The 115343-nt window shown below is 71.6% G+C and carries 98 protein-coding genes and 4 pseudogenes (1 of these 102 running past the window's edge); 51 read left to right on the top strand and 51 right to left on the bottom strand.

The features are described from left to right. Positions 1–172: 172 nt before the first annotated feature. A complete protein-coding gene (locus OG562_RS32985; protein ID WP_266404511.1) occupies positions 173–748 on the bottom strand; it encodes a PDZ domain-containing protein in 576 nt (191 codons plus the stop codon). A gap of 178 nt (positions 749–926) precedes the next feature. Continuing rightward, on the bottom strand, positions 927–1793 hold the full coding sequence (locus tag OG562_RS32980) for a LysR family transcriptional regulator (RefSeq protein WP_266404509.1): 867 nt from the start codon (positions 1791–1793) through the stop codon (positions 927–929). 105 nt (positions 1794–1898) lie between these two features. Here OG562_RS32980 and OG562_RS32975 point away from each other — a divergent pair, with 105 nt between their 5' ends. Next, positions 1899–2642 (top strand): hypothetical protein, encoded by a 744-nt coding sequence (locus OG562_RS32975; protein WP_266404506.1) that lies wholly within the window; start codon positions 1899–1901, stop codon positions 2640–2642. Between the two features lie 25 nt (positions 2643–2667). Here the strand turns inward: OG562_RS32975 and cyc2 are convergent, their stop codons facing one another. The 4 genes from cyc2 to OG562_RS32955 all read right to left on the bottom strand — a co-directional run bounded on the left by cyc2 (position 2668) and on the right by OG562_RS32955 (position 7855). Next, entirely contained in the window at positions 2668–4860 is a 2193-nt protein-coding gene (gene cyc2, locus OG562_RS32970) for a germacradienol/geosmin synthase Cyc2 (RefSeq protein WP_266404505.1), read from the bottom strand. 115 nt (positions 4861–4975) lie between these two features. Beyond that, positions 4976–6205, bottom strand: a complete 1230-nt coding sequence (locus OG562_RS32965; RefSeq protein WP_266404504.1) for a damage-control phosphatase ARMT1 family protein — start codon at positions 6203–6205, stop codon at positions 4976–4978. A gap of 30 nt (positions 6206–6235) precedes the next feature. After that, positions 6236–6883 carry a ScbR family autoregulator-binding transcription factor gene (locus OG562_RS32960; RefSeq protein ID WP_266404502.1) on the bottom strand — a complete coding sequence of 216 codons (648 nt, stop codon included), beginning with the start codon at positions 6881–6883 and terminating at the stop codon, positions 6236–6238. 69 nt (positions 6884–6952) lie between these two features. Then, the gene (locus OG562_RS32955) at positions 6953–7855 is read right to left on the bottom strand and encodes a ScbA/BarX family gamma-butyrolactone biosynthesis protein (protein WP_266404500.1); all 903 of its coding nucleotides are present in this window, start codon (positions 7853–7855) and stop codon (positions 6953–6955) included. A 180-nt stretch (positions 7856–8035) separates the two neighbouring features. Between OG562_RS32955 and OG562_RS32950 the strand changes: the two genes are divergently transcribed. Beyond that, a complete protein-coding gene (locus tag OG562_RS32950; protein WP_266404498.1) occupies positions 8036–8686 on the top strand; it encodes a ScbR family autoregulator-binding transcription factor in 651 nt (216 codons plus the stop codon). Positions 8687–8789: 103 nt separating this feature from the next. Here OG562_RS32950 and OG562_RS32945 read toward each other — a convergent pair whose 3' ends face one another. Further along, on the bottom strand, positions 8790–10598 hold the full coding sequence (locus OG562_RS32945) for a S8 family serine peptidase (RefSeq protein ID WP_266404497.1): 1809 nt from the start codon (positions 10596–10598) through the stop codon (positions 8790–8792). 366 nt (positions 10599–10964) lie between these two features. On the opposite strand from OG562_RS32945, the gene OG562_RS32940 reads away from it, so the two are divergent. Continuing rightward, on the top strand, positions 10965–11900 hold the full coding sequence (locus OG562_RS32940) for a lytic polysaccharide monooxygenase (protein ID WP_266404495.1): 936 nt from the start codon (positions 10965–10967) through the stop codon (positions 11898–11900). Positions 11901–11918: 18 nt separating this feature from the next. Here OG562_RS32940 and OG562_RS32935 read toward each other — a convergent pair whose 3' ends face one another. Beyond that, positions 11919–12557, bottom strand: a complete 639-nt coding sequence (locus tag OG562_RS32935; RefSeq protein WP_266404493.1) for a Tat pathway signal sequence domain protein — start codon at positions 12555–12557, stop codon at positions 11919–11921. A 779-nt stretch (positions 12558–13336) separates the two neighbouring features. On the opposite strand from OG562_RS32935, the gene OG562_RS32930 reads away from it, so the two are divergent. Together OG562_RS32930 and OG562_RS32925 are read left to right on the top strand one after the other, a co-directional pair. Continuing rightward, on the top strand, positions 13337–14005 hold the full coding sequence (locus OG562_RS32930; RefSeq protein ID WP_266409644.1) for a DUF6230 family protein: 669 nt from the start codon (positions 13337–13339) through the stop codon (positions 14003–14005). Beyond that, positions 14002–14469, top strand: a complete 468-nt coding sequence (locus tag OG562_RS32925) for a DUF6114 domain-containing protein (RefSeq protein WP_266404490.1) — start codon at positions 14002–14004, stop codon at positions 14467–14469. Before OG562_RS32930 ends, OG562_RS32925 begins: the two co-directional genes overlap by 4 nt. A gap of 134 nt (positions 14470–14603) precedes the next feature. Here OG562_RS32925 and tatA read toward each other — a convergent pair whose 3' ends face one another. The 3 genes from tatA to OG562_RS32910 all read right to left on the bottom strand — a co-directional run bounded on the left by tatA (position 14604) and on the right by OG562_RS32910 (position 17952). Continuing rightward, positions 14604–14822, bottom strand: a complete 219-nt coding sequence (gene tatA, locus OG562_RS32920; RefSeq protein ID WP_266404488.1) for a Sec-independent protein translocase subunit TatA — start codon at positions 14820–14822, stop codon at positions 14604–14606. A 114-nt stretch (positions 14823–14936) separates the two neighbouring features. Further along, positions 14937–17588, bottom strand: a complete 2652-nt coding sequence (locus OG562_RS32915; RefSeq protein WP_266404485.1) for an HAD-IC family P-type ATPase — start codon at positions 17586–17588, stop codon at positions 14937–14939. Continuing rightward, positions 17578–17952, bottom strand: a complete 375-nt coding sequence (locus tag OG562_RS32910; RefSeq protein ID WP_266404484.1) for a metalloregulator ArsR/SmtB family transcription factor — start codon at positions 17950–17952, stop codon at positions 17578–17580. Before OG562_RS32910 ends, OG562_RS32915 begins: the two co-directional genes overlap by 11 nt. A 305-nt stretch (positions 17953–18257) precedes the next feature. Between OG562_RS32910 and OG562_RS32905 the strand changes: the two are divergent. The 6 genes and pseudogenes from OG562_RS32905 to OG562_RS32880 form a co-directional block, all read left to right on the top strand. Next, a pseudogene (locus tag OG562_RS32905) lies at positions 18258–18386 on the top strand (SAM-dependent methyltransferase); the annotation flags it as partial. Positions 18387–18644: 258 nt separating this feature from the next. Beyond that, a complete protein-coding gene (locus OG562_RS32900; RefSeq protein ID WP_266404481.1) occupies positions 18645–19658 on the top strand; it encodes a substrate-binding domain-containing protein in 1014 nt (337 codons plus the stop codon). 135 nt (positions 19659–19793) lie between these two features. Next, a complete protein-coding gene (locus tag OG562_RS32895) occupies positions 19794–22265 on the top strand; it encodes a nitrate- and nitrite sensing domain-containing protein (RefSeq protein ID WP_266404480.1) in 2472 nt (823 codons plus the stop codon). A gap of 10 nt (positions 22266–22275) precedes the next feature. Continuing rightward, positions 22276–22710, top strand: coding sequence for a roadblock/LC7 domain-containing protein (locus OG562_RS32890; RefSeq protein WP_266404478.1), 435 nt, complete (start codon positions 22276–22278; stop codon positions 22708–22710). Between the two features lies 1 nt (position 22711). Beyond that, positions 22712–23068, top strand: coding sequence for a DUF742 domain-containing protein (locus OG562_RS32885; RefSeq protein WP_266404476.1), 357 nt, complete (start codon positions 22712–22714; stop codon positions 23066–23068). Continuing rightward, positions 23055–23672, top strand: a complete 618-nt coding sequence (locus OG562_RS32880; RefSeq protein ID WP_266404475.1) for an ATP/GTP-binding protein — start codon at positions 23055–23057, stop codon at positions 23670–23672. The genes OG562_RS32885 and OG562_RS32880 overlap by 14 nt, the downstream gene beginning before the upstream one ends. Positions 23673–23713: 41 nt before the next feature. Here the strand turns inward: OG562_RS32880 and OG562_RS32875 are convergent, their stop codons facing one another. Beyond that, the gene (locus OG562_RS32875) at positions 23714–24130 is read right to left on the bottom strand and encodes an ankyrin repeat domain-containing protein (RefSeq protein ID WP_266404474.1); all 417 of its coding nucleotides are present in this window, start codon (positions 24128–24130) and stop codon (positions 23714–23716) included. A gap of 207 nt (positions 24131–24337) precedes the next feature. Here OG562_RS32875 and OG562_RS32870 point away from each other — a divergent pair, with 207 nt between their 5' ends. Continuing rightward, complete coding sequence (locus tag OG562_RS32870) at positions 24338–25708, top strand: glycoside hydrolase family 43 protein (protein ID WP_266404473.1); 1371 nt, start codon at positions 24338–24340, stop codon at positions 25706–25708. Between the two features lie 40 nt (positions 25709–25748). Here the strand turns inward: OG562_RS32870 and OG562_RS32865 are convergent, their stop codons facing one another. Continuing rightward, positions 25749–27419 (bottom strand): aromatic amino acid lyase, encoded by a 1671-nt coding sequence (locus OG562_RS32865; protein ID WP_266404471.1) that lies wholly within the window; start codon positions 27417–27419, stop codon positions 25749–25751. Positions 27420–27444: 25 nt separating this feature from the next. Further along, positions 27445–28404: an ABC transporter substrate-binding protein gene (locus tag OG562_RS32860; protein ID WP_266404470.1), complete on the bottom strand. Its 960-nt coding sequence runs from the start codon at positions 28402–28404 to the stop codon at positions 27445–27447. A gap of 389 nt (positions 28405–28793) precedes the next feature. Between OG562_RS32860 and OG562_RS32855 the strand changes: the two genes are divergently transcribed. From OG562_RS32855 to OG562_RS32835, 5 genes are all read left to right on the top strand, one after another. Continuing rightward, positions 28794–31733 carry an ATP-binding protein gene (locus tag OG562_RS32855; protein ID WP_266404468.1) on the top strand — a complete coding sequence of 980 codons (2940 nt, stop codon included), beginning with the start codon at positions 28794–28796 and terminating at the stop codon, positions 31731–31733. Further along, the gene (locus tag OG562_RS32850) at positions 31730–32206 is read left to right on the top strand and encodes a roadblock/LC7 domain-containing protein (protein ID WP_266404466.1); all 477 of its coding nucleotides are present in this window, start codon (positions 31730–31732) and stop codon (positions 32204–32206) included. Before OG562_RS32855 ends, OG562_RS32850 begins: the two co-directional genes overlap by 4 nt. A 45-nt stretch (positions 32207–32251) precedes the next feature. Continuing rightward, positions 32252–32689: a DUF742 domain-containing protein gene (locus OG562_RS32845; RefSeq protein ID WP_266404465.1), complete on the top strand. Its 438-nt coding sequence runs from the start codon at positions 32252–32254 to the stop codon at positions 32687–32689. Continuing rightward, positions 32676–33278, top strand: coding sequence for an ATP/GTP-binding protein (locus tag OG562_RS32840; RefSeq protein ID WP_266404464.1), 603 nt, complete (start codon positions 32676–32678; stop codon positions 33276–33278). The genes OG562_RS32845 and OG562_RS32840 overlap by 14 nt, the downstream gene beginning before the upstream one ends. Before the next feature lie 70 nt (positions 33279–33348). Continuing rightward, positions 33349–33768 carry a RidA family protein gene (locus OG562_RS32835; RefSeq protein WP_266404463.1) on the top strand — a complete coding sequence of 140 codons (420 nt, stop codon included), beginning with the start codon at positions 33349–33351 and terminating at the stop codon, positions 33766–33768. Here the strand turns inward: OG562_RS32835 and OG562_RS32830 are convergent. Genes OG562_RS32830 through OG562_RS32820 form a run of 3 tightly spaced genes read right to left on the bottom strand, consistent with a single transcriptional unit; the run spans position 33765 to position 36318 of the window. After that, positions 33765–34433 (bottom strand): ABC transporter permease, encoded by a 669-nt coding sequence (locus tag OG562_RS32830; RefSeq protein ID WP_266404460.1) that lies wholly within the window; start codon positions 34431–34433, stop codon positions 33765–33767. The genes OG562_RS32835 and OG562_RS32830 overlap by 4 nt on opposite strands. Beyond that, positions 34430–35146, bottom strand: coding sequence for an ABC transporter permease (locus OG562_RS32825; protein WP_266404457.1), 717 nt, complete (start codon positions 35144–35146; stop codon positions 34430–34432). Before OG562_RS32825 ends, OG562_RS32830 begins: the two co-directional genes overlap by 4 nt. After that, positions 35143–36318: an ABC transporter ATP-binding protein gene (locus tag OG562_RS32820; RefSeq protein WP_266404454.1), complete on the bottom strand. Its 1176-nt coding sequence runs from the start codon at positions 36316–36318 to the stop codon at positions 35143–35145. Before OG562_RS32820 ends, OG562_RS32825 begins: the two co-directional genes overlap by 4 nt. Before the next feature lie 224 nt (positions 36319–36542). Between OG562_RS32820 and OG562_RS32815 the strand changes: the two genes are divergently transcribed. Beyond that, on the top strand, positions 36543–37397 hold the full coding sequence (locus OG562_RS32815) for a dolichyl-phosphate beta-glucosyltransferase (RefSeq protein WP_323187580.1): 855 nt from the start codon (positions 36543–36545) through the stop codon (positions 37395–37397). Continuing rightward, positions 37394–39514 carry a glycosyltransferase family 39 protein gene (locus OG562_RS32810; RefSeq protein WP_266404452.1) on the top strand — a complete coding sequence of 707 codons (2121 nt, stop codon included), beginning with the start codon at positions 37394–37396 and terminating at the stop codon, positions 39512–39514. The genes OG562_RS32815 and OG562_RS32810 overlap by 4 nt, the downstream gene beginning before the upstream one ends. A 79-nt stretch (positions 39515–39593) precedes the next feature. Here the strand turns inward: OG562_RS32810 and OG562_RS32805 are convergent, their stop codons facing one another. From OG562_RS32805 to OG562_RS32795, 3 genes are read right to left on the bottom strand one after another with little or no spacing between them, the layout of a single operon-like run. Beyond that, the gene (locus OG562_RS32805; RefSeq protein ID WP_266404450.1) at positions 39594–40349 is read right to left on the bottom strand and encodes an FAD:protein FMN transferase; all 756 of its coding nucleotides are present in this window, start codon (positions 40347–40349) and stop codon (positions 39594–39596) included. A gap of 1 nt (position 40350) precedes the next feature. Continuing rightward, positions 40351–41055 (bottom strand): FMN-binding protein, encoded by a 705-nt coding sequence (locus tag OG562_RS32800; protein WP_266404447.1) that lies wholly within the window; start codon positions 41053–41055, stop codon positions 40351–40353. A 7-nt stretch (positions 41056–41062) separates the two neighbouring features. After that, positions 41063–42400, bottom strand: coding sequence for a ferredoxin reductase family protein (locus OG562_RS32795; RefSeq protein ID WP_266404444.1), 1338 nt, complete (start codon positions 42398–42400; stop codon positions 41063–41065). Positions 42401–42492: 92 nt separating this feature from the next. Here OG562_RS32795 and OG562_RS32790 point away from each other — a divergent pair, with 92 nt between their 5' ends. The 4 genes from OG562_RS32790 (at position 42493) to OG562_RS32775 (ending at position 46741) form a co-directional block, all read left to right on the top strand. Beyond that, positions 42493–43245 (top strand): response regulator transcription factor, encoded by a 753-nt coding sequence (locus OG562_RS32790; protein WP_266404442.1) that lies wholly within the window; start codon positions 42493–42495, stop codon positions 43243–43245. Continuing rightward, entirely contained in the window at positions 43242–44723 is a 1482-nt protein-coding gene (locus OG562_RS32785; RefSeq protein WP_266404440.1) for a cell wall metabolism sensor histidine kinase WalK, read from the top strand. Before OG562_RS32790 ends, OG562_RS32785 begins: the two co-directional genes overlap by 4 nt. Before the next feature lie 80 nt (positions 44724–44803). After that, positions 44804–45298: a DUF3515 domain-containing protein gene (locus OG562_RS32780; RefSeq protein WP_266404438.1), complete on the top strand. Its 495-nt coding sequence runs from the start codon at positions 44804–44806 to the stop codon at positions 45296–45298. Between the two features lie 423 nt (positions 45299–45721). Then, positions 45722–46741, top strand: a complete 1020-nt coding sequence (locus OG562_RS32775) for a lysylphosphatidylglycerol synthase transmembrane domain-containing protein (protein ID WP_266404437.1) — start codon at positions 45722–45724, stop codon at positions 46739–46741. Between the two features lie 45 nt (positions 46742–46786). Here OG562_RS32775 and msrB read toward each other — a convergent pair whose 3' ends face one another. The 4 genes from msrB to OG562_RS32755 all read right to left on the bottom strand — a co-directional run bounded on the left by msrB (position 46787) and on the right by OG562_RS32755 (position 50357). Then, positions 46787–47194, bottom strand: coding sequence for a peptide-methionine (R)-S-oxide reductase MsrB (gene msrB, locus OG562_RS32770; protein WP_266404435.1), 408 nt, complete (start codon positions 47192–47194; stop codon positions 46787–46789). A gap of 33 nt (positions 47195–47227) precedes the next feature. Beyond that, positions 47228–48616 carry a UDP-N-acetylmuramate--L-alanine ligase gene (murC, locus tag OG562_RS32765; protein ID WP_266404433.1) on the bottom strand — a complete coding sequence of 463 codons (1389 nt, stop codon included), beginning with the start codon at positions 48614–48616 and terminating at the stop codon, positions 47228–47230. Positions 48617–48737: 121 nt separating this feature from the next. After that, a complete protein-coding gene (locus tag OG562_RS32760) occupies positions 48738–49211 on the bottom strand; it encodes an indole-3-glycerol phosphate synthase (protein WP_266404432.1) in 474 nt (157 codons plus the stop codon). A gap of 249 nt (positions 49212–49460) precedes the next feature. After that, complete coding sequence (locus OG562_RS32755; RefSeq protein ID WP_266404431.1) at positions 49461–50357, bottom strand: pyrimidine reductase family protein; 897 nt, start codon at positions 50355–50357, stop codon at positions 49461–49463. A 37-nt stretch (positions 50358–50394) separates the two neighbouring features. Between OG562_RS32755 and zapE the strand changes: the two genes are divergently transcribed. Both zapE and OG562_RS32745 read left to right on the top strand, forming a co-directional pair. Continuing rightward, on the top strand, positions 50395–51501 hold the full coding sequence (zapE, locus tag OG562_RS32750; RefSeq protein ID WP_266404429.1) for a cell division protein ZapE: 1107 nt from the start codon (positions 50395–50397) through the stop codon (positions 51499–51501). Positions 51502–51584: 83 nt separating this feature from the next. Next, positions 51585–51710: pseudogene (locus OG562_RS32745) on the top strand (IS630 family transposase); the annotation flags it as partial. A gap of 78 nt (positions 51711–51788) precedes the next feature. Here the strand turns inward: OG562_RS32745 and OG562_RS32740 are convergent. Then, positions 51789–52823 (bottom strand): GlxA family transcriptional regulator, encoded by a 1035-nt coding sequence (locus tag OG562_RS32740; RefSeq protein ID WP_266409642.1) that lies wholly within the window; start codon positions 52821–52823, stop codon positions 51789–51791. 143 nt (positions 52824–52966) lie between these two features. Between OG562_RS32740 and OG562_RS32735 the strand changes: the two genes are divergently transcribed. Then, positions 52967–53893 (top strand): NADP-dependent oxidoreductase, encoded by a 927-nt coding sequence (locus OG562_RS32735; RefSeq protein WP_266404424.1) that lies wholly within the window; start codon positions 52967–52969, stop codon positions 53891–53893. 318 nt (positions 53894–54211) lie between these two features. Here the strand turns inward: OG562_RS32735 and OG562_RS32730 are convergent. Continuing rightward, positions 54212–54355 (bottom strand): annotated as a pseudogene (locus OG562_RS32730) (IS630 family transposase); the annotation flags it as partial. A 293-nt stretch (positions 54356–54648) separates the two neighbouring features. Here OG562_RS32730 and OG562_RS32725 point away from each other — a divergent pair. From OG562_RS32725 to OG562_RS32695, 7 genes are all read left to right on the top strand, one after another. Continuing rightward, a complete protein-coding gene (locus OG562_RS32725; protein ID WP_266404422.1) occupies positions 54649–55092 on the top strand; it encodes a hypothetical protein in 444 nt (147 codons plus the stop codon). Positions 55093–55182: 90 nt separating this feature from the next. Next, positions 55183–55764, top strand: a complete 582-nt coding sequence (locus OG562_RS32720) for a carbonic anhydrase (protein WP_266404421.1) — start codon at positions 55183–55185, stop codon at positions 55762–55764. 8 nt (positions 55765–55772) lie between these two features. Further along, on the top strand, positions 55773–57260 hold the full coding sequence (locus OG562_RS32715) for a SulP family inorganic anion transporter (protein ID WP_266404419.1): 1488 nt from the start codon (positions 55773–55775) through the stop codon (positions 57258–57260). Between the two features lie 109 nt (positions 57261–57369). Next, positions 57370–58266: a slipin family protein gene (locus tag OG562_RS32710; protein WP_266404418.1), complete on the top strand. Its 897-nt coding sequence runs from the start codon at positions 57370–57372 to the stop codon at positions 58264–58266. Positions 58267–58364: 98 nt separating this feature from the next. After that, positions 58365–59732, top strand: coding sequence for a PhoX family protein (locus tag OG562_RS32705; protein WP_266404415.1), 1368 nt, complete (start codon positions 58365–58367; stop codon positions 59730–59732). A 132-nt stretch (positions 59733–59864) separates the two neighbouring features. Further along, positions 59865–60728, top strand: coding sequence for a polysaccharide deacetylase family protein (locus OG562_RS32700; RefSeq protein WP_266404412.1), 864 nt, complete (start codon positions 59865–59867; stop codon positions 60726–60728). A gap of 18 nt (positions 60729–60746) precedes the next feature. Continuing rightward, the gene (locus OG562_RS32695) at positions 60747–60947 is read left to right on the top strand and encodes a hypothetical protein (RefSeq protein WP_266404411.1); all 201 of its coding nucleotides are present in this window, start codon (positions 60747–60749) and stop codon (positions 60945–60947) included. Positions 60948–61025: 78 nt separating this feature from the next. Here the strand turns inward: OG562_RS32695 and OG562_RS32690 are convergent, their stop codons facing one another. Together OG562_RS32690 and OG562_RS32685 are read right to left on the bottom strand one after the other, a co-directional pair. Further along, positions 61026–61697, bottom strand: coding sequence for an ABC transporter (locus OG562_RS32690; protein WP_266404408.1), 672 nt, complete (start codon positions 61695–61697; stop codon positions 61026–61028). Next, positions 61694–62545 (bottom strand): ATP-binding cassette domain-containing protein, encoded by an 852-nt coding sequence (locus tag OG562_RS32685; RefSeq protein WP_266404407.1) that lies wholly within the window; start codon positions 62543–62545, stop codon positions 61694–61696. The genes OG562_RS32690 and OG562_RS32685 overlap by 4 nt, the downstream gene beginning before the upstream one ends. 104 nt (positions 62546–62649) lie before the next feature. Between OG562_RS32685 and OG562_RS32680 the strand changes: the two genes are divergently transcribed. Then, positions 62650–63390 carry a peptidyl-tRNA hydrolase gene (locus OG562_RS32680; protein ID WP_266404405.1) on the top strand — a complete coding sequence of 247 codons (741 nt, stop codon included), beginning with the start codon at positions 62650–62652 and terminating at the stop codon, positions 63388–63390. Positions 63391–63607: 217 nt separating this feature from the next. Continuing rightward, complete coding sequence (locus OG562_RS32675) at positions 63608–64909, top strand: DUF692 domain-containing protein (protein ID WP_266404403.1); 1302 nt, start codon at positions 63608–63610, stop codon at positions 64907–64909. On the opposite strand, the gene OG562_RS32670 is transcribed toward OG562_RS32675, so the two are convergent. Beyond that, positions 64892–65062, bottom strand: coding sequence for a hypothetical protein (locus OG562_RS32670; RefSeq protein ID WP_266404400.1), 171 nt, complete (start codon positions 65060–65062; stop codon positions 64892–64894). The two genes, OG562_RS32675 and OG562_RS32670, sit on opposite strands and share 18 nt — an antisense overlap. 225 nt (positions 65063–65287) lie before the next feature. Between OG562_RS32670 and OG562_RS32665 the strand changes: the two genes are divergently transcribed. The 3 genes from OG562_RS32665 to OG562_RS32655 all read left to right on the top strand — a co-directional run bounded on the left by OG562_RS32665 (position 65288) and on the right by OG562_RS32655 (position 68769). Next, entirely contained in the window at positions 65288–66073 is a 786-nt protein-coding gene (locus OG562_RS32665) for a DUF4142 domain-containing protein (protein ID WP_266404398.1), read from the top strand. Positions 66074–66158: 85 nt separating this feature from the next. After that, positions 66159–66971: a TIGR04222 domain-containing membrane protein gene (locus OG562_RS32660; RefSeq protein ID WP_266404395.1), complete on the top strand. Its 813-nt coding sequence runs from the start codon at positions 66159–66161 to the stop codon at positions 66969–66971. A 178-nt stretch (positions 66972–67149) separates the two neighbouring features. Further along, entirely contained in the window at positions 67150–68769 is a 1620-nt protein-coding gene (locus OG562_RS32655; RefSeq protein ID WP_266404393.1) for an alpha/beta hydrolase, read from the top strand. A gap of 98 nt (positions 68770–68867) precedes the next feature. Here OG562_RS32655 and hemQ read toward each other — a convergent pair whose 3' ends face one another. Next, positions 68868–69599, bottom strand: a complete 732-nt coding sequence (gene hemQ / locus OG562_RS32650; protein WP_266404390.1) for a hydrogen peroxide-dependent heme synthase — start codon at positions 69597–69599, stop codon at positions 68868–68870. Between the two features lie 5 nt (positions 69600–69604). Further along, complete coding sequence (gene hemG, locus OG562_RS32645) at positions 69605–71059, bottom strand: protoporphyrinogen oxidase (RefSeq protein ID WP_266404388.1); 1455 nt, start codon at positions 71057–71059, stop codon at positions 69605–69607. Positions 71060–71230: 171 nt separating this feature from the next. On the opposite strand from hemG, the gene OG562_RS32640 reads away from it, so the two are divergent. Then, positions 71231–72262, top strand: a complete 1032-nt coding sequence (locus tag OG562_RS32640) for a DUF4349 domain-containing protein (RefSeq protein WP_266404387.1) — start codon at positions 71231–71233, stop codon at positions 72260–72262. 27 nt (positions 72263–72289) lie between these two features. Continuing rightward, positions 72290–73663, top strand: a complete 1374-nt coding sequence (locus tag OG562_RS32635) for an FAD-dependent oxidoreductase (RefSeq protein ID WP_266404384.1) — start codon at positions 72290–72292, stop codon at positions 73661–73663. A gap of 106 nt (positions 73664–73769) precedes the next feature. On the opposite strand, the gene OG562_RS32630 is transcribed toward OG562_RS32635, so the two are convergent. Continuing rightward, complete coding sequence (locus OG562_RS32630; protein ID WP_266404381.1) at positions 73770–74042, bottom strand: hypothetical protein; 273 nt, start codon at positions 74040–74042, stop codon at positions 73770–73772. A gap of 125 nt (positions 74043–74167) precedes the next feature. Here OG562_RS32630 and OG562_RS32625 point away from each other — a divergent pair, with 125 nt between their 5' ends. Continuing rightward, a complete protein-coding gene (locus tag OG562_RS32625; protein WP_266404380.1) occupies positions 74168–74980 on the top strand; it encodes a rhomboid family intramembrane serine protease in 813 nt (270 codons plus the stop codon). A 33-nt stretch (positions 74981–75013) separates the two neighbouring features. On the opposite strand, the gene hemE is transcribed toward OG562_RS32625, so the two are convergent. Continuing rightward, on the bottom strand, positions 75014–76081 hold the full coding sequence (hemE, locus tag OG562_RS32620; protein ID WP_266404379.1) for a uroporphyrinogen decarboxylase: 1068 nt from the start codon (positions 76079–76081) through the stop codon (positions 75014–75016). A gap of 366 nt (positions 76082–76447) precedes the next feature. On the opposite strand from hemE, the gene OG562_RS32615 reads away from it, so the two are divergent. From OG562_RS32615 to OG562_RS32605, 3 genes are all read left to right on the top strand, one after another. Continuing rightward, positions 76448–77116: a DUF3000 domain-containing protein gene (locus OG562_RS32615; RefSeq protein WP_266404378.1), complete on the top strand. Its 669-nt coding sequence runs from the start codon at positions 76448–76450 to the stop codon at positions 77114–77116. 415 nt (positions 77117–77531) lie between these two features. Then, positions 77532–78194, top strand: a complete 663-nt coding sequence (locus tag OG562_RS32610) for a response regulator transcription factor (protein WP_189715754.1) — start codon at positions 77532–77534, stop codon at positions 78192–78194. Between the two features lie 218 nt (positions 78195–78412). Next, the gene (locus OG562_RS32605; RefSeq protein WP_266404375.1) at positions 78413–79702 is read left to right on the top strand and encodes a ribonuclease D; all 1290 of its coding nucleotides are present in this window, start codon (positions 78413–78415) and stop codon (positions 79700–79702) included. A gap of 75 nt (positions 79703–79777) precedes the next feature. On the opposite strand, the gene OG562_RS32600 is transcribed toward OG562_RS32605, so the two are convergent. The 3 genes from OG562_RS32600 to OG562_RS32590 are packed head-to-tail and all read right to left on the bottom strand — an operon-like array spanning position 79778 to position 82883. Next, entirely contained in the window at positions 79778–80632 is an 855-nt protein-coding gene (locus OG562_RS32600; protein WP_266404374.1) for a carbohydrate ABC transporter permease, read from the bottom strand. After that, positions 80629–81570: a carbohydrate ABC transporter permease gene (locus OG562_RS32595; protein ID WP_266404372.1), complete on the bottom strand. Its 942-nt coding sequence runs from the start codon at positions 81568–81570 to the stop codon at positions 80629–80631. The genes OG562_RS32600 and OG562_RS32595 overlap by 4 nt, the downstream gene beginning before the upstream one ends. Next, complete coding sequence (locus OG562_RS32590) at positions 81570–82883, bottom strand: extracellular solute-binding protein (RefSeq protein WP_266409641.1); 1314 nt, start codon at positions 82881–82883, stop codon at positions 81570–81572. Before OG562_RS32590 ends, OG562_RS32595 begins: the two co-directional genes overlap by 1 nt. Positions 82884–83058: 175 nt before the next feature. Here OG562_RS32590 and OG562_RS32585 point away from each other — a divergent pair, with 175 nt between their 5' ends. From OG562_RS32585 to OG562_RS32570, 4 genes are all read left to right on the top strand, one after another. Then, on the top strand, positions 83059–85440 hold the full coding sequence (locus tag OG562_RS32585) for a glycoside hydrolase family 2 protein (RefSeq protein WP_266404370.1): 2382 nt from the start codon (positions 83059–83061) through the stop codon (positions 85438–85440). Beyond that, positions 85437–86477 carry a LacI family DNA-binding transcriptional regulator gene (locus tag OG562_RS32580; RefSeq protein WP_266404369.1) on the top strand — a complete coding sequence of 347 codons (1041 nt, stop codon included), beginning with the start codon at positions 85437–85439 and terminating at the stop codon, positions 86475–86477. The genes OG562_RS32585 and OG562_RS32580 overlap by 4 nt, the downstream gene beginning before the upstream one ends. A 123-nt stretch (positions 86478–86600) precedes the next feature. Beyond that, positions 86601–87818: an acetyl-CoA C-acyltransferase gene (locus OG562_RS32575; RefSeq protein ID WP_266404367.1), complete on the top strand. Its 1218-nt coding sequence runs from the start codon at positions 86601–86603 to the stop codon at positions 87816–87818. Further along, entirely contained in the window at positions 87815–89953 is a 2139-nt protein-coding gene (locus OG562_RS32570; protein WP_266404365.1) for a 3-hydroxyacyl-CoA dehydrogenase NAD-binding domain-containing protein, read from the top strand. Before OG562_RS32575 ends, OG562_RS32570 begins: the two co-directional genes overlap by 4 nt. A 63-nt stretch (positions 89954–90016) precedes the next feature. On the opposite strand, the pseudogene OG562_RS32565 reads toward OG562_RS32570, so the two are convergent. Both OG562_RS32565 and OG562_RS32560 read right to left on the bottom strand, forming a co-directional pair. Further along, positions 90017–90427, bottom strand: a pseudogene (locus tag OG562_RS32565) (hypothetical protein); the annotation flags it as partial. A 257-nt stretch (positions 90428–90684) separates the two neighbouring features. Further along, the gene (locus OG562_RS32560) at positions 90685–91701 is read right to left on the bottom strand and encodes a hypothetical protein (protein WP_266404364.1); all 1017 of its coding nucleotides are present in this window, start codon (positions 91699–91701) and stop codon (positions 90685–90687) included. Positions 91702–91777: 76 nt separating this feature from the next. Between OG562_RS32560 and OG562_RS32555 the strand changes: the two genes are divergently transcribed. Continuing rightward, positions 91778–92179 carry an NTP pyrophosphohydrolase gene (locus OG562_RS32555; RefSeq protein ID WP_266404362.1) on the top strand — a complete coding sequence of 134 codons (402 nt, stop codon included), beginning with the start codon at positions 91778–91780 and terminating at the stop codon, positions 92177–92179. A 76-nt stretch (positions 92180–92255) separates the two neighbouring features. Here OG562_RS32555 and OG562_RS32550 read toward each other — a convergent pair whose 3' ends face one another. The 9 genes from OG562_RS32550 to ngcE all read right to left on the bottom strand — a co-directional run bounded on the left by OG562_RS32550 (position 92256) and on the right by ngcE (position 104478). Then, positions 92256–93770 (bottom strand): amino acid permease, encoded by a 1515-nt coding sequence (locus OG562_RS32550; protein WP_266404360.1) that lies wholly within the window; start codon positions 93768–93770, stop codon positions 92256–92258. Between the two features lie 148 nt (positions 93771–93918). Continuing rightward, positions 93919–95847: a 1-deoxy-D-xylulose-5-phosphate synthase gene (gene dxs, locus OG562_RS32545; RefSeq protein ID WP_266409640.1), complete on the bottom strand. Its 1929-nt coding sequence runs from the start codon at positions 95845–95847 to the stop codon at positions 93919–93921. Positions 95848–96070: 223 nt separating this feature from the next. Further along, positions 96071–97405, bottom strand: a complete 1335-nt coding sequence (locus tag OG562_RS32540) for a sugar ABC transporter permease (RefSeq protein WP_266409639.1) — start codon at positions 97403–97405, stop codon at positions 96071–96073. Between the two features lie 17 nt (positions 97406–97422). Next, complete coding sequence (locus OG562_RS32535) at positions 97423–98214, bottom strand: ATP-binding cassette domain-containing protein (RefSeq protein ID WP_266404359.1); 792 nt, start codon at positions 98212–98214, stop codon at positions 97423–97425. A 276-nt stretch (positions 98215–98490) separates the two neighbouring features. Next, entirely contained in the window at positions 98491–99582 is a 1092-nt protein-coding gene (locus OG562_RS32530; protein ID WP_266404358.1) for a sugar ABC transporter substrate-binding protein, read from the bottom strand. A gap of 134 nt (positions 99583–99716) precedes the next feature. Further along, entirely contained in the window at positions 99717–100916 is a 1200-nt protein-coding gene (locus OG562_RS32525; protein WP_266404357.1) for an ROK family transcriptional regulator, read from the bottom strand. A gap of 232 nt (positions 100917–101148) precedes the next feature. Further along, positions 101149–102084 carry a carbohydrate ABC transporter permease gene (locus OG562_RS32520; protein ID WP_266404356.1) on the bottom strand — a complete coding sequence of 312 codons (936 nt, stop codon included), beginning with the start codon at positions 102082–102084 and terminating at the stop codon, positions 101149–101151. 2 nt (positions 102085–102086) lie between these two features. Further along, on the bottom strand, positions 102087–103013 hold the full coding sequence (locus OG562_RS32515; protein ID WP_266404354.1) for a carbohydrate ABC transporter permease: 927 nt from the start codon (positions 103011–103013) through the stop codon (positions 102087–102089). A 16-nt stretch (positions 103014–103029) separates the two neighbouring features. Beyond that, on the bottom strand, positions 103030–104478 hold the full coding sequence (gene ngcE / locus OG562_RS32510; protein ID WP_266404352.1) for an N-acetylglucosamine/diacetylchitobiose ABC transporter substrate-binding protein: 1449 nt from the start codon (positions 104476–104478) through the stop codon (positions 103030–103032). Positions 104479–104818: 340 nt separating this feature from the next. Here ngcE and OG562_RS32505 point away from each other — a divergent pair, with 340 nt between their 5' ends. Continuing rightward, complete coding sequence (locus OG562_RS32505; protein WP_266404350.1) at positions 104819–108691, top strand: GH92 family glycosyl hydrolase; 3873 nt, start codon at positions 104819–104821, stop codon at positions 108689–108691. Then, positions 108688–110682: an alpha-glucuronidase gene (locus tag OG562_RS32500; protein WP_266404347.1), complete on the top strand. Its 1995-nt coding sequence runs from the start codon at positions 108688–108690 to the stop codon at positions 110680–110682. The genes OG562_RS32505 and OG562_RS32500 overlap by 4 nt, the downstream gene beginning before the upstream one ends. 35 nt (positions 110683–110717) lie before the next feature. Here the strand turns inward: OG562_RS32500 and OG562_RS32495 are convergent, their stop codons facing one another. The 4 genes in view from OG562_RS32495 to OG562_RS32480 are tightly spaced (each overlapping or abutting the next) and all read right to left on the bottom strand, a layout consistent with a single transcriptional unit that may run on beyond the window. Continuing rightward, positions 110718–112748: a beta-galactosidase gene (locus OG562_RS32495; RefSeq protein ID WP_266404344.1), complete on the bottom strand. Its 2031-nt coding sequence runs from the start codon at positions 112746–112748 to the stop codon at positions 110718–110720. Then, positions 112745–113428, bottom strand: a complete 684-nt coding sequence (locus OG562_RS32490; protein WP_266404342.1) for a hypothetical protein — start codon at positions 113426–113428, stop codon at positions 112745–112747. Before OG562_RS32490 ends, OG562_RS32495 begins: the two co-directional genes overlap by 4 nt. Next, positions 113425–114933 (bottom strand): xylan 1,4-beta-xylosidase, encoded by a 1509-nt coding sequence (locus OG562_RS32485; protein ID WP_266404340.1) that lies wholly within the window; start codon positions 114931–114933, stop codon positions 113425–113427. Before OG562_RS32485 ends, OG562_RS32490 begins: the two co-directional genes overlap by 4 nt. Beyond that, positions 114930–115343, bottom strand: partial view of an extracellular solute-binding protein gene (locus OG562_RS32480; protein ID WP_266404338.1) — the 3' portion only. 1242 nt of this gene lie beyond the right edge of the window; 414 of the gene's 1656 nt are visible here — the last part of the coding sequence; the start codon falls outside the window, past its right edge — the gene reads right to left on this strand; its stop codon occupies positions 114930–114932. Before OG562_RS32480 ends, OG562_RS32485 begins: the two co-directional genes overlap by 4 nt.

The following is a 115343-nucleotide window of genomic DNA, read 5'->3' as shown; positions in this document are numbered from 1 at the left end:
GACGTGGCGACTGACCTGCCGGCCGATACATGGTGACTATGGGCAGCATCCTGCCCGGACAGCGGGGGCGGCGCGAGCCGATTGCACGGGTTTCCGCAGAGAGGCGCCGGGGAGGCGCTCATGGGTGCGGCAGGAGAGGAGCGTCGGTGTCGCCCGGCCTCCGTCCCGTCCCTCAGGTGACGACTCCGGGTGCGACGGTCAACTGCTGGTATCCGCCGCTCTGGTGACGGAGCGTCAGTCTCACCTCTTTCCCGGGTCGCGACTCGGCGACCGCCCGGGCGAGATCCGTCGCCGAGTCGATCCTCGTCCTGCCGAACGCCAGCAGGACGTCGCCGCGCACGAGGCCGGCCGTGTAGCCGGGGCCGGGGACGTGGACGGCGATGATCCGGGCGCCCGCCTGCTCCGCGTCCACCGCCTCCAGGCCCAGGGTGGCGCGGGCCGCTCCGGGCGACGGGGCGGCCGACGTGGTGGGCGCGGTCGAACCCGGGCGAGCGGGTGCGGGGCCCTGCCCGGTCTGCCGTTGCAGTTCGGCCAGTCTGCTCATGCCGATCACGGTCGCCCCGACGGTGCCGAGCCCCACGCCGGACAGGACGAGGACCGTGCCGACGGACAGGCCGAACAGCAGGGTCGTCAGCCGACGGCCGCGTCGGCGTGCGGCGTGCGGGCGCCGGGCCTGACCGCCTCGCCCGGCGCCGCCGCCGGGCTCCTGGCCGGGCATGGGCTTGGGACGCAACGCTGTCTGTTCCATGGATCGCCTCCGGCTGGTGCTCTACCCGGCACGCCGGCGCACCACGAGCCACGAACGAGTGAGACTGACCGGTCGTCAGGAGAGGTAGCCCGGGCGGGAGGACTAGCGGAGGGAGCGGGCGGAAGGAGCGGGCGGAAGGAGCAAGCGGGGGCAGGCGCGAGGCCCGCGGGAGGACGGCTCACGCGTGCGCGGACAGCGCCTCCACCAGGGCCCGCGCGGCGCCTGACGGCGTACCGGCGTGCACCAGCTCGGTCCGGTGGACGACCCGGGGCTCGACGACTGGGACGGCGGCCGCGCCCGGGACGCCGGTGGCCGCCGAGCGGGGCAGCACCGCCAGTCCGTGGCCCGCGGCGGCCAGCGCGGTCAGGACGCGGACGTCGACGCCGTCGTAGCGCAGGGCGGGGCGAAAGCCGTGGCCGCCGCCCGCGGCGCGCAGCTGGGCGAGCGGCAGGCCGGTGTCGGGGGCGTCCAGCCAGCGCGCGTCGGCGAGGTCGCCCAGGCGCAGGCCGGTGCGCCGGGCCAGGGGGTGCGCGTCCGGCAGGAGGACGCAGACCGGCTCCTCCCCCACGCCGTGCGTGGTCAGCGGCGCGACGTCGGGCAGCCGGAGCGGGTCGCTGGGCGCGGCCAGGCCGTCGACGAGGCCCACGTCGGCGGCGCCGGCGGCGACCGCGGCGGGCACGTCGTCGCGGGCGAGCACGCGCAGGGTCACGCCGGCGGGCGGGAGCGCGGCGAGGGCAGCGGGGCCGAGGGCGGTCGGCGAGGTCGCGAGCGTCAGTCCGTGCGGGGGCGCCGAGGCGATCCGCACGACGTCCGCTCGGGCCGCGTCCAGGCGCAGCAGCAGCGCGCCCGCGTGTTCGAGGAGCCGTTCGCCGGCCGCCGTGGGGGCGACGGGGCGGCGGGTCAGCAGCGGCGCGCCGAGGTCCTGCTCGAGGGCCGCGATGTGCTGGGACACGGCCGACTGGGTGTAGCCGAGCGCGCGGGCGGCCTCGGAGAAGGAGGCGAGGCGCGCGACGGTGACGTAGGTGCGCAGGAGGTGCGGGTCCATGGCACCAGAATCGCAGGCCGCGAGCGTTCCGTATCAGTTCTGCTTATCGAGAGTGCAGCAATCATCGTTGGACGTGAAGTGCGGGTCGCTCGCAGGATGAGGGACATGACCGACAGCGCAGCTCAGATCGCCAAGGTCGCCCTGGTCGGCGACCGCTCTCCCAACGTCGTCTCGCACACCCGCATCCCGCTTCTGCTGGAGGCCCTCGCCGCCCGGGACCGGCTGGTCCTGGACGCCTACTGGATCCCGTCCGAGGAAGCGGCGGCCGAGGGCGCGGTGCGCGGCTTCGACGCCGTGTGGGTGGTGCCGGGCAGCCCGTACCGCAGCGAGGCGGGCGTCCTGTCCGCCGTGCGCACCGCGCGCGAGGAGGGCATCCCCTTCCTCGGCACCTGCGGCGGCTTCCAGCACGCCCTCTTGGAGTACGCCCGGAACGTGTGCGGGCTGACGCGCGTGGCGCACGCCGAGAACGACCCCGACGCGGAGGACCCGCTCATCGAACCGCTGGCGTGCTCCCTCGTGGGCCACGAGGGCGTCGTCACGATCGAGCCGGGCTCGCTCGCCCAGTCCGTCATCGGCTCGCAGCGCACGGTCGAGCGCTACTTCTGCGCCTACGGCCCCTCACGCCACCTGGACACCCTGCGGGCGCACGGTCTGCGCTTCTCGGGGCACGACGAGGACGGACACGTCCGCATCGCCGAACTCCCGGGCCATCCCTTCTTCCTGGCCTCCCTGTTCCAGCCCGAGCTGTCCGGCGACGGCTCGCGCCCGCACCCGATCGTCCGGGCGCTGGCGCGCGCCGCCGTGGAGCACGCCGCACTACGGGCGGGATCCCAGCCCGCAGTTCCCTGAGCGCCCCGTTTCATTCAGGGGTGCCCTATTCCCCAGAGGAGAATCCGGACAGCGAGAAGTGTGGCGTAGGCGCCGTCGGCAGGGTGTCGGGGAGGAAGCCGTGGGTGCGGCGGGCCAGGTAGGCGGACTTGTAGCGGTCCACCTCGCGGTGCCAGTGCAGGATGCCCGCCAGCCAGTTCTGCAGGTCGGCGACGTAGTGCCCCATGGCCTCGCGCGCCTCGGCCGACAGGTCGAAGTCGTCGTACAGGACGGGCAGTTCGTGCGCGACGACATGCTCGAACTGCTCCATGCGCTGGGTCATCAGATCGTGGACGATGCCGAGCCCGGTCGGATAGTCGCAGCCGAAGAAGTTCTGCACGACGAGGATCGCGTTGTGCATCTCGCCCTCGTACTCGATCTCCTTCTGGTACGAGAAGACGTCGTTGGTGAGGCACGCGTAGTCCACGGCCGCGTTCTCCATCGCGCGGACGACGCCGCTGCGGTAGACCTCCGGCGGGACGGCCGGGCCCTGGCCCATGCGGCACAGGCTCAGGGTGAGGTCGGAGCCGAAGGTGGCGCGGCGCATCTCCAGGTAGTCGACCGGGTCGGGGACGCGGCGCTGGAGCTCGTTGGACAGCTCCCACACCCAGCTCTCGGTCATCTTGTCCACCGATTCGCGCAGGGTGCGCCGCTGGTCGGGGGTCATGTCGGCGGTGGTGCGCGCCCACAGGTCGAGCAGGCCGCGCTCCATCGCGTTCACGGGGACGACGGGCGCCGCCTCGCCGTCGCCGACGGGCATGCAGGCCGACAGCCGGGCCGTGGTCAGCCGGGCTGCGGCCAGATCGCGGCGGGCCCCGAAGACCAGCGGGTAGTAGTCGTCGCCGTAGGTGCCCCACGCGAGCCAGTGGGCGCTGAGGTCGAGGGCCTCCGGGGTCGCGTCCGGGTCCAGGCCTGCCGAGCAGAGCGGGAGGTCGTAGGCGGCGAGCTTGTCCTCGTCCCAGACGCCCTCCTCCAGCATGCCCATGCGGTGCATCCAGGCCGTCAGACGCGGACGGCACGCCTCCAGGTGCGGGCTGAGCTCGACCTGGAACGGCATGTGGAAGTCGGGCAGCAGCGACGGGCCGACCTTCTGGAAGGGCACGTGCGCGTACGCGCGCAGCCTCTCGGCGGCGGCCGAGGCGAGCAGGGCGCCGACGTCGGCGGCGGAGGCGCCGGGACCGGTCAGCCGCTGCCAGGGGGCGACGGAGACGGCGCCCTCGTTCATGTAGCGGCTGGAGCGCATGTGCCATTCGTGGCCGCCGGACTGCCAGTCCTGCAGGCCCTTGGCGTATGCGGCCACGGCGGCCGCCTCGTCGGGCCTGAGGCCCTTCTCCAGGGCCAGCGCGGGCACTTCGGTGAACGCGGTGTGCTCGAACTGGTGGAGGCGCGAGGTGAGGATGTCGTTGACGGTGTCGGCGGCCTCCTGGGTGGTGCAGCCGAAGAAGGTCTCCAGGACGAGCACGCCGTTGCTGTTCTCGCCCTCGTCCTCCACCTCGCGCTGGTAGGAGAACAGGTCGTTGCGCAGGTGCACGGCGTCCGAGAAGGTCTCCATCAGCACGCGCAGCGGCCGTGTGCCGGCGACGGCGGCCGGGACCTCGGCGGTCGCGTACTCCACGAGCCCCGCCGACCAGGGGGCGCCGCCCACCTTTCGGCGCATCTCGATGTACTCGACGGGGTTGGCGATCCGCCCCTCGTCGATGTTGGACAGCTCCCACATCGACTCGTTCAGCAGGTGCTCCGTCGCCACCGCGAAACGGCGGCGCCAGTCCTGCGACATGTCCGGCACCGTACGCGTCCACAGGTCCTTCAGGCCCGCCTCGACCGGGTTCTGCGGCTCGGGCACGGGCGTCGCCAGGTCCAGCGGCATGAACAGCGGGAGCCGGTCCAGGTGGGCCTTGCCGGCGGCGCGGTCGGGGGTGCGCTTGAACATGTCGAGGAAGTGGTCGTCGAAGAAGAACACCCACACGTACCAGTCGGTGATCAGCGACAGCGCGGGGCCGTCGCAGTCGGGGTGGGTGCAGGCGCAGAGCAGGCCGTAGTCGTGCGCCTCCAGATCGGCCTGCTCCCAGATCCCGGACCCCTCCAGCATGCCCATGTCGCGCGCCCACTGCGTGGAGTGGGCCCGCGCCTGATCGACATGCGGGTTCTGCCGCGCGGGGTGCGGCAGATAGAAGTGCGGGAGTTCGAACGGTTGCGTCATGGCCGGGCCCTACCCGGGGGTCCGAACGGCCATCCACCCGGCGGCACATGATCACACCATCGCGTGAATCGGCCCGCTCGCGTTCGTGCGGGAGTTCGACCGGGAGGTCGCGCCCCTAGCGGCGGACCTGGATCAGGGCATGCGTCCCACCGGTCCGCCAGCGCTGTCCCTCGGCGGCGACCAACGCGGCCTCGGTGTCCGCGGACAGGCCGGTGATCACGTCGGACTTGAGCGTGCGCAGGGCGGCGACCGGGCCCGGGAAGTGGGCGGTGACCTCGGCGAAGGGGGTGGTCGGGGGCCAGGGCCGGTCGCCCACCAGACGGCGGTAGTTGAGGTCCCCCTTGACGATCGTCAGGTCGGCCGCGGCGAACTCGGCACGGAGGTCCTGCGGCATCTCCGCGTACGGCAGCGGGGATGCGGAGAAGGGATGCGCGCGGACGGTGAGCGTGCCGTCCGCCATGGCCGCCCACAGCCGCCTGCCGTACTCGGCGGCCGCTCCCCGCGCCCCCGTCAGCTTCCTGAGCGCATCGACCACGTCGGCGGTCGTGGCGTCGGAGACGTAGTACGGGTACGGCTTGACCTGCAGGACCACCCGCCCGGCGCGCCCTTGGGCGAGGAGGTGCGCGGCGAGGAGGAGATCGGGGATCAGCTCACGGCCGGCGTTGTCGGCGATCAGACAGACGGTGGACACGGCGGGGGCGGACGCCGCGTCCGTTTCCGTGACGGCTTCCGCAGGAGATCCCGGCGTCGGCAGCAGCGACCACAGCGTCTCGCCGTCGTCGGCGACCAGTCCGGCCACGGCGTCCCGCTCCTCGGCGTCGGCGTCCGAGAGGCGGAAGCCGAGGTCGGCGCGGTTGCCCCAGAGGGAGCCGTGCAGCAGGGCGCGGGCCCGTTCGTCGGCCGGGCGGGCTTCGAGGGTGTCGAGTACGGCCAGTTCCTCGTCGGTCTCGGGGGCGTCGAGTTCGGCGAGCTTGAAGGGGCGGAACGGGTCGACGCCCTGCCAGACGCCGGGGCCGAAGTATCCGACGGCTTCGAGGAGTCGGCGGTAGAAGTAGCTCTCCGACCACAGCCACGGCACCTCGAACCAGGACCGGCCCTCATACGCGTCGAGACCCCAGACACGCCAGCGGTCCCGGTCGTGCGCATCGGCGGGAAGCGGTTCGATGACGCCCTTGGTGCAGCTCACCAGCAGCGCGTCCAGGGCGCGGTGGACGTCGGGGTCGTAGGGGAAGGCGTCCCGCACCTGTCGGATGATCGCCGGGTGCCGTTCGGCCAGGACGCCGTGCGGGAAGGAGCCGGGCTCGTCGCCGAGGAGGACGGGCGGCGGGGCGGAGGTGTCGGGCATACGGCTCACCGTACCTCCGCGCGCCTGCGCTCACCCGGCCATGATCTCCCTCTCCAGCCGTGCCGCCAGGCTCAGATAGCGCGGGCGGCGCGGCACCGGGACGAGGCCCCGGATGAGGACGTGCCACATCTCTGCCATGCGGCGGGGCAGTCGGGCCGCGGGTTCGCGGGAGCGGCCCACCACGCGGGTGCCGACGAAGAAACAGACCAGGGAGTGGGCTACCGCGTCGACGTCGACGTCCGAGTGGATGTCGGACTCCCTGACCGCGCCGACGAGCCGTCGGGTCATCAGCTCCAGCCACTCCGCGAACGGGTGCCGCAGGGGCGGCTTGACCGCGACCCCGCCGGTGGCGAGCCGTAGGCCCGCCCGGGCGACCGGGCCCTCGACCGACAGCCGGGCGAGACCGAAGGTGAGGCGCATCAGGGCTTCGAGGGCGGGGTACCCCCGGTCGTCGATCTCGCCGGCGACCCGACGCGAGGCCTGGGACTGCAACTCCATGATGGCGTGGGCCAGATCCTCCTTGGCCGCGAAGTGGAAGTACAGGGCTCCCTTGGTGACACGGGCGTGCTCGACGATGTCGCTGAGGCTCGTCGATTCGTAGCCGTGCCGGTCGAACAGGTCGGCTGCGGCCGTGATGATCGTCGCGCGGGTCTGTTCAGCGCGTAACTGCCTCGCCATCGACTGGTCTCTCCTGGCCGGTAAAGAACGGGTCATGCCGTTTGTTTCTTACCCCCAGTACACAATAGCTCACCGTGCGGCGGTACTGACCAGACATTGAAAGACCGCCGACTCCCCTTGTGTCCCCAGGACTTGTACGTCGGTGCCGTGCACGGCCTTCGCCTCGATCCAGATGGGTTCGTCCAGCTCGGCGTACCGAAGAAAGACGGCGTAGTAAGCCGCCGGCGGCCGTTCGCCGGTTCTTCGCAGCCAGGCGGCCTGGCGGGCGGCCTCCAGCAGCAGCATGCCGGGAACGTGATCGAGGGGATGGTCGAAGAAAACGGGGTGCGCGGTATCCACTCGCAACTGCCAGCGATCGGGACGGTCGTCGGGAGCGAGGACGACGTCGGAGGGCAGCGCACGCTCCACGACGGCCGGCGCGAGACCGGGCGGAAGGGGTACGACGGCCACCGACTCGGCGGTGCGTCCGTCGCGCAGCCGACGGTAGACGGGCGGGCTGACGCAGGTGAAGGCGACGTCCGCGGTCGCGACGAGGTCGCCGTCGCGTAGGACGCGCGCGGTGTAGCGGGCTCCCCCGAGGCGTCGGCCGCGGTACTGCACGTCGGCGAAGACCAGGTCGACGTCCGACTCGGCCGGCAGCGGACCGACGCTCAACCTCCCTTCCACCGTGACGACTTGGAACTCCTGCAACACGAACTGGTGATCCAGGGGCACGCCGTACTCGGTGTGGGCGATCAGCGTGCCGGCCTGACGGATCGTCTCGACGACGAGCAGCGGGTCGTATGCGGACCAATCGGGCGACACGTGTAACCCGTGTCCTCGCGGCCACTGTGCCTGGATCGAGAATCGGTCGTTCCCCGTGCGTTTCCAGCCGGTGAGGAGGGTCTCCGCCACGGATGCGCGGTGGACGAACTGGCGGGGCACCGTCGCCGTCAGGGACGAGGTGTCGGCATGCTGCCGCGGTCGAGCCATTGTCTCTCCCTACGGTCCCCCGAAGGCCCACGGCAGACGGCGAACCGCCGCTCCGGTAAGCGTTAGAGTACGAGGCGACCGGTTTGTTTTCAATGAGATCAGTCGACGGCATTCTATGATCGGGGCGAACCCACGGAAGATCGTGGGAACCGGCCAACTCGGTGCCGTTAAGGGGCTCTTATGGCAAAACAGGAGCGCGCCATCAGGACGCGCAGGGCGATCCTGGAAGCAGCCGGCGCGGTCTTCGACGAACACGGCTACACGTCCACCACCATCGCCATGGTCCTGGAACGTGCCGAAGTCACCAAGGGCGCACTGTACTTCCACTTCTCGTCGAAGGAGTCACTCGCGCAGGCGGTGCTGAACGAGCAGGTGCCGTTCGGCGCGGTTCCGCCGCAGCCGTGCAAGCTCCAGGAGATCGTCGACATGACGTTCGTGGTGGGCCAACGGCTGCTCGACAACGCTCTGCTGCGGGGCAGTGTGCGGCTGGCGGTGGACCAGGAGACGCCGGCCGGCATCGATCACGGCGAGCCGTTCAGGCAGTGGGCGCTGCGGCTGACCGAGCTGCTGGAACTGGCGTACGAGCGGGGCGAGTTGCTGCCGACGGTGAAGCCGCGGGAGACGGTGGAGCTGCTCGTGGGCTCCTTCACGGGCATCCAGTTGATGGCGCGGGCGCTGACGAACCGCGCGGACCTCGCCGACCGGCTGGCGGTGATGTGGGCGCACATGCTGCCGAGCATCGCCGTGCCCGGTCTGCTGCCGGGCCTGGACGCCCGGGCCGACCGGGGCGTCCAGGTGCTGGCCTCGCTGGAGGAGCGCGTGGCCTCGTAGAGAGACCTGCGGCGCCTCGTAGGGACGCCTGCGGACGTAAGGCGGGCCGGCCGGTGTCCATCCACACCGGCCGGCCCGCCCGTTCATCGGACCCCGAGGTTTCTCAGAAGGTCAGCTTCCAGCTGTTGAGCGTGCCGGTGTCCTGCGCGGCCGTGTCCTGGACGCGCAGCTTCCAGGTGCCGTTGGCGGTCTCGGCCGAGGCGTCCACCGTGTAGGTGGCGACGACGTTGTCGGCCGAGTCCGAGGAGCTGGCCGCCTTCAGCCGGTAGGCGGTTCCGTCGGGCGCGACCAGGTCGATCACCAGGTCGCCGCGGTAGGTGTGGGTGATGTCGACGCCGACCTGCAGGGCGCTCGGCGCGTTGCCCGTGCGGCCGCTGACGGCGATGGAGGACTCGATCGCGGAGCCGTTGTCCGGGACGGAGACCGCGGTCGTGCTGGAGAAGACGGTTGTGCCGGTCGATCCGCCGGAGCCGCTCACGGCCGCCACCGTCTTGGCCGCGTCCGCCAGACCCGCGCCGCAGCCGCCGGAGCAGGCGCCGGGCAGGGCACGGGCGTTGTTCTTGATCGCCGTCTCGATCTGCGCCGGGGTCAGCGAGGAGTTCGCCGACTTCAGCAGCGCGACCAGACCCGCGATGTGCGGGGTGGCCATGCTGGTGCCCTGGTAGTAGGCGTACGACTCGGTGGACGCCGTCTTGGTTCCGGAGTTCAGCGTGGACAGGATGCCGTTGGCGGTGCCGGTGCTGGTCTGGCCGCCGGGGGCCGAGATGTCCACCAGGGAGCCGTAGTTGGAGTAGGACGCCTTGGCGCCCGTACGGCTGGTCGCGGCGACCGAGATGACGTTGTTGCAGTTGCCCGGCGAGTGGTTCGCGACGTTGTCGTTCTCGTTGCCCGCGGCCACGACGACCGTGGTGCCGCGGTTCACGGCGGCGGTGATCGCGCTCTGGGTCGCCGAGGTGCAGGCGCCGTCGCCGCCGAGGCTCATGTTGATGACCTTGGCGACATTGCTGTTGGCGGGGACGCCGGAGACGGTGCCGCCGGACGCCCAGGTGATGGCGTCGATGATGTCGGAGTCGTAGCCGCCGCACTTGCCGAGCACCCGGACCGGGGAGATCTTCGCGCCGTACGCGATGCCCGCCACGCCCTTGTTGTTGTTCGTGACGGCGGCGATGGTGCCGGCCACGTGGGTGCCGTGCCAGGAGGAGTTGCTGGCCGGGATGCCGTCGCCGCACTCGTTGGCCGCGTAGTAGTCGCCCGGGTCGGCGGGGTTGCTGTCGCGGCCGTCGCCGTCGACGGAGACGGCGGTGTCGGCGATGAAGTCGTAGCCGCCGACGATGTTCGCGGCGAGGTCGGTGTGCGCGACGTAGCCGGTGTCGATGACGGCGACCGTGACGCCGGTGCCGGTCGAGGTGGTCCAGGCGCCCGGGACGTTCATGCCGGCGGTGGACTCGTAGAGGTCCCACTGCTTGGCGTACTCGGTGTCGTTCGGGTCGGCCTTCGGCGTGTTCAGGCGGTCCGGGACGACATAGGCGACCTGCGGGTCGGCCTGGTACTGCGCGACGACGTCGGCGACGTCCGCGCGGCTGACGTCCGCGCCCAGGTCGACCAGGGCGGCGCCGGTGCCGAGGCGGCGCTGGAAGTCGACGTCCTCGCCGGCCTCCTGGCCCTTGGCGGCGGCGTCGGCCTCGGCGGCCGCGTTCGACTTCGCCTCGGCGGCGCCGGACTTGTAGCCGACGATGAGGCGTTCGGCCGGGGTGCCGGGCGCGGCCTCGGTCTGGGCGGCCGGGACGGCGGATCCCTGGGAGACGGTTTCCTGGGCGGCGACGGCCGAGGCGGTCGACGCGGCGGTCAGCAGGGCCGCGGAGACCGCGGCGACGGATATCAGCTTCCGTCGCAGGGCGGGTGACGTGCGCAAGGGCGTGGCCTTTCATGGCCGGCTCCGGGCAGGGCGGAGCGGCGGTCGATTCGCTTCGGCATCGAAGCGGCGGGGGGTGAATCGAGAAGCAGCGCGATGGCTGGCCAGGCGCGGGAGCCGCCCCGGCAGGGGTTACCTGTGGGCTGGCTGTGCTGGAACGATAGGCAAAGGAATGGTCATCCGGATACAGGGGAAACCCTCGATCCGGCCGGAAACACACCCTTGACGCTCACAATTGGTCAGTGAATGCCCTGATTTGATCGCGACGCTCTCCAAGACGTTCGGGACGGTGGCGGGTGAACGCGCGGAACCGGATTCCCGTACTTACGACAGACCCTTCCCGTGCCGGCTGAGGAGACGTCCCCGATGTCCCGGATGACCGCCCACCGCACCGCCCGTCTGGCGGCCGCCGCCGCGAGTCCGCTCCTGCTGGGCCTGTGGGCCGCGGGGCCTGCCCAGGCGCACGGCGCGCCCACGGATCCGGTCAGCCGGGTGTACGCCTGCTCTCCCGACGGAGGCGCCGACGCCCGGACCGCCGCCTGCCGGGCGGCCGTCGCCGCGAACGGCACGTCGTTCGCCGCCTGGGACAACCTGCGCGTCGCGGACGTGAACGGTCGCGACCGCCAGACCATCCCCGACGGAAAGCTGTGCAGCGGGGGTCTGCCCGCCTACAAGGGCCTCGACCTCGCCCGCGCCGACTGGCCGTCGACCCGGCTGACCCCGGGCGCGACGCTGCGGATGACGTACGCCTCGACGATCGCGCACACCGGTACGTTCAAGCTGTATCTGACGAAGCCGGGGTACGACCCCGCGCAACCGCTCACCTGGTCGGATCTGCCGGCGCAGCCCTTCGCCGAGGTCAAGGACCCGCCGCTGACGAACGGCGCCTACCGCTTCGCCGCGAAGCTGCCCGCCGACCGGACGGGACGTCAGATGCTGTACACGATCTGGCAGAACAGCAGCACGTCCGACACCTACTACTCGTGCTCGGACGTGGTGTTCCCGGAAGCGGTCTCGCAGTCTCGGCCGGAGACGAAGGCGCCCGCGTCGGCCAGGACCGGGCCCACGGCGTCGGCGAGCCCGTCGCCGACGCCGGCGTCCGCCGAGCCGTCGGCGACGGCGACGGTCACGGCCGACGACGCCTCCGCTCAGGCCGCCGCGGCAACGCCCGAGTCCACCCCGGTGGCTTCTGCCACCGCGGCGGACTCCGGGCCGTCCACGCCGATGCTGGCGGCCGGCGCCGCGACGGTGTTGGTGCTCACCGGCGGCGCCGCCCTGGTCCTGCATCTGCGCAGGCGCTGAACTCGCTTGCTACGGTGATCAGTTGACGACGACCGCCGCGCTGCCGTCACTCACCGGGGCGTACTTGGCGGTGAAGTAGCCGTTGGCGAAGCAGAGCGTCGAGCCGGACACCTTGGCGAACGCCTGGCTGGTGAAGTTGATGCTGTTGTCGGTGTTGCTCGCCGTGCCGGCCAGGCTCGCGCCCTGGTAGACGCAGTTGATGCTGCCCAGCAGGGTGCGCAGCACGACCGTCGTCTGGATGGTCGAGCCGGACGGCGGGGTCACGGTGACGGTGCCGTCGGAGGACACGGTGGTGGCGTACGGCAGGTTGGCGACCGTGACGCTGGTGACGCCCAGGACGCCGATGACGTTCGAGGTGCAGGTGCCGAAGGTCTGCGCGGTGAGCGACTCGGTGGCCGTGCCGGGCGCGGTCGGGTTGTCGGTGACCGTGGCGTTGAACGTCGAGGCGGCACAGGAGACGCCGCTGGTGCCGGTGGCGCTGGAGTAGAACGTGGCGGCCGTGCCGCTGGCCAGGGACGCGGTGAGGGCGTCGCCGACCGCGACGTCCCCGTTGGCGGTGGTCAGGACCGCCGGGTCGGCCGCGGAGGCCGGGGTGACGGCCGTGAGGCCGAGGGCGGCGACGGCTCCGGCGACGGCGAGGAGAGAGCGAGTGCGCATGCGGGTGCCTCTTTCTGAACTGGGGGTGTTTCAGGGGGTGTTGGCTGAACCGGGGGGCTGCATGGGGGCGGCACAAGGGGTTGCGTGAACCGGCGCGTTGCCTTTCGCAACATGGAGGGACGCGGCTCGGCGTCCGCCGCTGCCGGCCCGTGACGCCTTCTCCGTACGTGACGGACCGGCAACGGCAGCCGGCCGGTGACCGGTCGGAGGCACCTGGAGAGTGACCTCCGGCCGGGCCGGGCGGGAGGGGCGACGGACGCGACCCGCAGGGGGGAAGCGGCGGCGTTCGGCGCCATGAAGGGATCGGACCGGGGACCGGAGTCCCGTGCTGAAGGAGATCCGCGCCGGACGGAATCCCGTACGGGGACCCCATGGCGGCCGTGGATCCGTGCTGACTGGCAGAAGAAGTCCGGGAGCGCGGAGACGGTGTCGCCGCGCGGCGGATCCGGCGCCACGGATCCGGGCTGGGCCAGGGAGAGTTGTAGACCTGAGAGTCTGTCAACGTCAAGGCTGACAAAGGAAGTTGATGATCCAAAAGATATATGCGGGGGTTTGCGGAACGCGTGGATCATAGGTGGCACATAATGAACACTCTTTTTCCACATCTCCCTTGACCCCTTGCTGTAACCATCGGTAACTTCCTCGGCGGCTACTGCTGCGTAACCAGAAAGCCCTTACGGCTTCCGGGAGTTGCAAGGAGGGGTGCGCTGCAGCCGCTGTCCGCGCCAGGGCAACGCGCCACTGAAGCAACCCGCACGACTCAGCGCATGGGAGCAGACATGGCCTCGTCCTCGGACGTCACGTCGTCCGCCGACAACACCCCCGGGAACCCGGAGAGCGGTTCCGCACAAAGACGCGGCCGGGTCCGGCTGCGCCGGGCCGCCGTGATGGCGGTGCCGGCCGCCGCAGTGGCCGCCGGCCTCGCGATCCTCACGGCCGAGGGAGCCCTCGGCGTGCAGTTCGCCATCTCCGGCATGCCGTTCGTGGTCACCGCCGACAGGCTCGACGGAACTGGCTTCGAGCAGTTCGGCTCGCTGGACAACATGATCGAGAACAGCCCCAACCAGGGCGACACCGGCGGCCAGGTCCTGGTCGTCACCTCGATCGTGAAAAAGGGCACGATCACCAACATGTGCCAGAGCGTCGACCTCGGCGGCATCCAGCTCGTCCTCACCGCCGGCGGCGGGTCCACGCCGGTGAGCGTGTCGAACCTCGCCATCGACTCCGACGAGATCAAGGGCGACGCGGAGTTCAACAACATCGAGATCGGCGGCGACTCCAGCACCTTCACCAAGGGCGGCGTCAAGGGCCCCGAGGGCGTCTACGGCCAGCAGGCCGACACGGTCGTCATCAAGAACCTGTACCAGCACAACTACGCGGCCACCGCCGCCGTCTTCAAGCTCCCCGGACTGCACATGAGCTTCGGGAGCGAGGGCTGCCCGCAGTGAGTCGGCTTCAGCAGTGGCGAGGCGACTTCCGGCAGTGGAGGGGCCATCGCCCCTTCGCGGGCGGGTTGCTGCTCGTGCTGGGCGGCGGCGAGATCCTGCTGACCATGAAGGCTCCGCTGCCGGTCATCCTGCACGTCGGCATGCAGGGTCTGGCAGGCTACCTCCTGCCCGCCGTGATGCTGCTCTGCGGCCTGCTGATCCTGTTCAACCCGGCACAGCGGCTGTTCTACTCCGTAGTCGGCATCCTGCTGTCCCTGGGCACCTGGGTCACGTCCAACATCGGCGGCTTCATGGTCGGCCTTCTGCTGGGCGCCGTGGGCAGTTGCATGGCCTTCGGATGGCTGCCCGACCAGGAGCCGCGCCAGAGCCGCCGACAGCGTCGCAAGGCGGCGCGGGCGGAGAAGACGGCCACGGAGACGACGGTCCGCCAGGGCCCGCTGTCCGGGGCGGGAGAGCCCGCCTGAGGCGGCGACGCACCGACGTACGACATCTCACCGGCGGGGCCGGGACGACCTGCGCACAGCGGGCCGCTCCCGGCCCCGCCGGTTCTGCCGTCCTGGCCCCGCACCCGGTCCGGCGAGGAGGCCGCCCTCGCCGTTCAGTGGGCCGGGGCGGGCGGCTCCACCGGGGCGGTCACGGTCTCCGCCGCGTACGCGGGCGCGTCGTCGTCCTTCATCGCCTTGGTCTCGCTCTTGAGGATCCGCATCGACTTGCCGAGGGCCCGTGCCGTGTCCGGCAGCTTCTTCGAGCCGAACATCACGATGACGACGATGGCGACGATCAGCAGGTGCCAGGGTTCCAGTCCGTTGCGGAGCATGCTCTCGACCTCTCCATCTCTGCGGCAGCAATGGTTGCTGCATTGCGCAACTGTACAACCCGGGGAGAGGTGTAAGAGGGGCCGCCGCCGACGACCACTCGCGAACCTGACGACCTACGGATGACGGCGAACCAGCAGCCGCAGGGCCAGGGCGTACAGGGCCAGGACGGCGGCGAGCAGCAGGTAGTACGGCACGGGAAGCGGTGTCATGCCCAGGCGGGCGCCCAGCGGGCTCGGCGGCAGCAGCAGACCGACGGCGCCGAGGACGGCGGCGGCCCGGCCGACGGGTCCGGGCCGGCCGGCGGCCCGGCCGGTGCGCAGCAGCACCATCACCACGGCCTGGGTCAGAAGGTTCTCGGTGAACCAGGCGGAGTGGAAGACGGCCCGGTCGTCGACGGCGTCCGGCCCGTTCAGGGCGAGCCCGAGGACGGCGAAGGTGGCGAGGTCGGCGACGGCGTTGAGCGCGCCGAACCCGGTGAGGAAACGCAGGAAGGCACGGGGCCGCAGCACGGTCGGTCGGCGCAGCGCGGCCGCGCCGGGACGGTCGTGGGCGAAGGCGAGCTGGGCGACGTCGAAACAGAGGTTCTGCACGAGCACCTGGGCGGGGAGCATCGGCAGGAAAGGCAGCAGCAGTCCGGCGGCGAGCATGGCGAGGACGTTGCCGAGGTTGGAGGAGAGGGTGACGCGCAGGTACGAGGCGATGTTGCCGCTGCTGTACCGGCCCGCGGTGACGGCGTGGCCGACGGCGCCGAGGTCCTTCTCGCCGAGCACGACGTCGGCGCTCTCCCGGGCCACGGCGCAGGCGGCGCCCGGTGCGATGCCGACGTCCGCCGCGCGCAGGGCGGGGGCGTCGTTGACGCCGTCGCCGAGGAAGCCGACGGTGTGCCCGGCCGCGCGCAGGGCGGCGACGACGCGCGCCTTGTCGGCGGGGGTGCAGCGGGCGTAGGCGACGGTCCGGCCGACGGTGTCCGCCAGGTCGTCGTCGACGGCGCCGACCTCTCCGGGGTCGAGGCCGAGTTCGCGGCAGACGCGGGCCGCCGTGCCGGGGTGGTCGCCGGTGAGGACGCGCACCGCGACCCCGCGGGCGGCCAGGGCGCGCAGGGCCTCGGCGGCGCCCGGGACGAGGGTGTCGCGGAAGGAGACCAGGCCGCGGAAGGAGAGGCCGTGCTCGTCGGCCGGAGTGCAGGGGGAGGGGACGGGGGCGCGGGCGGAGAGGTCGCGCTGGCGGGTGGCGGCGGGGCGTTCCGCGGTGGCGACGGCCAGCAGTCGCAGCCCGGTCGCCGCCTCGCGCTCGGCGAGGGCGCTCAGCCGCGCCCGCTCGTCCGGTTCCAGGAGGCAGCGGTCAAGTACGTCCTCGACGGCGCCTTTGACGACCAGGACGTGCGTGCCGAGGCGCGGGCCGCGCACCACCGCGGTGGACAGACGCCGGACGGGGTCGTAGGGGACGGCGTCCACCCCGTCGTACTCCTCGTACGACCCGTACGACCCGTACGACCCGTACGACCCGCACGAGAGGCACGACCCGCACGACCCGCCCTCCTCGCGCCTCTCGCGCCAATCGCAGTCCTCGCGTTTCGTCATCGCTTCCAGCAACGCCTCGTCGAGGGCGTCCGGAGTGGGGTGCTCGGCGAGTTGGAGGGTCCACCAGGCGTTGACGGCGGCCCAGCGCAGGGGCTCGGGGTCGTCGCGGCCGTCCGGGCCGAGGGAGCGGGCGAGGACCGGCCGGTCCTGGGTGAGGGTGCCCGTCTTGTCGACGCACAGGACGTCGATCGCGCCCAGGTCGTGCAGGGCGGGAAGCCGTTTCACGATCACGCCGTGCGTCCGGGCGAGCAGGGCGGCGCCCCGGGCCAGACAGCTGGTGACGATCACCGGAAGCATCTCGGGCGTCAGTCCGACGGCGACCGCGACGGCGAACGGCAGCGTCTCCAGGCCACGGCCGCGCAGGGCCGCGTTGGCCATGAGGACGAGGGGCGGGGTGAGCAGCATGAAGCGGATCAGCACCCAGGAGATCCCGTGCACGGACCGGTCAAAAGCGCTTGCCCCACGCGGCGGCGGCCCGTCCACGCCCAGAGCGGCGGCGAACCGGGTCCGCGCCCCGGTGGCGAGGACGACGGCGGTGGCGCTGCCCGAGGCGACGTCGGTGCCCTGGAAACAGAGGTGGGCCTCGTCGGCGTGGTCGGGATCCGCCGGGTCCGCGGCGGACTTCGCGACCGGCGCCGACTCGCCGGTCAGGGCGGCCTGGTGCACGGTCAGCCCGCGGGCGCGCAGCAGTCGTACGTCCGCGGGGACCAGGTCGCCGGGGCCGAGCCGGACGACGTCGCCGGGCACCAGGTCGGCTACCGGGACCTCGCGGGGGCGGGCCGTCTCCCCGTCGGCCGGGCGGCGCAGCACCGTGGCCGTGTCGGCGACCAGCTCGCGCAGCCCGGCCAGGGAGCGGTCGGCCCGGTGTTCCCCGCTCGCGCGCAGCACGCAGCTGACCCCGACGAGGGCGAGGATCACGGCAGCGGCGCCCCAGGAGGCGACGAGGGCGGAGACCAGGCCGAGGCAGAGGAGAACGACGGTGAAGGGGTCGCGCAGTCCGCGCAGGAGGAGGTGGGGCCAGGACGTCGCAGGTGTTCCGGGAACCGTGTTCTCACCGGTTTCCGCGAGCCGGGCGGCGGCCTCGGCGTCGGTCAGCCCGCGTGGGCCGGTGTCCAGCCAGCGGAGCGCCTGCAGGACCGTTCCGTCGGCGGGCGGCGGCTGTGGGGCGGTCGGCTCAGAGGCCACGGAGACGGGCGGCGGCCGGGCGGGCGGAGCCGTCGGCGCGGTCGGCGAGGCGGCCCACGGCGAGGCGTACCACGTCGACGACGTCGGGGTCGTCCACGAAGTACACCTGCCGGCGGCCCTCGCGGCGGGAGCGGACGAGGCCGGCCAGTTTCAGCTTGGTGAGGTGCTGGCTGACGGCGGGCAGCGCGCCGCCGACCCGCTCGGCGAGCCCGGTCACATCGCTCTCGCCCTGCGCCAGCGCCCACACGATGTGCAGCCGGGCGGACGAGGCCAGCAGCCCGAAGGTCTCGGCGGCCTGTGCGAGCACGGCGGCGGAGGGGTCCTCGATGCGGACGCCGTCGGTGGAGCGGTCCTCGAACGCCACGGTGGTCGACCTCCTCGGCGCTGTTGGGGTGCGGACGGACCGGGTCAGTCTAGGACGCCGGACCCGCTCGGCCGGTGCGGCGGTTGTGCGCTACCGCCGTGGAAACGGTCTCCGCCGGATCGGCCGCCGGATCGCCCGCCGGATCGGCCGTGCTGTGTCGCTGTGAAGAAATCGCGCTTCGCGCTTCAATCCCCGTTCGGCGGTGGCACGTTGAGGCTCATGGACATCGACGCCGAGACGGCTCACTCCGTGCGGATCTACGACTACATCATCGGCGGCAGAGGTCGACACGACCCGCTCGTCCTGACGACGCGGTCGGCATCGTGCGCCGGCTACTCGACCCGCTGCCCTCCCGCAGCTGTCTGGCGATGTCGATCGGCACCGCCGACTTCGCGCCCGACGAGGTCGACCGGGTCGCCCCGGAGTACGCGGCGGGGCGGCGGCGCGCAAGCCCTGACAAGAATTGACGATCATTCAAGTCACCTGCGGATATACCCCTTCCGTCCCTCCGGTCCCGTCCCACATCACAATGCGGCAGCAGCACCTCACCCCAAGTGGTTGTTTACTTGACTACCAGCGGTCACACACGGTTGGCTCCGAGCCAGCGAAAGCCTTCCGCCGGCGCACACCCCGTCGCTCCGGCGGTGCTCGCCCGTCCTCCTGCTCTGCCGCACAGCGAGGTGCAGCCCCCCATGAACACTCCCCTCCCCGCTCCTTCCGCTCCGCCCGCCCTCAGATCCGCCCGCCTCACCGCACTGGCCACAGTCTGCTGCCTGCTCCTCGTCGGCTGCTCCGGCTCCACGTCGTCCGGCTCGGACAAGGACGCGGCGGGCCGCTCGGGCGGCCCCATCAAGATCGCCCTGGTCACCCACGGGGCGAAGGGCGACACCTTCTGGGAGCGGGTGCGCAAGGGCGCCGAGGCGGCCGCCGCCAAGGACGGCGTCGAGCTGACCTACGCGAGCGACGCCGACGCCGCCGGACAGGCAGAGCTGGTGCGGGACGCGATCCGCGACCGGGTCGACGGCATCGCCGTGACGCTGGCCAAGCCACAGGCCATGAAGAGCCCGGTGGCCACGGCCAAGGCCGCCGGCATACCCGTGGTCGGCCTCAACTCCGGTATCGACGCCTGGCAGTCCACAGGGCTCCTGGAGTACTTCGGCCAGGACGAGAGCGTCGCGGGCCGCGCCGTCGGCGGCAAGCTCGACGACCTGCGCGCCCAGCACGCCCTGTGCGTCATCCACGAGCGGGGCAACGTCGCCCTGGAGGCGCGCTGCGCGGGCGTGAAGAAGACGTTCACCGGCGAGACCGAGATGCTCTACGTCGACGGGACGGACATGGACGCGATGACCGCCGCACTGACCGAACGCCTGAAACAGGAGCCCGACATCGACGAAGTCATCGCCAACGGCGCGCAGTTCGCGCTCGCCGCGGCGCAGGCGGCCCAGAAGGCCGACAGCAAGGCCAAGATCGCCACCTTCGACCTCAACAAGGACCTGGTCGAGGCGGTCCGCGACGGCCGCGTGCAGTTCGCGGTGGACCAACAGCCTTACCTCCAGGGCTATCTCGCCGTGGACGCGCTCTGGCTCTACAAGACCAACGGCAACCTCAGCGGCGGCGGGGTGGCGCCCGTGCTGACGGGCCCGGCCTTCGTCACCAAGACCAACGTCGCCGACGTCGCACGCTTCGCCGCCGACGGAACCCGCTGACCGCGCGGTCCGTCCCGGTGTCCCCCACTTCCGCTCTCCCGTCCCTCACCCCTCCCCCGCTCCCCACGCCTCCCCCCACACACTCCTCACACCTCCGCTGCTGCCCACTCCCCCGCTGATCGCCCTAGGACGAGTATGTCTCCACGGACAGGTGCCCGGCGCCGCCGTCTCGGCTCCATACGTCTCTCCCTGATCCTCCTGGCGCTGGTGCCCGGCGTCACCCTCGCCGCCATGTGGGGCGTGACGACGATCCAGATGTTCTCCGAGGGGCTGCGGCTGCGCGCGCAGACCGAACTGAGCCGGTCGACCGGCGCCATGGGCACCGAGGCGACGCTCGCGCTCCAGCAGGAGCGCAGTCTGTCGGCCGTGTGGCTGGCCTCGATGCCCGCCGGTTCCCGGGCCGCGCTGGACGCGCAGCGGCAGAGGACGGACGCGGCCGTCGCCAAGCTGGTCTCGCGTTCGGACGACATCCAGCAGGCGCCCTCCCGCGTGAGGGACCGCCTGTACTCGGTGGTCGCCTCGGTGGGCAGCCTGGAGTACTACCGGGGTCAGGTGGACAACCCCAGCGACATCACCGCCGCGCAGGCCCTGGACCAGTACACCTCGATCATCGACGACCAGATCCACGCCTTCCAGGAGCTGTCCCAGGTCGACGACGGCGACCTCACCTCCCAGGCCGGACCGCTGGTGGCCCTGGAGCACGCGGCCGAACTGGTCTCGGAGGAGGATCTGCAGCTCACCCTGGCCGGGCCCGAGCGGCGGATGGACGAGAAGGCGTGGGCGGAGTTCGCCCAGCTGGTGAACACGCGCCGCTGGCTGGTGCAGGACCAGATCGTGCCCTCGCTCACCGGGACCGCGAAGGCGGAGACCGAGAACATCCTGACGAGCTATCAGTGGCAGAACCTCCAGGCCATCGAGGACAAGGTGCTCGCGGCCCGCGTGAAGCCGAGCGAGAACGGCGACGTCGTCCTGCCGGACGTGCAGAAGCAGTGGCGGGCCGCGCTCATCGAGGTCTCCGACCAGTACTCGGGGCTGATCCGGCAGCAGACCACGGCGCTGTTGCAGCGCAGCGCGGACAACGCGCGCGGCCTGTTGATCAAGGCGGCCGCGCTGAGCGCGGGCGGTCTCGTCGCCCTGCTGCTGTGCGTCGGCATGTCCTGGCGGATCACCCGCTCGCTGTCGCGGCGGCTGCGCGGGCTGCGGGAGGCCACGCTGAGCCTGGCGCACGAACGGCTCCCGGAGGTGGTGGCGCGGCTGGACCGGGGAGAGACTGTCGACGTGGAATCGGCGACCCCGCCGCTGGACTACGGCGGCGACGAACTCGGGCAGGTGGCCACGGCGTTCAACACGGCGCAGCGCACCGCCGTGCACACCGCGGTCGAACTCGCCGACACCCGGCGCGGTTTCCAGAAGGTCATCCTGGGCATCGCCCGGCAGAGCCAGAACCTGGTCAACCTCCAGCTCAGCAAGCTCGACGCGCTGGAGCGCCGGCACCAGGACCCCGACGTCCTCAAGGGCCTGTACGAACTGGACTCCACGGCCAGCCAGTTGCGCCGGTACGAGGAGAACCTCGTCATCATCAGCGGCGGCCGGCCCGGACGCAGCTGGTCGGAGCCGGTGGCGCTGGTCGACATCCTGCGCAGCGCCGTCGGGGAGGTCGCCGAGTACCAGCGGGCGGAGGTGCACACCGAGGAGGATGTGTGGATCGCCCCGCACGCCGTGGCGGACCTGATCCATCTGCTCGCCGAGCTCATCGACAACGCGACCTCCTACTCGCCGGCGCCCAGCCCGGTCGGGGTACGGGCCGCGGTGGTGGCCAAGGGTCTGGCGATCGAGGTCGAGGACCGCGGCCTCGGCCTGTCGGAGGAGGACTACGCCTCGTTCAACGCGCAGTTGGCGGTGGCCCCGCAGTTCGACCTGGTGGCGCTCGCCGACGACCTGCGGCTGGGCATGTTCGTGATCGCCCGGCTCGCCACCCGGCACGGCATCGCCGTGAACCTGCGCTCCTCGCCGTACGGCGGCACCACCGCGATCGTGCTGGTCCCGCACGACATCGTGGTCCGCGAGGCCTCCGACGCCGAGACCCCGGCGGCCTGGGACCCCGACGGGGCGCACGACCCCTCGGCCCTCGCGGGCAGTACGTCGACCCCGACGCGTCCCTCGTCGGCCGGTACGGGCGTCCGGACATCCCGGGTGGCGACGGCCCCGGACCGCACCGCAGCCCCAGCCCCAGCCACAGCCCCAGCCACAGCCACCGCCGCGCCCGCCGCCACTGCTCAGCCGGCGGCGACGGCGGCCCGTACCGCCGCACCGCTCCCCGCCCGCTCCCACGGCCTCTCCCCGCTCCCCCGCAGGGTGCCGCAGACCAGTCTCGCGAGCGAGTTGCGCGAGGACGCCGTCGCCGTCGAGGAAGACGGCTTCCCGGACGACTTCACCGCCGAGCGCGCGGCCTCTTCCCTCGCCGGTTTCCAGCGCGGCACGCTGCAGGCACGCGACGACGACGTGCCGCCGTCCGGCGCGGCGGAGTCCGCCGCCGAGGCGCCCGGCCCGCCGGTCATCGCCGCGGGCTCGTCCCAGACCCCGACCACGCCCGCCGACCGCTCATGAAGGACACCCGATGACACACTCCATCCCCGCCACGAACACCCAGCTCGACCAGTTGCTCACCGGTCTCGTGGACCGGGTCGCCGACGTGAACCAGGCCGTCGTGCTCTCCGAGGACGGGCTGGTGGTGAGCAAGTCCACCGGGTTCCTGCGCGAGGACGCCGAACGGCTGGCGGCGACCGCGTCCGGCCTGATGAGCCTCAGCAAGGGCGTCAGCATGGACTTCCGCGGCGGCCCGGTGCGTCAGGCGCTCATCGAGATGGCCAACAGCTACCTGATCCTCACCGCGGCCGGCCCGGGGGCCCATCTCGTCGTGCTGGCGGGCAAGAACGCGGACGTCGGCGTCGTGGCGTACCAGATGAACATGCTGGTGAAGAAGATAGGCGAGCACCTCAGCGCGGCGCCGCGGGCCCATGTCGGTCCCGCCGTCGGCACCAACGGCGGGTGAGGTGAGCGGAGGCGACGAAGCGGGCCGGCTCGTCCGGCCGTTCACCCTCACCGGTGGGCGGACCCGGCCCAGCCGCGCCGACTTCACCCTCATCACGACGGTGACCGCGGTGGACCCTCCGCCCGAGCGGGCCGCTCGGCCGCAGCCGGAGCACGCCCGGATCCTGCGGCTGTGCGCCCGGCCGCTCGCCGTGGCGGAGGTCGCGGCCCATCTCGACCTGCCGGTGAGCGTGGTCGTCATCATGCTCTGCGATCTGCTGGAGGCGGGCCTGATCACGGCCCGGCCGCCCCGTCACGTCTCGGGCGCACCGGACCTAGACCTGCTGCAGAAAGTGAGGGACGGCCTTGGCCGGATCTGATTCCACCGCCGATACGGCCGCAGCATCCGCCCCGGCCGCCGCACCCGACGCCGTGAAGATCCTCATCGCTGGCGGCTTCGGCGTCGGCAAGACCACCATGGTCGGGTCGGTCAGCGAGATCGCGCCGCTGCGCACGGAGGAGCCGCTGACCGTAGCCGGGCTGGGCATCGACGATCTGAAGGGCATCGAGGAGAAGCGGTCGACCACCGTGGCCCTCGACTTCGGACGGATCACCATCGGCGACGACCTGGTGCTGTATCTCTTCGGCACGCCCGGGCAGCAGCGGTTCTGGTTCATGTGGAACGACCTGGCCATCGGCGCCCTGGGGGCGGTGGTCCTGGTCGACGTGCGCAGACCGGAGTCCAGTTTCGCCGCGATCGACTTCTTCGAGCGCCGGGGCATCCCCTTCGTCGTCGGGGTCAACGGCTTCCACGGGCAACACCCTTATCCGGCGCAGGAGATCAGGGAGTCGCTGGCGCTGCCGGCGCACGTTCCGGTGCTGCTGTGCGACGCACGGGACCGGGAGTCCTGCCGGGACGTGCTGATCGCGCTCATCGACGACCTGATCGCCGACGTCGACGTCCGGCCGAGCCCCGCCCGCTGACCGAGCACCGCCCGCCGACCGGCCCGACCCGCCGATCCCCGCTAGCGGGCTCCCGCGGCGCGCAGCACGGCGGCCGTCTCCGGGTGCGGGCCCGCGGTCGCCCACTCCAGCGGGGTCCAGCCGTCGCCGTGGTCCTCCCGGAGGTTGGGGTCGGCGCCGTGCGCGAGGAGGGTGCGGACCGTCTCGGTGTGGCCCCAACAGGCCGCCGCGCACAGGGGAGTTCCCTCCGCGCCGAGGCCGGCGCTCTCGGCGTCGGGCGGGGCGCCGGCCTCCAGGAGCCTGCGGGCGATGTCGGCGGCGCCCTGCACCGAGGCCGCGTACAAGGGAGTCGTGCCGTCGCCGTCGGCCGTCGCCGGGGCGGCTCCGGCGCGCAGCAGCAGCGCGACCCGGCGGCCCTCGTCGAACGTCGCCGCTGAGACCAGACTTCTCGTCAGCTTCTTCTGCCGTCTTCTGTTCACGGCCGCCGAGACTAGTCCGGCCCGGACCGGAGATCGCCGGATTTCCCATGGGCCGCTCACAGGCGGAAGGCGGGAAACCGCCAAGCGTGTCCCAGTGATTGACCTGTTTCCCGCACACCCCTACTTTCTGACCGACTCGCCGAACTCTGTTCGATATATCGACTTCAGCGTCTCGATATCAAGGGCACTCGCACCCCTGGAGAGCACATGAGCCCCAACCCGTCCCGCCGCCTCTTCCTCGGCGCGGCCGCATCCGTCCCGCTGGCCCTCACCCTCGGCACGCAGGCCGCGCACGCGGCCGACTCGGCCTATGTGATGGGCTACTTCACCGAGTCGACCTCCCTCGGCGAAGGCACCGACTACGGCCTGCACCTCGCCGTCAGCACGGACGGGCTGCGCTGGATGCCCCTCAACCAGAACAACCCGGTGGTCACGCCGACCGAAGGCGCTCTCGGACTGCGCGACCCGTTCATCCTGCGCAAGCAGGACGGCACGTTCGTCGTCCTCGCCACGGACCTCAAGGGCACGGACTGGACCTACGTCAGCCAGTACGTGCACGTCTGGAACTCCACCGACCTGCGCACCTTCACCGGCTACCACCGTCTGAAGCTGCACGACATGAACACCCACAGCTGGGCGCCCGAGGCGTTCTGGGACGCGGGCCGGGGTCAGTACGCGCTCATCTACTCGGCCGTCAACGACAGCGGCCACAACGTCATCATGGTGAACTACACCAGCGACTTCGTCACGGCCTCGACGCCCCAGGTGTTCTTCGACCCCGGCTACGACATCATCGACGGCGACATGGCCGTCGGCGTGAACGGCGTCAACTACCTCTACTTCAAGAAGGACCAGACGCTGGTGGGCGCGCGGTCCACCTCCCTCGACCCGGGCAGCTTCACGGTCTTCAACACCGGCGTCGCGCACGGCGGCACCGAGGCCCCGACCCTCGTCAAGTCCCTGACGTCCAACACCTGGTGGCTCTGGGGCGACACCTACACCCCCAACGGCGTGTTCTACGCCTGGCAGTCCAGCGACCTGTCGGCCGGCACCTGGACCGCGCTCGACCAGAAGACGTACACCCAGCCGGTCAACTCCAAGCACTGCGGCATCACGACGATCACCTCCACCCAGTACGACAACCTCGTCGCCAAGTGGGGCGCCCCCACATGGAACCGCCTCAAGTCCTACAACTACCCGGCCCGTTACGTCCGGCACGCCAACTACCTCGGCCGTATCGACGAGTACCCATTCGACCTGTACACCGACTCGGAGTGGAAGCTGGTCCCCGGCCTCGCCGACAGCGCCGGGGTCTCCTTCCAGTCGGTCAACTACCCGACCCGCTATCTGCGGCACTACAACTACGCTCTCCGGCTCGACGTCAACGACAGCACGTCCACGTTCGCCGCGGACGCGACCTTCTACCGCACCGCGGGGCTGGCGGACTCGGGCTGGTCGTCGTTCCGCTCGTACAACAACCCGACCCGGTACATCCGGCACTCGAACTACGTCCTGCGCATCGACCCGATCTCGACGGCCACCGAGCAGCAGGACGCGACGTTCTACGTGGGTTACTGAGCGGGGACCCGGACCGCGATGACCTCGTGACCCGGTGAGGTCACAACTCGGCGAGCGTGGACAGCAGTTCGGTCGCCGCCGTCACATCGCCCGTCAGGGGGCGGTCGTCCGTGCCGGTCGGCAGGGCGGCCGTCGCCGCGGCGAAGGCGGCGACCGGCGGCGGCACCGGATGCATCCTCAACGCCCTTACAGCGGCCACCAGTTCGCAGGCGAGGACAGTGGCGTAGGCGTCCGTGGCGCGCTGGGTCTGGCGGGCGGCCTGTCCGGCGAAGCTGGCGGCCTCCTCCAGCCCCCGCGAGAGGACCGCGTGTCCCGCCGAGGCGGGCGCGGTGCACGAACGCAGCTCCGCGAGCGCGGAGTTGGCCGTGTACTCCAGGATCATCGTGCCCGAGCTGCTCGCGGGTCCGGCGGCCAGGAAGGCGGACAGGCCGGTAAGCCCGGGGTCGCCGAGCGCGGTCAGACGGGCGGCGGAGAGCTGGGCGGTCTGCAGCAGGGCGAGGTTCGCCGCGTCCAGGGCGAGGCCGAGCGGTGCGGCGAAGAAGCCCCCGTGGTGGTAGGCGGTCGTGCCGTCCAGGGCGACGAGGGGGTTCTCGGAGGGGCAGTTGACCTCCACCTCGACGACCTCGCGCAGCCGCTCGGCCGCGTCGAGGGCGCAGCCGTGGGCCTGCGGGAAGGCGCGGAAGCCGAAGGGGTCCTGGATCCGGCGGCCGGGGCCCGGCGGCCGCTGCGCCCACCCGAGCAGTCGCCGCACCTCGGCGGCCGCGCGGGCCGCGCCGGGGTAGCTGCGCAGGGCGTGCACGGGGGCCGCGTACGCCTCCGGCGAGCCGGAGACCGCGGCGAGGGAGAGCGCGGCGACGGCGTGCGTGGCCCGCAGCAGCACATCGAGGTCGTGGTACGCGAGCGCGGCCTGCGCGAGCGCCAGGGCGTTGCTGCTGAGCAGCGCGAGCGCGTCGCCGGGGTGGAGGGTGACGGGAGCGGGGAGGACACCGGAAGCACTGCCCGGAACCCCCGGCTGTCCACCCTGCCGGGAGAGTTCCGCCGCAGTGTCACCCGACTGCTGACCCTGCCGGTGGAGTTCTTCCGCAGCCCCGCCCGACTGCGCACCCCGCCAAGGAAGTTCCGTCGTAGCGCCGCCCGACCGGCTGTCCGTCCAGGAGGGTTGCGTCGGCCCCTCTCCCACCCACGGGCGTTCGCCGATCAGCGTCAGGCCCGTCTGGGCCAGGGCCGTCAGATCGCCGGTGCCGACGCCGCCGTACTCGTTGACGGCCGGGTGGACGCCGAGGCGCAGGGCCTCGGCGAGGGCGTCGACGAGGGCGGGCTGGATGCCGGAGCCGCCGGCCAGGAGCTGGTTGGCGCGGACCGCGAGCATGGCGCGGACCTGGCGGGCGGGGAGGAGCGCGCCCGCGCCGCCCGCGTGGCTGCGCAGCACCCGCAGGCCGTGCGAGGTCTCGTCTCCCTCGTCGACCGTCACCGAGCGCTGGGCGCCGACGCCGGTGCCCCGGCCGTAGAGCCGGCCGGCGGCGGCGAGACGGGCGGCGGCGCGCCAGGAGCGCACGGCTCGTTCGCGGGCCTCGGGGGCCACCGCGGGCACGGCGACGCCGTCGGCGAGCGCGATCAGCTCGCCGACGGTGAAAGCGGTTCCGTTCAGGACGACCCGGGAGCCCTCGTGCCGAGGGGGTACCCGGATCGGTCCGTCCGCTGCCGTGTCCAACGGTTCACTACGTCCCGGGGGAGCGTCAGCCCAGGCCGGCCGACTTCAGCCACGCCTTGGCGACGTCCAGCGGGTCCTTGCTCTCCAGCTGCACCTGGGAGTCCAGGTCGAGCAGCGCCTTCGTGTCGAGCTTGGCGGAGACGGCGTTGAGCGCGTCGACGCCTTCCTGGGAGAGCCCGCTCTTGTAGGCCAGGGGCGTCACGTTCGCGAATCCGAAGAGGTTCTCAGGGTCCTGGAGGACGACGAACTTCTCCTTGGTGATGGTGGGGTCCGTGGTGAAGATGTCCGCGGCCTGCACGGTGTTCTTCTTCAGCGCGGCCTGGGTCAGCGGACCGCCCGCGTCCAGCGCCTTGAACGACTTGAACTTCAGGCCGTACACCGACTCCAGGCCGAGGATGCCCTGCTGCCTGGTCTGGAACTCCGGCGAACCGCCGAGGACGAGGTTCGGCGCGATGCTCTTGAGGTCGGCGAGCGTGGACTCCGCGGTGAGGTTGTACTGCTTGGCGGTCGCCGCGTTGACCGTGACGGAGTCCTTGTCCTCGGCGGGCGACGACTCCAGCAGCGTCAGCTTGGAGTCGAGCTTGGCCTTCACCGCGGCGTTCACGGTCGCGAGGGACTTCTGCTCGGCCTTCGCGTCGAGGTAGGCGAGCAGCGAGCCGTTGTACTCCGGCAGAACGGTGATGGAACCGTTCTTGAGCAGGCCGTACGTGGTCTCGCGGCTGCCGATGTTGGGCTTGTAGGACACCTTGATGCCCTTGGCCTTGAGGGCCTCGCCGTAGATGTCGGCGATCAGGATGCTCTCGGCGAAGTTGTTGGAGCCGACGACGACGGTTCCGCTCGCCGCCTTGTCCCCGCCGAGCGGGTTGTCGGAGGTGTCGTCGGAGGAGGAACATCCCGCCAGCAGGGCCGTCATCGCGGCGAGCGCGACGGCGGCCGCGCCGGGGGGGTTCCTGAGGGACCTGCTGCTGTGGGCGTTGGAAGTCACGGTTCCCGTTCCGGGCTATGAGGGGGGCGAATGAGGAGCTGTCGAGGATCGACGATGCGTCGTGAAAGAGTCCGAGAGGCACTGAAGCACTCTGGCCTGATCCAATCCACCCCCTTCTTGATCAGTCAAGAGCAGCCTGGTCACCGATTGGCTTCGAATCATGGTCATTTATGCGCTGATCGCGACCTCATCAGCAAACTCTCGGCAGGCGCTTCGTAATCGATTCTTGACGTAGGGCGACGTGCTCGAGCGTTCGAAGAGGAGATAGTCTCGCCGAAGTTGACGTCGGTCACAGTGGTGCGCGGGGGGCCGCTGGGGTGCTGTTTCGTTCACATTCGGCCACGCGCGTGCACCTGCCACGCCTGCAACATCCCCCTGAAGGAGGCCCGGTGTCCACGAAAGAGGTGGACGCGACCGCCCGTACTGCATCCTCGACGCCGTCCGTGCGCCGGGGTCTACGGGGATTCGCCGACCGGTGGCCCTTCCAGCGCAAGCTGAACGTACTCGTCGGTATCCCGCTGACGGTGATCGCGCTGCTGCTGACGTACCTCATCGTCGACCTGGTGCAGGAGTCCAACCGGGCGGAGTCGGCGGCCCAACTGGTCCGCGACAGCTCCCAGGTGGCCCAGCTCGTCGCCGAACTGCAGGACGAGCACCAGCAGGCGATCCTGCTCTCCGTGCGGCACGAGGCGTCCTTCGACGGCGGCACGCCCTCCACCGATCCCTATCGGAAGGCGCAACTCGCCGTGGACGCACGGGTCCAGAAGGTGATCGAGGCCTTCGGCGACCGGCTGCCGGACACGGAGGCTCAGGCGCTCAGGGAGATCGAGGGCCTGGCCGGCCTGCGGTCCACCATCGAGCAGGGCTATCTGCCCGCCGACAACATCGACCCGGCGTACTCCGGCGCCGCCGACGGGCTCATCGACGGGCTCGGCCTGGACCGGAACTCCGCCCTGGCCACCACCTTCACCGGCAACATGCTCGACTCGCTGCTGCGCGCCGACGCCGCGCACGGCGCGTACGAGACCGGCGTCTTCTCCGCGCGCACCGGCGACAGCAACGCCCTCATCGAGTTCACCGGCGCGGTCGGCTCCTACCAGCTGTTCACCTACCAGGCCGAGCGCTTCGACCGGTTCGCCGGCGACGCGGACTCCGACGCGCTCGGCGGGATCGAGCACAACGCCTCGCAGGCCGTCATCGGCCAGCACTACGCCGAACTCGCCGTCGACCCCAGCGCGTTGCAGGCGGGGTCCAAGGTCGAGATCCGTTCGGCGTTCCGGCAGGCGCTCGCGTCGTACCCCGTCTACAGCAAGCAGGCCGCGACCCGCCTGAAGGTCACCGCCTCGCTCATCGACCAGATCGCCGACCGGGCCGACGACGCCTCCTCCAGCGCCCAGTGGCGCGCGGGCCTGCTGCTGAACCTGGCGCTGCTCTGCTTCGCCTTCTGGATCGCCTTCGCCGTCCTGGTCCGCCGCTCCGTGGTCCGCCCGGTGCTGGCCCTGACCGGCGCCGCCCAGGAGGTCGCCGACGTGGCCGGGCGCGAGCTGGCCCGGGTGGCCGACGACGACGCCGAAGAGACCGGTTCCCCCCGGTTGCGCGAGCTGCCGGTCACGGCGGACGACGAGATCGGCGAGCTCGCCGAGGCCTTCAACAACGTGCAGACCACCGCGGCCGCGCTGCTGGAGCGCCAGGTGCTCAGCCGCCGCAACGTCGCCGAGATGTTCGGCAACGTCGGCCGCCGCGTCAGCAACCTGACGACCCGTCAGCTCGCGCTGATCGACGCGGTGGAGCGCGGCGAGACCGACCCGGCCCTGCTCGAACGCCTCTACTCCATCGACCACATCGCGGTCCGACTGCGCCGCAACGCCGACAGCCTGATGCTGCTGGCCGGCATCCGCGAGACCGTTCTGGACTCCGGCCCGACCGAGCTCACCAACGTCGTCCGCGCGGCCCTCGGCCAGATCGAGGGCTTCCAGCGGGTACGGCTGTACGCCGGCACCGAGGCCATGGTGGAGCCCGACATCATCGGCGACCTCACGCTGATGATCGCCGAACTCCTCGAGAACGCCGTGTCGTTCTCGCCCGAGGGCAGCCCCGTCGAGGTGACGGTCGGCACCGAGCACGACGGCGCGTCGATCACCGTCGCCGACCACGGCCTGGGCATGAGCGCCGAGCGCCTCGCCGAGGAGAACGCCCGTCTGGTGCGCCGCGAGCGGCTGGACCTCGTCCCGACGAAGGTGCTCGGCCTGTTCGTGGTCGGTGCGCTGGCCCGCCGCTGGGACATCGACGTCGCGCTCTCGCGCACCCCGGGCGGCGGTGTGACGGCCGAGGTGCTCATCCCCTCGACGCTGCTGCTGACGCTGAGCGGGGCCGGGCTCGAGGCGGCGGTCACGGCCGGCTCCTCCGGCGCACAGCCCCCCGCCGCGCTTCCCGCCCCGTCGGCCCCCGCGGCCGGCCCGTCGGCCTCCGCCCCGGCCGAGTCCGCCTACGCGGACGACCCCGAGGCGCTCCCCCGCCGGGTCCCCCGCCGCGAGCAGCCTTCCTGGGCCGAGCCCGAACCCGAGCCGGCGCCCGCCCCGCAGACCCGCGGTGCGCAGCCGACGTACGGCCGCACCGCCGAGCCCGTGCTCCACGACCGCACGCCCGAGCCCGCGGCCCAGGGCCCCGCGGTGGGAGCCGCCCACCACGAGAGCCCGGCCGTCTCGCGCGACCGCGCCGTCGAGCCCGGCGCCCACGGCGACCCGGCCGAGCCGGGGTTCCCGGCCCGTAGGCCCGAGCCCACGCTTCGCCGGGACACGGCCACGCCCACTCCGTACGACCGCACCGCCGAGCCTCTGGCACGCGGCAACGGCTCGAGCGTGCCGGGCGGTTCGACCGTGCCCGCGCCCCGCTCGGGCGCCGGGGAGCCCCCGCTGTACGGCCGTACGCCCGAGCCCACGCTGCCGACTCGTCGTGCCGAGGCACCGCGGCCCCCCGCGGACGACGCCGCCCCCGGTGGCGACGGGGCGCGTCCCCTGCGCCGTCGGGTGCGCGGCGCCACGCTGCGTACGACCGTCGACGCGGCGGCGCAGCTGGCCGCGCGCCAGCCGGCCCGTCCCGCCGACGCGGACGCGGTCCGCAGCGCGCTGGAGGAGTTCGAGGCCGCCGTGGAACGCGCCCACCGGGACACGGGAGAGCACCCGGTCCCCGCCGAGGCCCGCCCCACCCCACCCACGACCGATCCGAACGGCCAGAGCCGCCCGTTCGAAGGGGACGACCGGAACGATCGCCGGACGCCCGAGCACCACCAGAACCACCAGAACCACCTTCCGGAAGGAGCCGAGCAGTGAGCACGTCGACAGGTGAGACTCCCGCCGGAGATGCCACGCCGACCGATCTGCGGGCCGCCGCAGCCGACTTCGCCTGGCTGCTCAGTCGTTTCGCCACCGAGACCGCGGGGGTCGTGGACGCCATCGCGGTGTCCACCGACGGGCTGCTGATCGCCGTGTCGGAGCTGCGCGAGCACGCCGACTCCGAGCGGCTGGCCGCGATCGTCTCGGGCATCACCAGCCTGGCCGCGGGCGCTTCCGGGAACTACGGTCTGGGCGGCCTGAACAAGGTCATCATCGATCTGGAGGGCGGCCATGTGCTGGTCTCCGCGATCGGCAGCGGCGCCGTCCTCGGCGTGGTCACCGACAAGGAGGCCAAGCTGGGCAACATCGCCTACGAGATGACGGTGTTCGCCAACCGGGTCGGCTCCGCGCTCAGCCCGCAGCTCGTCCTGGAGCTGAAGAACAGCGTCGGCGCCACGCGTACGCGCTGAGCGCACGCCACCGTAGCGAGACCGTAGAGAGAGCGAACCACGACGATGGCGGACGGCCCCCAGCGCGGCGCCGGCGAGGACGGCGGCGCACCCGTCGGTCCCGCGCCCGCCGTCCGGCCCTTCCTGGTCACCGCCGGCCGGGTGGCGGGGGCGGGCGAGGCGTCGTCCGGCCGGACGATGCCCGTCGAGACCCAGCTGGTGGCCACCGCCGGCGGACTCGACCAACTGGACCGGCTCTCCTTCGAACAGCACGACATCGTCGCCGCCTGCCGCAGGCCGCAGTCCATCGCGGAGATCGCGGCGCTGCTGCGGCTGCACCTGAACGTGGTGCGGGTCCTCGCCGAGGACCTGCGCTCGGCGGGGCAGCTGTCGGTGCACGTGCCCGACTCCGGCGTCACCCATGACGCGTCCGTTCTGCGCAGGGTTATCGATGGCCTGCGGGCCATCCCCGACTCCCGGGGGGTACTCCGTGACACCGACTGAACCGCTGGTCCGCACCGGGTCGGCCGGCCAGGCCGCCGTACGGCCGCCGCTGCCGGTGAAACTGGTGATCGCGGGCGGCTTCGGCGTGGGCAAGACCACCGCCGTGGGCTCGATCTCCGAGATCGAGCCGCTGACCACCGAGGCGGCCATCACCGAGGTCGCAGCGGGTGTGGACGACCTCAGCCACACCCCGCGCAAGACCACGACCACGGTCGCGATGGACTTCGGCTGCATCACCATCGACCCGACCCTGAAGCTGTACCTGTTCGGCACGCCCGGGCAGGAACGGTTCGGCTTCATGTGGGACGACATCGTGGAGGGGGCGATCGGCGGGCTCGTGATCGTCGACACCCGTCGGCTCGACGACTGCTACGCGGCCGTCGACTACTTCGAGCACAAGCAGATCCCGTTCGCCGTCGCCGTCAACGCCTTCGACGGCCAGGTCGCGCACACGCTGGACGAGGTCCGCTGGGCCCTCGACGTGTCCGACGGCATCCCGCTGCTGGTCTTCGACGCCCGCGAGCGCGGCTCGGTGCGCGACGCGCTGCTCGTCGTGCTGGAACAGGCGCTGGCCCGCACGGAGCGCTGACCGACCGGTCGACCAGGGGGAACGCGAGTGCGGGGGAATGATCTTCCCCCGCGCCGGAGTTGTCCCTCACATGAGCCATGAGGACGACCGCACGATCGTCAACCCGCCCGCCCTGCACGACCCCACGCCCTTCGGGTACAGCCACGCCGTCTCGGCGCCCGGGGAACTCGTCTTCGTCGCCGGGCAGTACGCCTCCGACGCGGCCGGCGCCCCCGTGCCCGGCGACTTCGCCGCCCAGGTCGGGCTGGCCTTCGACCGGTTGGAGTCGGCGCTGGCCGGGGTCGGCCTCGAGCTGCGGCACATCGTCCGGCTGGGGACGTTCGTCGTCGACCACGACCCCGGCAAGCTGGAGACCCTCGGCGAGGCGTTGCACACGCGTTTCGGCGAGCGGCTCCCCGCCCAGACCCTGAGCGGGGTCGCCGCACTCGCCCTGCCGGGCATGCTCTTCGAGGTCGACGCGATCGCCGTACGACCTGCGGGGCAAAGCTAGTTGCTCCGGCGTACCCCCGGCGAGACCGCTGCCTTGGTCGCGGCCCAGAACAGGGCGAGCGTGGCGAGGGCCATGCCGGCGACCAGGGTGGCGCCGCCCACGACCTTCTCGTAGTCGTGCTGGTAGAGGCCGTCGACGATGTAGCGGCCGAGGCCGCCGAGACCGACGTACGCGGCGATGGTGGCCGTGGAGACGATCTGGATGGCCGCCGAGCGCAGACCGCCGAGGATCAGCGGGAGCGCGACCGGGAGTTCCACCTGGAGGAGGATCCGCGACTCCCCCAGGCCGATGCCCCGCGCCGCGTCGACCGGGGAGGGGTCGACGGAACGCATCGCCTCGTAGGTGGTGACCAGGATCGGCGGGACGGCGAGGACGACCAGCGGGATCATCACGGGCAGCATGCCGAAGCCCACGATGATCGTGGTCAGGACGAGCAGGCCGAAGGTGGGCAGTGCCCGGCCCGCGGTGGCGATCATGGAGAGCGCGTTGCCGCCCCGCCCGTAGTGGCCGGTGACGAGACCGATCGGCAGACCGATGGCGGCGGCGATGGCGAGCGCCTCCAGCGAGTACTGGACGTGCTCCACCAGGCGGGTGGGGATGCCGTCGTAGCCGTGCCAGTGGGCGGTGTCGCTGAAGAAGGCGTTGACGAAGTTGAGTACGTTCACCGGGCTGCGTCCTCCAGTGCGGCCACCGCCGGATCGGGCCGGACCGTGGCGGGCCCGGGCTTGCGGCGGGAGGTGGCGCTCGGCATCCACGGGGTCAGCAGGACGCGGACGAGGACCAGCAGGGCGTCCACGAGGACCGCCAGGACGGCCGTGGTGATCACGGAGTTCCAGGCGAGTTCCGGCCGGTTGTAGATCTGCGCGTCGTGCAGCAGGTTGCCGAGCGCGCCCTGGTTGCCGATCAGCATGCCGACGCTGACCAGGCTGATGCTGGAGACGGTCGCCACCCGCAGGCCCGCGATGATGGCGGGCACGGCGATCGGCAACTGGACCTGGACGTAACGCCGTACGGGCCCGAAGCCCATGGCGGTCGCGGCGGCCAGCGTCTCCTGCGGCACCGAGCGGACGCCGTCGACGATCGCCGGGACCAGCACGACCAGGCTGTAGACGGTGAGCGGGATCATCACCGTCAGTTCGGTCTGGCCCGTGTAGTCGATGAGGACCACGAAGAAGGCCAGCGACGGGATGGCGTAGAGCACGGTCGTCACCCACAGCACGGGCGGGTACAACCAGCGCAGCCGCACGCACAGTTGCGCCAGCGGAAGCGCGAGCAGCAGACCGCCCAGGACCGGCAGCAGCGCCTCGCGCAGATGGAGCACGATCAGGCCGAACCAACTGTGCTGGAGGTCGCTCGGGATGTCGAAGAAGCGGTTCACCGGATGACCTTCTGGGCGGTCCCGACGACGTTGGCCGTGTTCTCCCGGGCGGCCGAGCGCTGCGCCGGAGCGGCGGCGTGGGCTCCGCGGATCGCCTCGCCGATGGCCGTCTGGGAGACGACGCCGCTGGCCCGGCCCTCGGCGTCGACGGCGACCGCCCAGCCGGTGGGCGAGAGCACGGCGCAGTCGAGGGCGGCCCGCAGCGAGTCCCGCCCGGCCGTGAACGGCCGTCCGTACGGCAGCAGTCGGTCCGCGTCGATCCGCCCCGCGGTCAGCTCGCCCGGCTCGCTCCAGCCCAGCGGCCGGCCGTCGAGCCCGGTGACGAGGAGGTAGGGGGCGTCCGCCGTGCCGCGGGCGGCGAGCTGCTCGGCGGTGGAGTCGATCGCGACGATCGGCGTGGTGAGCAGGTCGAGCCCGGCGGAGGAGAAGAACGACAGGCGGCGGATGCCCCGGTCGGCGCCGAGGAAGTCCTCGACGAAGGCGTCGGCGGGGTCGGACAGCAGTTCCGCGGGCGGCGCGAACTGGGCGAGATGGCCGCCGGTGCGCAGTACGGCGACCATCGTGCCGAGCTTGACGGCCTCGTCGATGTCATGCGTGACGAAGACGATCGTCTTGCCCAACTCGTCCTGGATGCGCAGGAGTTCGTCCTGAAGTCCCTTGCGGACGACCGGGTCGACGGCCGAGAAGGGCTCGTCCATCAGCAGCACCGGCGGATCGGAGGCGAGCGCCCGTGCCACGCCGACGCGCTGCTGCTGGCCGCCGGAGAGCTGGTAGGGGTAGCGCTTGGCGAGCGAGGCGTCGAGCCCGACCCGCTCCATCAGCTCCCGGGCCCGCGCCCGGGCCTTGTCCTTGCTCCAGCCGAGCAGCCGGGGCACGGTGGCGATGTTGTCGACGATCGTGCGGTGCTGGAAGAGTCCGGCGTTCTGGATGACGTAACCCATGGACCGGCGCAGGGTGTTGACCGGCTGCTGCCGGCTGTCGACGCCGTCGATGAGGATCGTGCCCTCGCTGGGCTCCACCATCCGGTTGATCATCCGCAGGGTCGTCGTCTTGCCGCACCCCGAGGGGCCGACCAGGACGGTGATCGCGCGGTCCGGTATCTCGAGGGAGAGCCGGTCGACCGCCACCGTGCCGTCCGGGTACCGCTTGGTGACTGAATCTATCCGTATCAAAGCGCCGAATACCCTTCGGGTCTGGCCATTTCCGCCCGCTATCGACCATGTGATTTCGGGCCGTTACGGAGAGAGTCTAGACCGCTTGTGTTGCGGGCGTTTTGACGGCCCGCGCCGGCTTCCGCGGCGTCTTCACTGTGCACGACCTGTGAGTCCTCTGATTCTCACTCTCCCCTCAGGGACGGCTCAGAGATCCCCCAGACACGGCCCCGATCGTCGCTGACATGAACGAAACGAACGCGGGAGGCGTCCGGCAGCGGTCGGTGGAGATCGTGGTGCCGGTGTACAACGAGGCACACGTCCTCGCCGACAGCATCGGCCGTCTCCACGCACATCTCGAAGAGTCCTTCCCGTTCCCGTTCCGCATCACGATCGCGGACAACGCCAGCACGGACGCCACCTGGTACGCGGCGACCGACCTGACCCTGCGCCTCCCGCACGTGCACGCCGTGCGGCTGGAGCAGAAGGGCCGGGGCCGCGCGCTGAAGCACGTGTGGATCCGGTCCACCGCCGACGTCGTCGCGTACATGGACGTCGACCTGTCCACCGGTCTGGAGGCGTTCCTGCCGCTGGTCGCCCCGCTTCTGTCCGGCCACAGCGACCTGGCGATCGGCAGCCGGCTGCACCGCCAGGCGGCCGTGGTCCGGGGCGCGAAGCGGGAGTTCGTCTCCCGCTCCTACAACCTGCTGCTGAAGGCCGGGCTCGGCGCCCGCTTCTCGGACGCGCAGTGCGGCTTCAAGGCCGTGCGCACCGACGTCTTCCGCACGCTCGCCCCGCACATCGAGGACACCGCCTGGTTCTTCGACACCGAACTGCTGGTCCTGGCCCAGCGCAACAAGCTCCGCGTCCACGAGGTCCCGGTCGACTGGACCGACGACCCCGACAGCCGGGTCGACATCGTCCGCACGGCCGTCGACGACCTCAAGGGCATGGGCCGCATGCTCCGCTCCACCCTCACCGGCCGCACCCGCGTCCCCGCCGTACCCCGCCGCACGAGCACCCCGCACGTGCCCGCGGCGCGCACCTCCCCCGCCGTCCGGCCCGCCGCGACGAACACCCACCTGGAGTACGCGTCATGACGACTCTCGCCCCGCCGCCCGCCCCCGTCCAGGAGGACGGCCCCCGGCACCGGTCCGCCCCGCCCGCGGCCGGCGGATTCGCCGCCCGCTCCAAGAGGCTGTTCACCGGCGCCCCCGACGACCCGCGCTGGGCCCGCCCGGCCCTGTGGGCGGTCCTGGTCCTCGCCACGGCCCTGTACGCCTGGAACCTCTCCTCCGTCACCGGAAACAGCTTCTACAACGCCGCCGTCTACAGCGGCACCAAGAGCTGGAAGGCGTTCTTCTTCGGCGCGCTGGACGCCGGCAGCTTCATCACGGTCGACAAACCGCCGTTCGCCCTGTGGGTGATGGGCCTGTCGGCCCGCGTCTTCGGGTACGGCACCTGGCAGTTGACGCTTCCGATGGTCGGCCTGGGCGTCGGTTCGGTGGCCCTGCTGTACCGGATGGTCAAGCGGGACTTCGGCCCCGTCGCGGCGACGATCTCCGCGCTGGCCCTGACCCTCACCCCCATCACGGTCGCCATCACCCGCGACACCAACCCCGACCCGGTCCTCGTCTTCCTGATGCTGCTGGGCGCGGCCGCCCTGCTGAAGGCCGTGCGCACCGGCCGGCTGCTGCCCCTGGTGTGGTCGGGCGTCGCCATCGGTTTCGCGTTCAACACCAAGATGATGCAGGCGTACGTCGTCCTGCCCGCGTTCTTCCTCGTCTACCTCTGGGCCGCGAACGCCTCTCTCGGCAGGCGTCTTCGCAACCTCGCCGTCGGCACCGTCGCGCTGGTCGTCTCCAGCGCCTGGTGGATGGTGGTCGTCGACCTGATCCCCGCCTCCTCCCGGCCCTACATCGGCGGCTCGACCGACAACACGGTCTGGGACCTGGTCATCGGCTACAACGGTTTCGGCCGTATCTTCGGGGCCAGCTCGTCGGTGGGCTCGCAGGGCAACGGCGCCAGCTTCGGCGGCGAAGCGGGCCTGTACCGGTTGTTCAACGAGATCATGGGCGGTCAGATCTCCTGGCTGATCCCGTTCGCTCTCATCGCGCTGATCGGCGGTCTGGTGCTGCGCGGCCGTGCCCCGCGCATCGACGCCCAGCGGGCCGCGCTGCTGCTGTGGGGCGGCTGGTTCGTCTTCCACTACCTGACCTTCGCCCTCGCCGAGGGCACCTTCCACCCGTACTACGTCACCGCCATGGCCCCCGGCATCGCGGCCCTGGCCGGCGCGGGCGGCGTCATGCTGTACAAGGCCTTCCGCGAGGGCTCGGCCGCCAAGTGGGGCTGGGTGCTGCCGGCCGCGGTCGCGGCGAGCTCGGTGTGGGCGGTCGTCCTGCTCCAGCGGGTCTCCGGCTCCGGTGCCCTGTACACGGTCGCCGAGGTGGTGGCCGGCGTCGCGGGAGCGGCCTCGGTGATCGGACTGCTGGTCGCCCGGTTCAGCAAGCGGCAGCGGTTGATGGGCGTCGCCGCACTGGCGGCCGTCGTGGCCCTGCTCGCCGGTCCGGCCGCGTACTCGGCCGCGGCGGCGAGCTCCAGCCCCAACGGCACCAACCCGACGGCGGGTCCGAGCACCGGCGGCGGCATGGGCGGTGGCGGCGGCATGGGCGGCGGCCAGCGGCCCAGCGGCGACGGCGGCCCGGGGAACGGCACGAGCGAATCGGGCAGCTCCAGCGGCCAGTCGATGGGCCAGCCCCCGTCGGGCAACGGCTCCTCGTCCACCGACGGATCCAGCACCGAGTCGGGTACGGCCGAATCCGGTACGGCCGAGTCGGGCAGCACCGACGGCCAGGCCGGCGGCGGTGGCATGGGCGGCGGCACGCAGGTGTCCTCCGCGATGATCACGTACCTGAAGAAGAACCAGGACGGCGCGACCTGGCTGGTGGCCGTGGCCACCGACCAGACGGCCTCCTCGATCATCCTGGAGTCCGGCGAGCCGGTCATCTCGATGGGCGGCTGGTCCGGCTCCGACGACGCGATGACCCTCGCCAAGCTCAAGAGCCTGGTGAAGGCGGGCAAGCTGCACTACATCGTCGTCAGCGACAGCGGTCAGGGCTCCTCGAACTCCGAGATCTCGACCTGGGTCGAGAAGAACGGCACGGCCGTCTCGGACTACAGCGGCCTGTACCGCCTGGACGCGTCCGACGTCGGCTGAGAAGACTCCGCAGACAGCGAAGGGCGGGCCGCCGGTTTCCACCGGCGGCCCGCCCTTCTTCACGTTCACGCGACAGCGTTCACGCCGCAGCCGTCGCCCCCGCCGTGGGAAACCCGCCGGTCCGCAGCACACGTCCGCCGGGCAGCACGGCGTACACCTCGCAGCCCTCCCGCGCCGCCGCCCACTCCACGCCCTGCGCGCCCATCGCGAAGGCGGCCGTCGCGACCGTGTCCGCCAGGGTGAGGGTCGGGGCGACGACGGTGAGGCTGTCGAGGCCGGTCGCCGGGCGGCCGGTGCGGCCGTCGAGGATGTGGTCGCCGCGTTCATAGCGGGCGGAGGTCGCGACCGCCCCGTCGGTGAGGTCGAGGACGGCGCACAGCTTGTCGGCGATCTCCGGGTGCCGTACGCCGACCCGCCAGGGCCCGCCGGAGACGACCACGTCGCCCCCGGCGTTGAGGCAGAACCGGGTGAGTCCGGCCCCGGTCAGCAGCTCCGCCGCCCGCTGCACCGACCAGCCCTTGACCACCGCGCAGGGATCCAGGCCCCGGCCGGGCAGCCGGACGTCGAACGCGCCGCCGGTGGCGACCCGGTACTCCTCGCACAGGTCGAGCACCTCCACGAGGTCGGCGCTCAGCTCGTCGGCCGTCAGCTCGCCCCGGTCGTACCGGGACACCTCGCTGCCGGCCTTGAACGGGCTGAACCGCTCGTCGACCTCGCGGAGCCACGCGAACACGGCGTCCGCGGCGGCCTCGGCGTGAGCCGCCTCGCCGGGCGCGTCGACGTCGTCGACGCGCAGCGAGACGGGGAAGCCCATGACGTGCTCGACCCGGTTCATGTCAGGCGCCCTTCGCGTCGATGGCGGCCTGGAGGGACTCCCGGTAGCCGTCGCTGGTGATGGTCGCACCGGACACCGTGTCGATGTCCGCGCTCTGCGCCTCCAACGTCTCCGCGATCAACTTCGGCACAGCCGCCGTCGTCTGCGGATGATTCGGCTGCTTCAACATCTTCACAGCCGTGATCTCGTCGCCCTCGAAGGTCACCTGGACCTGGACGTCGCCCTTCTCCGTGTTCACCGTCGAACCGGCCACGGTCTGCGAGGCGGACTCCGCGGCCGAGGCCGACGGGGACGCCGAGGCGGCCGACGCCTGCGCGTCGATCGCGGCCTGGAGGGACTCCCGGTAGCCGTCGCTGGTGATGGTCGCACCGGACACCGTGTCGATGTCCGCGCTCTGCGCCTCCAACGTCTCCGCGATCAACTTCGGCACAGCCGCCGTCGTCTGCGGATGATTCGGCTGCTTCAACATCTTCACAGCCGTGATCTTGCCGTCCTGGAAGGTCACCTGGACCTGGACGTCGCCCTTCTCCGTGTTCACGGTCGAACCCGCGAAGGTGGACCCCGCGGACCCCGAGGAGGTGGAGGACGACGCCGAGGGGGTCGAGGCGACCTCGGTCGTGGACGTCGTACCGGTGGACGCCTCGTAGCGCCAGACCGGCACGAGGCCCACGACGGACAGGACCAGGACAGGTATTGCTCGCTTCATGTCTCTCTCATCCCGCCAGGCTGAAGCGCTCGAAGTGGATCTGCTGCTTGGGCACGTCCAGCCGGCGCAGGCTGCCGAGCACCGCGTTCATCATCGGGGGCGGTCCGCACAGGAAGACGTCCCGGTCGGCGATGTCCGGCACGAGCAGCGCGAGCCGGTCCGGGGCGAGCTGGTCCGGCACCGGCGGGCCGGTCACCAGGTGCAGCTCCGCGCCCTTGGCGTGGGCGAGGTCGCGCAGCTCGTCGTAGAGGACCGCGTCCCGGTCGGCGGCGACCCGGTAGATGACGACGGCGTGGCCGTGCAGCTCCTCCAGCAGGGCCCGGATGGGCGTGACGCCGACGCCGCCGGCGATGAGCACGGCCTCGGGGCGGGTGCGGTGCATCGCGGTGAAGGCGCCGTAGGGGCCCTCGGCGAAGACGCGGGTGCCGGGCTCGAGGTGGCGCAGGGAGGCGGAGCCGTCGCCGGCCGCCTTCGCGGTCAGGCGCAGCCGGGCGCCGTCGGGCGCGGCCGACAGGGAGAAGGGGTTGGCCTGCCACCAGCGGTCCTTGGTCAGGAACCGCCACAGGAAGAACTGGCCGGCGCGGGCGGGGAGCTTGTCCAGGTCCCGGCCGGTGATGTAGACGCTGACGACGTTGTCGGCCTCGGGGACGACCGACTCGACGCGCAGCTGGTGACGCCAGTTGCGCCAGAGCGGCAGCGCCAGCCGGCCCAGGAACACGGAGCCGAGGGCGACGCCCCACACGGCGTACCAGTACGCGGTGGCGGCGGACGACGCCGTGAACGTGGTGCCGACGGCGACCTGGTGGGTGAAGGCCAGCACGACGGCGACGTAGGTGTACAGGTGGATGAAGTGCCAGGTCTCGTAGGCCAGCCGACGGCGGGCCCAGCGGGCGGAGACGCCGCCGATGACGAGGATCAGCACCAGCGCGACGACCGCGCGCAGCACTCCCTCGACGGTCTCGGCGAGGTCGACGAGCTGGCTCACCGGGTCCATCGACGACGACTGGGCGTAGCCGAAGGTGATGAACACCACGTGTCCGACCAGCGTCCACAGCAGGCCGAAGCCGGTCCAGCGGTGCCAGTTGGTCAGCCGGTCCATGCCGATGCGGCGGTCGAGCCAGGGCAGCCGGGCCACCAGGAGCAGCTGGAACGCCATGAGCAGGGCGCCGTACAGACCGGCGAAGCGGCCGAGCACGACCAGCGCGTTGGAGGCGAAGCCCGCCTGGACGGCGAAGAGGGTCACGACGGCCGCGTTCGCGGCGAGCACGGCGTACAGGCCGGTGCGGGCCACTACTTTGGGCCGGATCGCCGTGGGGGGAACGGGAGGCGATTGGACGGTCGTCACGGACGGAAACTCCTAGATCGGGTCCTTAGAACACAGAGCTTGTCCGTGCGGTGCTGTCGATTTCCTGTCGTACAACTTTCAAGAGTTTATCGATGTGCGCGCGCGGGAGACGCGGGTCTGGCGTCCGGGGGCGGGTGACGCACTATGAGCAGGTGGAAAAAGTACGCCTCCTCGTCGTTGACGACGACCCGCCGATCGCCGACCTCGTGGCGACGGTCGCCCGCTACGAGGGCTGGGAAGCGGTCACCGCGAACTCCGGCGAGCAGGCGCTGCGCCTCGCCGTCGAGTTCCATCCCGACATCGTGGTGCTCGACCTGATGCTGCCGGACATCGACGGCTTCGGCGTGCTGGACCGGCTGCGGCGCTCGGGGACCATGGTGCCCGTGGTGTTCCTCACCGCGCGGGACGGGGTCGCCGACCGGGTGGCGGGGCTGACCCGGGGCGGGGACGACTACCTGGTGAAGCCGTTCGCCGTGGAGGAGCTGATGGCCCGGCTGCGGACCGTGCTGCGGCGCAGCTCGGGCCCCGCCTTCCAGCGCTCGGTCCTGCGGGTGGCGGATCTGACGATGGACGAGGACACCCGGGAGGTCCGGCGCGACGGCAAGCTGCTGACGCTCACCCCGACCGAGTACGAGGTGCTGCGCTATCTGATGCGCAAGTCGCCGACCGTGCTGACCAAGGCGCAGATCCTCGACCATGTGTGGGAATACGGTTTCGGCGGCCGTTCCAACGTCGTGGAGCTGGTCGTCAGCCGGCTGCGCCGCAAGCTCGACGCGACCGGCGACGACCCGCTGATCCAGACGGTACGCGGTTTCGGATACGTGATCCGGCAGGCGGCCGAGTGATCCGCCGGTGCTGGCGGTCGTACCGCCGGCTGCGGCTGGGCACCCGGCTGGCGCTGGGCCTCGGGGCGCTGGCCCTGGTGGTCTTCGCCGTCGTCGGCACCGCCCTGACGACCTATATGCGGGACTATCTGTCGGCCCAGCTCAACGACCAGCTGAAGCTGGCCCAGGTCGCCCAGTCCAAGAGCATCGCGACCTCCGGCTCGCTGGAGGGGAAGAAGTACTACCGCTGGTACTACGCCGTGTACGACGTGACGGACGGCGCCCCGGTGCTGCGCAAGCCCGAGGACGCGGCCGACGTGCCCGAGGACATCGAGGACCTCACCGCCCTGGCCAAGGCGCAGACCGCCGCGGGCACCGAGGTCCTGCGCACCGAGGACCTCAAGGGCGAGGGCCTGTACCGGCTGCGCGCCTGCGAGGTCGAACCCGGCGTGGTCCTGGTCAGCGGCGCGCCCCTGGACGACATCGAGGACACCGTACGGCACCTGATCACCATCCAGGTCGTCACCTTCGGCCTGGCGCTGCTGGCCCTCGTGGTGTTCGGCCGGTCGATGCTGCGGCGCGGTCTGAAGCCGCTGAGCGACATGGCGCACACCGCGCACGGAATCGCCTCCCACGACCTCTCCGAGTCCGCGTCCCGGCTCCCGCTGCGCGCGGACGCACCCGGCGGCGGCCCGGAGGTGGAGGAGCTGCGCACGGCCTTCAACACGATGCTGGAGCACATCGACGCCTCGCTCGCGGTGCGCGCCCGGGCGGAACAGCGTCTGCGCCGCTTCGTCGCGGACGCCTCGCACGAACTGCGCACCCCGCTGATGTCGGTACGCGGTTACGCGGACCTCTTCCAGTACGCGGCCGCCAACGCGCCCGAGGAACGCGACCGGCATCTGGCCCGGCTGCGCGCCGAGGCCGCCCGCATGGGCGTCCTCCTGGACGACCTCCTGCTGCTCGCCCGGCTGGACGCGGCCGAGGTGGAGACGCCGCTGCGGATGGAGGACGCCGACCTGGTGGAGCTGGTCGAACAGGCGGCCGACGCCTTCCGCGCGAGCCACCCCGGCCACCCCCTGACGGTGTCCCCGGGCCCGTCCGCCGTACGGCTGCGCCTCGATCCGCACCGCATCCGGCAGGTCCTGGACAACCTCCTCACCAACGCGGCCGTGCACACCCCGGCCGGCACCCCGGTGTCCGTCACGGTGTCGTTGGCCCCGGGCGCGGCGCGGGTGCGGGTGGCCGACGAGGGCCCCGGCATCCCGCCCGGCGACCGCGACCGGGTCTTCGACCGTTTCTACCGCGTCGACAAGGCCCGCAGCCGCGACCGCGGCGGCAGCGGCCTCGGCCTGTCCGTGGCCCGGTCCCTGGTACGGGCGCACGGCGGCACGCTGGAGCTGGGCGAGGAGGCGAGGCCGACGGTGTTCACGGTCGCCCTGCCCCTGGGACCGGCCGCGAGCGGTACGGGAGCGCCGCGTAAGGTGCTGCGCGACTGAGAGCGCTGTCGCGACGGGGGTACGGGACGATGACGGGTCGTTCTTCGCAACGGCCGCAATGGACGCGGCGGGTGCGGCGGGTGGGACGGTCGCGGCAGGTGCGGGCGGGTCTGTGTCTGGCCGTGGCCGGGCTGCTCGCCGGCGGTGCCGTGCTCGTGGTGCGCGCGGGGGAGCCGGCCGGGCCGGCGGTGACGGCCGCCCCGCGCGGCGACGCCCCGGAGTGCGCCCGGATCGCCCGAGGGTACCCGTCCAGCCTCGGCGGACAGGAGCGGTCCGGGCCGAGGCTCGCGGGGGTCGCCGCCTGGGGCGAGGGCGCGGTGGTCCTGCGCTGCGGCCTGGAGCCGCCCGCGCCGACCGTCGACAGGTGCCTGAACGTGAACGGCGTGGACTGGGTCCTCGAGGACGCGAAGTTCCGGGACGGCCGCAAGGTCCTCATCACCTACGGCCGCGACCCGGCCGTCGAGCTCGCGATCACCGACCGGGCGGCGCAGACCGACACGGCGCTGGTGGAGCTGAGCCGGGCGGTGCAGCCGATCCGGCAGATCGCGAAGTGCGTGGGCGACACGGACGTCTGACCCCGGGTCGGACACGGCGGTGCTGCGGGCGGGGGGAGCGGCGCGCTCCCGGGATGAAGGGCCCCGCCCGGGGTAGACGGCTCGGCGTGAGCTGCTCGGCGTGGCCTGCGACTGCCCGTCGGCCGGCGCCGGGATGAGCCGCGGCGGGCACGGGCAGAACTCTCCCACGCGGGCAGAACTCCCCAGCCCCTCCGCACCCGCACGGGCAGAACCCTCACAGCCCTGCGCACCCACATCCGCACCCCCACCCCACCCCGCCCCGCCCACCTCACCGCGGTCGCCCCTCAGCCCGCCCGCCGTAGGCTTCCGGACACCGTGCCGTCACACCGGAGGGGAAGCTCTCCCCCGTCCCCTCCCCCGCTCAGGGCCCCCGATCCGTCACCCCGCCGTGCGCGGACGTGACGCGGAAGGACGACGTGCGCCGTGTCCCTGCTCCCGCTCGACGGTCCCGCCTCCCCGCTCCCCCGGGCCGGCGACCGCCGTCCGCCTCTCCCCGCTCTCCCCGCTCTCCCCGCCCGCCGTACCCGCCGCACCCTGGCCCTGCTGCCGCTCCTGCTGCTCGGGGTGTGGGCGGCGGTCGACTGGCACGCCGTACGGGACGGCGCGGCCCGCCTCGCCGCCGCCGACCCCTGGTGGCTGCTGGCCGGGCTCCTCTTCACCGCCCTTGGCTGGGTCGCCGCCGCCTGTGTGCGTCAGGGCGCGATCCCGGACCGGCTGCCGCCGGGTCTGCTGCTCGCCTCCCAGATCGCCGCGGGCGCCGCGAACCACGTCCTGCCCGCCAGCATCGGCGCGCACGCGGTCACCGTCCGCTTTCTGCGCCGCCAGGGCGTGACGCTCCCCAGGGCAACCGCTTCCATCGCCCTGTACTCCCTGGTCAGGGCCCTGGCGAAGACTCCCCTGCTGCTGTTCTTCCTGCTGGCGGCCCCCACCGCCGTACGCCCCGCCGCCCTGCTCCCGGACCGACAGACGCTGCTGCTGGCCGCCGCGGGCCTGCTGCTGGCCCCCGCGGCGGCCGCGGTCGCCCTGACCGTGGTACGGCCCCTGCGCCGACCCGCGCTGGACTTCGTGCGCACCGCGCTCACCGACGCCCGGCAGCTGCACACCCGCCCCGCCCGTTTCGTACCCCTGTGGGGCGGAGCGATCGCCGCGCCGCTGCTCCAGGCGAGCGTGGTCGCATCGGTCGGAAAGGCGCTCGAACTGCCCGTCTCCTGGCCGCAGTTGGTGTTCGCGTTCCTCGCTGCGAGCACCGCGGCCGGGGCCGTGCCCGCGCCGGGCGGCATCGGCCCGGTGGACGCGGCCCTGGTCTTCGCCCTGGCCGGGTACGGCGCGCCCCTGCCCCTGGCCACGGCGACCGTCATCGGCTACCGCGTCCTGACGGTCTGGCTCCCGCTGCTGCCCGGCATGCTGGTGCTGTCGGCGCTGGTGCAGCGGGAGGCCCTGTGAACCGGCCTCGCCCTTCCGCGACGGGCAGTCAGGGCTCGGCGGGCGTCAGTCCTCGGCGGGCGCCAGTCGCAGCGAGATGCTGTTGATGCAGTACCGCTGGTCCGTGGGGGTGGCATAGCCCTCGCCCGCGAACACATGCCCGAGGTGCGATCCGCAGCGCGCGCACCGCACCTCGGTCCGCACCATGCCGTGCGAGCGGTCCTCGATGAGCTCGACGGCGTCGGTGTCCTTCGGGTCGAAGAAGGACGGCCAGCCGCAGTGCGACTCGAACTTCGTGTCCGAGGTGAACAGTTCGGCGCCGCAGGCACGACAGGAGTAGACGCCCTGCGTCTTGGTGTCGGTGTACTCCCCGACGAAGGCGGGCTCCGTCCCGGCCTGGCGCAGCACGGCGTACTCGGCCGGGGTCAGCTCCGCCCGCCACTGCTCCTCGGGCTTTTCGACGTCGTACGACATGGCGGACAACCCCTTACTTCCGTTGCTTCCCGTTTACTTCTGGGCGAGTCGGTCGAGGATCTGCGGACCGAGGTCGGTCACGTCGCCCGCGCCCATGGTGAGAACGAGATCACCGGCCTTCGCCATTCCCGCCACCACGTCCGGCGCCTCGGCCTTGTCGTGCACGGGGGTCACGTCCGCGCCCGCCGCCCGGGCCGCGTCGATGATCAGCTCGCTCGTCACGCCCGGGATCGGGTCCTCGCGCGCCGGGTAGACGTCGAGCACGACCGAGGCGTCCGCGAGCGCCAGCGACCGGCCCATCTCCGTGCCCAGCTCCTGCGTCCGGGAGAAGAGGTGGGGCTGGAAGAGGACCAGGATGCGGGCGTCGCCGGCCGCCGCGCGCATCGCCTCCAGGTCCGCCGTCATCTCCGTGGGGTGGTGCGCGTAGGAGTCGATGACCTGGACCCCCGCCTCCTCGCCCTTGAGCTGCAGCCGCCGCTTGACGCCCGTGTACGCGGCCAGCGCGGACGCCAGCTCCGCCGCCGGGACGCCCAGCGCCACGCCCGCGGTCAGCGCGGCGACCGCGTTGTGCGCGTAGTGCCGACCGGGCACGGACACCGCGAAGGTGAGCTCCTGCCCGTCGAGCAGGACGGTGACCTCGCTCTTCAGCCCCTGGGGAACGACGGACAGCACCCGTACGTCGGCGTCCGCGGCCTCCCCGTACGTCACCACGCGCACGCCCTCGATCCGCCGCGTCAGCTCCCGCGCGCCCTCGTGGTCGGCGGTGATCACCAGCGTGCCACCGGGCACGATCTTCCCGGCGAACGTCTCGAAGGACTCGTAGATCTCCTCCATCGACGCGTAGTTGGCGTGGTGGTCGAGCTCGACGTTGAGGACGATCGCGACCTCGGGCGCGTACTTGTGGAAGCTGCGGTCCGATTCGTCCGCCTCGGCGACGAAGATCTCGCCCTCGCCGTGCAGCGCGTTGGAGCCGGGGACGTCCAGGTCGCCGCCGATCGCGTAGGAGGGGCTCAGGCCCAGCTCGGACAGGGAGACGGCCAGCATCGAGGTGGTGGTCGTCTTGCCGTGCGTGCCGGCCACGGCGATCGGCCGCAGCCCGTCCATCAGCGCGGCGAGGGCGTCGGACCGGTGCACCACCGGAATGCCGAGCTCCGCGGCGCGGGCCAGCTCCGGGTTGTCCTTGCGGATCGCCGACGACACGACCACACAGCTCGCGTCGTCGGCGAGGTGCCCGGCCGCGTGCCCGATGTGCACGGTGGCGCCCAGCGCCCGCAGCGCCGCCGCGGTCTCGGACTCCTTGGCGTCGCTGCCCGCCACCGCGGCCCCGCGCTGGGCGAGGATCTTCGCGATCCCCGACATCCCGGCGCCGCCGATGCCGATGAAGTGCGGTCGGTCCATGGCGGAAGGAAGGCCGGGTGCCATGCGTTGTCTCCCAGGGTGCGGTACGACGGTGAGTGCGCCCCCAACCTTATTCCGCGCAGCCCGCCGCATCCGCCGCAGGGGCGCGGGGCCGTGACCGACGCACCCCGGCGGCCCGTTGGTGCTACGCCTTGCTGTGCGAGAACAGCTTCAGCACCGGCACCCCCACCTTGTGCCGGGCCCGGGAGGCCCAGTCCCGGTGGAAGAACTCCTCCACGTAGTGGGGATCGGTGAGGACGATCACCTCGTCCGCCCCGGTCTCCTCGACCAGCGCCTTCAGCGCGTCCAGCGGATGGTCCTCGACCAGCCGCCCCACCGCCTCGCTGCCCGCCCCGTGCAGCGCCTCCAGCGACACCTCCAGGGCCTGCACCCCGAGCGCCGCAGCGTCCTGCCCCTCGGGCGTCTCCCGCTCGCGGGTCGCCTCGTCCAGCTCGCCGAGGGCGATGTCGTCGATGGCTCTCAACAGCCGGTCGGCCTGATCGCCGCGCGGCTGGAGCAGCACATGGAAGGACACCGCCTCGTCCCCGTGCAAGGTGGTGACGAACTCCACGTCGGCGGACGTCAGGGCCTTCTCGATCATCAACACGCTTGTGAACACCAGCGCCCCATTCTCATGCGAGGACCCCCGTGGCCCTCAAACTTCCGTGAGCCGCTTTCCCGGCCCTGCGGAAACCATCCTTCCCCGTGTTCGCACGGGGTCTGCGAGTCCTAGTCTGCCCACCCGAAGCTAACCGGAACGGAAGATTCCGCCGTTTCGGGAGCCCGTTTCCGGGACTCCGTCTCCGGGGCTCCGTTTCCGGGGGTCCGTTCCGGGAGTCCGTTCCGGGAGTCCCGGACGGCGCACGGATCAGACCCTGCCGTACCTCCCGAACAGAAACCCGTCCTCCTCCAGCAGGGACACCAGGGCGAACCGCCGCGGGACCGGGACCGAGGGCCCGCCCGCGATCCGCTGGGCGTCGCCCGCGACGAGCATCGGCGAGAGGGTCAGACAGAGCTCGTCGAGCACCTCGGCGGCGACGAACTGCCCCAGCAGCCGGGGCCCGCCCTCGGTCAGCAGCCGGGTGTGCCCGAGCTCGCCGAGCGCCCGTACGACGCGTGCGGGCTCCACGCCCACGCCGTCGCCGGCGACCACCACCCGGGCGCCGGCCTTCTCCGCGGCGGCCACCCTGTCAGGCGCGGCGGACGCGCCGGTGAGGATCAGGGTGGGCGCCTGCGGCGAGGCGAAGAGGGGGAGCGAGAAGTCCAGGTCGAGGCTGGCGGTGACCACGGCGATCGTCGGAGCGGGCGCCTGCCCGGCCGCCGCGCGCCGCTCGGCGAACTCCGCACGCGCGCGTGCCGGACGGTAGCCCTCCAGGCGTACCGTTTCCGCGCCGACGACCACCACGTCCGCGAGCCCTCGCAGCGTGCCGAAGATCCGCATGTCGGTCGCGGTGGAGATGCCCTGGGAGCGCCCGTCGTGATGGGCGGCGCCGTCGAGCGTGGACACCATGTTGGCCCGCAGCCAGGGCCGCGGCGCTCCGGCCCCGGGCTGCGGGCCAACGGGCGCGGGCTCGGGCGCGGGCTCGGGGTAGGCGTAGGCGTCGGCGAGCTCGTCGAGGCTCCACTCCCGATTCCCGGGCGCATCGCGGTCCCCCCGCACATCAGGGGCCCCGGGCGTACCGCCTCCGCCGCCGGAGCCGCCGAGCGGCCTCCCGCCGAGGTCCGTCGCCACTGTCTGGTCGGTCACAGGGAACAGCCGTCGCATGCGAGGCAGTCTGGCACGAGGCTTAGCATGGGGAACCGTGTCGTCCTCCTCCACCGCCCCGCGCACCGGCCCGATAGCCGACGCGGCCCCCGCGTCCCTCTGCGCCCGTGAGCCGTTCGTCCCCGCGGACCGGCTGGTCGCCGAGATGGTGCCGCCGCCGCGCTTCGACTCGGTCCGCTTCAGCACGTACCTCCCGGACCCGAACCAGCCCAGCCAGACCGAGGCGGTCGGGGTCCTGGAGAGCTTCGCGGGCGGGCTCGGCGGAGCGCACGCCGTCGGTACCGCCAAACGGGGGTTCCTCGGCTTCGGCAGGGCGAAGACGCCCAGGGCGGCGGCCGGCCCGCGCGGGGTCTATCTCGACGGCGGCTACGGCGTCGGCAAGACCCACCTCCTCGCCTCCCTCTGGCACGCCACCCCGGCCGAGCCCGCGCTCAAGGCGTTCGGCACGTTCGTCGAGCTGACCAACCTCGTCGGCGCCCTCGGCTTCCAGCAGACGGTCCGTACGCTCTCCGGGCACCGCCTGCTGTGCATCGACGAGTTCGAGCTGGACGACCCGGGCGACACCGTCCTCGTCTCCACGCTGCTCGGCAAGCTGGTCGACGCCGGGGTCGCGCTGGCCGCCACCTCCAACACGCTCCCCGGAAAACTCGGCGAAGGCCGCTTCGCGGCGGCCGACTTCCTGCGCGAGATCCAGGGCCTGTCGGCGCACTTCCGCCCGCTGCGCATCGACGGCGAGGACTACCGCCACCGCGGGCTGCCGCAGGCCCCGGCGCCGTTCTCCGAGGAACAGGTGACGAAGACGGCGTACGCCGTCCAGGGCGCCTCGCTCGACGACTTCCCGCACCTGCTGGAGCACCTCGCCAAGGTCCACCCCAGCCGCTACGGCGCCCTGGCCGACGGCTTGAACGCGGTGTGCCTGACCGACGTGGGGCCGATTCCCGACCAGTCGACGGCCCTCAGGCTCGTCGTCCTGGCCGACCGGCTCTACGACCGCGAGGTCCCGGTGCTGGCCGCCGGGCTCCCCTTCGACCGGCTGTTCAGCGAGGAGATGCTCAACGGCGGGTACCGCAAGAAGTACTTCCGGGCGATCTCCCGCCTCACGGCGCTGGCCCGCGACGCGGGTCGGCTCGTCGAGACGCGCTAGTGCTGTGACCGCATAGGTTCGCCGGGTCGGCGGTCGTGGCGGTTGCATGTGCGGTGACATCCGATCCGACCGCTGGAGGCGCGGTGGCCGAGCCCGTCCGTGTGCGCGGACTGACCGACCACGAGGGGCAGAAGCTGCAGCAGATCGTGCGCCGGGGCAGCACGAGTTCGGTGCGCTACCGGCGGGCGATGATGCTGCCGGCCTCCGCTGGAGGGGGCACCGGCAGCGGATGATCAGGCGGATCCCGGCCGGCCCGCGGAGCGGGTATGTGCGGCGCTGATGTGTCCTCAGACGCCCGCTTCCACCAGGTCGTCGGTATGGAAGGTGCGGCGGTAGGAGGCGGGTGAGACACCGAAGGCGGTGCGCATGTGGGCGCGCAGGGAGTTGGCGGAGCCGAAGCCACAGCGGTGGGCGACCAGGTCGATGGACAGGTCGGTGGTCTCCAGCAACTGCTTGGCCAGTTCCAGGCGTTGCGCGGTGAGCCACTGCACGGGGGTCATGCCGACCTCGTCGCGGAAGCGGCGGGTGAAGGAGCGCAGGCTCATCCGGGCGTGTTCGGCCAGGCGGTTCAGGGTGAGGGGTTCGCCGAGGTGTTCCAGGGCCCAGGCGCGGGTGGCGGTGGTGGTGGCGACGGTGGGTTCGGGCACCGGGCGGTCGATGTACTGGGCCTGGCCGCCGTCCCGCCAGGGCGGGACGACGCACATGCGGGCGGCGCGGTTGGCGGCGGCGGCGCCGTGGTCGCGGCGGATCATGTGCAGGCACAGGTCGACGCCGGCGGCGACGCCCGCGGAGGTCAGGACGTCGCCGTCGTCGACGAAGAGGACCTCCTCGTCGACCTTGACGCGGGGGTAGGCGCGGCGGAACTCGGGGGCGAGGTGCCAGTGGGTGGTGGCGGGCCGGCCGTCGAGGAGGCCCGCGGCGGCCAGGACGTAGGAGCCGGTGCAGATGGACACCAGGCGGGTGCCGGGCCGGATGCCGGCGATGGCCGCGGTGACCTCGGGCGGCAGCGGGCCGCCGCTGGCCAGCTCGGGCATGGCGTGCGTGGGCGGGACGATCACGGTGTCCGCGGCGGCCAGGGCCTCGGGACCGGCCGCGGGCTGCACGGTGAACCCGGCGTCGCTGAGGACCGGGGCGCCGTCGGCGGTGCAGACGGTGACCTCGTACAGCGGGCGTGAGTCGGCGTCCAGGACGCTGCCGAAGACGCGGGAGGGGATGCCGAGTTCGAAGGGCGGGACGCCGGGCAGGGCGAGGACGGCGATGCGGTGCCGCCCGGCCGCGCCGGCGCTCGGGTCGGGGAGGGGGTCGGTGCACGGCCACGGCATCTCACTCATGGCCAGATCCTGTCACACAGTGGCCAAACGGCCAACACCATGGTGGGGGCGGGTGCCGGATCGTGGACTGCGTCGCGCCGGGAAGGACCCGGGCGGCCGGTATCCGATCAAGACGGAAAAGTGAGGCGGACAGCATGCGTGCGGTGGTCGTGGAGCAGTGGGGCGGACCGGAGGTGCTAGTGGAGCGTGAGGTCGCCCGGCCCGAGCCGGGACTGAACGAGGTCCTGGTGCGGGTCCACGCGGCCGGTGTGAACCCGGTGGACTTCAAGACCCGGGCCAGCGGGGCCCTGATCGAGTGGGGCGAGGTCCCGGCGGTCGGCTGGGACGTCTCGGGCACCGTGGAGGCCGTCGGACCGGGCGTGGGGATGTTCCGCCCCGGGGACGAGGTGTACGGCATGCCGCTGTTCCCGCGGCAGGCCGGCGCCTACGCCGAGTACGTCGTCGCCCCGGCCCGCCACCTCGCGCCCAAGCCGGCGAACCTCACCCACGTGCAGGCGGCGGCGCTGCCGCTGGCCGCGCTGACCGCCTGGCAGGCCCTGGTGGACACCGCCGGGGTGCGCGCCGGTGAGCGGGTGCTGGTGCACGCGGCGGCCGGCGGGGTCGGCCACCTGGCCGTGCAGATCGCGAAGGCCCGCGGCGCGTACGTCATCGGCACGGCCAGCGCCGGCAAGCACGACCTGCTGCGGCAGCTGGGCGCGGACGAGGTGATCGACTACCGCACGGTCCGCTTCGAGGACGCCGTCGTGGACGTGGACGTGGTGCTGGACGGGCTCGGCGGCCAGAACGCCGAGCGGTCCCTGACGGTGCTGCGCCCGGGCGGCCGGCTGATCACCCTGCCCGGCCCCGACGACGTCCCCGCCGACGTCCCCGGCCACGTGCGGGCGGTGTGGATGCTGGTCGAGCCCGACCACCTGGGTCTGCGCGAGATCGCCGCCCTGGCCGAGCGGGGCGCGCTCACGCCCGTGGTCGAGACCGTCGTCCCGCTGGCCGAGGCCGCGAAGGCGCACGAGATCGGCGAGCAGGGCCGCACCACCGGGAAGATCGTCCTGAGCGTCGCCTGACGCCGGCCGCCCCGGCCGGGTCGGCTGCGGGCAGGTGGAGCGGGACCGGAGCCCCGGGACCGACCGGTCCCGGGGCTCCGGGCGCGGCCGAACGGGACGGGGCGGACCTGCGGGCACGGCCGGCTGCTGTGCCGTGACCCCGCTGACGCCATGTGCGGCGAACAGTTCGCGGGCTGCGGTCATGATGCGCTCACGCTTGGCCTGTCTGGCCCGCTCGCGGCGCGCCCTTGTGGGCGGACAGGTTGTCCAGGATCACGTAGATCGGTGCGCCGTCGGGCCGGGCGGCGCGGATCGATTTCAGCGCGGCCAGCGTGTTCCCGGCACCCGTTTTCCTCCAGCGGAGGCCAGCAGCATCATCGCCCGCCGGTAGCGCACCGAACTCGTGCTGCCCCGGCGCACGATCTGCTGCAGCTTCTGCCCCTCGTGGTCGGTCAGTCTGCGCACACGGACGGGCTCGGCCACCGCGCCTCCAGCGGTCGGATCGGATGTCACCGCACATGCAACCGCCACGACCGCCGACCCGGCGAACCTATGCGGTCACAGCACTAGCACCCGCCGGCACAGCCTCTAGTCGATCTCCCCCTTCCAGGTCAAGGACCGGTTCGCGCCAGACAACGCACTCTTTTGAGGCGCACTCCTTCTCGAAACGCCGAGTTAACCCTGCAAACAACTTCGCAGGGTTAACGTGTTTCTTGACCAGTCGTTGACCAGTCGTTGGTATGGACTAGAAGCGCGAACCATCCGGAGGGGGGCACATGTTCCGAGGTACGACGGCCCGGACCGTGGTTTCGCTCCTCGCCGCCGTTCTGCTCGCCCTCCCGTTCTTCGCTGCCACGTCTTCCTTCGCACACGCATACACAACGCGTCAGGTCGAGGCCAAGGCTCAGCCCGGAATCAAACCCTCCGTCAAAGCCCTGCGCGACGAGATCGTCACGATGCGCGGCTGCGACCACCCCCACTCTCGAACGGCCTCGAGCGGGGGGACCCCCATCGGCGGTCCCGCCGACCCGGCGCGCCCCCGCGACCGGCACCGCGCCACCGTCGCCGCCGCGCCGGCCTCCCAGGAGCCCGAGCGCGCGCTGCTGGCGCTGGATCCCGCGGCCGCCCACCAGCCAGCCCGGCCGGCCGAGCCCCACCATCGCTCGTCGAGATCCTCGACGGCCCACTCTCCCGCGGCACTTCAGATCTTCCGCTGCTGAGAGAGCAGAGCAGAACAGCGCTTCCCCCACCTGTCCTGTGTCCTGCACGTCCGACGCGCCCCCACGCGCGCCAGGAGGAGTCACCACGTCATGCAGCCCCTCATCGACAACGCCCGTACGTTCGGACAGCGCCCTGAGGAGTTCGCCAAGCTGGCCGAAGGCCAGTCCCCGCAGGTCCTGTTCATCACCTGCTCCGACTCGCGGGTCGTTCCCGCGCTGATCACGGGCGCCCGCCCCGGCGAGCTCTTCGAGCTGCGCACCGCGGGCAACATCGTGCCCCCCTACCTCTCCGAACGTCCCACCGGCGAGGCCGCCACCATCGAGTACGCCGTGGAGGTGCTCGGCGTCCAGGACATCGTCGTCTGCGGCCACTCCCACTGCGGGGCCGTCGGCGCGCTGGTGCGCGGCGACGACCTCGACGGCGTCCCAGCCGTCCGCGACTGGCTCGCCCACGCCGCGGACGAGCCGTCGGCCGCCGACCCGGACGACCCGACGGTCGCCCTGGCGGTGCAGAACCACGTGCTCGCCCAACTGCTGCGGCTGCGCTCCTACCCGTGCGTGGAGAAGCGGGTGGCCGACGGCCGGCTGCGGGTGCGCGGCTGGTACTACGAGGTGCACACCGGCGCCGTGCTGGAGCACCGCGTGGACACCGACGGCTTCCAGGCCCTGTGAGCGCCGCGATGACCGAGAACACCCGTCGAATAGCCAGGTTCCCTCATCTGAAGCAGGACTTCGCTGCTTCACTCGTCGTCTTCCTGGTCGCGCTCCCGCTGTGCGTGGGCGTGGCCGTGGCCTCCGGCGTGCCGGCCGAGCTCGGGCTCGTCACCGGCATCGTCGGCGGTCTCGTCACCGGTCTGATGCGCGGCAGCAGTCTGCAGGTGTCCGGTCCCGCGGCCGGTCTGACCGTGCTGGTCTTCGAGGCGGTGCGGGAGTTCGGCCTGCCCGCCCTCGGAGTGATCGTCCTCGCCACGGGCGCCCTGCAGATCGCCATGGGCGCCCTCAAGCTGGGGCGCTACTTCCGGGCCATCTCGGTCTCCGTCGTCGAGGGCATGCTGGCCGGAATCGGCCTGGTGCTGATCGCCGGTCAGCTGTATTCGGTGGTCGGCGCCAAGGCCCCGGAGTCCGGCCCGGGGAAGATCGCCGGGCTGCCCGAGGCGCTCGTGGACGCGGGTGGCAGCGCCGCCGCGTCGGCCTCGCTCGCGCTCGGAGCCGGCACCATCGCCGTGCTCGTGTTGTGGAAGCGGTTGCCGGCGAAGGTCCGCACGGTGCCCGGCCCGCTCGCCGCAGTGGGCCTGGCGACGCTCGCCGCCCTGCTGCTGGACCTGCCGGTGGCCACCGTCGAGGTGCAGGGTCTGCTCGGCTCGATCCAGCCGCCGTCCCTGGCCGCCTTCGGCGAACTGGCGCACGTCGGACTGCTCGGCACGATCGTCGCGTTCACCCTGATCGCGTCCGCCGAGTCGCTGTTCAGCGCGGCGGCGGTGGACCGGCTGCACGACGGCCCGCGCACCGAGTACGACAAGGAGCTGATCGCGCAGGGCGCGGGCAACGCGCTCTGCGGTGCGCTCGGCGCCCTGCCGATGACCGCGGTGATCGTGCGCAGCGCGGCCAACGTCCAGGCGGGCGCCCGGACCAAGGCGTCCCGGGTGCTGCACGGGGTGTGGCTGCTGCTGTTCGCGGCGCTGCTGCCGGGCGTGCTGGCGTACATCCCGATCCCGGCGCTGGCGGGCATCCTCGTCCACGCCGGCGCCAAGCTCGTCCCCGTCCGGGCGATCGCGGGACTGTGGCGCGAGCATCGCGGCGAGGCGCTGATCCTGGTGGTCACGGCCGTGTCGATCGTCGCGGTCAGCATGTTCGAGGGCGTCCTCATCGGTCTCGCGCTCGCCGTCGCCAAGACCGCCTGGGAGGCCTCGCACCTCAAGATGGAGGTCGTGGACAAGGGCGCGGGTCCCGTCCAGGCGTATCTGTCGGGCAACGCGACCTTCCTGCGGCTGCCGAAGATCCTCGACAGCCTGGAGGCCCTCCCGCAGGACCGCCCGGTCGAGCTGGACCTCTCCGGTCTGCACCACCTCGACCACGCCTGCCGTACGGCCCTGGAAACCTGGGCCGAACGCCACAGCGCGGTCGGTACGGAGCCGGTGAAGGTGACGGAACCGGTGACGGCCGGGTAGCCCCCGGCGCTCGCCGTCCGGCCCGGGGCTCGGGGCGTGGCCCCGGGCCTGGCGGCGGGCATATCGTTGCAGGAGCAGACGGAACGGCCCTCTTCCCGAGGAGGTCGTCATGCTCCAGGAGCTGCTGGGCGTGGCCGCGGTGGTCGGTGTCGCGGGGGCCGCCTATCTCGGTGCGGCCGCACGGGTGGTCAAGCAGTACGAGCGCGGGGTGGTCCTGCGGCTCGGCCGGCTGCGCGGCGAGGTACGCCCGCCGGGGTTCACGCTGGTCATCCCGGCCGTGGACCGGCTGCGCAAGGTCAACATGCAGATCGTGACGATGCCCATTCCGGCCCAGGAGGGCATCACCCGCGACAACGTGACCGTGCGGGTCGACGCGGTCGTGTACTTCCGGGTCGTGGACGCGACGGCCGCGCTCATCAACGTCGAGGACTACCGTTTCGCCGTCTCGCAGATGGCGCAGACCTCCCTGCGGTCGATCATCGGCAAGAGCGACCTGGACGACCTGCTGTCGAACCGGGAGAAGCTCAACCAGGGCCTGGAGCTGATGATCGACAGCCCTGCCATCGGCTGGGGCGTGCAGATCGACCGCGTCGAGATCAAGGACGTGTCGCTGCCGGACACGATGAAACGCTCCATGGCCCGCCAGGCCGAGGCCGACCGTGAGCGGCGCGCCCGGATCATCAACGCCGACGCCGAACTCCAGGCGTCGAAGAAGCTCGCCGAGGCGGCCAAGGAGATGTCCGAGCAGCCCGCCGCGCTCCAGCTGAGGCTGCTGCAGACGGTGGTGGCCGTGGCCGCCGAGAAGAACTCCACCCTCGTCCTGCCCTTCCCGGTGGAGCTCCTGCGCTTCCTGGAGAAGGCCCAGCAACAGCCCTCGCAACAGTCCCCACAGCAACCCCAGCAGCAGCCCCAGCAACCGCCTCAGCAACCGCTTCCACCGCAGTTTCCGTCGCAGCCCCCGCAACCGCTTCCCCCGCAGCCTCCACAGCGGTCCGTAGACCCGTGACACGTGGTACACGCGTGGTTCCCGAGGCGCGTGTCGGGTGATAGACACAGCGGGATCACAGTTCCGCAGTTCCTGTCCGCCAGCAGGAAGGTTCCCGCATGTCTGCGACACGACGTCAGATCCTCGCCCGCTCCGGTGCCCTGGGAGCGGGCATCGCGTTCACCGGCGCCCTCTCCGACCTCTTCGCCGGCACCGCCGCCGCGCAGCCCGTCGGCCACAGCGGCTACGGCCCGCTCGTGCCCGACCCGGACGGCCTGCTCGACCTCCCCGAGGGCTTCCGCTACCGGGTCCTCTCCCGCGAGGGCGACCCGCTGCGCTCCGGTGAGGGCCCGGTCCCCTCCAACCACGACGGCATGACCGCCCTCCCCGGCCGAGGCGGCCGCGTCCACCTGGTCCGCAACCACGAGAACCGCCCCACCGCCGCACATCCCGTCCCCACCGTCGAGGGCCTGACCTACGACCCGGCCGGCAAGGGCGGCTGTACGGCCCTGACGCTGGACTCCCGCAACACGGTGCTGTCGGAGCGCGTGGCCGTCGCCGGTACGGCCGTCAACTGCGCGGGCGGACCCACCCCTTGGCACACCTGGCTGACCTGCGAGGAGACCGAGGACAAGGCGGGCACGAACGGTTACACGAAGGACCACGGCTTCATCTTCGAGGTCGACCCGTCCGACCCCCGGCGTACCGGCGCCGTCCCGCTGACCGCGATGGGCCGATTCCAGCACGAGGCGATCGCCGTCGACCCGCACCGCGGGATCGTCTACGAGACGGAGGACGCGTTCCTCAAGCCGTTCGGCCTCTTCTACCGCTTTCTGCCTCAGAAGCCGCTGGGCGGAGTGGGCTCTCTGCGCGCCGGCGGCCGGCTCCAGGCGATGCGCGTCCCCGGCGTCGCGGACCTGTCCTCGATCCAGGACGCCGGCGCCGTCTTCGACGGCATCGAGTGGGTCGACGTACCGGACCCGCTGGCGGCCGAAACCCCCGTACGGCTCCAGGACTTCGGCCCGAGGGGCATCACGCACGCACAGAAGCTCGAGGGCTGCTACTGGGGCGGGCGGTGCGTGTACTTCGTGTCGTCGTTCGCACGGGGCGCGGACGGCTCGGCAGCCGACCACTACGGCCAGATCTGGCGCTACGACCCCTCCCGCCGCCGGCTGACCCTGGTGATCGTCTTCGGCCCCGACACGGACGTCCAGCTCCCCGGCGAGTCCCCGGACAACATCTGCCTCGCCCCCAGCGGCGGTCTCATGGTCTGCGAGGACGGCAACGGCGCCCAGCACGTCTTCGGCGTGACACGCGGCGGCGAGGTCTACCCGATGGCCCGCGGCCGCCAGACCATCGGGACGCCCGAGGCCCCGGAGTGGGGCGAGTTCGCCGGCGTCACCTTCTCCCCCGACGGCCGGACGATGTACGTCAACTGCTACACGCCCGGCACGACGTTCGCGGTGACGGGGCCCTGGCACGGCTGACGTGCGCGGCTGACGTGCGCGGCTGACGTGCGCCGCTGACCGGACCGGCGGGCGTGGCCCGGGCGGGTGACTCCGTCCGGGCGCGCACGTCCCGGGCCCGGAAAAGCCATCCATTGCTCATATCTTCATACCGTGATCGTTCCCGTACGCCGTCTCGCCGCCGTCTGCGCCCTCGGCGCCGCCCTGGCCGCCTGCGGCGCCTCCCGGGCCCCGCAGCCGCACGCCCCACGGCCGGCCCCTGCTCACCCTTCCTCTTCCGCCGCCTCCGCCGCCCCGTCACGGCCCCCCACCCTGGCCCCGGGCCCGGCCGGCCTCACCCCCGTCTTCCGGCACGGGCCCCGCACCGGCGACAAGACCGTCGCACTGACCTTCGATGCCGACATGACCGCCGATCAGGGGCCCCGGGCGGCGGCCGGCGAGCACTTCGACAACCCGGGGCTGATCACGGCACTGCGGACGCTGAAGGTGCCGGCCACCGTGTTCATGACCGGGCGATGGGCCGAGGAGTACCCGGACCAGGCCCGCTCCCTCGGCCGCGACCCGCGCTTCGAGATCGCCAACCACTCCTACAGCCACTACGCCTTCACCGACGACTGCTACGGCCTGCCGACCGTGCCGCAGGACCGGATGCGGGCGGACGTGGAACGCGCGTACACCGCTTTCCGCAAGGCGGGCGTGCCGGACGCGCTGCCCTACTTCCGCTTCCCCGGCGGCTGCTACGACAAGCGGGCGCTGCGCGCGGTGAGCGGCGCCGGCGTGACCGCGGTGCAGTGGGACGTGGTGAGCGGGGACGCGTTCGCGACGGACGCGGACGCCGTGGCCCGGCAGGTGCTGGAGGGCGTGCAGCCGGGGTCGGTCGTGGTCATGCACTGCACGCGCAGCGCCGCCCCGACGACCGAGCGGGCGGTGCGCGCGATCGTGCCGGAGCTGCGCCGGCAGGGGTACCGGTTCGTGAAGGTGTCCGAGCTGATCGGCGCGGCCGACGGGCGACGGTGAGCCTCGTACGCTGGAGGCATGAGCGACGCCGGTGACCGGGACTACTGCCTGATCGACGCGACCGGGCCGACCGTGGCCCCAGACGAGGCCGAGGGGCCGCCGTACGCGGAGTGCGTGCTGTGCCGGAAGCCGACGGAGTACCCGGAGTCGTACAAGGGGATCACGCTGTGCCCCGTCTGCGAGTGGCAGGAGGCGCAGCGGACCGCCTGCTCAGGGTGACCGCCTGCTCGGGGTGACCGCCTGCTCAGGGTGACCGCCTGCTCAGGGTGACCGCCTGCTCGGGGTGACCGTGCCTGCTCAGGGTGACCGGCGGGAGGTGAGCGCGCAGGCCGTGGCCGTCGCGGCGGCGGCCAGCAGGGCTGCGGCGACCAGGGGCAGGACGGGCAGGTGGACCGTCGCCGACTGCGAGCCCCCGACCAGGCCGCTGACGGCCGCCTGCGCCGGGGAACCGGTGACCACCAGCGCCAGCAGGGCCGCCAGCAGCAGCGCCGGGACCGCCCGGCCGGGCGAGCGCAGCACCGGCCACGCGGTGAGCGCGCCGACGGCCGCGCCGAGCAGGGCGCAGGTCAGCACGGCGAGCAGACCGGCGCCCGCGGCCTCGAGGACGGGGATGCGCTTCTGGTGGTCGGCGCTGACCGGGTCGCTGATCAGCGTGACGATCACGGTCGCGGCCGTACCGAGCACGGCGGACGTGGTCAGGGCGACCAGGACGCAGGCCAGGTGCGCCCGCACGGGTCCGACCGCCGCCGCTACGACGGTACGGGCGGCCGGGGGCTCGTTGGTCACGCAGATCCGCACCAGCCAGGCGGCCACCGGCAGCAGGAACGCGGCCGTGTACCCGAGGGAGTCCAGCAGCGGCTGGCCGCCCTGCACACCGACGCCCAGGAAGACGGCGTAGAGGAGGAACGGGGGCAGCCAGCGCTGCGAGCGCACGAGCAGGGCGGTCTGGTAGCGCAGGAGGGCGGTCATGGGCGGCTCTCGTCTGGACGGACGCTCACCACGTGCCACGGCGGGCGCGCGGTCAGCAGGGAGCGGAGCAGGACGTCGGAGTGGGAGGCGGGGACGGCGAGCCGGTACGCGCCGGGGCCCACCTCCTCGACGGCGGCGGTCCGGTCCCCCTCGGCGGGCGGTCGGCCGCCCGGCGGGCCCTGGACCTCGATGACGACATGCGGACCGGAGGGCGCGGCGGCCTGCCCCGTACGGAGCTCGAGGGAGCCCTCGACGACGGCGTACGTCGTGTCCGGCGCCCCCGCGAGGCGGTGCGGATCGTGGTCGACGAACACCACCGCGCCCCCGGCGGCGGTCCGCTCGGCGACGGCCCGCTCCAGCTCGGCACGGGCATCGGTGTCCAGCCCCGTCCACGCCTCGTCGAGGACGAGCAGCTCCGGTTCGGCGAGCAGGGCCTGCGCGACCGCGACCTTTTGGCTGCTGCCCTTCGACAGCCGCGTCATCGGCGTACGCGCGTACGCGGCGGCGCCGAAGCGCTCCAGCCACTCCTCGGCGGCGCGGGCGGCCGCCGGACGGGACAGTCCGTGCACGGCGCCGAGGTGGGCGAGGTAGCCGGACGCGGTGAAGGGGAGCGCCGACGGGAAGCGCTCGGGGACGTAGGCCGTGCGCGGGCGCCCGGCGACGCGGCCCTCGGTGGGGGCGTCGATCCCGGCCAGCAGGCGCAACAGCGTGGACTTGCCGGTGCCGTTGGCGCCCTCGACCCGGACGAGGGCGCCGGGGGCGACGGCCAGATCGACGCCGCGCAGCACCCAGGGGCCGCGCAGCCCGTAGCGGCGGCCGACTGCCTCCAGCCGCATCTCACCTCGCATACGGACCGTCCCTTTCGCACATGCGGAAGACACCGGAATAGCGCCGGGAAAGCGCCGGGAAGACGCCGGGAGGAACCGATCTTCCACCTGGCAGACTGGAGGACGTGACCAGTGATCCAGCCGTTCCATCCGTTCCGTCCGTTCCCGGCGACAGCCCTTTCCGTTCCGGGCGTTCGACGCGCGACGAGGCTCCGCAGTTCGTCCTGCCCCTGGTGGTCCGGGTCGAGCGGGCCGCTCCCCCGGCGCGCACGGACGCGCTGGAGACGGCCGCGCGCGCCGTCCTGACCCTCCTGGCCGACGAGCGCTCGCTGGGCGACGGCGCATGGGCCCAGGTCATGCGGGACTGGCAGGACGCGCGGATCCGCAAGGTCGTACGGCGGGCTCGGGGGGCGGAGTGGCGGCGGGCCGGGGAGTTGCCGGGGATCACCGTGACCGGGAAGGCGGCCGAGGTGCGGGTGTTTCCGCCCGTGCCGTTGGACGGGTGGCCGAAGGAGCTGGCGAAGCTTCAGGTGTCCGGAACCGATCTCGACGATCCCGAGGCGCCGCCGGGGGCCGAGGCGGGGACGATCGTGCTGTGGATGAGCCCGGACGTCGGGATGTCGGCGGGCAAGGCGATGGCGCAGGCCGGGCACGGCGCGCAGCTCGCCTGGTGGGAGCTGTCGGACGAGGAGCGCACCGCCTGGCGCGAGGCGGGCTTCCCGCTCGCCGTGCGCACCGCGACGCCTGAAGCGTGGCGTGAGCTGACGGCGAGCGGGCTGCCGTTGGTGCGGGACGCGGGGTTCACGGAGGTCGCTCCGGGCAGCTGCACCGTGGTCGCGGACCATCCGGCGCTGCGCGGGCGCTGACCCCGCCCGGCTCCAAGGTCTCCTCTGTTCCCTTGTTCCCTCGCGAGTTCCCTCGCGTTTCCCTGTCCCCTGTCCCCTGTCCCCTGTCCCCTGTCCCCTGGAGCGAACCTCAAATGTTGCTCTGAAGGTGAGCGGCGGGCGGTTCGGCGGGCGGTGGCGGGGCCATACCCCCGTCACCACAAAGGGGGAACGCACGAGGAACGAGGAGGCGGGGGCCATGGTGCGACTGGGGACGGGGATCGGCTGGCGGCCGGAGATCGCGGACGCCGTGGAGCGGATGCCGGGCATCGACTGGGTCGAGGCCGTCGCCGAGAACGTCTGCCCCGGGCATCTGCCCGAGTCGCTGCTGCGGCTGCGCGAACGCGGGGTCACCGTGATCCCGCACGGCGTCTCGCTCGGGCTCGGCGACGCGGAGCGGCCCGACGCGGGGCGACTGGCCGCGCTCGCCGAGCGGGCCGAGGCACTGGGCTCGCCGCTGGTCACCGAGCACATCGCGTTCGTCCGCGCGGGCGGCCCGCTCACCGCGTCTCCGCGGCTGGAGGCCGGGCACCTGCTGCCCGTGCCGCGCACCCGCGACGCCCTCGACGTGCTGTGCGAGAACGTGCGCATCGCGCAGGAAGCGCTTCCCGTGCCGCTCGCCGTGGAGAACATCGCCGCGCTGATCGCCTGGCCGGGCGAGGAGATGACCGAGGGCCAGTTCCTCTACGAACTGGCCGACCGCACGGGCGTACGACTGCTCATCGACGTGGCCAACCTGCACACCAACCACGTCAACCGCGGCGAGGACCCCGCCAAGGCGCTCGCCGAGCTGCCCCTGGAAGCCATCGCCTACGTCCATGTCGCGGGCGGCTTCGAACGGGACGGCGTCTGGCACGACAGCCACGCCCACCCGGTGCCACGCCCGGTCCTCGACATCCTGACCGACCTCGCCGCCCGGGTGTCGCCGCCGGGAGTGCTGCTGGAGCGGGACGAGAACTTCCCCGAACCAGCCGAGCTGGAGCAGGAGTTGGCGGCGATCCGGGAGGCCGTGGAGATCGGCTCGCGCACCCGGGTCGCGTCGGACGAAGGCTCCCCGACCGCGTCCTCCCGGGACACGGAACCGCCCGCCGTCGGCGAGGCCACCCGGCAGCGGCTCGGCCTCGCCCAGGCCGCGTTGCTGTCCGCGCTGGTCGCGGGGACGCCGGTGCCGGAGGGATTCGACCGGGTGCGGCTGGCCGTACAGGCGCGGGCGCTGGCGGCGAAGCGGGCGGACGTGGTGGCCAAGGTCGCGCCGGAGCTGCCGGTGATTCTCGGAAGCGGATACCGGGCCGCGTTTCTCGGTTACGCCCAGCTGCGACCGATGCACGGGGGTTACCGACAGGACGCGCTGGACTTCGCGGAGCAGGTGCTGGTGGACGGCCGGCTGGAGGAGGGGCGGACGCGTCGGGAGCTGCGGGAGTGGTGGCTGGACCGGGCGGGGGCCGCGCCGAGGCAGCGGTCGCGGTGGGCGCGGGTGGGGCGGTCACTGGTCCGGCGGTGACGCCTCGTAACCGGTTGCTCCCGTTACCCCTGTTACTCCTGTTACGGCGTCCACGTCGTCCACGGCGTCCACGTCGTCCACGTCGTCCACGTCGTCCACGTCGTCCACGTCGTCCACGTCGTCCACGTCGTCCACGTCGTCCACGTCGTCCACGGCCGAATGTGCCGGGATTAACACCCGCGCCGCATCAAGTCACCGCATCACCCGTTTCCTCAGCTTTCCTACCTGTTTGCCACCCCTTCCCGCCACCCCATTCGCCACGGATGCCCGTGATGCAACGCTTCTCCCCCGTACGGAAGTTGGGCTGGACGTCGCAGTAACATGCCAATCCCGCACCCGCCGCGCACCGGCGTGCGGTGCCGTGAGCAGGAGGCACCCATGCGACCGCGACCCCCGATCAAGGGCAGAGGCATCTTCAGTGGCACCGGAGTCATCATCACGGGCCTGGCGGCGACCCTGGCCGCGCTGGTCTTCCCGATCTGGTCGTACTCCGACCGGGCGGGGACCGGAGTGGACGTACTGAACGCGCAGAGCGTGTCGACGCAGTACGGTCCGCTGTCCGCGCTCGACCGGGAGTTCGTCACCAAGGTCCGGCTGGCCGGACTGTGGGAGCTGCCCGCCGGCCGGCAGGCGCAGCAGAAGGGCACGACCGAGGCCGTACGGACGGCCGGGCAGCACCTCGTCGAGGGGCACACGTTCCTGGACGAGCGGGTGCGCACGGTCGCCTCCCGGCTGGGGCTCGCGCTGCCGAACGAGCCCAACGACCAGCAGAAGGGCTGGCTGGCGGAGCTGAACGCGACGCAGGGCGTGGAGTACGACCGCAAGTTCGCCAACATCCTGCGCCTCGCGCACGGCCGGGTGTTCTCCGTCGTCGCGCAGGTACGGGCCAGCACCCGCAACTCGCTGGTGCGCGAACTCGCCGACGACGCCAACACGACCGTGCTGGACCACATCAAGATCCTGGAGGCCACCGGGTACGTCGACTTCGACGCCCTGGCCCGGGACATGGCGGCGGCGAGCACGCCTCCGATCACCTTCTCCCCCGGCCCGCCCGGCCCGACGACCGACCCCTCGCCGGCCGTGCCCGTCACACCGGTCGCTCCGTCGCCGTATCCCAGCTACACGCTGCCGCCGGCCGCGGCCAGTCCGCCGCCCGGGTCCTGAAACGGAACGTCACATACCCACAACACTCGTTCCGGATGATGAGCAGGGCATGGCGTTTCCCGTGTATGTGGCATAGAAACGTGGCATGTTCTGGGTCCTTCTCCTGCTGCTGGCGTGGAGTGTCGCGGGCGCGGCGTGCACCCGGCTGTGTCTGGCCGCCGTACGCGCGGCGGCCGTCGAAGAGAGCGGCGCGCAGCACGGGAACCGCGAGAACGCTGCCCACGAACATGATCTGACGCTCTACGAGGCGGCCTTCCTGTCCGGCGGTCCCCGGCGGGTCGCCGACCTGACCATGGTGTCCATGGCGCGGCAGCGGCGGCTCCTGCTCGCCCGCACCGGCTGGGCGACCGTCGTGGACCCGAGCGGACGCGACGAGATGGAACGGTCGGTCATCGGGGCCATCGGGCCCGAAGGACAGTCCCGTATCGCGCCGGTGCGGGCCGCGGCGGCGGCCGCGGACGCGGTGCGCTCTCTCGCCGACCGGCTGGTCAGCGCGGGACTCGCGGTGCCCGACGGGACGCGTACCACGGTCGCCGCCGGGGTCCGGCAGGTGCGGGTCGCCGCCGTGGTCGTCCTCGCGCTGGGCGCCGCCGCGCTGCTGGTCCCGGCCACTTCGGACATGCCCCGCGACCTCGTCGCGCTCTGGTTCGCGCTGCCTCTCGCCCTCACCCTGAGTTGTCTGGCCGTGGCGCGGGTCGAGGTGCATCCGTACGCGCGCTGGGCCTCCCCGGCCGGGCAGCGGCTGCTGGGCGCGCTGGCCCGGCGCGCCGGGGACGGCAGCGGGGCCGGCGACGACCGGACGTACCTGACCTCCGTCGCCGTACGCGGGATCCGCGCGGTCGGCGAGCCGGACCTGCGGGCGGCCTTCGCGCATCGCGAGCAGCACGGGCACGAGTGAGGCCGACTGAGGCAGTCTGAGGCCGACTGCGGCAGGCTGGGCCAGGGCGGCAGGCGCTCGGCTCTCGGAGGGGGCGCACAGGGGGCATTGGCGCCGACACCCGTCAGCGGTGCTTGCCTTCCCGCACAGCCGAACCAAACATCCCTTTTGTCGCCGCCGCGCACCGAAGGGACACGTGATGAGAGCCGCCGCCCTCTACTCGGCCACAGGAGCCCTGCTTCTGACCGCCCTCTCCGCCGTCCCGGCGGGCGGCGCCCCTGCCACCGCATCGGGCGCCGCGTCCGCCGCTGCCCGGGCCGGCGCCGGGGCGCCCGCCGCCGCGGGCGTCGCGCTCGCCGCCGCGCGGGCCGCGGCGAAGGGCGTCGACTTCGGGAACTGCTCCGACGCGCAGGACCTGCCCGGCAGCATGCAGTGCGGCACGGTCAGCGTCCCGCTCGACTACGCGCGGCCGGGCGGCAGGCAGATCGAGCTGACCGTCAGCCGGGTGCGCGCCACCCACCGCGACCCGCACAACAGCAAGCGCCGGGTGCCCCGGCAGGGCGCGCTGGTCTTCAACCCGGGCGGGCCGGGCGGCTCGGGCCTGTACTTCCCGCTGATCGGGCTGCTGCCGGAGTGGAAGCGCATCGGCGCGGCCTACGACCTCGTCGGCTACGACCCGCGCGGGGTCGGCCGCTCGGCTCCCCTGTCCTGCCAGGACCCCAAGCACTTCTTCAAGGGCCCCACGCCCGCGCCGACGCACCCCTCGGAGTCGTACAAGAAGGAGCGCATCGCGCAGGCGAAGGCGTACGCGCGCGGCTGCGGGAAGCGGGCGGGCAGCGCCCTGCGGCACTACACCTCCCTCAACAACGCCCGCGACCTGGACGTCCTGCGGGCCGCGCTCGACGAGGAGCGGCTGACGTTCATGGGGGCCTCGTACGGCACCTACTTCGGGGCGCTGTACGCGACGCTGTTCCCCTCGCATGTACGGCGGATGGTGTTCGACGCGGCGGTGAACCCGGACCCGGCGAAGATCTGGTACCGCAACAACCTCGACCAGTCGGCGGCCTTCGAGAGCCGGTGGACGGACTTCCGGGAGTGGGTCGCCCGGCACGACGCCGTCTACGGCCTCGGCGGCACGCCGGAGGCGGTGCTGCGCAGCTACGAGCGGGCGCGGGCGCGGCTGGCCGCGGAGCCGGCGGGCGGAAAGGTCGGGCCCGGCCAGTTGCAGGGCGCGTTCCTACAAGCCGGGTACTACGACGACTACTGGCCGTCGCGGGCGCAGGCGCTGTCGGAGTATCTGAAGGGCGATCCGCGGCAGCTGATCGCGCAGGCCGGGCCGGTGACCGAGGCCGCGGCGGAGGCGGAGAACTCCAGCGCCGTCTACACGGCCGTGGAGTGCAACGACGCGTCCTGGCCGACGGACTGGACGGACTGGGACCGGGACAACACGCGGCTCGCGCGCGTGGCGCCGTTCGAGACGTGGGACAACGTGTGGGCGAACCTGCCGTGCGCGTACTGGCCCGCGCCCCGTCAGCAGCCTCTCGATGTGCGGACCGGTCCCGGGGAGCTGGCGCCGACGCTGATCCTGGCCGCCGAGCGGGACGCTGCCGCGCCGTATGACGGGGCCCTCGAAATGCACCGCCGCCTGTCCGGCTCGGTGCTGGTGACCGAGCGGGACTCCGGCACGCACGGCATCGGGGGCGGCCCGAACCCGTGCGTCAACGGCCACCTCGACGCGTATCTGTTGGAAGGGCGGCTGCCGGTGCGGCGCGCGGCCTGCGCGGCACATGCGGAGCCGCAGCCGACGACTGATCAGTGACATCGGCTGCGGGTCCGTTGTGGCTGGTCGCGCCCACGCGGCGGAGCCGCATGTCGACACAGCCCCGCGCCCCTTCAGGGCGCTGCTTCTTGGCAGCGTCAGGCCAGACCGGCGACCAGGTCGGCCACCGACTTGCGGCGGCCCGTGTAGAACGGGACCTCTTCGCGGACGTGCATCCGGGCCTCGGAGGCGCGCAGGTGGCGCATGAGGTCGACGATGCGGTACAGCTCGTCGGCCTCGAAGGCCAGGATCCACTCGTAGTCGCCCAGCGAGAACGAGGCGACCGTGTTGGCGCGGACGTCGGGGTAGCCGCGGGCCATCTTGCCGTGGTCGGCGAGCATGCGGCGACGGTCCTCGTCGGGCAGCAGGTACCAGTCGTAGGAGCGCACGAACGGGTACACGCTGATGTAGTTGCGGGGCGTCTCGTCGGCGAGGAACGCCGGGATGTGCGAGCGGTTGAACTCGGCGGGGCGGTGCAGCGCCATGTTCGACCACACCGGCTCCAGCGCGCGGCCGAGCCGGGTGCGACGGAAGAGGTTGTACGCCTCCTGGAGCTGGTCTGCGGTCTCGGCGTGCCACCAGATCATCAGATCGGCGTCGGCGCGCAGACCGGACACGTCGTACGTGCCGCGGATCGTCACGTCCTTGGCGGCGAGCTGGTCGAACAGCTCCTGGACCTCGTCGGCGTAGCCCGCGCGGTCCTCGGGCAGGGTGTCCTTCAGCTTGAAGACGGACCAGAGCGTGTAGCGGATGACCTCGTTGAGGTCCTTGGCCAGCTTGCCCTTGTTCGGGATCCTGCCGGACTCGGTGGTGGGGGCGTCGTCACTCATGGTTCTCATTCTCCCGCTCCGCCGTGCAGACTTTGCACCGGGTTGGCGGTGAGCTCCCGTACGGCGCTCAGGTCGCCGCCGATCTGGTCCACCGCCGCGTAGGCGCTCGCGACGCAGGCAGGGATGCCGACGCCGTCGTACTGCGCGCCGCACACGGCGAGGCCGGGCAGCTTGGCGATGTGCTCGCGGACGCGGGCCACACGCGCGTGGTGGCCGACGGGGTACTGGGGCAGGCCGTCGGTCCAGCGGGTGACGCGGGTCTCGAGGGGGGCGGCGCTGAGGCCGGTGGCCTCGCGCAGGTCGTGGCGGGAGACGTCGACCAGCTCGGCGTCGGAGCGCTGGAGGATCTCCGTCTCGCCGTGCCGTCCGACGGAGGTGCGCAGCACGATCACGTCGGGGTCCTGGTCGGCGATCCAGCCCCACTTCTGGGAGGCGAAGGTCGAGGCCTTGACGGTGCGGCCGTCGACGGGCGGGACGAGGAAGCCGCTGCCGTCGGGCAGGGCGGCGGCGGAGCGGCGGTAGGCGAGGGTGACCAGGGCCATCGAGGCGTACTCGACGGCGCGCAGCTCGGCGGCGGCCGCCGGAGACTCGGCGGCCAGCAGCCCGGCGGCGACGGGGGCGGGGACGGCGACGACCACGGCGTCGGCGTGCAGAACGCGGTCCCCTGCGGTCACCCGCCAGCTTCCCGTGGGCTCCCGGCGCAGCTCGCTCACCGGCATGCGCGTGTGGATCTCGCCGCCCCGCGCGCGGACGGAGTCCGCGACCGCGAGGGGCAGGGAGCCGACCCCGCCCGTGATGCCCATGAACACCGGGCCGGTCTGCTGGTGGGCAGCCGCCTTCGCCTGGATCTCGCGGACGGCCTCCGTCAACGACGTGTGCGTACGGGCCGCCTGGTAGAGCTGCGGGACGGCCGAGCGCATCGAGATGCGGTAGGCGTCACCGGCGTACACACCGCCGAGCAGCGGCTCGACCAGCCGGTCGACGACCTCGCGGCCCAGGCGGGCCGCCACGTACTCCCCGACCGCCACGTCCTCGCCGACCTCGGTGCGCGGCAGGTCGGCGTCGCGCTCGATGCGGGCGAGGCCCTCCTCGGACAGGACTCCGGTCAGCGCGGCGGCGGTGCCGGGGACGCCCATGACGTGTCCCTTGGGCATGGGGCGCAGGGCGCCGCGGGTCCAGATCGAGGCGGTCGCGGTGGCCGGAGGCTGCAGGCGGTCGGCGAGGCCCACCTCGCGCGCGAGGGCGACCGCCTCGGGGCGGCGGGCCAGCATCGACTCGGCGCCGAGGTCCACGCGCACACCCGCGAGCTCGCCGGGCAGCAGCTTGCCGCCGACCCGCTCGGACGCCTCCAGGACCGTCACACGCGCGCCGCGCGCCAGCAGCCGGTGGGCGGCGGCCAGCCCCGCGATCCCGGCCCCGATGACGACGACATGCCCTGTGCCCGCACCCGTTGCGCTCATGACCCCACTCTCTCAGACCTCACTGACACTCCCGCTGCGGCGCTGTCCTCGCGGCCGGTGTCCTCGCCGCGTCCCGACCGTGACCTCTTCGGAACGTCCCCCGTCAAACGTCCCGCCCCGTTCCGGCGTCGAAGGAGCGTCAGTCGTCACAAGCCTCGGGGGTACACCCACATGCGCACACCACGATTCTCCGGCCGCCGTCCCGGCCACGGTCCCGGCCACGCCCTGGCCGTGCTCCTGCTCGCGGCCGGCCTCGCGCTCACCGGATGCAGCGGCGCCGCCGACGGCGCGAGCAGTTCGTCCGACAAGGCCGCCGTCGGCGAGGCGGGCGCCGACTCGGACGCGGGCTCGGTCCAGCAGGACGCCAAGGAGGGCGCGGGGGCGAACGGTTCGAAGGCCGACTCCGCGCCCAAGCTGACCGTGAGCAGCATCATCCGCACCGCCTCCCTGACCGTGCAGGTCAAGGACGTGCCGAAGGCCCTCGACGAGGCCCGCACGACCACCGAGAACGCGGGCGGCTACGTCGGCGACGAGACCACCACACGCGACGAGGACGGCGCCGAGCGGACCCGGGTCGTCCTGCGGGTGCCCGTCGAGCGGTACGACGCCGTCCTCGCCGATCTCCAGGGTGCGGGCAAACTTCTGGAGCGCACGGCGAAGGCCCAGGACGTCACAGCCCAGGTCGTCGACGTCGAGAGCCGCATCAAGTCCCAGCGCGCCAGCGTCATCCGGGTCCGCGAGCTGATGGACCGGGCCGTCAAGCTGAGCGACGTGGTCACCCTGGAGGGGGAGCTGAGCAGCCGGGAGGCCGATCTGGAGGCGCTGCTCGCCCAGCAGGCGTCCCTGAAGGACCGCACCAGCCTGGCGACGATCACGCTGACGCTGTCGGAGAAGCCGGTCGTGAAGGTCGCCGAGGACGACGACCCGGGGTTCGTGGACGCGCTGGCGGGCGGCTGGGACGCGTTCGTGACGATGCTGCGCTGGATCGCCGTGGCGTTCGGCGCGGTGCTGCCGTTCCTCGCGGCGGCCGTCGTGCTGGCGGCGGTGTGGCTGCGGCTGGTGCGGCCGCGTCGGCGGGCGGCGACCCGGGCGAGCGCGGCGGCCCAGGCGGCCCCGGTGAGCGCGGTGTCCCCGGGGGTTCGGGTGGGCGCGGCGGAGAGCGAGTCCGAGAGCCCGGCGGAGAGCGAGTCCGAGCGGGACTGAAATGCCGGGCCCCCGTAGCGTGTTCGCATGAGCATGGAGCGACTGGTCGTCATCGGAGGCGACGCCGCGGGCATGTCCGCGGCGTCCCAGGCCCGCCGGCTGAAGGGGCCCGGGGAGCTGGAGATCGTGGCCTTCGAGCGAGGCCACTTCACGTCCTACTCGGCGTGCGGGATCCCGTACTGGGTGGGCGGTGACGTGGCCGGGCGGGACGAGCTGATCGCCCGTACCCCCGAGGAGCACCGCGCGCGCGGGATCGACCTGCGGCTGCGCACGGAGGTCACGGAGATCGACGTGGCGGGGCGGCGGGTACGCGCGCGTGACGTCGATTCCGGGGCGGAGTCCTGGACGTCGTACGACAAGCTCGTCATCGCGACCGGGGCCCGCCCGATCCGGCCCCGGATCGCGGGCGCGGACGCCGAGGGCGTGCACGGGGTGCAGATCCTGGACGACGGGCAGGCGCTGCTCGACACGCTGGCACGCGCGCGGGGGAAGCGCGCGGTGGTCGTGGGGGCGGGGTACATCGGCGTGGAGATGGCCGAGGCGCTCATCAACCGCGGCTACGAGGTGACCGTCGTCAACCGCGGCAGCGAGCCGATGTCGACCCTCGACCCGGACATGGGCCGCCTGGTGCACAGGGCCATGGAGGGCCTGGGCATCACCATGGTGAACGACGCCGAGGTCACCGGGCTGCTCACCGACGAGGACGGCCGGGTACGGGCGGTGGTCGCCGGGGACGTCGAGTATCCGGCGGACGTGGTGGTCCTCGGGATCGGCGTACGTCCGGAGACCGCGCTGGCCGCGGCCGCCGGGCTGCCGCTGGGCGCCCACGGCGGGCTGCTCACCGATCTGGCGATGCGGGTGCGCGGCCATGAGGACATCTGGGCCGGCGGCGACTGCGTCGAGGTCCTGGATCTGGTCTCCGGGCAGGAACGCCACATCGCCCTCGGCACCCACGCCAACAAGCACGGCCAGGTCATCGGCACCAACGTCGGCGGCGGCTACGCCACCTTCCCGGGTGTGGTCGGCACGGCCGTCAGCAAGGTCTGCGACCTGGAGATCGCCCGCACGGGTCTGCGGGAGAAGGACGCGCGCAGGGTCGGTCTCCGGTTCGAGACGGTCACCGTCGAGTCGACCAGCCGCGCCGGCTACTACCCCGGCGCCTCCCTCATGACGGTGAAGATGATCGCCGAGCGCCGGACGGGCCGGCTGCTGGGCGTCCAGATCGTCGGGCGGGAGGGCGCGGGCAAGCGCGTCGACATCGCGGCGGTGGCCCTGACGGCCGGGATGACGGTGGAGCAGATGACGGCCCTGGACCTGGGCTACGCCCCGCCGTTCAGTCCGGTGTGGGACCCGGTGCTGGTGGCGGCGAGGAAAGCGGCGACAAAGATCCGGAACGGGTGAGTGGGCGGCAGGGTGACGGGCTTGAGGGGCGCGGTGCTGTGTCGATCCGACGCTCCGCCACGGGGGCGCCACCGGCTTTCCGCGCCCCCGCGCCCGGAAACGTCGCTCAGGCGGTTCCGCTCAGCCTCGGCAGAGCGGAGACCGCGGCCGGGGCCGCCGGCTGCTCCGCGGGCCTCGCATGAGCCGCCGCCGCGGGCCGGGACCGCAACCGGTTGCTGACGGCTTCGTCCAGCGTCACCGGCCGCTGCATCTGTGAAGCCATCCGCCCGGCCTCCTGGCCGAGCCGTGCGACGTCCTCCCAGGGCAGCTTGATCACAAGAGCGATCTCCGCCTCGCCGTCGGGTGTGGCGTGCATCGGGGGAGTGACTCGGTCGTTCATCGCCTGTTCCTCACGTCGTCCCCGCGACTCGCCTTCCCCGTGCCGCGGGCAGTTGCCGACTCATACGCACGGTCCAGGAGGCGTGTTCACCGATTCGTCGAACGGATCGGGGGCAGTACTTCCTTGTGGTCATCCCCGTCCATGACGTGAACCCGGTGCGCCGCACCCCGGTGGTGACGTACGCCCTGATCGCGGCGAACGTCCTCGTGTTCTGGTTCATGCCGGGCCTGTCCGGCTCGGTCGCCGGCGACAGCACCCTCGCCCAGACATGCCATCTGCACGCCTTCCTGGAGCACTACGCGGCCGTACCGCGCGAGTTGATCCACCATCAGCTGCCCCAGCTCGTCCCCACCGGAGGCGTACGGGGAGCGGGCTGTCTGCTGGCCCCTCCGGGCTACGAGAAGTCGCCGCCGCTGAGCGTCCTCACCGCGATGTTCCTGCACGGCGGCTGGCTGCACCTGCTGGGCAACATGCTCTTCCTGCTGATCTTCGGCAACAACGTCGAGGACCGCATGGGTCACATCCGCTTCGCGCTGTTCTACGTCGTCTGCGGCTACGCGGCCTCGTACGGCTTCGCGGTCCTCAACGCCGACTCGACCGACCCGCTGATCGGCGCGTCGGGGGCGATCGCGGGGGTGCTCGGGGCCTATCTGGTGCTGTATCCGAAGGCCAGGGTGTGGGTGCTCGTCCCGTTCCTGGTCTTCCTGCCGCTGAGGCTGCCGGCCTGGCTGGTACTGGGCTTCTGGTTCGTGCTCCAGGCGGTGTACTCCTCCGGCGAGGGCGTCTCCGACGTGGGCACCGTGGCGTACGCGGCGCACATCGTCGGCTTCCTCGCGGGCATGCTGCTCGCCTGGCCGCTCAAGCGGGGCACACCCCCGCCGCCGGAGCCCCGCGGCCTGCTGTTCGGCAGACGCGCCCGGCCCCGGCACAGCTGGTGAAACCGGTTAACCGAAAGTCCTTGGTCGAACCGGTTACCGAGTGGTCTGCGTGTGGACGTAGTCGACCAGGCGGGTCAGCGCGTCCGGGTCGGTGGACGGCATGACGCCGTGGCCGAGGTTGAAGACGTGGCCCTCCAGACCGGCCGCCGCGTCGAGGACCTCGCGGGCCTTGGTCTCCACGGCCTCGGGGCCGGCGAACAGCACGGTCGGGTCGAGGTTGCCCTGGAGCGCCTTGCCGGGGCCGACCCGGCGCACGGCCTCGTCGAGCGGGACGCGCCAGTCGACGCCGACGACGTCCGCGCCGGCCTCGCCCATGAGCGCCAGCAGCTCGCCGGTGCCGACTCCGAAGTGGATGCGCGGAACGCCGTAGCCCTCGACCGCGCGGAAGACCTTCTCGGAGGCGGGCAGCACCGAGCGGCGGTAGTCGGCGGGGGCCAGCGCGCCGGCCCAGGAGTCGAACAGCTGGACGGCGCTCGCGCCCGCCTCGATCTGGACCTTCAGGAACGCGGCCGTGATCTCCGCGAGGCGGTCGAGCAGATCGGCCCAGAGCTCCGGGTCGCCGTACATCATCGCCTTGGCGTTCTCGTACGTGCGCGACGGGCCGCCCTCGACGAGGTAGCTCGCGAGGGTGAAAGGCGCGCCCGCGAAACCGATCAGGGGGGTGGCGCCGAGCTCGGCCGTCAGCAGGCCGATGGCCTCGGTGACGTAGGAGACGTCCTCGGGGGTGAGGTCGCGCAGCTGGGCGAGGTCGGCGCGGGTGCGGATCGGGCGCTCGACGACCGGGCCGACGCCGGGCTTGATGTCGAGGTCGATGCCGATGGCCTTGAGCGGGACGACGATGTCGCTGAAGTAGATCGCCGCGTCCACGTTGTGCCGGCGCACCGGCTGGAGGGTGATCTCGGTGACCAGCTCGGGCCGCATGCAGGACTCGAGCATCGGGATGCCCTCGCGGACCTTGCGGTACTCCGGCAGGGAGCGCCCGGCCTGCCGCATGAACCACACGGGCGTGTGCGGCACGGGCTCACGCCTGCACGCCTTCAGGAAGGCACTGTCGTACGTCGCTGTCGGCTGCTGGCCCGCGGGGCTTCCGTTCGCACTCACGACGGCAAGTCTCCCACGGCGCCGGAGGCGCTGAGGCCGCCCCCTGCCATGCCGCCCGCCGCCCCCTGCCGTGGCGTCAGGCGTGCCGTCCGGCGTGCCCCCGCGCAGCCCTGCCGTGCCGTCTGCCGTGCCGTCCGGCGTGCCCCCGCCGCGTCCTCCGCGTTGCCGCCGCCGCGTCCTCCGCGTTGCCCCCGCCGCGTCCTCCGCGTTGCCGCCGCCGTGTCCTCGCGGGGGTCGGCCGCGCCTCCCGCGGGTGCCCCGCGGCCCCCGGTCCGTGCGCGTGTTCGCCCAACGCGCAGCCGCCCGCGGCCCCCGCACGGGTGTCTTGCCCTGCGCGAAGGCCCCGTTCCCCTTAATCTTCCCCGCATGGCTGCGGCTCAGGGACGACTGTCGGACGGCGCTGGCGGGATGGACGACGCGAACGAGGGGGACCGGGATGAGAGCAGGTCGGCTCCACTGCCCTTCCGGGCCGCCGTCGACGCGCTGAGGACGGCGCGGCTGCGGCCGCAGATCGAGATCGAGCCGACACCCGCCCCGAAACGGCTCGCCCCGTTCGCGTACGCGCTGGAGGCGACCGTCGTGGACGGCGACCAGGACCTGGCCGACGGCCGGCTGGTGCTGCTGCACGACCCGGCCGGGCACGACGCCTGGCACGGAACGTTCCGCCTGGTCACCCTCATCCGGGCCGAACTGGAGTCGGAGATGGCCGTGGACCCGCTGCTGCCGGACGTGTGCTGGTCCTGGCTGACCGGCGCGCTCCAGGCGCGCGGACTGACGTACGGCGAGCCGAGCGGCACCGTCACGCGCGCGAGCTCGCACTACTTCGGCGGACTGGCTGAGCGTCCCGCGACCTCGCAGATCGAGATCCGGGCCTCCTGGACGCCCCGCGAGGGGCTGGGCGGGGCGCCGGACAGCGGGGCGCATCTGGCGGCCTGGTGCGATCTGCTGGCGCAGGTGGCAGGGCTGCCGCCGGCCGGCCCGGGGGACGCGTCGGTGGTCACGCTGCCGCAGCGCCGCGGACCCCAGTCCCGCTGACCGCTCCCCTTCCTCCCCTTCCTCCCCTTTCTCCCTTTCCCCCTTTCCTCCCCCTCTCCCTCCTCCCCCTTCTTTGACCCTCCCGGCGTCGAACGACTTCGTTCGACGCCGGTCGGCGTCGAGCCGCGTCAATCCACATCGCGCCGCGTCAATCATCTGGCCGTCACCATTGACCATCTCTTTGTCGATACGGCCACTTTCGATCTCGTACGAGACCGACATAAACCGATTCGATCTTCGGATGATCGATCGCGTGTCCGAATTGCACGTATTGTTACTCACTAGATCGTGATCATTTTCTAAAGAACCCCGGGTTCGGTGCCGAAGACGACTGTGACCTTGAAAGCACGGTTCGTCCCGGCTTCATCCCCACGAGCCCCGCGAACCGGCCTCGTCCCACACCCCAGGAGGCCTGGTGTCCGTTCTCCTCGAGCAGCCCGCAAGCCTGGTCGCCTACCGCCCGAACAAGCCCACCGCCATGGTGGTCGTGGCCGACCCGCGCGTCCGCTCCACCGTCACCCGCCATCTGTGGGCGCTCGGTGTGCGCGATGTCATCGAGGCCTCGTCCATCGCGGAGGCTCGTCCCCGCATCGGCAACCCCCGCGACATCTGCGTCGCCGACGTCCACCTGCCCGACGGCTCCGGCCTCACCCTGCTGTCGGAGACCCGCGCCGCCGGCTGGCCCAACGGGCTCGCCCTCTCCGCCGCCGACGACATCGGCGCCGTGCGCAACGCCCTCGCGGGCGGCGTCAAGGGCTACGTCGTCACCGGCACCCGTACCAACGTCGGGCTCCCCACCCGGCCCGGCGCCGCCCCCATCGGCTCGGCCGCCGCCCGCCTCCACCGCCGCCCCCCGGGTGCCCCGAGCCACCCGGGCGGCTACCGCGAGCTGTCCGGCCGCGAGGTGGAGGTGCTGCGGCTGGTCGCCGAAGGCCAGTCGAACAAGGCGATCGGCGTCTCGATGGGCCTGTCCGCGCTGACCGTCAAGAGCCACCTCGCCCGCATCGCCCGCAAGCTCGGCACGGGCGACCGCGCCGGCATGGTCGCGGTGGCCCTGCGCACCGGCATCATCCACTGACGACCGCCCCCTCAGGCCCGCCCCTCAGGCCCTCCCTCAGGCCCCCTTCAAGCCCCCTTCGGCCCCTCTCGGTCCCCCCTCGGCCCCCCGCCTCAGTCCCCCCGCCCTCCCCCTCCTTCACCCCGCCTGCACCGAGCTGACTGGTTTACGACCCCCCGGTGCCCGTCGACGGAACGTTCCGTCGGCGGGCGCCGTCCATACACGGATACCCTTGACAGGTGACCGACGCCCAAGAAACCGCAGCAGCCAGTTCACTGCGAACCACCGGAGGCGCCCCTCCGGACGACGGCGGATCGACTGCTTCCGGGGCGCCGACACCTCTGCTCGAACCGCGCGAGGGCATCCCTCCCGTGATCGCCGACGAGGCCTCCCTCGCCGAGGTCATCGCCGCGTTCGCGGCCGGCTCCGGCCCGGTCGCCGTCGACGCCGAGCGGGCCTCCGGCTACCGCTACGGACAGCGCGCCTATCTGGTGCAGCTGCGTCGCGAGGGCGCCGGCAGCGCGCTGATCGACCCCGTGGCCTGCCCCGACCTGTCCGCCCTGGGCGAGGCGCTGTCCGGCGTCGAGTGGGTGCTGCACGCCGCCACCCAGGACCTGCCGTGTCTGCGCGAGATAGGCATGGTGCCGACGCGGCTGTTCGACACCGAGCTGGCCGGTCGGCTCGCCGGGTTCCCGCGGGTCGGCCTCGGCGCGATGGTCGAGGGCGTGCTGGGCTTCGTCCTCGAGAAGGGGCACTCGGCCGTCGACTGGTCGACCCGGCCGCTGCCCGAGCCGTGGCTGCGGTACGCGGCGCTCGACGTCGAGCTGCTCGTCGACCTGCGCGACGCGCTGGAGAAGGAGCTGGACCGGCAGGGCAAGCTGGACTGGGCCCACCAGGAGTTCGACGCGATCGCCTCCGCTCCCCCGCCGGAGCCCCGCAAGGACCCGTGGCGGCGTACGTCCGGCATGCACAAGGTCCGCAGGCGGCGCCAGCTCGGGGTCGTACGGGAGCTGTGGGAGACCCGGGACCGGATCGCGCAGCGGCGGGACGTGTCGCCGGGCAAGGTGCTGTCGGACGCGGCCATCGTGGAGGCCGCGCTCGCCCTCCCGGTGAACGCGCACGCGCTCGCGGCGTTGAACGGGTTCGGCCATCGGATGGGGCGGCGGCAGCTGGAGCAGTGGCAGGCTGCCGTGGACCGGGCGAAGGCGATCGGCGAGTCGCAGCTGCCGCAGCCGGGGCAGCCGGTGGCGGGGCCCCCGCCGCCGCGGGCCTGGGCCGACAAGGACCCGGCGGCCGCGGCACGACTGTCCGCGGCCCGGACCGCCGTCTCCGCGCTCGCCGAGGAGCTGAACATGCCGCAGGAGAACCTCGTCGCCCCGGACACGGTGCGGCGGGTCTGCTGGGAGCCGCCGCAGCCGCTGGACGAGACCTCGGTAGCAACCGCTCTCACGGGTTACGGGGCCCGGCCCTGGCAGGTCGAACAGGTGACCCCGGTACTGGTGGCCGCCCTGTCCGCGAAGGACGCCTAGCCGCCGCGCCCTGGACGCGGGGGGCTCCGGAGAGGGGCTCCGGAGAGGGGCTCCGGCAAGTGGTTCCAGCGGGGCTCACCTCGTCGCTCCCCGCATGAAACCGTTGTAGATGTACTTCTGCAGCGCCAGGAAGACGATCAGTGTCGGCAGGATGACCAGGACCGCTCCTGCCGAAATCGTTTGCCACTGGGCGCCGAAGGGGCCCTTGAAGCGGAACAGGGACGTCGAGATCACGCCAAGATCCTGGGAGGGCAGGTAGAGGAAGGGGATGTAGAAGTCGTTGTAGACGGTGATCCCCTTCACGATCACGACGGTCGCGACGGCCGGTTTCAGCAGCGGGAAGATGACCTTGCGGTAGATGGTGAAGGAGTTGGCGCCGTCCAGCCGGGCCGCTTCGTCCAGGGAGATCGGGATCGAGCGGACGAACTGCAGGAAGATGTAGATCGAGACGATGTCCGTGCCCATGTAGAGCGCGATCGGCGCCCAGAGGGTGTCGAACATGCCGAAGCCGTTGACGATCTGGAAGGTCGCCACCTGGGTGGTCACCCCGGGGACCAGGGCCGCCAGCAGGAACAGGGCCACGACCAGTTTCCTGAAGCGGAACGTGAAGCGGTCGATGGCGTACGCCGTCATCGAGCCGATGAGGACCGTGCCGGCGATGGCGAAGACCAGGATGATCGCCGTGTTGCCGAAGGCCGAGAGCATCCGGCCGTCCTGGAACGCCGTGACGTAGTTGTGGAAGTTCAGCGGGTCGTCGGGGAACGTCAGGGCTCCGCTGTCGTCCGCCATCTCCTTCTCGGTCTTGAGGGAGGTGAGGACCACGACCCCCAGCGGCAGCAGGACGACCACCGTGGCCAGGATCAGGGACAGGTAGACGAGGGCGCGCAGTACGGCGCGACGGGCCGTGCCCGCCTGGTCCGGCTTGCTCATACGAGGTCCACCCTGTCGTCGGGGACGAGCCGCCGTTGCAGCCAGGTCACCGCCAGGATGATCAGCAGCAGGACCACGGCGGCGGCCGAGGCGAGGCCCGTCTTGTTGAACTGGAACGCCAGCTTCACGGTCTGGATCACGAAGGTCTCGGTGCCGGTCGCCCCGCCGGTCATGATGTACGGGATCTCGAAGGCCGACAGCGAGCCCGAGACGGAGAGGATGACCGTCAGGGTCAGGACCGGTTTGATGCCGGGCGCGATGATGTGCCGGAACTGGTGCCAGCGGTTCGCCCCGTCCAGCTCGGCCGCCTCGTAGAGCTCTCCCGGAATCGACTGGATCGCGCCGAGGAAGAGGACGAAGTTCAGGCCCAGGTAGCGCCAGACCGAGACGCCCGCGAGGGAGACGTTCGCGGAGACCGGGGTGCCGAGCCAGGCGCGGTCGGAGTGGTAGCCGACCAGAGCCAGGATCGAGTCGAGGGTGCCGCCGTCCTGGAAGAAGTAGAGGAAGACGAAGGCGATGGCGACCCCGTTGATCAGGTAGGGGAAGAACAGCACGCCCTTGAAGAGACTTCGGAAACGGACGTTGAAGCTCAGCACCGTCGCGAAGTAGAGCGCGGCGACGATCTGCACGGCCGAGGCGGCGAGGTAGTAACCGCTGACGAAGAACACCTCGAACAGCTCGGGCCGGGTGAAGAGTTCGGTGTAGTTGCCGGCGCCCGTGTAGTGCAGCTCGGGGCTCACCCCGTCCCAGTCGGTGAAGCTGTACGCGACCATGTTGACCATCGGCACATAGGTGAAGGTGATCAGCAGGGCGAGGGGCGCGATCAGGAACAGCCAGGGGGTGAGGCTGCGCCAGGTCCACCTCCGGCGGGGCGCGGAGGCGGCGGGCGGATCGCTGGTGGGCCGGCCGAGGGCCGCTTTCTCGGCGGTGTCCGTCATCAGGACCCCGCGTCGTTCTGTGCCTCGGTCCATTTCTTGCCGAGGTCGGCCAGGAAGTCGTCCAGGGTGCCCTTCTTCGCGCCGCGGGCGAGGTCGACCAGGTCCTGGCGGTAGTCCGGGGTGTTGATGCCGACCTCGGACCGACTGTCGATCAGCTTGACCTCGGCGCCCTTGGAGTCGTCCAGCTCGATGAGCTTCACGCCCGCGTCCTCGTAGGGCTTCAGCACGGTGGGCAGCGGGGCGTCCTTCAGCGGGGAGATCGCCAGGTTGTCCTTGTCGTAGCCGGACTTGTCGGTGAACCAGTCGATCCAGGCGCGGGCGGCTTCCTTGTGCTTCGAGTGGACGTTGACCGCCTGGTTGTAGTCGGGGCCGACCACCGCGCAGAACGTGCCGTCCACCTGGGCGGGGAACGGCATGAAACCGATGTCGTCGGGGTTCACCCCGGCCTTCTTCGCGGCGTCCTGGAACTGGACGACCGCCCAGGTGCCGAGCCACTGCGTGGCGATGTCGCCCTTGGCCAACTGGGCTTTGGAAGCCTCCCAGTTGGTGGTCGTCGGATCCTTCTCGGCGAGGCCCTCGTGGACGATGTCGTACAGCAGCGTGTCGCCGACGCGCAGATCGGCGCCCTGGGCCCAGGGGTCGCTGTCGGTGAGCTTCGTGGTGGCCTGGGGGTCGCAGTGCACCGAGCCGTTGACGAAGGTCCAGGAGGTCAGCGGCCACTGCGCGGCGAAGTTGGTGTAGTACGGCACCGCGTCCGTCTTCGACTTGATCGCCTTGAGGCCGGCGAGGAACTCCGCCGGGGTGGTGGGCCATTGACCGACGCCGGCCTCGCGCCAGATCCGCTTGTTGTAGACGAAGCCGGGCGTCACGCCGACCGGGCTCTGCCCGTAGACCTTGCCGTCGACGGCGGTGAAATCGGTGAACCGGTACTTCTTCGCGCGTTCGGTCTCGGTGCCCAGCGAGGCGAAGTACTTCGGGTAGTCGCTCTTCTTGATGACCCCGGGGATGAGCAGGACGTCGCCGTAGTTCTCCGTGTTCATCCGGATCTTGACTTCGGACTCGTAGTTGGTGAGGGCCTGGAACTCGACCTTCACCTTCGGATAGGTCCTGTTGAACGCGGCGGCGTACTTCTTCATCGTGCCGTCCTGCACGAGATCGGTGCGCACGGTGAGGACGGTGATGGTGCCGGTCACCTTCGCGGGGTCGTCCGGCGCGTCGGCGTCCGCACCCTTGGAGGTGCCTCCGGTGGCGGTGCACCCCGGCACGAGCAGGGCGGCTCCCACGGCGAGGGCGAGGACCGTACGGCGGTTCATACGGCGGTTCGTACTGCGGTTCATGTGCATCACTTCCGTTCTTGGGACGGACGAGCACGAGCGGGTTGGCTGATTCGGCACTCTGACAGCGCTTTCTCAACCGGTAAAGTCCCATTCCCGCCAACGATGGAGAAGTGGCGCTCAGTTGTGGGCTTGACCGGTTTAGGGAGTGCACATGCTGGAGGCCTCACCGCTCGACGACGGATGGATCCTGCGCCACCCGGAGAGCCCGGCGGGGACGCTCCCGGCCGCGGTGCCGGGCTGTGTGCACACCGATCTGCTCGCGGCGGGGGTGATCCCCGACCCCTTCCTCGGCCTGAACGAGCGCGAGGTCGAGTGGGTCGGGCGGCGCGAGTGGGTGTACGAGAGCGAGCTGCCGGCCGGGCCGTCCGGGCACGAGCAGACCGACCTGGTCTTCGACGGCCTCGACACGGCCGCCGAGATCACGCTGGACGGCCGGCTCCTCGGCCGGGTGCGGAACATGCACCGCTCGTACCGTTTCGACGTGACGGGCCTGAGCGGGCCGCTGACCGTCCGGTTCGCCTCCGCCTACGCCGAGGCCGAAGCGGTGCGCGGAAAGCTGGGCGACCGCCCGGCCGCCTACGACGAGCCCTACCAGTACCTCCGCAAGATGGCCTGCTCCTTCGGCTGGGACTGGGGGCCCACCCTGGTGACGGCCGGCATCTGGCGGCCGGTGCGCCTCGAGCGCTGGTCGACGGCCCGGATCGCCCGGGTGCGACCGCTCGTCACCGTCCACCAGGGCGTCGGCGTCGTCGAGCTGCACGTCGAGGTGGAGCGGACCCGCGTGGAGGCCGCCCTCACCCTGGAGGCCCGGGTGGGCGACGTGCGGGTGCGGGGCGCGGTGGAGGGAACCGGGGGCGTCGTACGGGTGGAGGTGCCTCAGGCGGAGCTGTGGTGGCCGCGCGGGTACGGTGAACAGCCTTTGTACGACGTCGAGTTGACGCTGCACCACGGGAGCGCGCCGCTTGACGTCTGGCGGCGGCGGATCGGTTTCCGGAGCGTCGAGCTGGACTCCTCGGCCGATGCCCACGGCACCGGGTTCACCCTCGTCGTCAACGGGGAGCGGCTCTTCGCGCGGGGCGTCAACTGGATCCCGGACGACGTGTTCCCGTCCCGGGTGACCCGGGAGCGCTACCGGAAACGGTTGCGGCAGGCCGCCGACGCGGGCGTGGACCTGGTCCGGGTGTGGGGCGGCGGGATCTACGAGAGCGAGGACTTCTACGACGCCTGCGACGAGTCGGGCCTGCTGGTGTGGCAGGACTTCCCGTTCGCCTGTGCGGCCTACCCCGAGGAGCAGCCGCTGCGGGGCGAGGTGGAGGCGGAGGCCCGCGAGAACGTCGTACGGCTGATGCCGCATCCGTCGCTCGTGCTGTGGAACGGGAACAACGAGAATCTGTGGGGTTTCCGGGACTGGGGGTGGGAGGAGCGGCTCGGCGGGGACTCGTGGGGCGAGGGGTACTACCTGGGCGTACTGCCGCGGGTGGTGGCCGAGTTGGATCCGACGCGGCCGTACACGGCGGGGAGTCCCTGGTCGGGGTCGTGGCGGCGGCATCCGAACGAGGCGGCGCACGGGACGCACCACTCGTGGGAGGTGTGGAACCGGGTGGACTACGCCGAGTACCGGAGTGAAGTGCCGCGGTTCGTCGCCGAGTTCGGCTGGCAGGCGCCGCCCGCGTACGCCACGCTGCGGCGGGCGCTGCCCGGGGAGGAGCTCGCGCCGGACTCCCCCGGCATGCTGCACCACCAGAAGGCGGAGGACGGCAACGGCAAGCTGGAGCGGGGGCTGGCCCGGCATTTCGCCGTGCCGGAGGGGGACTTCGACCGGTGGCACTACCTCATGCAGGTCAATCAGGCGCGGGCGGTGGCGACCGGGGTCGAGCACTGGCGTGCGCACTGGCCGGTGTGCGCGGGCACGGTCGTCTGGCAGCTCAACGACTGCTGGCCGGTGACGTCCTGGGCGGCGATCGACGGCGACGGGCGGGAGAAACCGCTGTATCACGAGTTGCGGCGGCTGTACGCGGACCGGCTGCTCACGCTTCAAGAGCGGGACGGAAGGCTGGTGTTGGCGGCGGTGAACCAGGCCGCCGAGCGCTGGTCGGGCACGCTGTCGCTGCGGCGGATGTCCGTCGAGGGGGAGCTGCTCGGCGCGCAGGGCGTGGAACTGGGCGTCGGGGCGCGGGCGGTGGGCGAGGTGCCGGTGCCGGCGGAGCTGGAGCCGGTGGGCGCGAAGGAGTTCCTGGTGGCGGACGCGGCGGGGCTGCGGGCCCTGCACTTCCCGGTGCCCGACCGTGAAATCCCCTATCCGCAGCCCGAGTTCGAGGTGACGGCAGCGCCGGGGAGCGTCACGGTCACGGCCCGCACCCTCGTACGGGATCTGCTGTTGCAGGCCGATCGGATGGAGGCGGGGGCGTGGGCCGATCGGGGGCTGGTGACGCTGCTTCCCGGGGAGCGGGTGACCATCGGGGTGGCGGGCTGGCAGACTCCGGACGCCGAGGCCGCCCGTGCCGCGCTGTACTGCCAGGAGCCCGCTCGATGACAGCCTCCCCGTCGCCCCGCGTGACCATCAAGGACGTCGCCGCGCGCGCCGGCGTGTCCAAGGGGGCCGTGTCGCTCGCCTTCAACCGCAAGCCGGGGTTGTCCGAGGCGACCCGGGACCGGATCTTCGCGGCGGCGCGGGAGCTCGGGTGGGAACCGAACCTGACGGCGCGGTCGCTGTCGAGCTCGCGGGTGGACGTGGTGGGGCTGGCGATCTGCCGGCCGGCGCGGATGCTGGGCCTGGAGCCGTTCTACATGGAGTTCGTCTCCGGGGTGGAGAGCGTGCTGACCGAGCACTCCTGCTCGCTGCTGCTGCGGCTGGTGAAGAACCTGGACGACGAGGTCGGGATCCAGGAGTCGTGGTGGCGGGGGCGGCAGGTGGGCGGGTCGATCCTGGTGGACTTCCGGGAGGACGACCCCCGGGTGGCGGCGACCGAGCGGCTCGGGATGCCGGTGGTGGCCGTGGGGCATCCGTCGCTGACCGGGAGTCTGACGTCCGTGTGGACCGACGACGCGACCGCGGTGACGGAGGCGGTGCGGTATCTCGCGGCGCTCGGGCACCGTCGTATCGCCCGGGTCGGGGGCGCGGCGGCGCTCGGGCACACCGCGATCCGCACGGCCGCTTTCGACCAGGCGGCGCGGAGTCTGGGGCTGGCGGGGGCGTGGCAGGTGGCCACGGACTACTCCGGGGAGGCGGGGGCGCGGGCGACCCGGTCGATGCTGACCGCGTCGCCGCCCGACCGGCCGACGGCGATCGTCTACGACAACGACATCATGGCGGTGGCGGGGCTCGCGGTGGCGGCCGAGATGGGGCTGCACGTGCCGCAGGACGTCTCCCTGCTGGCCTGGGACGACTCCCAGCTGTGCCGGCTGACCCATCCGACGCTGTCCGCGATGAGCCATGACGTGCACGGATTCGGCGCGGAGGCGGCGCGCACGCTGTTCGGGGTGATCATGGGATCGGGGCCGGGCTCGCATCCGGTGCCGACGCCCTCGCTCACCCCCAGGGGCTCCACCGCGCCACCCGTCCGGGTGTGACATTCGCCGCTCCCCCCGGCAGGGCTGTGCAGCTACGTTACCCATAAGTAGCATGGGTCCTGAGCGCGCGCTCAGCGCTTGCGCCACGCAGCAGTGCCATCCCGCACCTGGAGGAGAGCCATCGTGCCTCGTACCGTCAGGGACGTCGTCTTCGTCGACGGCGTCCGTACCCCGTTCGGCAAGGCGGGCCCGAAGGGCATCTACCACGAGACCCGGGCCGACGACCTCGTCGTGAAGGCGATCCGGGAGCTGCTGCGCCGCAACCCCGGTCTCGACCCGAAGAAGATCGACGAGGTCGCCATCGCCGCGACCACGCAGATCGGCGACCAGGGCCTGACCCTCGGCCGCACCGCCGGCATCCTCGCGGGTCTGCCCACCTCGGTGCCCGGTTACTCGATCGACCGCATGTGTGCGGGCGCCCTGACCGCGGTCACCTCGGTCGCCGGCTCCGTCGCCTTCGGCGCGTACGACGTCGCCGTCGCCGGCGGCGTCGAGCACATGGGCCGTCACCCGATGGGCGAGGGCGTGGACCCCAACCCGCGCTTCGTCAGCGAGAAGCTGGTCGACGAGTCCGCCCTGTTCATGGGCATGACCGCCGAGAACCTGCACGACCGCTACCCCACCATCACCAAGCAGCGCGCCGACGAGTACGCGGTGCGCTCGCAGGAGAAGGCCGCCAAGGCGTACGCCGACGGCAAGATCCAGGCCGACCTGGTGCCGATCTCCGTGCGTCGCACGAACGCCGAGGCCGGTGAGACGGGCTGGGGCCTGGTCACCGCCGACGAGCCGATGCGTCCGGGAACGACCCTGGAGAACCTCTCCGGTCTCAAGACCCCGTTCCGCGTGCACGGCCGGGTCACCGCGGGCAACGCGGCCGGTCTGAACGACGGCGCGACCGCCTCCCTCATCGCGTCCGAGGACTTCGCCCGCGAGAACGGCCTGCCGGTCAAGATGCGCCTGGTGGCGTACTCCTTCGCGGGCGTCGAGCCGGAGGTCATGGGCTACGGCCCGATCCCGGCCACCGAGAAGGCGCTCGCCCAGGCGGGTCTGTCCATCTCCGACATCGGTCTGTTCGAGATCAACGAGGCCTTCGCGGTCCAGGTGCTGGCCTTCCTGGAGCACTACGGCATCGCGGACGACGACGCGCGCGTCAACCAGTACGGCGGCGCGATCGCCTTCGGCCACCCGCTGGCCTCCTCCGGCGTCCGCCTGATGACGCAGCTGGCCCGCCAGTTCGAGGAGCAGCCGCACGTCCGCTACGGCCTGACCACCATGTGCGTCGGCTTCGGCATGGGCGCGACGGTCATCTGGGAGAACCCGCACTTCGAGGGGGACAAGTGAGCACCACCACTGAGCTGCTGAAGGGTGCGGCCGAGCTGTTCCCGGACGAGGTCGTCACCAGCGCGCACGTACGCCACCTGGACCTGCCGTCCGGTGCGGGGCGGTTCGCCCTGATCACCCTCGACAACGGCTTCGACCACACCAAGCCGACCACCTTCGGCCCCGCTTCGCTCGCGAACCTCGACGCCGCGATCGACCAGGTGGAGAAGGAGGCCGCCGCCGGCGAGATCGTCGGTGTCGGCGTCACCGGCAAGCCGTTCATCTTCGCGGTCGGCGCCGACCTCAAGGGCGTCGAGCTGCTGAAGGAGTACGAGCACGCGCTCGCCATCGGCAAGGGCGGCCACGAGGTCTTCAAGCGCCTGTCCGGTCTCGCCGTGCCGACCTTCGCCTACTACAACGGCGCGGCCATGGGCGGCGGCGTCGAGGTCGGTCTGCACTGCGCCTACCGGACCGTTTCCAAGGCCCTGCCGGCGTTCTCGCTCCCCGAGGTCTTCCTCGGTCTGGTCCCCGGCTGGGGCGGCTGCGCGCTGCTGCCGAACCTGATCGGCGCCGACAAGGCCGTCTCGGTGATCATCGAGAACAGCCTCAACCAGAACAAGCAGCTCAAGGGCGAGCAGGTCTTCGAGCTGGGGATCGCCGACGCGATCTTCGAGGGCGCCGACTTCCTGGAGCAGTCGCTGATCTGGACCGCGCAGGTCCTCAAGGGCGACGTCGAGGTCGAGCGTCCCGTCGTCGACCGCGGCGAGGCCTGGGACCAGGCCGTCGCCCGCGGCCGGTCCGTCGCCGACAGCAAGGTGCACGGGGCCGCTCCGGCCGCCTACCGCGCCCTGGACATCATCGCCGCCGCCAAGAACGGCGACCTCCAGCAGGGCTTCGACGCCGAGGACGTCGCCCTCGCCGACCTGATCATGGGCGGCGAACTGCGCGCGGGCATCTACGCCTTCAACCTCGTCCAGAAGCGCGGCAAGCGTCCCGCCGGCGCCCCGGACAAGAACCTGGCCCGTCCGGTCACCAAGGTCGGCGTGGTCGGCGCGGGCCTGATGGCCTCGCAGCTGGCGCTGCTGTTCCTGCGCCGCCTGGAGGTCCCGGTCGTCCTCACGGACATCGACCAGGAGCGCGTCGACAAGGGTGTGGGCTACGTCCACGCCGAGATCGAGAAGCTGCTCGGCAAGGGCCGGATCAACCAGGACAAGGCCAACCGCCTCAAGGCCCTGGTGACCGGTGTCCTGGACAAGGCCGAGGGCTTCGCCGACGCGGACTTCATCATCGAGGCCGTGTTCGAGGAGATCGGCGTCAAGCAGCAGGTGTTCGCGGAGGTCGAGGCGGTCGCCCCGGCGCACGCCATCCTCGCCACCAACACCTCGTCGCTGTCGGTGACCGAGATGGCGTCGAAGCTGAAGAACCCCGAGCGGGTCGTCGGCTTCCACTTCTTCAACCCGGTCGCGATCCTGCCGCTGCTGGAGATCGTGCGGGGCGAGGCCACCGACGACGCGTCGCTGGCGACCGCCTTCGCCGTCGCGAAGAAGCTGAAGAAGACCGCCGTTCTGGTGAAGGACGCCCCGGCGTTCGTCGTGAACCGCATCCTGACCCGTTTCATGGGCGAGATCCAGAACGTCATCGACGAGGGCACCCCGGTCGAGGTCGCGGAGAAGGCGGTGGAACCGCTCGGCCTGCCGATGTCCCCGCTGGTGCTCCTGGAGCTGGTCGGTCCGGCGATCGGCCTGCACGTCTCGGAAACGCTCAACAAGGCGTTCCCGGAGCGTTTCACCGTCTCCCCGAACCTCGCCGCCGTCGTCAAGGCGGGCAAGCGCGGCTTCTACGTCTACACCGCGGAGAACGGGTTCAAGCCCGAGCTGGACCCCGAGGTCGCCGCGCTCCTGAAGCAGGGCGACAGCGTCCTGACCGAGGAGCAGGTGCGCGACCGGGTGCTGGACGCGGTGGCGCAGGAGATCGGGCTGATGCTCGACGAGGGCGTCGTCGCCGAGGCCCAGGACATCGACCTCTGCCTGATCACGGGCGCGGGCTGGCCCTTCCACCTGGGCGGCGTCACGCCGTACCTGGACCGCGAGGGCGTGTCGGAGCGCGTGAACGGCAAGCGGTTCCTGGCGCAGGGTCTGGCGTCGGTTCCGGCGTAACGGCCGTACGGCGTACGTGAGGAGGGCCTCCGCTTGTCGCGGAGGCCCTCCTTCGGTGTGAGGTCACCAGGCCGGCATCGCCGGGTAGTGCTCGCAGGCGCCGGAGCAGGGCTCGCGGGACGCCAGCGAGGTGTGCAGCCAGTTGTCCTCGGGGATGCCGTGCACGCGCAGCGTCAGCGGGGCGGGCGTCGAGCGGATGGCGCTGAACACGGCCACGAACTCGACCGTGTAGGTCCCCGGCCGCCAGTCGTGGGCGTGGGTGACCCGCCAGGTCCCGTCCTCCTGGACGGGCGCCTCGGCGATGAGCCTGCCCTGCTCGAGGACCATGACCTTCGCCGCGCCACGGGGCGCCTTGCCGGAGAAGCGCGGGCGCGGACCGCACCAGGCGTTCGGCCTCGGGCCCACGACCTGCGGCGGGTCCAGCCGGTCCAGGACCTCGAAGTCCACCGCGGACGTGCGCGAGACGTCGTTGCCAGCGGCGGGTCCTCCTCTTCCTGAGCTGTCATCCGGCTTCCTGAACTGTCATCCGACCTCCCGACCCGTCATCTGGTGTTCCATCACCTGGTGTTCCATCACCTGGTGTTCCATCATCCGATGTCCCGCCATCTGACGTCCCGTCACCATGACTGCCGGCGGCGAGGTTCGGCCGCCCACCCTCACCACGCCCCCTCACCCCTCACCTCACCTCACCTCACCTCACCTGCTCACCCAACCCGCTTGTCTCCTCCCCGTCACACCGTCCGCCACGCCGTCAGCGCCAGTCCCGGCTCGGCCTTGCGGCGGGTGAGCAGAAGGCTGCCGGTGGACGGGGAGAGGGTCGCCGCGACGACCCGGTCCTCGTGGTCCAGCGCGAGCGCCACCTCTGCGTCGGCCGGGAGTTGGGGGCCCGAGTCGGACCACCAGGCGCCGGCCGACTCCTGCTCGGTCGGATAGGCGGCGAAGGCGACCCGGCCGCTCGTGGAGCGCTGGGCGAGCAACGTGCAGTCGTGGCCGTCGAGTTCGGTCCGGATCGCGGCGACCGGGCCGGGGCCGGCAGCGGGCAGGACGGGGGCGGGCTTGGCGCCGGGACGCCAGGCGCAGACATCGCCGGAGTCGTCGGTGAAGAAGAGGGTGGTGCGCTCCGGGGAGGTGGCCAGGGCGCGCAGGGTGCCGGGCCGGACCCGTGCTTCCAGGGCCTGCGCCAACACCGGCTGGGCGCCCGGCTCCGGCTGCCGCCAGTGCAGGACTCCCTCGGGCACGGCGGCGTACGCCTCGACGCGCCCCGACTCCCCCGTCACCGCGACGGGCGGTCCCTCGACGCCCCTGCCCTTGAGGTCGCGCCACGGGTCCCAGCCGCCCTTCTCCTTCTGGGCGACCATGCTGAGCCCGGTGGCGGTGTTGCGGACGAAGACGTGCGCACGCCCCTCGGCGTCCACGGCGACCGCGGGGACGCCGGTGCGGTCGCCCTTGCGCGCGGGGTGGCCCAGCGGCGCCCAGTCCAGGGCGGCGAGGAGAGGCCGGAAGTGGGTGGAGTGGACCAGGCCCGCCTCCCCCTTGGCGGTGGGCCGCCAGGACGTCAGATGGGCGTAGCCGTCGACGCCGTGGCCGACGGCGAGGACCGGGTGGACCCGCTGGTCGCCGCCCACCCGGCGCGGGGCGTCCCAGGACCCGCCCGGTGCGCGCTCGGCCCGGCACAGGACGGCGTCGTCCGACGTGAGATAGACACTCAGCCGCCCGTCGCGGCCGCGTATGAGCCAGTCGCCGTTCACCCGATCACTGTATGACGGCGGCTCCCGGAGCACTCCGGGCGGGCTGCCGGTACGGCGCCCGTGGGACCCTGGCCGCATGGACGGCCCTCTGGACGACGACACCGACAGCACCGACAGCGCCCCTCTCCTCGTGATCGTCGACGGCGCGAACGTCGTCGGGTCGGTGCCCGACGGCTGGTGGCGGGACCGGCGCGGGGCCGCCGAGCGGCTGCGCGACCGGCTGGCCGCGGACGGACTCCCGGGGCACTCCGGGCCCGTGGAGCTCGTCCTGGTCGTCGAGGGCGCGGCCCGCGGGGTGGAGCCGGTGCCGGGCGTACGGGTCGAGGCGGCGCCCGGCAGCGGGGACGACCGGATCGTCGAGCTGGTCGCCGCGGCCGGCGGCCGCCCCCGTCTGGTCGTCACCGCCGACCGCGAGCTGCGTCGCCGGGTGACGGACCTGGGCGCGGACGTCACGGGACCACGGTCGGTACGGGGCTGAGCGCTGCCCTTGGTCCAGCGGCGCCCTGGGACCCGGCACCGCCTCCGGACCCGACCCCGCCCTGGACCCGTGCCCTCTAGTCTCCCGGCGCCGGAGGGGTCTCCCCCGCCGTCGCCTGCCGCTCCCTTCCGAGACGGCTGTGGGAGCGGCCGTAGAGGAAGTAGACGACGAAGCCGATGACCATCCAGATGCCGAACCGGAGCCAGGTCTCGGTGGGCAGGTTCAGCATCAGCCACAGGGAGGCCAGCACCGAGACGATCGGCAGGGCCGGCACCCAGGGGGTGCGGAAGGAACGGGGCAGGTCGGGGCGGGTGTTGCGGAGGATGACGACGCCGATCGCGACGACGATGAAGGCGAACAGCGTGCCGATGTTCACCAGCTCGGCGAGTTCGCTGAGGCTGGTGAAGCCGGCCAGGATCGCGATGATCACGCCGAGCAGGATGGTCGGCCGGTGCGGGGTCTTGAACCGCGGGTGGACGTGGGAGAAGAAGCGCGGCAGGAGTCCGTCGCGGCTCATCGCGAAGAAGACCCGGGTCTGGCCGAGCAGCAGGATCATGCAGACGGTCGTCAGGCCGACGGCGGCGCCGAAGCTGATGAAGCCGGCGAACCAGGGGTGCCCGGTGGCCTTGAAGGCGTCGGCGAGCGGGGCGTCCACGGACAGCTCACGATAGTTCTGCATACCGGTCACGACGATCGACACGGCGACGTACAGGGTCGTGCAGATGATCAGCGAGCCGATGATGCCGCGCGGCATGTCCCGCTGCGGGTTGCGGGTCTCCTCGGCGGCGGTGGCGACGACGTCGAAGCCGATGAAGGCGAAGAAGACGACGGAGGCGGCGGTGAAGATGCCCATCACGCCGAAGTTGGCGGGCGCCCAGCCGAACATCAGCTGGATCAGCGGGGACTGGAGGCTGTCGCCCGCCGGCACGGGCTGCGCCTTCGGGATGAACGGGTCGTAGTTGTCGCCCTCGATGAAGAAGGCGCCCGCGATGATCACGGTCAGGACGACGGTCACCTTGATGGCGACCACGACGGAGGTGACCCGCGCGGAGAGCTTCGTGCCCACCACGAGGATGGCGGTGAGGACCAGGACCAGGGCGGCGGCGAGGATGTCGAAGCCGAAGCCGTCGGCGCCCTCTCTCCCGCTGAGCGCCGCCGGGAGGTGCCAGCCCGCGTTGTCCAGCAGCGAGGCGATGTAGCCGGACCACCCGACGGCGACCACCGCGGTGCCCAGCGCGAACTCCAGAACCAGGTCCCAGCCGATGATCCAGGCGGGCAGTTCGCCCAGGGAGGCGTACGCGAAGGTGTACGCGGAGCCCGCCACCGGGACGGTGGAGGCGAACTCGGCATAGCAGAGCGCGGCGAGCGCGCAGACGACGCCGGCCACCACGAAGGCCAGGGCGACGGCGGGCCCGGCGTTGTTCTTGGCCACCGTGCCGGTCAGGACGAAGATGCCGGTGCCGATGATGACGCCGACGCCGAAGACGGTCAGATCCAGCGCGGACAACGACTTCTTGAGCGCGTGCTCTGGTTCCTCGGTGTCGAGGATGGACTGCTCGACCTTCTTCGTCCGGAAGAGGGTACTGCTCACGGGTTTACCTCCCACGCTGTGTCGTCCTCGACATGATCGAGAGGGGGCGTACTTCGTATGCCCCGGCGCGGGCGGATTAACGCGAATGGGCCGCTTCCACCACTCTTGGCAGTGAGGAAAGCAGCCCATCCGGGCGTGTCGGGTGGCGTCAGTCGCGGGCGGGCTCCACCGAGTCGACCTCGGCCGCATCGCTGCCGTACTTGCCGTCGAGCCGGGAGACCAGCCCGGTGACCTGACGGGCGATGTCGGGGGCGGTCAGCCCGATCTCCGCCATGACCTCGGCGCGGGAGGCGTGGTCGAGGAAGCGGGGCGGGATGCCGAAGTCTCGCAGCGGGACGTCGACGCCGGCGTCGCGCAGGGCCTGGGCGATCGTCGAGCCGACGCCGCCGACGCGGCTGTTGTCCTCGACGGTGACGACGACCCGGTGGCGCTCGGCGAGCGGGGCCATCGCCTCGTCGACCGGTTTGACCCAGCGCGGGTCGACGACGGTCGTGGTGATGCCCTGCCGGTCGAGCAGGCCGGCGATCTCCAGGCACATCGGGGCGAGGGCGCCCACGGAGACGAGCAGCACGTCGGGCATGTCCGTGCCCGCCTCGCGCAGCACGTCCATGCCGCCGACGCGCCCCACGGCGGGTACGGCGGGGCCGACGGCGCCCTTGGAGAAGCGGACCACGGTCGGCGCGTCGTCGACGGCGACGGCCTCGCGCAGCTGGGCGCGGACCTGGTCGGCGTCGCGCGGGGCGGCGAGCCGGAGGCCGGGGACGACCTGGAGGATCGACATGTCCCACATGCCGTTGTGGGACGCGCCGTCGGTGCCGGTGACACCCGCCCGGTCAAGTACGAACGTCACACCGCACTTGTGGAGGGCGACGTCCATGAGGACCTGGTCGAAGGCACGATTGAGGAAGGTGGCGTACACGGCGAACACCGGATGCACTCCGCCCGCGGCGAGGCCCGCGGCGGAGACGGCGGCGTGCTGCTCCGCGATGCCGACGTCGTAGATCCGCTCCGGGAAGGCGTCCGCGAACTTCTTCAGGCCGACCGGCTGCAGCATCGCCGCCGTGATCGCGACGATGTCCTCGCGCTCCTTGCCGAGCGCGACCATCTCGTCGCCGAAGACGGAGGTCCAGTCGGCGCCCGAGGCCTTGACCGGCAGGCCGGTGTCGGGGTGGATGGGGCCGATGCCGTGGAAGCGGTCGGCCTCGTCCTGGAGGGCGGGCTGGTAGCCGCGGCCCTTCTCGGTGAGGCAGTGCACGATGACGGGGCCGCCGAAGCGCTTGGCGCGGGCGAGCGCCGACTCCAGGGCCTCGATGTCGTGGCCGTCGATCGGGCCGACGTACTTCAGGCCGAGGTCCTCGAACATGCCCTGTGGGGCGATGAAGTCCTTCAGGCCCTTCTTCGCGCCGTGCAGCGTCTCGTAGAGGGGCTTGCCGACGACCGGGGTGCGTCCCAGGAGGTCCTTGCCGCGAGCCAGGAAGCGCTCGTAGCCGTCGGTGGTGCGCAGGGTCGCGAGGTGGTTGGCGAGGCCGCCGATGGTCGGCGCGTAGGAGCGCTCGTTGTCGTTGACGACGATGACCAGTGGGCGGTCCTTGGCGTCGGCGATGTTGTTCAACGCCTCCCAGGCCATGCCGCCGGTCAGCGCGCCGTCGCCGATGACGGCCACGACATGGCTGTCGCGGTCGAGGATCTCGTTGGCCTTGGCGATGCCGTCGGCCCAGCCGAGCACCGTGGAGGCGTGGCTGTTCTCGATGACGTCGTGCTCGGACTCTCCTTGCGAGGGGTAGCCGGACAGGCCGCCCTTCATCTTCAGCCGGGAGAAGTCCTGGCGGCCCGTGAGCAGCTTGTGCACGTAGGACTGGTGGCCCGTGTCCCACAGCACCTTGTCCTTGGGGGACTCGAAGACCCGGTGCAGGGCGATGGTGAGCTCGACCACGCCGAGGTTGGGGCCGAGGTGGCCGCCGGTCTTGGAGACGGCGTCGACCAGGAAGGTCCGGATCTCCTCTGCCAGCTGGTCCAGCTCTTCCAGGCTGAGCCGGTCCAGATCGCGCGGTCCCCTGATGCGGGTCAGCAGCGGCACCCGTGCCTCCTTGCAGTAAAAGCTGATCGAGCTGTTGCCGGGCTTGTCGAGTCTAATGTTCCGTCCCGGCGGACGGCGTTCGGCCCATGCGTCATAGGTCACGCGATCGGCTGTACCCATGATGGACCTTTCCTATGACCGGACTGTGCCCGGCCCCTGGAAACACGGCCGTGCCCGGCGCCATCGCGGCGCCGGGCACGGTCGTGACGTTGCTGCCGGGGCGTCAGCCGCGGCCCGCCGCCTTCTGGCTCTTGCGGGAGACGGAGTCGATGACGACCGCGCCGAGCAGAACACCACCGGTGATCATGTACTGGATCGAGGTGTTCATGTTCAGCAGGTCCAGACCCGTCTGGATGGACTGGATGACCAGCATGCCCAGGAGGGCGGACCAGACGGTGCCGCGGCCGCCGAAGAGGCTGGTGCCGCCGATGACGGCCGCCGCGATGGCGAGCATCAGGGTGTTGCCGCCGCCGGCGCTCAGCGAGGCGCCCGCGGTCTGACCGGCGAAGAACATGCCGCCGACCGCGGCGAAGGCGCCGGAGATGGCGAACACGGTGATCCGGATCATCGGCACGTTGATACCGGCGCGGCGGGCGGCCTCGATGCCGCCGCCGACCGCGAACACCTTGCGGCCGTACGTCGTACGACGCAGCACGAAGTCCACGATGACCAGCGCCGCCAGGAAGATCACCAGCGCGTTGGAGACGCCGGAGGCGTTGTTCAGCACGGCGGCGGACACGAACGCCGCGAGGGCGAGCAGGCCTACGCGCAGCAGGATCTCGCTGGTCGGACGGAACGGAACGCCCGCCACCCGGCGACGGCGCTGCTCGCCGAAGTTGCCGACCGCGGACAGCACGACGGCGAGACCGGCCAGCAGGTAGGCGCCGATGATGGCCTGGTCCATGAAGAAGGAGCTCTGGCCGAGCAGGTGGATCGGGCCGGAGTCCGACGGGAGGTTGATCGTGCCGCTGGAGCCGAGCAGCCACAGCATCAGACCGTTCCAGCCGAGGAAGCCGGCCAGGGTCACCACGAACGCGGGTACGCCGATCCTCGCGAAGAACCAGCCTTGCAGCGCGCCGATGCCCGCGCCGACGACGATCGTCAGGATCAGCGACAGCCAGGGATTCATGCTGTGGTCCACCACGAACACGGCGAACACCGTGGCCGCCAGGCCGCTGACGGAGCCGACCGACAGGTCGATCTCGCCGAGCAGCAGGACGAACACCAGGCCGATGGCCAGCATGCCGGTGGCCGACATGAAGTAGCTGATGTTCGAGAGGTTGTCGGCGCTCAGGAAGCGGTCGTTCTTCAGCTGGAAGATCGTCCAGATGATGATCAGGCCGATCACCACCGGCAGCGAGCCCAGCTCGCCGCCCTTCACCTTGCGCTTGAACTCGGTGACGTAGCCCTTGAGGCCCTCTTCGCGGACCAGCAGGCGCGGGTCGACGACGGAGACCGGCGCGGCCGTCGGGTCGTCGGCGGGGGCGACGGTGGACTGGTCCGCCACCACGCCCTCGGCCTTCTCGACCTTCTCCGGCTCCGAGGAGTCGCTCTTCACGGTCTTGGACGTGTCGCTCACTTTGCCGCCTCCGCGGTGCGACGCCCCGCACGACGGGTCACGGCGTTGTCCGTGGCACCGGTGATCGCGGCGATGATCTCTTCGTGGCTGGTGTCCTTCACGGGGAAGGAGCCGTTGTTCTTGCCCAGGCGCAGGACGGCCACGGTGTCCGCGACCGCCTTGACGTCGGCCATGTTGTGGCTGATGAGGATGACGCCCAGGTTGCGCTCGCGCAGCCGCTCGACCAGGTCGAGGACCTGCGCGGTCTGCTCGACGCCGAGGGCGGCGGTGGGCTCGTCGAGGATGACGACCTTCGGGTCGCCGATCAGCGCGCGGGCGATGGCGACGACCTGGCGCTGACCGCCGGAGAGGCTCGCGATCGGGATGCGCACGCTCGGGATCCGGATGGAGAGCGTGCTCAGCAGCTCCCGGGCGTTCTTCTCCATCGACACCTCGTCGATGACGCCGCGGTGCAGCAGCTCGCGTCCGAGGTAGAGGTTGCCGACCACGTCGAGGTTGTCGCACAGGGCGAGGTCCTGGTAGACGGTCGCGACGCCGAGGCCCTGGGCGTCGTGCGGCTTGTTGATGCTGACCGGCTTGCCCTCCCACTCGATGACGCCCTCATCGATGGGGTGGACACCTGCGATCGTCTTGACCAGGGTCGACTTTCCTGCGCCGTTGTCGCCCACCAGGGCGACCACTTCTCCGGCGTGGACCTCCAGCTCGACGTCGGTGAGTGCCTGCACTGCACCGAATCGCTTGGAGACTCCGCGCAACGCCAGCACGGGCGTAGCGGACACGTGAACCATCTCCTTCGCCGCCTGACCGGCGGGGATGCCGCGCTTGGGAACAGGCGCGGAGGGACGTGCTCGGTGCGGCGGATCAGCCACGGCGAGCACGAGGTTTACAAGATGAACATGCGCGAATCCGCTGCGCTTGGCAACGGTTCCGTCCGACGCCCGCCCCACAGCGGGGTATGAAGGCGGGGCGGGCGTCGGAGGGGTTTCGCGGGGCCGCTGAGCGGCCTGGGTCCGAGTCGCCGGCCGGGGCCGGGACTCGGACCGGGTGCGCGATGCGCGCGGGGGTTACTGCAGACCGGCGGTCTTGCAGGCGGCGGCGAACTCGGCGGTGCAGATGTCCGCGACGGTGTAGAGCTTGTCCGCGATCACCGTGTCCTTGATGTTGGCCTTGGTGACCGACACCGGGGTCAGCAGCTGCGAGGGCACCTTGTCACCGGAGCCGCTGGTCAGCGTGGTCGTGGCCAGGGACTTGATGTCCTTGCCCTCGAGCAGGTCGACCGCGAGCGTGGCGGCGGCTTCCGCCTCCGGCTTGAAGGCCTTGTAGACGGTGGAGGACTGCGTGCCGGCGACGATCCGCTGGATGGCCGCGAGCTCGGCGTCCTGGCCGGTCAGCGGGATGCCGCTGATCTTCGCACCCTTGAGGGTGTTGGCGATGCCGCCGGCCATGCCGTCGTTGGCGGAGTAGACGCCCGCGATGTTCTTCGCGCCCAGCTGGGTGATGGCCGCGGACATCTTCTGCGCGGCGACGGTGTCCTTCCACAGGCCGGACTGCTCGTAGGCGATGGTCACCTTGCCGTCGAGGGCGTTGTGCGCGCCTTCCTTGAACTGGGCGGCGTTCGGGTCGGCGTCGTCGCCGTTGATCATGACGATCTTCGACTTGGTGGTCGCCTTGGAGCCGAGGGAGGCGAGCAGGGCCTCGCCCTGGAGCTGGCCGACCTTGACGTTGTCGAAGGAGACGTACGCGGAGACCGGGCCCTGGGCCAGACGGTCGTACGCGACGACCTTGACGCCCTTGTCCACCGCGGACTGGATGGAGGACTTGATCGCGGCGGAGTCCTGGGCGGAGATCACGATGACCTTGACGCCCTTGGTCACCATGTTGCTGACCTGCTGGGCCTGCTTGGCCGGGTCGGCGGCGGCGTTCGCGTACTCGAGCTTGCAGTCCGAGCAGAGCGCCTTCACCTTGGCGTCGAAGTACGGCTTGTCGAACTTCTCGTAGCGCGCGGTGACGCTGTCGGGGAGCAGCAGGCCGATGGACTTGTCGCCCGAGCTGCTGCTGCTGCTGCCGGAGTCGCTCTTGTCGTCGCCCGCCTTGCCGCACGCGGCAATCGACAGCGCCATGGAAACGGCGGTGGCGCCGATCACGACTCTACGCATCGTTGCGTTCATTGGGGTGTGCCTCCCTGACAGGGCCGCAACGCTGCGGCCGAGGTGGCTGGAAGTCAACTCGGCCGCACGTGCGACGTCAAGAAGTAAATACTTAACGAGATGGCAACGGCGTCATTCGTTCTCTAAGTGAAGGCAGGTGTCGCAGCGGACAGGGTGCCGTCCAAAAGGGTCGAATCGCCCATCTCGCTGAGTGCGAGTGCAAGCGCTCCGAGCACCTCCGCACGGCCGCCAAGTGCCCCGGGGAGAATGGTGAGTTGACGCGCCGCACTGGGGATCGCATAGCGGCCGACGGACTCTCTGATCGGCCCGAGCACCAGCTCACCGGCCTCGGCGAGATCACCGCCCAGGACCACTCGGCTCGGGTTCAGCAGGTTGCAGAGATTGGCGACTCCACTGCCGATATGGCGGCCGACGTCGGCGATCACGCGACGGCAGCCCGGGTCTCCGTCCCTGGCCAGCCGCACGACGCCTTCCATCGTCAGGTCCGTGCCGTGGCTGGACTGGAGCAGCGGCAGCACATAGCGCGCGGCCGCGAACGTCTCCAGGCAGCCCCGGTTTCCGCAGCGGCAGACAGGGCCGGATTCATCGAGTGTAATATGCCCGATTTCTCCCGCAGTCCCGCCGGGGCCGCGATAGATCTTCCCGTCGATCACCAGACCGGCGCCGACACCGCTCGCGACCTTGATGTAAGCAAGATCACGTACGCCCCTGCCGCTGCCCCAGACCATCTCGCCGAGGGCGCCGAGGTTGGCGTCGTTGTCCACGTGCACGGGTACGCCGAGCCGATCTCTCAGCTCCTGGGCGGGTCTGGTGCCGATCCAGCCGGGCAGGATGGCCGACGAGCCGAGCGTGCCGGACTCCAGATCGATCGGCCCCGGTACGCCGAGACCGACCCCGGCGACCTTCGTACGATCGACCCCGGTAGCCTCGATCAGCCGGTTGACCAGCTGTTCCGCCCGGTCAAAGCCCTGGTTCGAGGAGGCGTCCACGTCCAGCGGCTCGGCCTCCTCGGCGAGCACCTGATGGGCCAGGTTGCCGACGGCGACGCGGAGATGGGTATGGCCGAAATCGACCCCGATGACGATGCCTGCGTCGCCGCTCAGGGAGACGCTGCGGGCCCTGCGGCCGCCGGCCGAGGTGGGGGTGACCTCGACGGTTCCGCCGTCCTTGAGCTCCCGCACGATGTTGGAGACGGTCGCGGCGGACAGTCCCGTCGTCCGGGCGATCTCCGCCTGGGTGAGAGACCCGGCCAGACGCACGGCCCGTACGACCCGCTCGAGGTTTGCTCGATGCAGCGACGACTGCGACCCCGGAGTCTCCACGACGACCTCCTGCGCGCGGGGCCGCTTCAATGAGGCCCCGTCTATGTCCAACTAGTGAACTCTAAGCTGAGCCGTTCGGGTCGCCTCCCGTCAAGAGGTTGAACAGTATCCGCCCGTGTGCACACCATCACGCGACGTACGGAGCCGGAGAAGCGGACGGAGAGTGACGAAAAGCGGCGTACACGGACACCCCGGGCCAGGAATCCGTGTACGCCACATGAAGGCGTCCGGTTTACTTGATCGCTCCCGCCGTCAACCCCTGCACCACCTGCCGCTGGAAGACGATGTACGCCGCGAGCACCGGCAACATGGCCATGACCAGGCCCGCGAAGAGTCCGGACCAGTCGCCCTTGTACCCCTGACTGACCGCCAGCTGCACCAGGCCCTGGGTGAGGACGCGCTTGTCGGGATCGGTGTTGAGGACTGTGGGCAGCATGTACTGGTTCCACTGGCCCAGGAAGTTGAAGATGCCGACGCTGATCAGGCCGGGCTTGGCCATGGGCAACATGATCTGGAAGAACGTACGGCTGTGTGAGGCGCCGTCGACGAAGGCCGCCTCCGCCACCGAGCTCGGCAGCGTGCGGAAGAAAGCGGTCAGGAAGAACACCGTGAACGGCAGCGAGTAGGCGATGTAGACCAGGATCAGCCCGTGGATGGTGTTCAGCAGGCCCATGTTGTTGACGACGTAGAACAGCGGGACCAGCGCCAGCATGATCGGGAAGCTCATGCCGCCGATGAAGAGGAAGTAGATGAAGCGGTTCCCCGGGAAGTCGAAGCGGGCCAGGACGTAGGCCGCCATCGAGCCGAGCACCAGTGTGCCGATCAGCGAACCGCCCACCACCAGAACGGTGTTGAGGAAGTAGTCGCTCATGTTGGCCTCGGTCCAGGCCCGCGACCAGTTGTCGAAGTGCAGCCTGTCGGGCAGCGACCAGGGCGAGGTGAAGATGGCGCCGTCGTCCTTGAAGGAGGTCATCACCGCCCAGAGCAGCGGCAGCACCACCATGATCGCCCAGAGGACGAGCATGCCGTGCGAGAAGGCGTTCAGGACTCTGCCTTCGGCTTTCGGCTGCGCGGGCGGCTTCCCCCCGGTCGTCAGGTCGACCTTCGTGACGGGGAGGCCGGAGCCGGACTCGGCCGGCACGGGCGCGGGGGTTTCGGTCGTCTTCATCCTCAGTACTCCAGCCGCTCGCGCCGCCCCAGCCGCATCACGACCGCGGCGAAGGCCAGCGTCACGACGAGCAGCGCGACGCCGATGGTGGTGGCGTAGGCGGCCTGACCGTCCCGGAACGCCTTCTGGTACACGTACAGGACCATCACGGTGGTCGAGTAGTCGGGACCGCCGGGGCCGGTCGTCATGATCTGCACGACCGCGAACGACTCGGCGCCGAGCGCGAGGATGCCCATGTAGACCCAGCCGGACTGCACGGTGTCCCACAGCAGCGGCAGGGTGATGCGGAAGAAGGTGGCGGCACGGCCGGCGCCGTCCAGGAGCGCGGCCTCGTAGAGGTCCGCCGGGATGGAGGCCATGCCGGCCGAGAAGAGGACGACGAAGAAGCCGACCGTGGACCAGACGAGCACCGCCATCACGCACCACAGCGCGAGATCCGGGTCGCCCAGCCACAGCGGCTGAACGCTGTCGAACCCGATTCCCCGCAGAAACGAGTTGATCGCTCCGCTGTCGGGGTTGTACGCGAAGGCGAACAACAGCGCGACGATGGCGATCGACAGCACCTGCGGAAAGAAGTAGACGATCTTGTAGAAGGAAGATCCCCGGACGCCGGAGATCACCGGTCCGCCCTTCCTTCTCCGCCCGCCGACATTGATCATGAAAGCGAAGAACAGCGCCAGGCTGATCGTCACCACCGGCAGCACGATCGCGAACATCAAGCTGTGCTGCAGGGACTTCCAGAAGATGTCGTCGTTCAGCATCCTCTGGTAATTGTCCAGGCCGACCATCTTGAATTCGGGACTCAGGCCGGTCCAGTCCGTGAACGAGTAGTAGATGGACTGGACGAACGGCCAGATGACGAAGAGCGCGTACAGTCCCAGGGGCAGCGCCAGGAACCCCACGATGAAACGGTACTTGCCGTGCTGCATCGCTTCCCCGGTCCTTTTACTGGTGCTTGTAGTGCTTGATCGAGGTGTCCTTCGCGGTCTCGTCGGCGTATCCCTGGATCTTCTTGACGGCCTCGGCGGGGGTGAGCCGGCCGGCCATCATCTCGCCGAGGCCGGACACCCCGATCTTCTCTTTCTGCAGCTGGACGTACCAGTCCTGGAGCCGCGGATTCACCACGTTGTCGCCGGCCTTCTCCAGTGCGGCGACGCCGGACTTGAGGCCCGGGGTGAGCGTGATGCCGTCGGTCCCGCCGTTGTACGCGGTGAGCGACTTGACCTTGGCGGTGAAGTTCCTGGAGGACGCCTCGCTGAGCATGATGCGCAGCTGCTCCATGCCGCCCGGCGTGTTCTTGGCCTTGGCGGGGACGACGAAGGGCTCGCCGCCGGACGCCCAGATGGTGCCGAAGGGCATCTTGTCGGAGGAGTCGATGCCGGTGGGCGCGGAGACGGCGAGATCGAAGTCGGCCGGGATGACGTTCGCCGACTCGTTCTCCACCCAGGAGCCGTTGGGGATGAACAGGGCCTTGCCCTTGGCCCACGCGGTCTGCGACTGGATGTGGTCCAGGCCCGGGGTGCCCTGGAGGACGTACCCCTTCTTGTACAGCTCGTAGTAGGCCTCGAAACACGCCTTGACCGCCGGGTGCTTCCAGGCGTTCGGCTCCAGGTTGTCGATGGCGTCCAGGACCTCGCGGCCGCCGACCTTGCCGATCATCGGGTAGAGCGAGAAGGGGAGGTAGTACGGGTACTTGCCCGCGTACGTCCAGCCCGCGACGCCCTTCTTCTTGGCCTTCGCGCAGACCGCGAGCATCTCGTCCCAGGTCTCGGGATACGTGACGTCGAGCGAGTCCAGGGCCTTCTGCGAGTACCAGACGCCGTAGACCGTGTAGGCGTAGTACATGATCCAGACCGGGTCGCCGTCGAACTGGCCCATCTCCACGATGCCCGGGCGCAGGGTGTCGCGGACCTTCTTGCTCGGGTCGTCGTAGGAGGGTGCGTCGAGCAGCGGGGTGAGGTCGGCGAGCTGGTTCTTGCCGACCAGGACGCCCATGTCCATCTGCTCGGCGCCGGAGTTGTCGATCAGGTCGGGCGGGGTGCCCTGGTTGAAGCGGGGCTGGAGCGTGGACTGGATCTTCTGGGTGGCCGAGAACTTCACCTTGGCCTTGGGGAAGTCCTTCTCGTAGATCTCCACCGCGTCCTCGGCGTACTCCTTGCCGAAACCGCCGTCGAACAGGACGAATTCCATCTGGGCGGTGTCATTGACCGCAAGTGGGTTCTTCGCGGTCTTCGTGCCGGTCTTGGCCTTGTCCTCGCCGCCGCCGCCGCTGCTGGCGCAGGCGGACAGAAAGCTCATCGTGGGGACGCCGATCAGGCCGAGGGCCGCGGAACGCTTGATCAGTTCTCGGCGGCCGACACCGGCGGAGCCGTTGTTCTCGGAGGTGGATCCCATGCTCAAGTCCTCGCCTTCTCCAGGACTCAGGCGGTGAACCGGAACCTCCCGGCACCGCGGTCAGGTCAAGCAGGGTCGTGCGGATCAGGTGAATTGCCGACAGGTATAGTCCACTTCCGGTCGACGGAGCAAGATCGAATGCAAAGTTGGCCGACGGTGTTATCCAAGTTGAGACCTCCCGGAAATACGAGCGGCCCGCGGGTTCCGAACCGGAAAATCGCACGGTATGAGCCCTGGTTGGCGCAATCAACATCCTTGACATCACTTGCCACTTGGCCCCCTACTGAATCCTGCGCAACCTGGTAGACAACGTTGTCCGGATCGGGGAGGGTGCTCACGCATGCAGCGGTTCGGACGGTTTCGGGGAGTCTTGATCGCGGCCGCGGCGGCTCTCGCCCTGGCGGTCGGCGCACCGGGAGCGGCGGTGGCCCTGCCGTCCTCCTTACCGCTCCCGATGCGGGAGTTCGCCTCCTCCTTCGAGGCGGGTCAGCCCGCCCCCGCCTGGGAGAGCGCGGTCGACACCGGACCGGGCGGCGGCAAGCGCGCCTCGGGGGTCGACGGCGGCTACGGCGGCGGGCTCCCCGGGGACGTGACCGACCGGGTCACACAGGTGCGGGCGAGCGCCGAGAACACGGCCGGCGGCGAGGTGAAGGAGAACCTCGTCGACGGCGAGGCGAGCACCAAGTGGCTGACCTTCGCGTCGACCGGGTGGGTCGAGTTCGACCTGGACGAACCGGTGAGTATCAGTACATATGCGCTTACTTCGGCCAATGACGTCGCCGAGCGCGACCCGGCCGACTGGACCCTCCAGGGGTCGGCGGACGGCGCGCACTGGACGACGCTCGACACCCGCGCCGGGGAGACGTTCGGCAGCCGGTTCCAGATGAAGACGTACGCTCTCGCGGCGGCCTCGGACCCGGCTTCGGACCCGGCTTCGCCATCGGCTTCGGCTTCGGCTTCGGCTTCGGCTTCGGCTTCGGCTTCGGACGGGTACCGGCACTTCCGGCTGGACGTCACCAGGAATCACGGCGCCGGGATCCTTCAGCTCGCCGACGTGCGGTTCGGCACGGGCGGGAGCAGTGGGCCGGTGCCGCCGGACATGCTCAGCGTCGTCGACCGCGGCCCGAGCGGCTCGCCCACCGCGAAGGCGGGCGCCGGCTTCACCGGGAAGCGGGCCCTGCGCTACGCCGGACGGCACACCGCCGCCGGGCGGGCGTACTCGTACAACAAGGTCTTCGACGTGAACGTCCGGGTCGGCTCGCGGACGCAGCTGGCGTACCGGATCTTCCCGGCCATGGCCGACGGCGACCTCGACTACGCGGCCACGAACGTCTCCGTGGACCTGGCCTTCACCGACGGGACGTATCTGAGCGGGCTGGGGGCGACCGACCAGTACGGCTTCCCGCTGTCGCCGCGCGGACAGGGCTCGGCGAAGAGGCTGTACGTCAACCAGTGGAACGACGTGGTGTCGGGCATCGGGGCGGTGGCGGCCGGCAGGACGGTCGACCGGATCCTGGTGGCGTACGACTCCCCCGGCGGGCCGGCGCGGTTCCGCGGCTGGGTGGACGACATCGCGCTGCGCACGGCCGCCCCCGAGGAGGAGAAGGCGCACCTGTCGGACTACGCGGTGACCACTCGCGGCACCAACTCCAGCGGGAGCTTCTCGCGGGGAAACACCTTCCCGGCGACGGCCGTGCCGCACGGCTTCAACTTCTGGACGCCGGTGACCAACGCGTCCTCGCTGGGCTGGCTGTACGACTACGCGCGGGGAAACAACGCGGACAACCTGCCCACGATCCAGGCGTTCAGCGCGAGCCATGAGCCGAGTCCGTGGATGGGCGACCGGCAGACGTTCCAGGTGATGCCGTCGGCCGCGACCGGGGTCCCGGACACCGGGCGGGCGGCACGGGCGCTGGCGTTCCGGCACACCGACGAGACGGCCCGGCCGTACTACTACGGGGTGCGGTTCGAGAACGGGCTGAAGGCGGAGATGGCGCCGACCGACCACGCGGCCGCCCTGCGGTTCACCTATCCGGGCTCGGACGCGAGCCTCCTCTTCGACAACGTCACCGACCAGGCGGGCCTCACCCTGGACCGGGAGGCGGGTGTCGTGACCGGTTACTCGGACGTCAAGTCCGGACTGTCGGCCGGCGCGACCCGGCTCTTCGTGTACGGCGAGTTCGACGCGCCGGTGACGGACGGGGCGTCGAGCGGGGTGAAGGGCTATCTGCGCTTCGACGCGGGCGCCGACCGGACGGTCACCCTGCGCCTGGCGACCTCGCTGATCAGCGTGGACCAGGCGAAGGACAACCTCCGCCAGGAGATCCCGGAGGGCACCGGCTTCGACACGGTGAAGCAGCGGGCCCAGCGGCAGTGGGACAGGCTGCTCGACACGGTGGAGGTCGAGGGCGCGACCGGGGACCAGCTGACCACGCTGTACTCCAGCCTTTACCGGCTGTACCTGTACCCCAACTCCGGTTTCGAAAAGGTTGGTTCCACGTACCAGTACGCGTCCCCCTTCTCGCCGATGCCCGGCCCGGACACTCCGACGCACACCGGCGCGAAGATCGTGGACGGCAAGGTGTACGTCAACAACGGCTTCTGGGACACCTATCGGACGACCTGGCCGGCGTACGCACTCCTGACGCCCACTCAGGCGGGCGTGCTGACCGACGGTTTCGTGCAGCAGTACAAGGACGGCGGCTGGACCTCGCGCTGGTCCTCGCCCGGATACGCCGACCTGATGACCGGCACCTCGTCGGACGTCGCCTTCGCGGACGCGTACGTCAAGGGCGTCGACTTCGACGCCGAGGCGGCCTACGAGGCGGCTCTGAAGAACGCCACCGTCGTGCCCCCGTCCCCGGGCGTGGGTCGCAAGGGCATGGCGACCTCCCCCTTCCTCGGCTACACGAGCACGGCCACCCACGAGGGTCTGTCGTGGGCGCTGGAGGGCTACCTCAACGACTACGGCATCGCCCGCATGGGCCAGGCGCTGTACCGAAAGACCGGCGAGAAGCGCTACAAGGAGGAGTCGGACTACTTCCTCAACCGCGCCCAGGGGTACGTCCACCTCTTCGACGCGAGGGCGGGCTTCTTCCAGGGCCGGGACGAGGAGGGCGGCTGGCGGGTGGAGTCCGGGAGTTACGACCCTCGCGTATGGGGCTACGACTACACCGAGACCAACGGCTGGGGCTACGCCTTCACCGCCCCGCAGGACAGCCGCGGCCTGGCCAACCTGTACGGCGGCCGGGGCGGGCTGGCGAAGAAGCTCGACACGTACTTCGCCACCCCGGAGACCGCTTCCCCCGAGTTCGCCGGCTCCTACGGCGGGGTCATCCACGAGATGACGGAGGCGCGGGACGTGCGGATGGGCATGTACGGGCACTCCAACCAGGTCGCCCACCACGCGATCTACATGTACGACGCGGCCGGGCAGCCCTGGAAGACGCAGGCGAAGGCGCGCGAGGTGCTGTCGCGCCTCTACACCGGCAGCGCGATCGGACAGGGCTATCACGGCGACGAGGACAACGGCGAGCAGTCGGCCTGGTACCTGTTCTCCGCGCTCGGCTTCTACCCGCTGGTGATGGGCAGCGGCGAGTACGCCGTCGGCTCCCCGCTGTTCAAGAAGGCGACCGTGCACCTGGAGAACGGCGAGGACCTGGTGGTCAAGGCCCCCAGGAACAGCGCACGGAACGTCTACGTACAGGGCCTCAAGGTCAACGGCCGTGCCTGGACGTCGACTTCACTCCCCCACGCACTGCTCGCGAAGGGCGGCGTCCTGGAGTTCGACATGGGGCCGAAGCCGTCGGCATGGGGCAGCGGGAAGAACGCCGGGCCGGTCTCGATCACCGAGGACGACAGGACGCCGACGCCCCGCACCGACGTACTGACCGGCCCCGGCTCCCTGTTCGACGACACCTCGGCGACGGACGCGACGGTGACGGGGGCGGTCGACCTGCCGGTCGGCAGCTCCGGGAAAGCGGTGCAGTACACGCTCACCTCGGCCGACCGCTCCTCGGCGCCGACCGGTTGGACCCTGCAGGGCTCGTCCGACGGGACGACATGGAAGTCCTTGGACCGCCGCTCCGGGCAGACGTTCGCCTGGGACCGGCAGACGCGCGCGTTCACCGTGCGGTCGCCGGGTACGTACGAGAGGTACCGCCTGGTGTTCGACGGCCAAGTCCAGTTGTCCGAAGTGGAGTTGCTCTCTTGAACCGACCGGACCCGCCGGACCTGCCGGACCCGCCGGATCTGCCGGACCCCGCCTGGTTGCCCCCGGAGGCCTTCCGGCCCCTGGGAACCCGGCGGACCCTGATCCAGGGGACCGGTCCCCTGGTCGAGACCGTGCGCGGTGAAGTGACCGGCGCCTGCGAGCGGTTCGGCGGGGAGGCCGTGCGGGACGGTCGTCACGACCTGCTGCTCGAGCTGACGGCCGGCGACGATCTCGGCCTCGGCGCGGAGGGGTTCGCGTTCGCCCGGGAGGACGGCACGACGACCGTCACCGCGTCCGGTCAACACGGCCTGCTGTACGGACTGTTCCACGTCGTGCGGCTCGGCGGAGAGGCGTTCACGGGCAGCCGCCCGCGCGAGGTCCACCGTCCGGCGACGAAGTCGCGCATGCTCGACCACTGGGACAACGTGGCCGTGCACCCGGTCATGGGCCAGGTGGAGCGGGGGTACGCGGGCGGTTCGCTGTTCTGGCGGGACGGGCGGGCCCGCGGCGAGACGGAGCGCGTCCGGGCGTACGGCAGGCTGCTCGCGGCCTGCGGGATCAACGCCGTCTGCGTCAACAACGTCAACGTGCACGCGACCGAGGCGCGTCTGCTGACCGAACGGATCGGCGAAGTGGCCGCCATCGCGGACGCGTTGCGGCCGTACGGCATCCGGACCCATCTGTCGGTGACCTTCGCCGCGCCGGTCGTGCTCGGCGGGCTGCCGACCGCCGATCCGCTGGACGAGGCGGTGCGCGACTGGTGGGCTCGGGCGGTGCGCGGGGTGTACGCGGCGATCCCGGACTTCGGCGGTCTCGTGGTGAAGGCGGACTCGGAGGGGCAGCCGGGCCCGTTCACCTACGGCCGCTCGCACGCGGACGGCGCGAACCTGCTGGCCGCCGCGCTCGCCCCGCACGGCGGCACGGTCCACTGGCGCGCCTTCGTCTACGACCACCGCCAGGACTGGCGGGACCGCACGACGGACCGGGCGCGGGCCGCGTACGACCATTTCGCCCCGCTGGACGGCGAGTTCGCGCCGAACGCCGTGCTCCAGGTGAAGCACGGCCCGATGGACTTCCAGGTGCGGGAACCGGTCTCTCCGGTGCTCGGGGCGCTGCCGCGCACCCGGCTCGCGGTGGAGGTGCAGGCGACGCAGGAGTACACCGGGCAGCAGCGGCATGTGTGCTGGCTCGGCCCGATGTGGAGCGAGGTGCTGCGCTTCCGTGCCGAGGGCGAAGGGGGCGCGACCGTAGGCGAGTCGGCCGACGATCTGGTCGCCGTGTCCAACGTCGGCGACGACCCGTTCTGGACCGGGCATCCGCTCGCCCAGGCGAACCTCTACACCTTCGGGCGGCTGGCCTGGCGGCCGGACGCCGACCCGCACGCCGTCCTGGACGAGTGGATCGGCCTCACCTTCCCGTCCGCCCCCGAGCGGCTGACGGCCGGCCTGCGCGCGGTGCTGCGCGGCTCGTGGCGGACGTACGAGAAGTACACGGCCCCGCTCGGCGTGGGTTTCATGGTGCAGCCGGGGCACCACTACGGGCCCGGCGTCGACGGCTACGAGTACAGCCCCTGGGGGACGTACCACTTCGCGGACCGGGACGGGGTCGGCGTGGACCGCAGCGCGGCGACCGGCACGGGGTACGCGGCGCAGTACGCCAAGGCGTGGGCCGAGGTGTACGAGTCGGCCGGGACCTGCCCGGACGAGCTGTTGCTGTTCTTCCACCATGTGCCGTACGGGCATGTGCTGAGCAGCGGGAAGACCGTGATCCAGCACATCTACGACACGCACTTCGAGGGCGTCGAGGAGGCGGAGGAGGCCCGCCGGGTGTGGGCGGGCCTCGCGGACCTGGTGGACCCGGCTCGTCATGCGCGCGTGGCGGAGCGGTACGAGGAGCAGGTGCGCGGCGCGCGGGAGTGGCGCGACCAGGTGAACGCCTACTTCCTGCGGAAGTCGGGGATTCCTGACGAGCGGGGGCGGACCGTCTACTGAGGACCGTCTACCGAGGACTCTCGACTGAGGACCCTCTACTGAGCGTCTTCCTCCAGGCGCAGGACCGCGACGCCCAGGGGGTCCAGGGGCAGCGGCTCGCCCTGGTCGGCGCGCTTGCCGGTGAGGAGGTCGGCGGCGGTGGCGTGGGCGGTCAAGTGGACTGGTTCGGCGGCATGGTTGAGGAGGAACAGCAGACGGGTGCCGTCGGGGGCGACGCGAGTGGCGGTCTCGACCCGGGGGTGGTCGGCGTAGGGGCCGATGAGGTCGTGGCGGGCGAGGACACGGCGGACGACGTGGTCGACGCCGGGCTGGTCGAGGGCGGTGGCCACGTACCAGGCCTCGCCGCCCTTGCCGACGCGGTTGCGGGTGACGGCGGGGGTCCCCGCGTAGAAGTCGGATCCGTAAGTGGCGATCGGCTCGGCTCCGCGCGGCTGCACGATCTCGAAGACCAGGCGCGCCTCGGCCGTGAACTCCCCCATGTGTACGGGTTGTACGACGCCCTCGGGGCGGGCGTCCCATTCGTCGACGCGGATGCCCAGGAGGGGGGCCAGCGGGCCGGGGACGTCGGTGAGGAAGGCGCGGTCGTGCTCGTCGGAGCGGGCGGTGAGGAAGGTGGCGAGGACGGTGCCGCCGCGTCGGGCGAACTCCTCCAGGCGGGCGGCCAGGTCGCCCTTGACCAGGTGGAGGACGGGGGCGAGGACGACGTCGTAGGGGGTGAGGTCGGCGGTGACCGGGATGACGTCCACGTCGGCGCCGGCCTCGCGGGCGGCCCGGTAGTAGGCGTGTACGACATCCGGGTAGCGGACGAGTCGGGAGGGGCCGTCGGAGATCTCCAGCGCCCACCAGCTGTCCCAGTCGAAGAGCAGGGCGGTGCGGGCGGGGGTGCGGGCGCCGAGCGTCGCGTCGCCGAGCAGCTCCAACTCCGCTCCCAGGGCGGCCACTTCACGGAACACCCGGGTGTCGTCGCGGCCCGCGTGGCCGATCACCGCTCCGTGGTACTTCTCGCAGGCGCCGCGCGAGGCGCGCAGCTGGAAGTAGAGGGCGGCGTCGGCGCCGTGGGCGACGGCCTGCCAGGTGGCGAGGCGCAGCTCGCCGGGGCGGCGCAGGGGGTTGACGTCACGGCACGCGGTGGTGGACGGGGTCTGCTCCATGAGCCAGAAGGGGGCGCCGTCCTTCAGCCCGCGCATCAGGTCGTGGGCGAGGGCCGGGCGGGTCGGCGGGGCGTCCAGGGGAGGGTAGTTGTCCCAGGAGGCGAAGTCGAGGTGGGGCGCCCAGCGGTGGTAGTCGAGGGGGCGGTAGGCGCCCATGAGGTTGGTGGTGACCGGGGTGTCCTGGTCGTGGACGCGGATCGCCTCCTTCTCGGCGGTGAAGCAGCCGAGCAGGGCGTCGGTCATGAAGCGCTGGTAGTCGAGCGTGATGCCCTGGAAGGCGGTGCGGTCGGGGCCGCGCCAGTGCTCGGTGAGGGCGCTCGGGGGCTCGATCTGGTCCCAGTCGGTGTAGCGGTGCGACCAGAAGGTCGTCCACCAGGCGTCGTTGAGGGCGTCCAGGGCGCCGTGCCGCTCGCGCAGCCAGCCGCGAAAGGCCTCGGCGCACAGCTCGCAGTAACAGGCTCCGCCGTACTCGTTGTTGACGTGCCAGGCCAGCAACGTCGGGTGCTGGGCGTACCGTTCGGCGAGTCGGCCGGCCAGGGCCGTGGCGGCGCTGCGGTACGCCGGTGAGCTGGGGCAGAAGTTGTGCCGCTGACCGTAGCGGTGCCGACGGCCCTCGAAGTCGGTGCGGTTGACCTCGGGGCGCCGCTTCGCGAGCCAGGGCGGGAGGGCGGCGGTGCCGGTGGCCAGACAGACCTGGCGGCCCTCGGCGGCGGCTCGGTCGAGGATGCGGTCGAGGACCGTGAAGTCGTAGGCGTCCTCGGCGGGTTGGGTGAGGGACCAGGAGAAGACGCCGACGGTGAGGGTGTCGATGCCGGCCCGTGTGAACAGGCGGTGGTCGTCGTCCCAGACCTCCTGCGGCCACTGCTCGGGGTTGTAGTCGCCGCCGTAGGGGATCTTGGGGCTCGTCGGGCTCATACGGTGAAGTCCTCCTGGGTCTCGGCGATCACCGGGCGGCTCGAGTGCAGCAGGGAGAGCAGCAGCGGCGCGGCAAGCAGGGCGGGCAGGGCCTCGGTCAGCAGGGCGGTCAGACCGCCGGCCAGGACGAGCAGGGAGGCGGCGGCGAGGGTGGCGCGGCCGTGCCGGAGCAGGAAGTACGCGGCGAGGCGGGCGGTGTCACGGGCGCGGAACGTGAACAGCGAGGCGAGGACGAGGGCATGGGCGCCCCACAGGAGGGAGGTCACTCCGACGAACCCGAGCAGGACCGCCCACCAGCCGGGCAGGCCGGTGGCGGCGAAGTGGGTGAGGGTGAACGCGATCACGGTCAGCCAGGCCAGCAGGGGCGTCCAGAGCTTCAGTGCGGGAACCGTGTTCAGCCGCCAGCCGTGCAGGTACCCGCGGGCCGGACGCAGGTCGGTGAGGTCGCTGCTGCGGTGGTGCAGGGCGAACAGCGCGGCGGAGGCGGCCGGGCCGAGCGGGAGCAGGCAGAGGGCGGCCAGGGGCAGGTTGGCGGGGTCGGGGCCGAGGAAGAGCAGGCCGGCGAGTCCGGGGGCGGCGGCCGCGAGGAACAGGGCCTCGACCGTGAGGAGGGTGTGCAGGAGGGCGGCGGCACGGGAGAGGACGCCTGTCCCGAAGTCGGCCGTGGCGCCGGCGCTCATGGCGTCTCCCTGCCGAGCAGTCGTCGTTCGTCCCACCACGGCGGGGTCTCGTCCGTGACCGGGGTGAGCTCGACGAGGGTGATCTCGTGGCGGGCCAGGGTCAGGTCCAGCTCGGCGCGGCCCTCCCGGACGGGGAGCCGGCGGTGGCTGCGGGCGGGCTCGGCGGCCTGGTGCAGGACGTCCAGCTGCCCGGGCTTCGGCGAGCGCGGGCTGCCCATGTGCCGCCAGGCGGTGTAAGCGTTTCCGTGCTCCTCGTCGACGGTCGACCGGCGGACGAAGACCTCCCCGCCGCCCACCGGAACGGACAACCGCAGACCGTGCCGGTCCGGGCCGGGCGTCTCGCCGCTCGGGTCGACGGGCGCCCAGGCCAGGACGGTGGTCCGGCCGTCGGGGTGCCGGGTGACGAGGTGATCTTCCCCGCGAGCCAGCAGGTCCGCGCCCATCCGCGCCATGAAGACGTACAGGTGGTACGTCGGTTTTCTGACCTGCCGATGGGTGAGCAGCCCGAAGCCGCCGTGGAAGAGGGCGGTGGGAACGCCGATCTCCTCGAACATGTCGCTGAACGTCCAGTAGGAGAAGGAGTCCGCGAAGTCACCGCCCGCCGCCAGGACCGGCGCCAGGTAGGCGGCGTGGAAAGCGGTGTCGTGTATCGGGTTGTCGGGGCGGTAGGAGGAGTTGAACTCCGTGACATGGACGGGGAGTTCGGCCAGCCGGGTGCCCTTGAGGAGCTCGCGGGGCGTGGCGAACTGGTCGAGCAGGCCTCTCGCCGGGGCGAGCGTCTGGTGGACCCCGAACGGCATGTGCTGTGCGGGGCCGGACGTGTAGGCGTGCTTCGACACGAAGTCGACGGGCACGTCCCGGAGTTCGACGAACTCGGCGAACCGCTCCAGCCAGTCGTCGGCGCCCGGTGAGATCGCCGGACCGCCGACCTGGAGTTCGGCGTCCACCCCTTTCACGGCGTGCGCGGTGACCTCGTACAGCCGGTGGTAGGCCTGTTCGTCGGCGTCCTGCCAGAAGTCGGGCAGGTTGGGCTCGTTCCAGACCTCGATCGGCCAGGTGCGGACCTCGTCGAGTCCGTAGCGGTCGACGAGGTGGGCGACGGTCGCCTCGACCAGCGCGGCCCACTCGCCCAGGTCGCGCGGTGGGGTGATGTTGCCGCGCCACCAGAAGACCGTGCGGTCGCCGGACGCCAGCCCGGCGGGCATGAAGCCGAGTTCGAGAAACGGGCGGATGCCGTTCTCCAGATAGGCGTCGACGACCTGGTCGACGTAGGTGAAGGAGTGGTGGACCCGGCGGGCGCCCTCGTGGTCGTAGGGGCGGTGGACGCCCATGCCGTCGCTGAGCAGACCGTGGCCGCGGATGTGCCGGAACCCGATGTCGCGCTGGAGGAGGGCGAGGGAGTCCTGGTAGTCGCGGCGCAGCGCGAGTTCGGTGCGGCCGGTGCCGACGCAGAAACGCCAGGCCTCGGAGAGCCGGCCGATCGGCTCGGCGGGGACGCGGATCACCCGTTCTCCTTCTTGAAGCGTTCGCGCGCCTTGTTGTGGAGGTCCACGAGCCGGCCCATGTTCTTCGCCTTCAACTCCGCGACGTAGTCGTCCCATTCGGACAGCGGACGCTTGCCGAGGACGAACTTGAGCGTGTTCTGGGTGACGTGGTCCCGGAGCGGGGTGTCCCAGAGCGAGGCCTGTTCCTGTTCCACGGACTGCAGCGGGTGGGCCGGGTCGATGGGCAGTTGTTCACGCTGGGCCATGGCGTCCTGGAACGTCTTCTCGTCCGGGCCGAACGAGGAGGAGACCAGGTCCCAGCTGCCGCCGTAGGTGAAGACTCCGTTGAAGAAGCCGTAGTCCTTCTGCAGGTCCTTCGGGGCGTCCGGGTCGGAGCCCATGAGGCTGATGCCGTCCGCCAGTTCGTACTT

The organism is Streptomyces sp. NBC_01275 (assembly GCF_026340655.1).
Classification (GTDB): Bacteria; Actinomycetota; Actinomycetes; order Streptomycetales; family Streptomycetaceae; genus Streptomyces.
The sequence above is the reverse complement of the archived record's forward strand: the minus strand, read 5'-3'. Positions and strand labels throughout refer to the sequence as shown.

Coding starts and splice junctions, on each gene's coding strand:
- OG562_RS32985 (WP_266404511.1), bottom strand. CDS start 748: ATGGAACAGACAGCGTTGCGTCCCAAGCCCATGCCCGGCCAGGAGCCC.
- OG562_RS32980 (WP_266404509.1), bottom strand. CDS start 1,793: ATGGACCCGCACCTCCTGCGCACCTACGTCACCGTCGCGCGCCTCGCC.
- OG562_RS32975 (WP_266404506.1), top strand. CDS start 1,899: ATGACCGACAGCGCAGCTCAGATCGCCAAGGTCGCCCTGGTCGGCGAC.
- cyc2 (WP_266404505.1), bottom strand. CDS start 4,860: ATGACGCAACCGTTCGAACTCCCGCACTTCTATCTGCCGCACCCCGCG.
- OG562_RS32965 (WP_266404504.1), bottom strand. CDS start 6,205: ATGCCCGACACCTCCGCCCCGCCGCCCGTCCTCCTCGGCGACGAGCCC.
- OG562_RS32960 (WP_266404502.1), bottom strand. CDS start 6,883: ATGGCGAGGCAGTTACGCGCTGAACAGACCCGCGCGACGATCATCACG.
- OG562_RS32955 (WP_266404500.1), bottom strand. CDS start 7,855: ATGGCTCGACCGCGGCAGCATGCCGACACCTCGTCCCTGACGGCGACG.
- OG562_RS32950 (WP_266404498.1), top strand. CDS start 8,036: ATGGCAAAACAGGAGCGCGCCATCAGGACGCGCAGGGCGATCCTGGAA.
- OG562_RS32940 (WP_266404495.1), top strand. CDS start 10,965: ATGTCCCGGATGACCGCCCACCGCACCGCCCGTCTGGCGGCCGCCGCC.
- OG562_RS32935 (WP_266404493.1), bottom strand. CDS start 12,557: ATGCGCACTCGCTCTCTCCTCGCCGTCGCCGGAGCCGTCGCCGCCCTC.
- OG562_RS32930 (WP_266409644.1), top strand. CDS start 13,337: ATGGCCTCGTCCTCGGACGTCACGTCGTCCGCCGACAACACCCCCGGG.
- tatA (WP_266404488.1), bottom strand. CDS start 14,822: ATGCTCCGCAACGGACTGGAACCCTGGCACCTGCTGATCGTCGCCATC.
- OG562_RS32900 (WP_266404481.1), top strand. CDS start 18,645: ATGAACACTCCCCTCCCCGCTCCTTCCGCTCCGCCCGCCCTCAGATCC.
- OG562_RS32895 (WP_266404480.1), top strand. CDS start 19,794: ATGTCTCCACGGACAGGTGCCCGGCGCCGCCGTCTCGGCTCCATACGT.
- OG562_RS32890 (WP_266404478.1), top strand. CDS start 22,276: ATGACACACTCCATCCCCGCCACGAACACCCAGCTCGACCAGTTGCTC.
- OG562_RS32870 (WP_266404473.1), top strand. CDS start 24,338: ATGAGCCCCAACCCGTCCCGCCGCCTCTTCCTCGGCGCGGCCGCATCC.
- OG562_RS32845 (WP_266404465.1), top strand. CDS start 32,252: ATGGCGGACGGCCCCCAGCGCGGCGCCGGCGAGGACGGCGGCGCACCC.
- OG562_RS32835 (WP_266404463.1), top strand. CDS start 33,349: ATGAGCCATGAGGACGACCGCACGATCGTCAACCCGCCCGCCCTGCAC.
- OG562_RS32815 (WP_323187580.1), top strand. CDS start 36,543: ATGAACGAAACGAACGCGGGAGGCGTCCGGCAGCGGTCGGTGGAGATC.
- OG562_RS32810 (WP_266404452.1), top strand. CDS start 37,394: ATGACGACTCTCGCCCCGCCGCCCGCCCCCGTCCAGGAGGACGGCCCC.
- OG562_RS32805 (WP_266404450.1), bottom strand. CDS start 40,349: ATGAACCGGGTCGAGCACGTCATGGGCTTCCCCGTCTCGCTGCGCGTC.
- OG562_RS32800 (WP_266404447.1), bottom strand. CDS start 41,055: ATGAAGCGAGCAATACCTGTCCTGGTCCTGTCCGTCGTGGGCCTCGTG.
- OG562_RS32790 (WP_266404442.1), top strand. CDS start 42,493: ATGTGCGCGCGCGGGAGACGCGGGTCTGGCGTCCGGGGGCGGGTGACG.
- msrB (WP_266404435.1), bottom strand. CDS start 47,194: ATGTCGTACGACGTCGAAAAGCCCGAGGAGCAGTGGCGGGCGGAGCTG.
- murC (WP_266404433.1), bottom strand. CDS start 48,616: ATGGCACCCGGCCTTCCTTCCGCCATGGACCGACCGCACTTCATCGGC.
- OG562_RS32755 (WP_266404431.1), bottom strand. CDS start 50,357: ATGCGACGGCTGTTCCCTGTGACCGACCAGACAGTGGCGACGGACCTC.
- OG562_RS32740 (WP_266409642.1), bottom strand. CDS start 52,823: ATGCCGTGGCCGTGCACCGACCCCCTCCCCGACCCGAGCGCCGGCGCG.
- OG562_RS32735 (WP_266404424.1), top strand. CDS start 52,967: ATGCGTGCGGTGGTCGTGGAGCAGTGGGGCGGACCGGAGGTGCTAGTG.
- OG562_RS32725 (WP_266404422.1), top strand. CDS start 54,649: ATGTTCCGAGGTACGACGGCCCGGACCGTGGTTTCGCTCCTCGCCGCC.
- OG562_RS32720 (WP_266404421.1), top strand. CDS start 55,183: ATGCAGCCCCTCATCGACAACGCCCGTACGTTCGGACAGCGCCCTGAG.
- OG562_RS32715 (WP_266404419.1), top strand. CDS start 55,773: ATGACCGAGAACACCCGTCGAATAGCCAGGTTCCCTCATCTGAAGCAG.
- OG562_RS32710 (WP_266404418.1), top strand. CDS start 57,370: ATGCTCCAGGAGCTGCTGGGCGTGGCCGCGGTGGTCGGTGTCGCGGGG.
- OG562_RS32705 (WP_266404415.1), top strand. CDS start 58,365: ATGTCTGCGACACGACGTCAGATCCTCGCCCGCTCCGGTGCCCTGGGA.
- OG562_RS32695 (WP_266404411.1), top strand. CDS start 60,747: ATGAGCGACGCCGGTGACCGGGACTACTGCCTGATCGACGCGACCGGG.
- OG562_RS32690 (WP_266404408.1), bottom strand. CDS start 61,697: ATGACCGCCCTCCTGCGCTACCAGACCGCCCTGCTCGTGCGCTCGCAG.
- OG562_RS32685 (WP_266404407.1), bottom strand. CDS start 62,545: ATGCGAGGTGAGATGCGGCTGGAGGCAGTCGGCCGCCGCTACGGGCTG.
- OG562_RS32675 (WP_266404403.1), top strand. CDS start 63,608: ATGGTGCGACTGGGGACGGGGATCGGCTGGCGGCCGGAGATCGCGGAC.
- OG562_RS32665 (WP_266404398.1), top strand. CDS start 65,288: ATGCGACCGCGACCCCCGATCAAGGGCAGAGGCATCTTCAGTGGCACC.
- OG562_RS32660 (WP_266404395.1), top strand. CDS start 66,159: ATGTTCTGGGTCCTTCTCCTGCTGCTGGCGTGGAGTGTCGCGGGCGCG.
- OG562_RS32655 (WP_266404393.1), top strand. CDS start 67,150: ATGAGAGCCGCCGCCCTCTACTCGGCCACAGGAGCCCTGCTTCTGACC.
- hemQ (WP_266404390.1), bottom strand. CDS start 69,599: ATGAGTGACGACGCCCCCACCACCGAGTCCGGCAGGATCCCGAACAAG.
- hemG (WP_266404388.1), bottom strand. CDS start 71,059: ATGAGCGCAACGGGTGCGGGCACAGGGCATGTCGTCGTCATCGGGGCC.
- OG562_RS32640 (WP_266404387.1), top strand. CDS start 71,231: ATGCGCACACCACGATTCTCCGGCCGCCGTCCCGGCCACGGTCCCGGC.
- OG562_RS32635 (WP_266404384.1), top strand. CDS start 72,290: ATGAGCATGGAGCGACTGGTCGTCATCGGAGGCGACGCCGCGGGCATG.
- OG562_RS32630 (WP_266404381.1), bottom strand. CDS start 74,042: ATGAACGACCGAGTCACTCCCCCGATGCACGCCACACCCGACGGCGAG.
- OG562_RS32615 (WP_266404378.1), top strand. CDS start 76,448: ATGGCTGCGGCTCAGGGACGACTGTCGGACGGCGCTGGCGGGATGGAC.
- OG562_RS32600 (WP_266404374.1), bottom strand. CDS start 80,632: ATGAGCAAGCCGGACCAGGCGGGCACGGCCCGTCGCGCCGTACTGCGC.
- OG562_RS32595 (WP_266404372.1), bottom strand. CDS start 81,570: ATGACGGACACCGCCGAGAAAGCGGCCCTCGGCCGGCCCACCAGCGAT.
- OG562_RS32590 (WP_266409641.1), bottom strand. CDS start 82,883: ATGAACCGCCGTACGGTCCTCGCCCTCGCCGTGGGAGCCGCCCTGCTC.
- OG562_RS32585 (WP_266404370.1), top strand. CDS start 83,059: ATGCTGGAGGCCTCACCGCTCGACGACGGATGGATCCTGCGCCACCCG.
- OG562_RS32580 (WP_266404369.1), top strand. CDS start 85,437: ATGACAGCCTCCCCGTCGCCCCGCGTGACCATCAAGGACGTCGCCGCG.
- OG562_RS32555 (WP_266404362.1), top strand. CDS start 91,778: ATGGACGGCCCTCTGGACGACGACACCGACAGCACCGACAGCGCCCCT.
- OG562_RS32535 (WP_266404359.1), bottom strand. CDS start 98,214: ATGGTTCACGTGTCCGCTACGCCCGTGCTGGCGTTGCGCGGAGTCTCC.
- OG562_RS32530 (WP_266404358.1), bottom strand. CDS start 99,582: ATGCGTAGAGTCGTGATCGGCGCCACCGCCGTTTCCATGGCGCTGTCG.
- OG562_RS32520 (WP_266404356.1), bottom strand. CDS start 102,084: ATGAAGACGACCGAAACCCCCGCGCCCGTGCCGGCCGAGTCCGGCTCC.
- OG562_RS32515 (WP_266404354.1), bottom strand. CDS start 103,013: ATGCAGCACGGCAAGTACCGTTTCATCGTGGGGTTCCTGGCGCTGCCC.
- ngcE (WP_266404352.1), bottom strand. CDS start 104,478: ATGGGATCCACCTCCGAGAACAACGGCTCCGCCGGTGTCGGCCGCCGA.
- OG562_RS32505 (WP_266404350.1), top strand. CDS start 104,819: ATGCAGCGGTTCGGACGGTTTCGGGGAGTCTTGATCGCGGCCGCGGCG.
- OG562_RS32495 (WP_266404344.1), bottom strand. CDS start 112,748: ATGAGCCCGACGAGCCCCAAGATCCCCTACGGCGGCGACTACAACCCC.
- OG562_RS32490 (WP_266404342.1), bottom strand. CDS start 113,428: ATGAGCGCCGGCGCCACGGCCGACTTCGGGACAGGCGTCCTCTCCCGT.